At 41.0% G+C, this 115,343-nt stretch carries 86 protein-coding genes (1 of these 86 running past the window's edge); 40 read left to right on the forward strand and 46 right to left on the reverse strand.

Annotation, left to right across the window (positions count from 1 at the left end):
- Positions 1-461: 461 nt before the first annotated feature.
- The 3 genes from MTF66_RS01820 to MTF66_RS01830 all read right to left on the reverse strand — a co-directional run bounded on the left by MTF66_RS01820 (position 462) and on the right by MTF66_RS01830 (position 3,552).
- Entirely contained in the window at positions 462-1,673 is a 1,212-nt protein-coding gene (locus MTF66_RS01820; protein ID WP_308199889.1) for a HipA domain-containing protein, read from the reverse strand.
- Complete coding sequence (locus MTF66_RS01825) at positions 1,663-1,962, reverse strand: helix-turn-helix transcriptional regulator (protein ID WP_054563199.1); 300 nt, start codon at positions 1,960-1,962, stop codon at positions 1,663-1,665. Before MTF66_RS01825 ends, MTF66_RS01820 begins: the two co-directional genes overlap by 11 nt.
- A gap of 699 nt (positions 1,963-2,661) precedes the next feature.
- Positions 2,662-3,552: a tetratricopeptide repeat protein gene (locus tag MTF66_RS01830; RefSeq protein WP_058584434.1), complete on the reverse strand. Its 891-nt coding sequence runs from the start codon at positions 3,550-3,552 to the stop codon at positions 2,662-2,664.
- Between the two features lie 271 nt (positions 3,553-3,823).
- On the opposite strand from MTF66_RS01830, the gene MTF66_RS01835 reads away from it, so the two are divergent.
- Positions 3,824-5,197, forward strand: coding sequence for a GAF domain-containing sensor histidine kinase (locus MTF66_RS01835; RefSeq protein ID WP_248526142.1), 1,374 nt, complete (start codon positions 3,824-3,826; stop codon positions 5,195-5,197).
- 63 nt (positions 5,198-5,260) lie between these two features.
- Here the strand turns inward: MTF66_RS01835 and MTF66_RS01840 are convergent, their stop codons facing one another.
- Entirely contained in the window at positions 5,261-5,518 is a 258-nt protein-coding gene (locus MTF66_RS01840; protein WP_217877423.1) for a hypothetical protein, read from the reverse strand.
- 262 nt (positions 5,519-5,780) lie between these two features.
- Between MTF66_RS01840 and katG the strand changes: the two genes are divergently transcribed.
- Positions 5,781-7,958, forward strand: coding sequence for a catalase/peroxidase HPI (gene katG, locus MTF66_RS01845; RefSeq protein WP_248526143.1), 2,178 nt, complete (start codon positions 5,781-5,783; stop codon positions 7,956-7,958).
- Between the two features lie 731 nt (positions 7,959-8,689).
- Here katG and MTF66_RS01850 read toward each other — a convergent pair.
- From MTF66_RS01850 to MTF66_RS01865, 4 genes are all read right to left on the reverse strand, one after another.
- Positions 8,690-10,615 carry a hypothetical protein gene (locus MTF66_RS01850; RefSeq protein ID WP_248526144.1) on the reverse strand — a complete coding sequence of 642 codons (1,926 nt, stop codon included), beginning with the start codon at positions 10,613-10,615 and terminating at the stop codon, positions 8,690-8,692.
- 138 nt (positions 10,616-10,753) lie between these two features.
- Positions 10,754-12,352, reverse strand: a complete 1,599-nt coding sequence (locus tag MTF66_RS01855; RefSeq protein WP_282454003.1) for an ABC-F family ATPase — start codon at positions 12,350-12,352, stop codon at positions 10,754-10,756.
- A gap of 713 nt (positions 12,353-13,065) precedes the next feature.
- Positions 13,066-14,067, reverse strand: coding sequence for an alpha/beta fold hydrolase (locus MTF66_RS01860; protein WP_248526145.1), 1,002 nt, complete (start codon positions 14,065-14,067; stop codon positions 13,066-13,068).
- 545 nt (positions 14,068-14,612) lie between these two features.
- Complete coding sequence (locus tag MTF66_RS01865; protein ID WP_248526146.1) at positions 14,613-15,383, reverse strand: EAL domain-containing protein; 771 nt, start codon at positions 15,381-15,383, stop codon at positions 14,613-14,615.
- Between the two features lie 442 nt (positions 15,384-15,825).
- Here MTF66_RS01865 and MTF66_RS01870 point away from each other — a divergent pair, with 442 nt between their 5' ends.
- The gene (locus tag MTF66_RS01870; RefSeq protein WP_063703960.1) at positions 15,826-16,419 is read left to right on the forward strand and encodes a bifunctional 2-polyprenyl-6-hydroxyphenol methylase/3-demethylubiquinol 3-O-methyltransferase UbiG; all 594 of its coding nucleotides are present in this window, start codon (positions 15,826-15,828) and stop codon (positions 16,417-16,419) included.
- A gap of 64 nt (positions 16,420-16,483) precedes the next feature.
- Here MTF66_RS01870 and MTF66_RS01875 read toward each other — a convergent pair whose 3' ends face one another.
- The gene (locus MTF66_RS01875) at positions 16,484-16,744 is read right to left on the reverse strand and encodes a hypothetical protein (RefSeq protein ID WP_248526147.1); all 261 of its coding nucleotides are present in this window, start codon (positions 16,742-16,744) and stop codon (positions 16,484-16,486) included.
- Positions 16,745-17,155: 411 nt separating this feature from the next.
- On the opposite strand from MTF66_RS01875, the gene MTF66_RS01880 reads away from it, so the two are divergent.
- Positions 17,156-18,277, forward strand: a complete 1,122-nt coding sequence (locus MTF66_RS01880; protein WP_248526148.1) for a cysteine desulfurase family protein — start codon at positions 17,156-17,158, stop codon at positions 18,275-18,277.
- Positions 18,278-18,287: 10 nt separating this feature from the next.
- On the opposite strand, the gene MTF66_RS01885 is transcribed toward MTF66_RS01880, so the two are convergent.
- The 3 genes from MTF66_RS01885 to MTF66_RS01895 are packed head-to-tail and all read right to left on the reverse strand — an operon-like array spanning position 18,288 to position 23,494.
- Entirely contained in the window at positions 18,288-19,184 is an 897-nt protein-coding gene (locus MTF66_RS01885; protein ID WP_175078180.1) for a phosphoadenosine phosphosulfate reductase family protein, read from the reverse strand.
- A complete protein-coding gene (locus MTF66_RS01890) occupies positions 19,177-22,566 on the reverse strand; it encodes a hypothetical protein (protein ID WP_248526149.1) in 3,390 nt (1,129 codons plus the stop codon). The genes MTF66_RS01885 and MTF66_RS01890 overlap by 8 nt, the downstream gene beginning before the upstream one ends.
- Positions 22,559-23,494 (reverse strand): DUF4007 family protein, encoded by a 936-nt coding sequence (locus MTF66_RS01895; protein WP_248526150.1) that lies wholly within the window; start codon positions 23,492-23,494, stop codon positions 22,559-22,561. The genes MTF66_RS01890 and MTF66_RS01895 overlap by 8 nt, the downstream gene beginning before the upstream one ends.
- Positions 23,495-23,718: 224 nt before the next feature.
- On the opposite strand from MTF66_RS01895, the gene MTF66_RS01900 reads away from it, so the two are divergent.
- Genes MTF66_RS01900 through MTF66_RS01920 form a run of 5 tightly spaced genes read left to right on the forward strand, consistent with a single transcriptional unit; the run spans position 23,719 to position 30,912 of the window.
- Complete coding sequence (locus MTF66_RS01900; RefSeq protein ID WP_248526151.1) at positions 23,719-25,371, forward strand: DEAD/DEAH box helicase; 1,653 nt, start codon at positions 23,719-23,721, stop codon at positions 25,369-25,371.
- Positions 25,372-25,382: 11 nt separating this feature from the next.
- Positions 25,383-27,188, forward strand: coding sequence for an ATP-binding protein (locus tag MTF66_RS01905; RefSeq protein ID WP_248526152.1), 1,806 nt, complete (start codon positions 25,383-25,385; stop codon positions 27,186-27,188).
- 52 nt (positions 27,189-27,240) lie between these two features.
- Complete coding sequence (locus tag MTF66_RS01910) at positions 27,241-27,642, forward strand: hypothetical protein (protein ID WP_248526153.1); 402 nt, start codon at positions 27,241-27,243, stop codon at positions 27,640-27,642.
- Complete coding sequence (locus MTF66_RS01915) at positions 27,635-28,552, forward strand: phospholipase D-like domain-containing protein (protein WP_248526154.1); 918 nt, start codon at positions 27,635-27,637, stop codon at positions 28,550-28,552. Before MTF66_RS01910 ends, MTF66_RS01915 begins: the two co-directional genes overlap by 8 nt.
- A 23-nt stretch (positions 28,553-28,575) precedes the next feature.
- A complete protein-coding gene (locus MTF66_RS01920; RefSeq protein WP_248526155.1) occupies positions 28,576-30,912 on the forward strand; it encodes a DUF262 domain-containing HNH endonuclease family protein in 2,337 nt (778 codons plus the stop codon).
- On the opposite strand, the gene MTF66_RS01925 is transcribed toward MTF66_RS01920, so the two are convergent.
- The 3 genes from MTF66_RS01925 to MTF66_RS01935 form a co-directional block, all read right to left on the reverse strand.
- On the reverse strand, positions 30,913-32,946 hold the full coding sequence (locus tag MTF66_RS01925) for a DNA phosphorothioation-associated putative methyltransferase (RefSeq protein WP_248526156.1): 2,034 nt from the start codon (positions 32,944-32,946) through the stop codon (positions 30,913-30,915).
- Positions 32,947-33,029: 83 nt separating this feature from the next.
- Entirely contained in the window at positions 33,030-34,100 is a 1,071-nt protein-coding gene (locus MTF66_RS01930) for an AAA family ATPase (RefSeq protein WP_248526157.1), read from the reverse strand.
- Positions 34,101-34,112: 12 nt separating this feature from the next.
- The gene (locus MTF66_RS01935) at positions 34,113-34,265 is read right to left on the reverse strand and encodes a hypothetical protein (RefSeq protein ID WP_248526158.1); all 153 of its coding nucleotides are present in this window, start codon (positions 34,263-34,265) and stop codon (positions 34,113-34,115) included.
- 181 nt (positions 34,266-34,446) lie between these two features.
- Here MTF66_RS01935 and MTF66_RS01940 point away from each other — a divergent pair, with 181 nt between their 5' ends.
- Positions 34,447-34,968 (forward strand): hypothetical protein, encoded by a 522-nt coding sequence (locus MTF66_RS01940; RefSeq protein WP_248526159.1) that lies wholly within the window; start codon positions 34,447-34,449, stop codon positions 34,966-34,968.
- Between the two features lie 29 nt (positions 34,969-34,997).
- Here the strand turns inward: MTF66_RS01940 and MTF66_RS01945 are convergent, their stop codons facing one another.
- Entirely contained in the window at positions 34,998-35,213 is a 216-nt protein-coding gene (locus MTF66_RS01945; protein WP_248526160.1) for a hypothetical protein, read from the reverse strand.
- Between the two features lie 89 nt (positions 35,214-35,302).
- On the opposite strand from MTF66_RS01945, the gene MTF66_RS01950 reads away from it, so the two are divergent.
- Together MTF66_RS01950 and MTF66_RS01955 are read left to right on the forward strand one after the other, a co-directional pair.
- Entirely contained in the window at positions 35,303-35,659 is a 357-nt protein-coding gene (locus MTF66_RS01950; RefSeq protein WP_248526161.1) for a hypothetical protein, read from the forward strand.
- 59 nt (positions 35,660-35,718) lie between these two features.
- On the forward strand, positions 35,719-36,444 hold the full coding sequence (locus MTF66_RS01955; RefSeq protein ID WP_248526162.1) for a hypothetical protein: 726 nt from the start codon (positions 35,719-35,721) through the stop codon (positions 36,442-36,444).
- 97 nt (positions 36,445-36,541) lie between these two features.
- Here MTF66_RS01955 and MTF66_RS01960 read toward each other — a convergent pair whose 3' ends face one another.
- A complete protein-coding gene (locus tag MTF66_RS01960; RefSeq protein WP_248526163.1) occupies positions 36,542-37,396 on the reverse strand; it encodes a LysR family transcriptional regulator in 855 nt (284 codons plus the stop codon).
- An 81-nt stretch (positions 37,397-37,477) separates the two neighbouring features.
- On the opposite strand from MTF66_RS01960, the gene MTF66_RS01965 reads away from it, so the two are divergent.
- Both MTF66_RS01965 and MTF66_RS01970 read left to right on the forward strand, forming a co-directional pair.
- A complete protein-coding gene (locus tag MTF66_RS01965; protein WP_248526164.1) occupies positions 37,478-37,699 on the forward strand; it encodes a DUF2798 domain-containing protein in 222 nt (73 codons plus the stop codon).
- Positions 37,696-37,977: a putative quinol monooxygenase gene (locus MTF66_RS01970; protein WP_248526165.1), complete on the forward strand. Its 282-nt coding sequence runs from the start codon at positions 37,696-37,698 to the stop codon at positions 37,975-37,977. The genes MTF66_RS01965 and MTF66_RS01970 overlap by 4 nt, the downstream gene beginning before the upstream one ends.
- Positions 37,978-38,180: 203 nt before the next feature.
- Here MTF66_RS01970 and MTF66_RS01975 read toward each other — a convergent pair whose 3' ends face one another.
- A complete protein-coding gene (locus MTF66_RS01975) occupies positions 38,181-38,486 on the reverse strand; it encodes a hypothetical protein (protein ID WP_248526166.1) in 306 nt (101 codons plus the stop codon).
- A gap of 113 nt (positions 38,487-38,599) precedes the next feature.
- Between MTF66_RS01975 and MTF66_RS01980 the strand changes: the two genes are divergently transcribed.
- Complete coding sequence (locus MTF66_RS01980) at positions 38,600-39,508, forward strand: LysR substrate-binding domain-containing protein (RefSeq protein WP_248526167.1); 909 nt, start codon at positions 38,600-38,602, stop codon at positions 39,506-39,508.
- Positions 39,509-39,659: 151 nt separating this feature from the next.
- On the forward strand, positions 39,660-40,352 hold the full coding sequence (locus MTF66_RS01985) for a hypothetical protein (RefSeq protein ID WP_248526168.1): 693 nt from the start codon (positions 39,660-39,662) through the stop codon (positions 40,350-40,352).
- A 443-nt stretch (positions 40,353-40,795) separates the two neighbouring features.
- On the opposite strand, the gene MTF66_RS01990 is transcribed toward MTF66_RS01985, so the two are convergent.
- Both MTF66_RS01990 and dgt read right to left on the reverse strand, forming a co-directional pair.
- Positions 40,796-43,204: a hypothetical protein gene (locus MTF66_RS01990; protein WP_248526169.1), complete on the reverse strand. Its 2,409-nt coding sequence runs from the start codon at positions 43,202-43,204 to the stop codon at positions 40,796-40,798.
- 109 nt (positions 43,205-43,313) lie between these two features.
- A complete protein-coding gene (gene dgt / locus MTF66_RS01995; RefSeq protein ID WP_248526170.1) occupies positions 43,314-44,771 on the reverse strand; it encodes a dGTPase in 1,458 nt (485 codons plus the stop codon).
- A 218-nt stretch (positions 44,772-44,989) separates the two neighbouring features.
- On the opposite strand from dgt, the gene MTF66_RS02000 reads away from it, so the two are divergent.
- Genes MTF66_RS02000 through MTF66_RS02015 form a run of 4 tightly spaced genes read left to right on the forward strand, consistent with a single transcriptional unit; the run spans position 44,990 to position 51,709 of the window.
- Positions 44,990-46,402, forward strand: a complete 1,413-nt coding sequence (locus MTF66_RS02000; RefSeq protein WP_248526171.1) for a glycerophosphodiester phosphodiesterase family protein — start codon at positions 44,990-44,992, stop codon at positions 46,400-46,402.
- Between the two features lie 10 nt (positions 46,403-46,412).
- Entirely contained in the window at positions 46,413-48,728 is a 2,316-nt protein-coding gene (locus MTF66_RS02005) for a PEGA domain-containing protein (RefSeq protein WP_248526172.1), read from the forward strand.
- Between the two features lie 17 nt (positions 48,729-48,745).
- Entirely contained in the window at positions 48,746-50,503 is a 1,758-nt protein-coding gene (locus MTF66_RS02010) for a hypothetical protein (RefSeq protein ID WP_248526173.1), read from the forward strand.
- Between the two features lie 12 nt (positions 50,504-50,515).
- Positions 50,516-51,709 (forward strand): alkaline phosphatase family protein, encoded by a 1,194-nt coding sequence (locus MTF66_RS02015; protein WP_248526174.1) that lies wholly within the window; start codon positions 50,516-50,518, stop codon positions 51,707-51,709.
- Positions 51,710-52,333: 624 nt separating this feature from the next.
- On the opposite strand, the gene MTF66_RS02020 is transcribed toward MTF66_RS02015, so the two are convergent.
- Together MTF66_RS02020 and MTF66_RS02025 are read right to left on the reverse strand one after the other, a co-directional pair.
- Positions 52,334-53,505 (reverse strand): IS3 family transposase gene (locus MTF66_RS02020; RefSeq protein ID WP_248526175.1). Its coding sequence is split into 2 segments (ribosomal slippage): positions 52,334-53,232 and positions 53,232-53,505, totalling 1,173 coding nucleotides; the frame shifts between segments, so codons are not numbered across the junction.
- 402 nt (positions 53,506-53,907) lie between these two features.
- A complete protein-coding gene (locus tag MTF66_RS02025) occupies positions 53,908-54,444 on the reverse strand; it encodes a hypothetical protein (RefSeq protein ID WP_058584454.1) in 537 nt (178 codons plus the stop codon).
- A gap of 448 nt (positions 54,445-54,892) precedes the next feature.
- On the opposite strand from MTF66_RS02025, the gene MTF66_RS02030 reads away from it, so the two are divergent.
- A complete protein-coding gene (locus MTF66_RS02030; RefSeq protein ID WP_175083103.1) occupies positions 54,893-56,041 on the forward strand; it encodes a benzoate/H(+) symporter BenE family transporter in 1,149 nt (382 codons plus the stop codon).
- Positions 56,042-56,101: 60 nt separating this feature from the next.
- On the opposite strand, the gene hemH is transcribed toward MTF66_RS02030, so the two are convergent.
- Positions 56,102-57,124, reverse strand: coding sequence for a ferrochelatase (hemH, locus tag MTF66_RS02035; protein ID WP_248526176.1), 1,023 nt, complete (start codon positions 57,122-57,124; stop codon positions 56,102-56,104).
- 78 nt (positions 57,125-57,202) lie between these two features.
- Positions 57,203-58,510, reverse strand: coding sequence for an HD domain-containing phosphohydrolase (locus MTF66_RS02040; RefSeq protein ID WP_248526177.1), 1,308 nt, complete (start codon positions 58,508-58,510; stop codon positions 57,203-57,205).
- A gap of 95 nt (positions 58,511-58,605) precedes the next feature.
- Here MTF66_RS02040 and MTF66_RS02045 point away from each other — a divergent pair, with 95 nt between their 5' ends.
- From MTF66_RS02045 to MTF66_RS02055, 3 genes are all read left to right on the forward strand, one after another.
- Positions 58,606-59,565, forward strand: coding sequence for a sensor histidine kinase (locus MTF66_RS02045; RefSeq protein WP_248526178.1), 960 nt, complete (start codon positions 58,606-58,608; stop codon positions 59,563-59,565).
- 82 nt (positions 59,566-59,647) lie between these two features.
- On the forward strand, positions 59,648-60,298 hold the full coding sequence (locus tag MTF66_RS02050; protein WP_248526179.1) for a UPF0149 family protein: 651 nt from the start codon (positions 59,648-59,650) through the stop codon (positions 60,296-60,298).
- A 315-nt stretch (positions 60,299-60,613) separates the two neighbouring features.
- A complete protein-coding gene (locus MTF66_RS02055) occupies positions 60,614-63,157 on the forward strand; it encodes a TonB-dependent siderophore receptor (protein ID WP_248526180.1) in 2,544 nt (847 codons plus the stop codon).
- A 263-nt stretch (positions 63,158-63,420) separates the two neighbouring features.
- Here MTF66_RS02055 and MTF66_RS02060 read toward each other — a convergent pair whose 3' ends face one another.
- Positions 63,421-63,732 (reverse strand): hypothetical protein, encoded by a 312-nt coding sequence (locus MTF66_RS02060; RefSeq protein WP_248526181.1) that lies wholly within the window; start codon positions 63,730-63,732, stop codon positions 63,421-63,423.
- A 696-nt stretch (positions 63,733-64,428) separates the two neighbouring features.
- Positions 64,429-66,300, reverse strand: a complete 1,872-nt coding sequence (locus tag MTF66_RS02065) for a monovalent cation:proton antiporter-2 (CPA2) family protein (protein ID WP_248526182.1) — start codon at positions 66,298-66,300, stop codon at positions 64,429-64,431.
- Positions 66,301-66,533: 233 nt separating this feature from the next.
- On the opposite strand from MTF66_RS02065, the gene arfA reads away from it, so the two are divergent.
- From arfA to MTF66_RS02090, 5 genes are all read left to right on the forward strand, one after another.
- Positions 66,534-66,725 carry an alternative ribosome rescue factor ArfA gene (arfA, locus tag MTF66_RS02070; protein WP_054563243.1) on the forward strand — a complete coding sequence of 64 codons (192 nt, stop codon included), beginning with the start codon at positions 66,534-66,536 and terminating at the stop codon, positions 66,723-66,725.
- Positions 66,726-67,189: 464 nt separating this feature from the next.
- A complete protein-coding gene (locus MTF66_RS02075) occupies positions 67,190-70,354 on the forward strand; it encodes a glycosyl hydrolase family 18 protein (RefSeq protein ID WP_248526183.1) in 3,165 nt (1,054 codons plus the stop codon).
- Positions 70,355-70,406: 52 nt separating this feature from the next.
- The gene (locus tag MTF66_RS02080; RefSeq protein WP_248526184.1) at positions 70,407-72,014 is read left to right on the forward strand and encodes a lytic polysaccharide monooxygenase; all 1,608 of its coding nucleotides are present in this window, start codon (positions 70,407-70,409) and stop codon (positions 72,012-72,014) included.
- 65 nt (positions 72,015-72,079) lie between these two features.
- Positions 72,080-74,713: a glycosyl hydrolase family 18 protein gene (locus tag MTF66_RS02085; RefSeq protein WP_248526185.1), complete on the forward strand. Its 2,634-nt coding sequence runs from the start codon at positions 72,080-72,082 to the stop codon at positions 74,711-74,713.
- A gap of 679 nt (positions 74,714-75,392) precedes the next feature.
- Positions 75,393-76,145: an ABC transporter substrate-binding protein gene (locus tag MTF66_RS02090; protein ID WP_248526186.1), complete on the forward strand. Its 753-nt coding sequence runs from the start codon at positions 75,393-75,395 to the stop codon at positions 76,143-76,145.
- 18 nt (positions 76,146-76,163) lie between these two features.
- Here MTF66_RS02090 and MTF66_RS02095 read toward each other — a convergent pair whose 3' ends face one another.
- The 3 genes from MTF66_RS02095 to MTF66_RS02105 form a co-directional block, all read right to left on the reverse strand.
- The gene (locus MTF66_RS02095) at positions 76,164-77,669 is read right to left on the reverse strand and encodes a DUF2235 domain-containing protein (protein WP_248526187.1); all 1,506 of its coding nucleotides are present in this window, start codon (positions 77,667-77,669) and stop codon (positions 76,164-76,166) included.
- A 127-nt stretch (positions 77,670-77,796) separates the two neighbouring features.
- Positions 77,797-81,318 carry an ATP-binding protein gene (locus tag MTF66_RS02100; RefSeq protein ID WP_248526188.1) on the reverse strand — a complete coding sequence of 1,174 codons (3,522 nt, stop codon included), beginning with the start codon at positions 81,316-81,318 and terminating at the stop codon, positions 77,797-77,799.
- A 52-nt stretch (positions 81,319-81,370) separates the two neighbouring features.
- A complete protein-coding gene (locus tag MTF66_RS02105; protein ID WP_248526189.1) occupies positions 81,371-82,321 on the reverse strand; it encodes a diguanylate cyclase in 951 nt (316 codons plus the stop codon).
- A gap of 146 nt (positions 82,322-82,467) precedes the next feature.
- Here MTF66_RS02105 and MTF66_RS02110 point away from each other — a divergent pair, with 146 nt between their 5' ends.
- Entirely contained in the window at positions 82,468-84,915 is a 2,448-nt protein-coding gene (locus tag MTF66_RS02110; RefSeq protein WP_248526190.1) for an EAL domain-containing protein, read from the forward strand.
- Here the strand turns inward: MTF66_RS02110 and MTF66_RS02115 are convergent.
- The 3 genes from MTF66_RS02115 to MTF66_RS02125 form a co-directional block, all read right to left on the reverse strand.
- Positions 84,912-85,484, reverse strand: a complete 573-nt coding sequence (locus MTF66_RS02115) for a manganese efflux pump MntP family protein (RefSeq protein ID WP_248526191.1) — start codon at positions 85,482-85,484, stop codon at positions 84,912-84,914. The two genes, MTF66_RS02110 and MTF66_RS02115, sit on opposite strands and share 4 nt — an antisense overlap.
- Before the next feature lie 85 nt (positions 85,485-85,569).
- The gene (locus tag MTF66_RS02120) at positions 85,570-87,699 is read right to left on the reverse strand and encodes a hypothetical protein (protein ID WP_248526192.1); all 2,130 of its coding nucleotides are present in this window, start codon (positions 87,697-87,699) and stop codon (positions 85,570-85,572) included.
- 120 nt (positions 87,700-87,819) lie between these two features.
- Entirely contained in the window at positions 87,820-89,124 is a 1,305-nt protein-coding gene (locus MTF66_RS02125; protein ID WP_248526193.1) for an NAD(P)/FAD-dependent oxidoreductase, read from the reverse strand.
- Positions 89,125-89,383: 259 nt separating this feature from the next.
- Between MTF66_RS02125 and MTF66_RS02130 the strand changes: the two genes are divergently transcribed.
- Complete coding sequence (locus MTF66_RS02130) at positions 89,384-91,315, forward strand: ATP-dependent DNA helicase RecQ (protein ID WP_248526194.1); 1,932 nt, start codon at positions 89,384-89,386, stop codon at positions 91,313-91,315.
- A gap of 54 nt (positions 91,316-91,369) precedes the next feature.
- On the opposite strand, the gene MTF66_RS02135 is transcribed toward MTF66_RS02130, so the two are convergent.
- Both MTF66_RS02135 and MTF66_RS02140 read right to left on the reverse strand, forming a co-directional pair.
- Positions 91,370-92,737, reverse strand: coding sequence for a TrkH family potassium uptake protein (locus MTF66_RS02135; RefSeq protein WP_248526195.1), 1,368 nt, complete (start codon positions 92,735-92,737; stop codon positions 91,370-91,372).
- Entirely contained in the window at positions 92,734-93,393 is a 660-nt protein-coding gene (locus MTF66_RS02140; RefSeq protein ID WP_058584474.1) for a TrkA family potassium uptake protein, read from the reverse strand. Before MTF66_RS02140 ends, MTF66_RS02135 begins: the two co-directional genes overlap by 4 nt.
- Before the next feature lie 177 nt (positions 93,394-93,570).
- On the opposite strand from MTF66_RS02140, the gene MTF66_RS02145 reads away from it, so the two are divergent.
- The 3 genes from MTF66_RS02145 to MTF66_RS02155 all read left to right on the forward strand — a co-directional run bounded on the left by MTF66_RS02145 (position 93,571) and on the right by MTF66_RS02155 (position 96,534).
- Positions 93,571-94,875: a DUF4118 domain-containing protein gene (locus tag MTF66_RS02145; protein ID WP_248526196.1), complete on the forward strand. Its 1,305-nt coding sequence runs from the start codon at positions 93,571-93,573 to the stop codon at positions 94,873-94,875.
- Entirely contained in the window at positions 94,868-95,536 is a 669-nt protein-coding gene (locus MTF66_RS02150; RefSeq protein WP_248526197.1) for a response regulator transcription factor, read from the forward strand. The genes MTF66_RS02145 and MTF66_RS02150 overlap by 8 nt, the downstream gene beginning before the upstream one ends.
- 95 nt (positions 95,537-95,631) lie before the next feature.
- The gene (locus MTF66_RS02155) at positions 95,632-96,534 is read left to right on the forward strand and encodes a diguanylate cyclase (protein WP_248526486.1); all 903 of its coding nucleotides are present in this window, start codon (positions 95,632-95,634) and stop codon (positions 96,532-96,534) included.
- Position 96,535: 1 nt separating this feature from the next.
- Here MTF66_RS02155 and MTF66_RS02160 read toward each other — a convergent pair whose 3' ends face one another.
- The 3 genes from MTF66_RS02160 to MTF66_RS02170 form a co-directional block, all read right to left on the reverse strand.
- A complete protein-coding gene (locus MTF66_RS02160) occupies positions 96,536-97,231 on the reverse strand; it encodes a class I SAM-dependent methyltransferase (protein ID WP_248526198.1) in 696 nt (231 codons plus the stop codon).
- A 124-nt stretch (positions 97,232-97,355) separates the two neighbouring features.
- A complete protein-coding gene (locus MTF66_RS02165) occupies positions 97,356-97,772 on the reverse strand; it encodes a hypothetical protein (protein WP_248526199.1) in 417 nt (138 codons plus the stop codon).
- A 9-nt stretch (positions 97,773-97,781) separates the two neighbouring features.
- A complete protein-coding gene (locus MTF66_RS02170) occupies positions 97,782-98,285 on the reverse strand; it encodes a GNAT family N-acetyltransferase (RefSeq protein ID WP_248526200.1) in 504 nt (167 codons plus the stop codon).
- Positions 98,286-98,470: 185 nt separating this feature from the next.
- On the opposite strand from MTF66_RS02170, the gene MTF66_RS02175 reads away from it, so the two are divergent.
- Both MTF66_RS02175 and MTF66_RS02180 read left to right on the forward strand, forming a co-directional pair.
- Complete coding sequence (locus MTF66_RS02175) at positions 98,471-98,878, forward strand: hypothetical protein (protein WP_248526201.1); 408 nt, start codon at positions 98,471-98,473, stop codon at positions 98,876-98,878.
- 11 nt (positions 98,879-98,889) lie between these two features.
- Positions 98,890-99,732 (forward strand): SMP-30/gluconolactonase/LRE family protein, encoded by an 843-nt coding sequence (locus tag MTF66_RS02180; RefSeq protein ID WP_248526202.1) that lies wholly within the window; start codon positions 98,890-98,892, stop codon positions 99,730-99,732.
- Here the strand turns inward: MTF66_RS02180 and MTF66_RS02185 are convergent.
- Both MTF66_RS02185 and MTF66_RS02190 read right to left on the reverse strand, forming a co-directional pair.
- Entirely contained in the window at positions 99,729-99,962 is a 234-nt protein-coding gene (locus MTF66_RS02185) for a helix-hairpin-helix domain-containing protein (RefSeq protein WP_248526203.1), read from the reverse strand. The genes MTF66_RS02180 and MTF66_RS02185 overlap by 4 nt on opposite strands.
- 143 nt (positions 99,963-100,105) lie before the next feature.
- Positions 100,106-102,841 (reverse strand): TonB-dependent receptor domain-containing protein, encoded by a 2,736-nt coding sequence (locus MTF66_RS02190; protein WP_248526204.1) that lies wholly within the window; start codon positions 102,839-102,841, stop codon positions 100,106-100,108.
- Positions 102,842-103,100: 259 nt separating this feature from the next.
- Here MTF66_RS02190 and MTF66_RS02195 point away from each other — a divergent pair, with 259 nt between their 5' ends.
- Positions 103,101-104,306: an anhydro-N-acetylmuramic acid kinase gene (locus MTF66_RS02195; RefSeq protein WP_248526205.1), complete on the forward strand. Its 1,206-nt coding sequence runs from the start codon at positions 103,101-103,103 to the stop codon at positions 104,304-104,306.
- Here the strand turns inward: MTF66_RS02195 and MTF66_RS02200 are convergent.
- On the reverse strand, positions 104,303-104,779 hold the full coding sequence (locus MTF66_RS02200) for a hypothetical protein (protein WP_248526206.1): 477 nt from the start codon (positions 104,777-104,779) through the stop codon (positions 104,303-104,305). The genes MTF66_RS02195 and MTF66_RS02200 overlap by 4 nt on opposite strands.
- A gap of 515 nt (positions 104,780-105,294) precedes the next feature.
- On the opposite strand from MTF66_RS02200, the gene MTF66_RS02205 reads away from it, so the two are divergent.
- The gene (locus MTF66_RS02205; RefSeq protein WP_248526207.1) at positions 105,295-106,503 is read left to right on the forward strand and encodes a beta-propeller fold lactonase family protein; all 1,209 of its coding nucleotides are present in this window, start codon (positions 105,295-105,297) and stop codon (positions 106,501-106,503) included.
- 401 nt (positions 106,504-106,904) lie between these two features.
- Here the strand turns inward: MTF66_RS02205 and MTF66_RS02210 are convergent, their stop codons facing one another.
- The 3 genes from MTF66_RS02210 to MTF66_RS02220 are packed head-to-tail and all read right to left on the reverse strand — an operon-like array spanning position 106,905 to position 110,605.
- The gene (locus MTF66_RS02210) at positions 106,905-107,894 is read right to left on the reverse strand and encodes a HupE/UreJ family protein (RefSeq protein ID WP_248526208.1); all 990 of its coding nucleotides are present in this window, start codon (positions 107,892-107,894) and stop codon (positions 106,905-106,907) included.
- Positions 107,891-108,769 carry a peptidyl-prolyl cis-trans isomerase gene (locus tag MTF66_RS02215; protein WP_248526209.1) on the reverse strand — a complete coding sequence of 293 codons (879 nt, stop codon included), beginning with the start codon at positions 108,767-108,769 and terminating at the stop codon, positions 107,891-107,893. Before MTF66_RS02215 ends, MTF66_RS02210 begins: the two co-directional genes overlap by 4 nt.
- Positions 108,770-108,772: 3 nt before the next feature.
- A complete protein-coding gene (locus tag MTF66_RS02220) occupies positions 108,773-110,605 on the reverse strand; it encodes a DUF3604 domain-containing protein (protein WP_248526210.1) in 1,833 nt (610 codons plus the stop codon).
- A 492-nt stretch (positions 110,606-111,097) separates the two neighbouring features.
- Between MTF66_RS02220 and MTF66_RS02225 the strand changes: the two genes are divergently transcribed.
- Positions 111,098-111,313: a hypothetical protein gene (locus tag MTF66_RS02225; protein WP_248526211.1), complete on the forward strand. Its 216-nt coding sequence runs from the start codon at positions 111,098-111,100 to the stop codon at positions 111,311-111,313.
- A 34-nt stretch (positions 111,314-111,347) separates the two neighbouring features.
- Here MTF66_RS02225 and MTF66_RS02230 read toward each other — a convergent pair whose 3' ends face one another.
- The 3 genes from MTF66_RS02230 to MTF66_RS02240 all read right to left on the reverse strand — a co-directional run bounded on the left by MTF66_RS02230 (position 111,348) and on the right by MTF66_RS02240 (position 114,193).
- Positions 111,348-111,683, reverse strand: a complete 336-nt coding sequence (locus MTF66_RS02230) for a hypothetical protein (protein WP_248526212.1) — start codon at positions 111,681-111,683, stop codon at positions 111,348-111,350.
- Positions 111,684-112,166: 483 nt separating this feature from the next.
- On the reverse strand, positions 112,167-113,204 hold the full coding sequence (locus tag MTF66_RS02235) for a methionine synthase (RefSeq protein ID WP_248526213.1): 1,038 nt from the start codon (positions 113,202-113,204) through the stop codon (positions 112,167-112,169).
- A gap of 11 nt (positions 113,205-113,215) precedes the next feature.
- The gene (locus tag MTF66_RS02240) at positions 113,216-114,193 is read right to left on the reverse strand and encodes a DUF1852 domain-containing protein (protein ID WP_248526214.1); all 978 of its coding nucleotides are present in this window, start codon (positions 114,191-114,193) and stop codon (positions 113,216-113,218) included.
- Between the two features lie 379 nt (positions 114,194-114,572).
- Here MTF66_RS02240 and MTF66_RS02245 point away from each other — a divergent pair, with 379 nt between their 5' ends.
- Positions 114,573-115,343, forward strand: the 5' portion of a protein-coding gene (locus MTF66_RS02245; protein WP_248526215.1) for a sulfite exporter TauE/SafE family protein. Its footprint extends 39 nt past the window's final position; 771 of the gene's 810 nt are visible here — the first part of the coding sequence; its start codon is at positions 114,573-114,575; the stop codon falls past the right edge of the window.

Genomic DNA, 115,343 nt, shown 5'->3' on the forward strand with positions numbered 1-115,343 from the left:
GGGTATCGCTCCGCTCGACCCAACCTACTCAGAAAATGAAAAGGTCGAATGCTGAGAAGAACACTCGACCTAAATAACCCCACAGATCGGCTGACATCTAATATCTGACCTCTAACGACTAGAAACCAGCGATTTTACATCGCGTCCCAGCGCCTAGGACCTAGAGCCTATAACGCGGGATGAACCCGCTGCTACATGTAGGCGTGAAACTTGTTTCGCGCGTCTGACCGCTTCTATATGTTGGGTATCGCTCCGCTCGACCCAACCTACTCAGAAAATGAAAAGGTCGAATGCTGAGAAGAACACTCGACCTAAATAATCCCACAGATCGGCTGATATCTAATATCTAACCTCTAAAGACAAGAAACCAGCGATTTTACATCGCGTCTTAGAGCCTAGAACCTAAACCCTAGCGCCTATGACGAGGGATAAAACGTAGGCGTGAAACTTGTTTCGCACTATTAATCTTCATTTATTTCAGGAATTACACCTTTTAAACGGGTGATATCTTCATCACTAACGTCTGCAAAATGTTTAAAGTGAATCGGCCAATCTTTGCAATATTCTTCAATCTCTTTAATGATGTTTTTTGCTGCTGAATTTGCTAATCCAAATCGCTTAGCCTGAGATAAAAAATTGCTTTTACTTGCATAACGGCCATCATCACCAAAGCCAAGACCATGTTGTTTTGAGTTGTTGATTGGAGTGATGTCATAGGCTGGACTTAATCGCCAATTTTTTTGTGAAAATGAATATAGAAATGCATGATTGCGAGTGTGATCATCTGTATTACCAATATATGCATTGAACACCATTCGCTTAAACAACTCTTCAGCATCACCTGCATTTTGCATTGTCTGATGCCTAATGAATTCAGCTAATTGACCATATGAATAGTCACTTGAAAGGTCACTCATAGCAACTTTGGGTTTTTGCAGTAAGCTATTCGCACTTAAAAAGTGGTGTGTTGGTAAACCATTGCTTACATCAAATCGCTCAACAAGTAGCACATCACCGGTATGTGTTTTATGAATAAAGTTAGGAGCCGTGCGAATACCAAGCTGTTCCGCCATTTTCATTGCAGCATGCTCGGCTCTGACTAGATTGAATAAGTCATCTTGGCGATTGAATTTTGCTAAGTAGAGTTTGTTGTCAATTTGTATAGAGGTCTTTGGCCTAGCTCCCCCCATGCTTTGGCCAAACTCAAATGCTTTCTTAGCTTCATCTGAAATTGTTTTATTCGCCAGCAAGTCATCTTTAGCTTGATCTAGCAAGGCTAAATCAGACAAGGTGTTTTTGTTAGTTTTATGTTTTGAGGCACTTCGCGAAAGGCTAAAAACAAGAGCTCCTACACCATACCCAGAGCCAGCTAATAAAAACTCTAACTCGTTTTTAGGTTTTGTATTATGAAGCGAAAGAATTAACTTACGTCCCCACGAGTCAGCTCCGGCATCACTCAATACGCCAAATACACCTCTGTTTGCGCTGTAACTGAAAACCCCCGATTTTAGTGGCAGATGTATTGGATCTAGAGCAAAGGCATCGTTTCGGGCTAAATAGCTCTTACCATAGTTGAACTCACCTCGACCTGATTGATTATCTAATTTAAAGTAACCACAGATAACGGGTTTTTCTTCTAAACCATCTATAAATACATAGCACTCAGAAGTCATCATTGATTTCCTGTGGTGAATTTCGTTTGCGTTGGCGAGCATTGTATCCACCTACGTCGGCCGCTAATTCATTTATTTCATCAAGAAGCGATCCCTGTAAGTTAAGTACAACCAGCGCTTCAAAAAGAATGTCACTTTTCACAACATCACCTTGCTCCAACTTTTGTACAGTCGAACGTGATACCCCAATCATTTTCGCAAATGTACTTTGCGTATAATGAAGAGTTCGGTGCTGGCGAATCAAATCTCCCAGCTTTTGTGCCATTTTTGTAGCCTGTTCAGAACGCATATTGATTGCATTTATAATCATTAGGTATTTAATGATTAGTTTAGCGGTATTTAATGTTTTTGCAATAGAGGAGGTAAAGTTAGCGAGAGTAAAGGTACGAGTAACGAGATGCGAGATATGAGGTACCAGCGATTTTACATCGCGTCCTAGTGCCTAGAACCCAGATCCTAGCATAGAGTAGGCGTGAAACTTGTTTCGCGCGTCTGATCGCTGAAGGCTTCTGACAGTTATTATTTACGTTCGATTCGGCACTAAAGTACCTCCTACAATAACTCCTGCAGGAGAGAAGAACACTTGACCTACATAACCCCGCAGCATGCCTGACATCTAATATCTGACGTCTAACGACTAGAAACCAGCGATTTTACATCGTTTCCCAGCGCCTAGGACCTAAATCCTAGCGCCTATGACGCGGGATAAACCCGCTGCTACATGTAGGCGTGAAACTTGTTTCGCGCGTCTGATCGTTGAAGGCTTCTATATGTTGGGTGTCGCTCCGCTCGACCCAACCTACCTGGAAAATGAATAGGTCGAATGCTGAGAAGAACACTCGACCTAAATAACCCCACAGATCGGCTGACATCTAATATCTGACCTCTAAAGACTAGAAACCAGCGATTTTACATCGCGTCCTAGCGCCTAGCACCTAAACCCTAGCGCCTATGACGCGGGATGAACCCGCTGCTACATGGGGTTAGGCTAAGCCGTTTCGTTTAGCAACGAATTAAAGCTGTCATTGTCGTGTAGGCTGGCAAACGCGCTTTCGTGTAATAGCTCATTACGTAGGTTAGGAGAATACTCAAGGGCCATACGAATATCAGCCATTGCATCGGCGTGTTTGTGCAGTAATGCATATGCACAAGCACGTTGCCAGTATGCGTAGCCGTAGTCGCTATCAATTTCTAATGCTTGATTACAAAGCTCGATAGCTTCACCTGTTTCGTTAATTTCTAACAGTGCATCTGCTTTGTAGGCAATGGCTTCTACGTCTTCTGGTTTACGTTTTAAGATCTCGTCAAAAATCTCAATCTTATTCGCGACATCGCTTTCTAAATTGGCACGCATCCATAAAGAATGAACTTCATTAGTGATTGAGATCTTTTGCTGGTTTAACAAGATCTCTTCAGATCGCTCACGTAGCTTTTCTTCAAGTACTTTTAGGCGCTCTTCGTATTCTTGTGTAATCGCACTAACACGTGAGTTTACTATGTCTTCTACTTTGTTTTTCACATCACGCAGTGAATTCCAACCGACTAAAACCAAAATTGAGGCAGTAATCGTGATAATGAAAAACACATTATTAATAGTATCTGTTGTATAAGTTAATGCACGGTCGGCAGTATCTAGTTGCGTATGAGCAACTTGTTTTGTCACATCTTCGCGCAGTTTTTGTTGGTCTTGGCGCACAGCTTTTAATTCATCAAGAATATAACGCTCTAACAATGGCTTATACATCGGTTCCTGAAGCTTATCGAGAGCTTGTTGTTGCTCTGCTTCGGTTAAAGCAGGGCGGTTTTCAGGCTCATTTTGAGCTGCTGCAAATGTACTAAAGCTCATTAAAAAAGTGATTAAAATTAAGGTATAACGCATGACATATTAATTTTTAGTGATTTCTGAGGTAACTGTAACATGCGTGAGCATTGTGGACTAGGCAAAAAAAAGCCAGCTCGGGGGAGAGCTGGCCAAACTGCTTAAACAACATAAAGTCGTAAGGGGTATCAACAGGAGTTAGGTACAATATACCCATTTTAATCTGAACAACTACTTAATACTTAATGAGTTTTTAAATACTTATATTCGTTCTGTCAGAATTAAAATGTTCGTCTAGACTTAAGAAGTCGTAAAACTAAAAGGTGAGAGTATGCGCCAACAACTAGTCCAACTGCTGTATGGAGTATCGATTTCTTCTGATCTTGATAGTGGCAATGTTGAATTAGCTGAACGCTTAATTCTGAATGCTGTACTTGATGGCCTTGAAATTGGCCGAGCAGGGATCTGGCTGTTAAATGACGAAAACACGGCGATTGAATGCCGGTTATTACTCGATAGAGAAAACGGCAAAGAAATCCAAATGTTAGTGCTCCCTCGTGATGCATACCCTGCCTATTTTAAAGCACTCGACACCCAACGTACGATTACTGCCGAAGATGCTCATACCGACCCTGCTACGTATGAATTTAGCGAAAGTTACTTAACACCTCTTAACATAGGTGCAATGCTCGATGCGCCAATTCGTTATAAAGGAAAAATGATTGGTATATTTTGCTGTGAGCACATAGGTGGAACAAGGCGATGGACAGAAGATGAATGCTCATTCATCGGTGCTTTGGCAGATCTTTATGGCAGAGCGCTCTCGGCACAAGAAAACGAACGTATCAATGCTGAACTTGAGCGTGCCAATCAGCATCTAGAACAACGTGTTGCAGAGCGAACTCGTACGCTTGAAAAAACCTTATCTGAACTGACCGCAATGCAAGAAAAACTCATTGAAGCCGAAAAAATGGCTTCACTAGGTAACCTTGTTGCAGGTATTGCCCATGAGGTAAATACGCCGATTGGCATTGCAGTCACAGCAAATAGCTCAGCAAAAGATAAGCTAAACACGCTTAATAAACACATAGATTCAAATACCTTAACAAAAGCGGCCTTACTTGAAGGCATGAATCATTTAAACGAGTGTATCAAAATATCGTTTACCAACCTTGAGCGGGCAGCAAAACTGATTAGTGACTTTAAACAAACGGCGGTAGATCAATCATCCCTTAATTTACTTGAAACCAACATTAAAGATTACTTTGAAAATATCTTACATAGCTTAATGCCACTTACACGTAGTCATAATGTTGAAGTAAACATCAACTGTGTTGATGACTTTTCGCTTATAACCGTTCCGGGTGCGCTTAGCCAAATATTCTTAAACCTTGTAAATAACAGCTGTGTACACGGATTTGTTGGCCGTGAGCAAAACCGCATAGATATCGCTGTAAGCATCGATAACGACACCAATAGCTACATCATAACCTACAAAGACAACGGTCATGGCATGACCGAAGATGTGATGTACAAGGTGTTTGAGCCATTTTTCACTACCAAGCGAGGCAATGGTGGCAGTGGTTTAGGTATGTCGATAGTTTATAACCTTGCAACGCAAGCGCTGCAAGGCGAAGTGAGTATTGCCAGCAAACCGGATAACGGCGTTACTGTCACCTTCAAATTGCCGCAAAAGCTCACATAACTAATTAATATTTATACAAGTTGTTGGCTAAACAATCTGGTGACTGGGTAATAAAATTAAAAATTAATCAGTTTGCTTAGCAAGACAAGAAATATCAGTGCATTCGTTGTCTTTGCAAAACTGTTTAATACGTTTTTTTGAATATAAATAATTAATGCTCAATGGCGTGATTAACAGCGCTAGCCAAAACAATACCGAACTTCTAAACGTCAACCCCACAAGCGATGCGACGACCAGCCCTGTTAACATCAAGATAGGTAAATTGGCGATAAAAAAGTTAATGCTTAGTTGTCTAGCAACGTCAGGATTAATGGTTTTCATAAGGGCTACTCGCGGTTTAAAAATACCCTTATAAAATGGACGGTTTTATAAAATGAATCAAATCAGATTTTTCTATCGGTGCAATCGATTTAAAACTATGATCTGGATCTAGCTTTATTCATGTACAACTCCTATAGTTTTTAGCAACAGGAACTTATTCACTAGTAGTTATTCATAACTATTAGAAAATCTCTCTTTATGACGAAAGGGATAAAAGCGAATTTTAGCGTTTCGTCATATTTTAGCTTATGAGGAGCACATAATGAGTAATGGAAAAACGGGCCAATGCCCGGTAATGCATGGTAGTAACACTGTCACCGCTCAATCAAATACCGACTGGTGGCCAAACGCGCTCAATTTCGACATTCTTCATCAACACGACAGCAAAACGAATCCTTACGGCAAAGACTTTAATTACGCAGAAGCATTCAAATCCCTTGATCTTGAAGCCGTTAAAACCGATTTAAAAAACCTAATGACCGAAAGCCAAGAATGGTGGCCAGCTGACTGGGGCCATTACGGTGGTTTAATGATCCGTATGGCATGGCACTCCGCGGGTTCATACCGTTTAGAAGATGGCCGCGGTGGCGGTGGTACAGGTAACCAACGTTTTGCGCCATTAAATTCGTGGCCAGATAACGCTAACCTAGATAAAGCACGTCGCTTACTTTGGCCAATCAAAAAGAAATACGGTAACAAGCTTTCTTGGGCAGATTTAATGATCTTAGCCGGTAATATGGCATATGAATCAATGGGCTTAAAAACCTTTGGCTTTGCCGGTGGCCGCGAAGATATTTGGCACCCAGAAAAAGACGTTTACTGGGGCGCTGAAAAAGAATGGTTAGCGCCAAGTGATGAGCGTTATTCAAATGTAGCTAAACCAGACACTATGGAAAACCCATTGGCAGCGGTACAAATGGGCTTAATTTATGTAAACCCAGAAGGGGTGAATGGTAACCCAGACCCGCTTAAAACGGCAGAACAAGTTCGCGAAACATTTGCCCGTATGGCAATGGATGACGAAGAAACTGCAGCGCTTACAGTCGGTGGCCACACTGTGGGTAAAACTCATGGTAATGGTAGTGAAGAAAACGTAGGCCCTGAGCCAGAAGCAGCTGATGTATTTGAGCAAGGCCTTGGCTGGAACAACCACAACTCACGCGGTATTGGTCGCGATACCATGACGTCGGGCATCGAAGGCGCATGGACAACTCACCCAACTAAGTGGGATAACGGCTATTGCTACTTACTGCTTAACTACGAGTGGGAACTTAAGAAGAGCCCAGCAGGTGCGTGGCAGTGGGAACCAATCGATATTAAAGAAGAAGACAAACCCGTTGATGTAGAAGATCCATCAATTCGTTTAAATCCTATTATGACCGACGCCGATATGGCGATGAAGATGGACCCAACTTATCGTAAGATTATCGAGCGTTTTAACGATGATTTTGAATACTTTAGCGATGTGTTTGCACGTGCATGGTTCAAACTGACGCACCGTGACCTAGGTCCTAAATCACGTTATTTAGGTGCCGATGTACCAAGCGAAGATCTGATCTGGCAAGATCCGATCCCAGCGGTTGATTACACCTTATCAGACAGCGAAATTAGCGAGCTTAAAACCAAGCTTCTTAATTGTGGTGTAAGCCAAGCAGATTTAATCACAACAGCATGGGATAGCGCGCGTACTTACCGTGGTTCAGACCACCGTGGTGGTGCAAATGGCGCACGTATTCGCCTTGCACCACAAAAAGATTGGCAAGGCAATGAACCTAAGCGTTTAGCTAAAGTATTAAGTGCACTCGAATCAGTACAAGCGGGTTTAAGTAAACCAGTAAGCCTCGCTGATTTAATTGTACTTGGTGGCTCAGCAGCGGTTGAGCAAGCAGCAAAAGCGGCGGGTGTTGATATAACCGTGCCATTTGCGCCTGGCCGTGGCGATGCCACAGACGAGATGACAGACGCAGACTCGTTCGACGTTCTTGAGCCAATTCACGATGGTTTCCGTAACTGGTTGAAGAAAGACTATGCGGTTTCAGCAGAAGAGCTAATGTTAGAGCGTACGCAATTAATGGGCTTAACAGCACCAGAAATGACCGCTCTTGTTGGTGGTATGCGTGTTCTTGGTACTAATCATAACGGTACTTTACACGGTGTATTTACAGATAATGTAGGCACACTTAGTACTGACTTTTTCGTTAACCTAACCGATATGGCTAATACGTGGAAGCCACTAGGTAAAGGCTATTACGACATTATTGATCGCAGCACAGGTGTAACTAAATGGACAGCAACACGCGTTGATTTAGTGTTTGGTTCAAACTCAATCCTACGCTCATACGCAGAGTTTTACGCACAAGATGACAACAATGAACGTTTTGTAAAAGACTTTGTCGACGCATGGGTGAAAGTAATGAACGCCGACCGCTTCGATATTTAATTTAAAATTCCGTTAAGTACAAAGGCCACACAGTTTAACTGTGTGGCCTTTTTTTTAGTTACAAGGGGAAAGGGGGAAAGTAACGAGTAACGAGATGCGAGATTCGAGGTAGCAGCGATTTTACATCGCGTCCTAGCGCCTAGAACCTAGAGCCCAGCGCCTAATGTCTTCACCATAGGCGTGAAACTTGTTTCGCGCGTCTGAGCGCTGCAAGCTGACCGCTCTTTTCGACGTCCGATTCGGCACTAAAGTACCTCCTACAATACCTCTTACATTACTCCATAAGAGGCACTTTTGTTGAGAAAAACACTCGGCCTAACCAACCCCGCAGATCGACTGACATCTAACATCTGACCTCTAACGACTAGAAACCAGCGATTTTACATCTCGTCCTAGAACCCAGAACCTAGAACCAAGCGCCTAATGTCTTCACCGTAGGCGTGAAACTTGTTTCGCGCGATTGACCGCTGCAAGCTGATGCTCTTTTCGACGTTCGATTCGGCACTAAAGTACCTCCTACAATGCCTCTCAAATTATTCCATAAGAGGCACTTTTGTTGAGAAAAACACTCGACCTAACCGACCCCACAGCTCTGCTGACATCTAACATCTGACCTCTAACGACTAGAAACCAGCGATTTTACATCGCGTCCTAGCGCCTAGAACCTAGCGCCTAATGTCTTCACCGTAGGCGTGAAACTTGTTTCGCGCGTCTTACCGCTGTAAGCTCCTTTATTTCTCAACCCCAAACCAATAACTATTTTGAAAAATACTCTCTTTTAACTCTCTTTCACTGTAGGCATACGTGCTTTGCCAAAACAGGCGATCAAAAAGGTACTTATCACCCTCTTTAGCAAGAATTTTAAAATTGAATAATGATGAATAGGCAACTTCTTGATTTGCAGTTACTTCATCTTTACAGCTAGAGTAATCAACTGCATTTGGGCACTGAGACATCATTGCAAAGCTAATGCTGTTATCAGCTTCTAATTGCCAATAACTACTTGGTGTAAAGTTAGCTCTGTTTTCGAGGCCATATTGGTCAGCGTAATAAAAGCTGCCTTTACCATCATCATTTATATACCAGTATATCTTCTGGTTGCCGCTGGTATAGCCTTGACGTAAGTAACTAAATAGCTGCTTATAGTCATCAAGTGTGATGGTTGAGTCATCAATCACTTCCATAAATTCATACCCTAAGCGAGCTTGGCGTTCCTCTTTATTTCGTTCGCGCGCCATGATCACTTTGCCATCAGGCTGAGTGAAAAATTGTAAGCTCGTATCTAGGCCATTGCCTGTTACTTTGACGGTTTCGCCATTATTGTCTAAGTCGTAATGCCACTTAAACGAGTCACTATTTTCAGGCGTATTAAATGTCACCGTCGCAGTATCGGCGGCAGTGATGGTGAAATATGTTGGTAAATAGCGAAACGTTAATCCTTCACCTGTATCTGAATTTTTGTTATTCAAACGGCCTGTATATGATTTGCCTACTGTAAGCTCAGGAACCGCAATAGGGGTAAGTTTGCGCAGTGTGCTAATCGTTGTTTTTACTTGCAATGCTTCAGCAAGTTCAGCTGACTCATTAATATAATTTTGAGCACTTTCATCTTGATAAGTTAGAGCATGACGTAGTTTTAGCACTATAAAGTCATCAAATTGGGCAATGACTTCTGCATCAATAAGATCAAGGTCAAATGCGACATCTACCTCATGACCAAGGTTACTAAATTGCTTTGTGTTTTGAGTTACAACTAATGTATCACTCTCAATTTTTAATGTTTTGCCATCTAACGTCGCCGAAAATTCAGCATGAGGGAATGACGTAGTATTTCCTGAAGCCGTCGGAATAAAGCTTGCTAAAGGTACTTCAAAGTAACTTTCTTCACCTGCTGCACTTAAAAAATTAACAGAGTGGAATGAGCTTTGCTCTACATCAGCGTAGTACGCAGAACTAAGCTCTGTATTTGATTTATAAAGGGTAACGACTTCGCCTTTATCGGTTGAAACATTAAAAAGCTCAACACGAATAGCATCATCGCGCTTAGCCAACACTTCCATTTCAAGAAGGGCTTGTTGATTACATTCTTGCAAGCAATCAATCGCTTGGGTATTTAATGCAATCACATCAGGGTTCGACCAATCAAAACGGCTTAGCTCACCATTTTGAGCAATTACCCCAGCATCTTCAGTAGCAAATACCAGCTCTACGCTACCATCGCTTGATTGCCAGTTACCCATCACTTCGCTATTGCTAAGCTCAATAGGTTGCCATGCAGCCCGGTTTTCGGCGACATTAACGGTTAGGGTATATTGATTACTCGCTTTACCATCAGAGACTTCTACAGTAAAAGCGTGGTTAGCTACTTCGAATAAGCTCGGCTCTGCACTAAAAGTTACTTGATTACTGCTGGTGGTTACAGTCAGCCACTCTGGTTTATCAATAATCGTTGTTGTCACACTGTCGTTTTGCTCATCTTTTAAATCAACAACTAAATTAGTTGATTCAAGCGCTTTGGCTGAGAGAGTGAGTGAGCCAGAAAGCGTCGGTGCAGTATTTTGCTCAACTTTTACATCTGGCGTTTTATCTGTTGATGAACCGCCACCACAGGCTGTTAGAGCCAGAGTCAGTGCCGATATGCTGAAAAGCTTTTTCATTTAGGTCCCTTAAATTTATTGTTCTATTGAAGTCAAAAAAATTTAAGTTACCCAAAATGGGTAATTCAGTAAAGTGAATATGTAACTGAACGTAAACAAAAAAGGCGAGCTATCTTGCTCACCTTTTCTTGGAAGTGCTTATTGCGCTTGTTGCGCAACATGGTCCATATATTCGTCAAATGTGCCCTGAAAATCGATAAGCCTTTGATCTTTTATATCGATGATCCGAGTCGCTAAAGACGATACAAACTCACGGTCGTGGCTTACAAAAATCAGCGTGCCTTGGTAATCTTTTAATGCATTATTGAGTGCTTCAATGGCTTCCATATCCATGTGGTTAGTTGGCTCGTCCATAATTAGCACGTTGATGTCTTGCATCATGAGCTTACCAAACAATAGGCGGTTTTTTTCACCACCCGAGCAGTTACGGACTTTTTTGTTAGCGTCGTCTGCGGTAAATAATAAACGGCCTAACATAGCACGCACCATTAAATCGTTGTGCTTAGCGGTGCGCCACTGCGACATCCAATCAAATAAAGTTAAGTCGTTATCAAAGTCTTTACTGCTGTCTTGCGGGCAATAACCAATGCTGGCATTTTCAGACCACTTAACCACACCTTCGTTACTTTGTAATTCATTCACTAGGCAACGTAATAGGGTAGTTTTACCAACACCGTTTTCACCAATAACCGCAAGCTTAGCACCGGCTTCAAGTAATAGCTCACCGCCGCTGAACAGGGTTTCACCATCAAAACCATGACCTAACTTAGTAAGCTCTAATGCTTGGCGATACATCTTTTTGCCTTCGTCAAAACGGAGTGACGGGCTAATACGGCTTGATGCTTTTACTTCATCAAGCTTAATTTTATCCATGCGCTTAGCACGAGAGCTCGCAAGTTTCGCTTTTGAAGCGTTAGCACCAAAGCGGTTTACGAAATCTTGTAGCTCGTCAATTTCGGCGCTCTTCTTTGCGTTTTCCGCAAGTAGCTGTTCGCGTTGCAAGCTTGAAGCTTCGATCCACTTTTCGTAGTTACCCGGGTAAATTCTTAGCTCACCGTAATCGATATCGGCCATGTGCGTACACACCGAGTTTAGGAAGTGACGGTCGTGCGAGATGATAATCATCGTACACTTACGCTGGTTAAGCTCGTTAGCTAGCCAAGTAATAGTGTGAATATCAAGGTTATTGGTTGGCTCATCAAGTAGCAAAATATCAGGGTTTGCAAATAGTGCTTGTGCTAACAGCACACGAAGTTTCCAGCCCGGCGCAACGTTTGCCATTAAGCCATAATGAAACTCTTGCTCAATACCCGCTTGGATCAAAATTTCTTCTGCGCGGCTTTCTGCTGTGTAGCCATCCATTTCGGCAAAAACGCTTTCAAGTTCAGCGACTTTCATCCCGTCTTCTTCACTCATTTCTGGCAGAGAATAGATACGGTCGCGCTCTTGCTTAACTTTCCAAAGTTCTGCATCACCCATGATCACCGCATCAACCACAGTGTATTGCTCAAACGCAAACTGATCTTGGCTTAGCGTACCTAGCTTTAAACCCGGTGCAATCGACACATTGCCAGACGTTGGCACAAGCGCACCACTTAGAATTTTCATAAAGGTCGATTTGCCGCAGCCATTCGCACCAATTAAACCATAGCGGTTACCGTTACCAAACTTAGCTGAAATGTTCTCAAACAGAGGCTCTGCACCAAATTGCATGGTGATATTTGCGGTTGAAATCAACGAATTGTTCCTAGAAAAATACTGACAGGGTTATGGGCGCAGCAACTGCGAAAATAAACAAGCAATAGGGTAAATAATAGGCCGCGGATTATACAGATCAGCCCCTAATAACGCTATTAAAAAAAGAGAAAGTTTCAAGGGGAAAGTTAGCGAGTTTCAAGTTACGAGTAACGAGATGCGAGAAATTAAGTAGCAGCGATTTTACATCGCGTTCTAGAGCCTAGCATCCAGATCCTAGCGCCTAATGCTTCCCCGTAGGACTGGCTTTAGCCGGGAAGTGTCTTAAGTTACGAGGGGAAAGAGTAAAGGGGAAAGGTGCGAGTAACGAGATGCGAGTTTCGAGATACGAGGTAGCAGCGATTTTACATCGCGCCCTAGCGCCTAGAACCCAGATCCTAGCATAGAGTAGGCGTGAAACTTGTTTCGCGCGTCTTAGGCTTAAGGCTGAAAGCTGACAGCTCTTATTTAAATTCGATTCGGCACTAAAGTACCTCCTACAATAACTCCTGCAGGGTTCTCATTGCAGAGAAGAACACTTGACCCACATAACCCCGCAGTACGCCTGACATCTAATATCTGACGTCTAACGACTAGAAACCAGCGATTTAACATCGCGTCCTAGGGCCTAAACCCTAGCGCCGAAAACCTAGAACCTAGCACCCAGAACCAAATGTCTTCACCGTAGGCGTGCAACTTGTTTCGCGCGACCAAAATTAAAATGATAACGCTTTGTCTAATGCACCTTTAAAGCGCTCAAAATCCTCGATGTGAGGAAGGTGGCCAATATCGTCTAATTCAATTAATTGCGATTTTGGGATCATATTTGCCGCGGCTTTGCCTAATTTATCGTAACGGCCAAGCTCATGGTCAACATTTGCTTTTTTCCAATTGCGGCCAGGGCCAGTTCTGTCGCGGGTGCCTATAATTAAAGACACAGGCATGTTTAACTGATCAAACTGTGTTATGACTGGTTGCGTAAAAATCATATCGTAGGTTTTAGCATTAACCCACGCCATATGCTTATGATCAGGGCCTTGAATTTGACCACTAATAAAATGGGTTAATTGCTCGTAAGAGCTATTCCATTTACCGTCGTAATAGTTTCTCTTCTGGTAAGCAATAACCTTTTCAGGTGTTTTAGCCAATTCATTTTTAAAGAAAAAATCAGTGTCTTTGTATTGCACATAATTTAAATAGTTCTCTAAACCAATTGGGTTTAGCAAAATGAGTTTACTAACTTGGCTAGAAAACATCAGGCTGTAACGGCTTGCTAGCATGCCGCCCATTGAGTGGCCAAGTACAATGGGGTTTTCAATATTTAAAGATGACACAAGCTGATGAGTGTTATTGGCTAATACAGCAAACGAAAATTGATAATCGGCAGGCTTTGATGATTTACCAAAACCAATTTGATCCGGGATCAGCACACCATAGCCTTTACTATTAAGGTACTTGGCAGTATTAGTCCAATAATGACCGTTAAAGTTTTTGCCATGCATGAGCACAACGGTTGGCATATTATTACTTGGTTTAAGGTAAGAGTAAGCCATTTTCAATGGCGTATTTTGTGACGAAAAATTAAAAAACTGTACAGGTAAGTCGTATTGATAATTGCTTAACTCAGCATCAAAACTAAGAGACTGCTCTTTAGCGACTAGGCTTGCAGAAGACCATAAAACAAGTGCTGAGACTAACAGTATGCGTAAAAACATCATTATCCTTTCTCAATATGCATAAAGAATATTCAGCCTAGCATCCTAAATAAAAATTTATAATACAAATACGATTAAATACTGGAAGAAGTTAGCAAGGTACGACAATGAAACTCGTAGGACTGGCTTTAGCCGGGAAGTGTTTTAAGTTAGCGAGTTTCAAGGGGAAAGAGTAAAGTTACGAGATGCGAGATGCGAGATGCGAGATAAGAGATACGAGATAAGAGATACGAGATAAGAGATACGAGATAAGAGATAAGAGATAAGAGATACGAGATAAGAGATACGAGATACGAGGTAGCAGCGATTTAACATCGCGTCCAAGCGCCTAGCGCCCAAAACCTAGCACCTAATGTCTTCATGCGTCTGAGGGCTTACGGCTGAAAGCTCTTGTTTATGTTCGATTCGGTACTAAAGTACCTCCTACAATAACTCCTGAAGGGTTTTCATTGCAGAGAAGAACACTTAACCTACATAACCCCGTAGCGCGCCTGATATCTAATATCTGACCTCTAACCTCTAACCTCTAACCTCTAACCTCTAACCACTTAATCCAACTTACTAAAATCTACTTCTGGCAGGCTCTCAAACCCTGGGCGGGCGAAGAAATACCCTTGCATTAAACTTACGCCGGCTTGGCGCAACCATTGATACTCTTCAACTGTTTCAATGCCTTCGGCGAGGGCGGTAATGTTGAGCTCTTCAAACATAGCAATACAATGATTAACAATAACTTGTCGCGCTTTATTTAAGTGAATATCGCGTATTAGCTCCATATCGAGCTTAATAATATTGCTCTGAAAATCAGCCAATAAATTTAAACCTGAGTACCCAGAACCAAAGTCGTCGGTTGCGGTAATAAACCCGAGTGATTGGTAATACTCAACAACACGTTTGATGTGCGTACTGTCTTCAACCTTTTCAACCTCGGTAAACTCAAACATAATTTGTTCTACCGGAAAACCATATTGTTCAGCAGCTTCAAGGGTTGTTCTAATACAGCGCTCAGGCTTGTATATCGCGTTAGGTAAAAAGTTAATACTCAAAATAGCATCAAGCTTCAGTTTAGCTGCAAGCGAAATAGCTTTAATACGACAAAGCTGGTCAAAGGTATAGCGGTTCTCATCGTTAACTTGTGAGATAACAGAGTAAGCCGACTCATTATTAGGCCCTCTAACTAAAGCCTCATAGCCAAAAATGTGTTTATCGGTGCAATCAATAATTGGCTGAAAAGCCATTGTAAAATCAAAACCGAGTTCTAATTTGTCTTTACATTTATTGCAACCTGTTGGCTGGCAATGAGTTTGCTTGTCCTGCATGCTTACCTCAGACTAAAGTCTTCTTAATACTTAATAGTGCTAGTAAATTGCCAATTGTGCAATGTTGTTGAGTTAAAAGTATAAAACTATAGGGAAAATATGTAGCCGTAGTTTTACATAGTGTCAAACAGGCATTTATTTACTATAGGTTTTTTATTCACAAAGAGAAGAGAATGAGAAAACAATGAGGTATAAAAGCTTACTTCTCTAAAGCGCAGCGTCTGTTATCCTCTTTGTAAGTATTTGTTTTTCTTTGTGCAGCGCACAGTGTCTTTTAATCTCTTTGTGAGTACTATTTCTTCTATATAGTGCCTAATTACTTACGCTGGAGTATAAAAAAATTCCCCGCCAAAAATACTTAAAATCAGTTTGATATCTTTTTAGTACCCAGCTTTAATGATATTTTAGCGCCAAGCAATCTTGCCAATATAAAGGAAGTAATATGGCATCCAAAACCGTCGAATACTACAACCAAAATGCGCAAGCATTTGTCGATGCCACACTCGATGTAGACCTCAATGAACTTTATGACGAGTTCTTACCGCTGATCCCAAAAAAAGGCGCTTTACTCGATGCCGGTTGTGGCTCTGGCCGCGACGCTTTCATCTTTAAAGAGCGTGGTTATAGCGTAGATGCATTCGATATCAGCCCAGCTATGGCAAAGCTGGCGTCAGAATACTTAAACCAAGACGTAGCTGTAAGCAGCTTTCTAGAGCTAAACGACGTTGCCAAATACGACGGCATTTGGTGCTGCGCAAGCCTTATTCACGTAGCAAAAAACGACTTAACAGAAGCATTCAATAACCTTGCCCGAGCATTAAAGCCACAAGGCATCGTGTATGTATCGTTTAAATACGGCGACGGCGAGCGCGAACACAACGGTCGCGAATTTACCGACCTAAACGAACAAGCCCTTGAGAGCATTATTAAAGGCACCGACCTATTTATCCTCAAGTCGTGGCAAAGCGCCGACCAACGCCCAGAACGCGCCACAGAAACATGGCTAAACGCCATTTTGCATAGAAGAACGATATAGTCGTTTGGCTGCGTTTTCGAAGTTCAAATAACAAAAAAGGTCGGCAATTGCCGACCTTTTAGCTTTAGTAATTAAACTCTTTTGCATCAAATTCACTTCTGCGTTCTTGCAGCGTTAATTGATGCTTTCTTGAATTCCATTTATTGTTTCTTGGGTTTGAGCTAAGTGCCGAAGTAATAGACTTTGCAGTGTTAGCATAAAAACCAATTTTGCTTTCAAGTGCACAACGCCAATCGTTTCTGCTGTGACCAAAGTAAGAGTGGTTTACAACTTTACTCTTTAACCTAGCGTAATGATGACGCCTTAATGAGCGCGATTTTTTCATATTCTATCCCCACTTTGGAAGTGGCTACTGCTTCCAGTAACCGCCTAATCGGGAGATGAAATTCAATATTAGGTAATTGCATAGAGCTTGATATCCTTAAAAGCTCAATAACACGTGGTTATTTTTAAAAATTGTTCAAGTTTTTGATAGTTCTTTAGTCTGATAAAACAAAACTTGAAAACTGATTGTATCCCATTGCAGTGCATTTCCGCACTAAAATCCTCTTCAATAAATTAGAGTTATTATTTCATTCATCGAAAAAACCTATATTTTTCATGGTTATTCATCTTACCTTGAGCCATAAAGTTCAGGTTTACACTATATAACCTTTTAAAGTTTTAGCATAAAAAGTGTCTGTGACCTAGGCTCGCTTGTGATAACCTTAAAACACTAAATATTAGGGACTTGTTTATGATATATCTTGACTCAGCAGCATCTTATCCAATATTACCTGAAGTACAATCAACATTGATGGACGCATTTGAGAGTTGTTATGCAAACTCTGCATCTAGTCATATTTTAGGTGAGTCTGCGTTAGATAAGATCAATGAGGTAAGAGAGCTATTAGCTGATGAAATAGGGGCTTTTCCAAGTGAAATAGTTTTCACCAGTGGCGCAACAGAATCAAACAATATAGCTTTTAAAAGTATATTGCTTGGTGATGAAGACCTAAAAACTAAAAAACACATTGTGATTTCATCAATTGAGCACAAATGCATTTTTGCAATCTGCGACTACTTTCAAAAACTAGGTTATGAGATTTCACTTGTAAAACCAGATATTAATGGGGTGATTACAGCTGAAAGTGTTAGAGCAGCAATAAAAGAAGACACAGCTCTTGTCTCTATAATGCATGTGAATAATGAACTTGGCACAATTAATCCTATTGCAGAAATTGGTGAGCTTTGCTTTTCAAAAGGTATCATCTTTCACTCAGATGCAGCTCAAAGTTTCTGCAAAACAGATATTGACGTTGATGAGATGAATATTGATGTAATGTCATTTTCTGCACATAAGGTTGGTGGACCTAAAGGGATTGGTGCTGTTTATATTCGTGACCTCAGAAAACGTAATCTTCTACCTGTTATACATGGCGCAGGTCAAGAGGATGGGTTAAGAGGTGGAACTGTTGCAGCGCCATTAATTATTGGTTTTGGTAAAGCAATCGAAGTATTTCCACAAACGTACAGCGATTTTGGAAATGACGCACCAAAATCTTACTTCTTAAAAAAACTAGAAGAGCATGAAATCGAATATCTCATAAACGGGCAAGGTAATATTTTACCTCACATACTTTCATTATCTCTTCCGAAAACTAATGTAGGTGTACTGGTTCGTGATAATGAGAATTCTGTTTGTCTTGCTCAAGGATCCGCATGTTCTTCAAAAGAGATAGAAGCTTCACACGTTTTAACCGCATTAGGGTTAACTCGAGAGCAAGCTGAGCATACTTTTAGAATTAGCTTTACCCATGAAATCAAAAAAGCTGATATTAATTTCTTAGTCACAGCGATAAAAAAAGCGGCTTATTGAGCCGCTTCCTTTATTTATAACAAGTTACACAGGCACCACCGCCTTCGGCTTCGTCATAAATATCATCAAGTTCATTAAACTCACAATAACCTTCAAAATCACCTAGCAGAGCATTTCGGCGTTTCTTTTTGTTGAAACGAGCTACTTTTTTCTCATGATTTTCGATAATACGCTTTTGAACAGCGGGATCTTCTAGAGTCTCTAAAGGCTGGCCTTGACCCATCCAATAAAAGCGTTCCCCAACAGTCGTATTTTCATCATCACCTTTTTCAAATGCTTTTGCTTCTTCAAAAAGGTCAGGGTGCTTTTCCATTAGCTTAACCCATTCAATTTTCCTTTGATAAAAACAAAAAGTACATCCTGAGCGAGAGCGCCACTTGTAATATTCAGGTAGTTCTAAACCATTACGTTGTAATATATTTTCGATATCACTACGAACAATGCCATGCTCTCTAAATGGGAATACTGACTCGATAGGCTTCTCTATAGTCATGTAACCCGTACGTTCAGGTTCATCAGCACGAATACCCACATAATTCTTTATTTTGTATCCATCTTTGATGAAACCATCTAACCATTGTTCAAATGGTTTTAGTTTCATTTGGACGGTACACCAGCGGTCTCTTTGTGAAGGTAAGTAGTTACCATGCTCTTTTAATAAGTGGGCAAAATCTTTTTCACCACGTCCTTCAATATTATTTAATGAACGAGCATTTAACCTATGTATATAACCTAACTTCTCTTCTAGTTGGTCTATAAATTCATTGGTTTCAGGCAATTCATACCCTGTATCTGTAAAAAAGTATTCTACATCTAATTCAGGGTATGTTTCCTTTACAAACAGCGCCAAAGCACTGCTATCTTTGCCGCCAGAAAGCCCTAGTACGTGTTTAACTTTTTCAGTCATCAGCTACCTCTGACTCACTCTGTTCCATCAAGTTAGTTAACAAACTCGTTAATGCTGCAAGCTGTTTCTCTTTCGACATATTAGCAATTGTAGTTTGAATATTATCAACAGCAGCAGTTACGTCTTTATCTTGATCTAAATTGTACTTAATAAATCCACCAAATTCTTGATGATTACCTTCACTATCGGTGGTAATAAATGCTAATGGCTTAGAATTTCCTTGAGTTTGAATATTTCCAAATGACTCAATTCTTCTAAACTGAACACATAAATTTTGTAATTCATCAAGGCCATTACGTAAATGCTTATCGGTCCAATTTCGTTCTGGTGTACCTGTGGCTAAATTAATAATAAATTCAAATTTTGTTTTACCATCAATGTGCTGTGAAATACGCTTTGCAAGCTCTTTTACATTTGGTCGCTTAGCAATCTTTTCAACAAAATCACAACGCTCTTTTAGGATTTGATTAAAATCTTCACCTAACATTTGAACTATTATTTGCTTAAAACCACTTAGCAAAATATCGTGCTGAGCACTTAAATCTTCAATAGCAGTTTTTAAATAATTTCCAAGTTTGTCTTCAAGTGCAGGGTCATCTTTCTTAAACCCAAATACAGCAGGTAGATCATCTAAAATTAATTTGTAAGGATCGTTTGCTGCAATAACTTTATTTCTAAAGTCACGAGCTTGCTTTGTTAAACCATTGCCTTTATCACCAGTAAAACTTTCGCCACTAGTCTTTTTAACCCATGTAGGCAGCTTATGAACTATCCCCACAATATGTTTAGCAATGTTTAAAATAGCAGCGTCATTTTTAGCTTCACCTAGAGTCGCCTGAGCTAAATTGTCTAGTAAGTGACTTTGTATTTCAGATATCTCGAAATAACGAACCCCAGCTTCATTTGGATGTTTGTATATTTTGTTTACTAGCTCTTCATCAAGTTCAGGAATAAAAATGAACTGGTTAGTCGAATCCCAATCGTAAAAAGCAACTTGCCCTTCGAGAGACTTTAACAAAGCTAAACCATAAATACGGCATAAACCTGCAGTTAAACCAAAAGGAGGACGCATCCAAAAATCATAGAGTTCAGCTAATGTTACTTGTTTGTTCTTTGAGTTTTCTTTTATAAAGCTAAAGCCACTTTTAAATAACTCATACATCTCAGGGTTGGCTTTTTGAGAGTCTTTACTCCATTCAGCTGGAAATAAAAAGCCTTCTGATGTTTCACAGTGCCAACCTTTACTTTTTAGACAAGAAAGATAAAGGCCTTTTTCAGGTGGAAATGCCTTTTCATCAAAACCTAGATCTTTTTCATCGCCTTGTTCAAACATGGCGTTCATTAACTTACGAATAGCGCTATTCGCACTACCCGAGGGCTTAGAGCGGTTAACTAATTCGTTTATAACGACAGGTGACTTGTTAAACAAATCATTTGCAATTTTTGAAGCGATAGATGTTAAAGGTGCTGCTTGTAATTTTTTACCACAATGAAACCAGTCAGCATTTTTATAAACATATTGCAGCTCATGATCTACGTTTGCTTGTGCAAACTTAATTCTGTTCTCAAGTTCGTTCTTAGCTATAAGGTCATGAGATATTTTCTTTTCATCTTTGAGTATTTGTTTTAAAGCAATTAATTCAATAGCTGCATTTTTTAAATTTGAAAAGTCTTTAAACTTACCAACAATACTAAAAGGCATTGTCTTCTCATGCGCTTTAAGTTCTTTAGCAATATCGTCATTCACACATAAAATAAACGTAGCAAAAGCTTCCCCCGTTTTTGGAGGGGTCACAAATGGTTTAATAAGAGCAACGTCGTATTTGTTTATAAGCTTGGTTGTTGCCCAGCGCATAGTTCCTGTTTTGTGGTAATGAGCTGTTGCTAAAATGTTCTGTGGTATATCACATATTTCTGTCCAATCAACACCATAGCTTATTGCTTCAATACGTTCGTGAATTAAATTATTTATGTCAATATCACTACCTTGAAACACAAATAAAGCATCATGTTTTTGTCGGTAAATTATAACCGTCCAGGTTTCTAAATCACTCAAAGCTTGCATTATTTCGTCAGCTTCATAACCGCGGCTAACAAAATATTTTTTTATAAACTCGTGTTTGGCGTGTAACTGGTGATGAAAACCAAAAATAGTAAGTAAAGCAATTAGTTTAGTAATAGCAGTGTGTAATTCACCGCCTTTTTGTTCGGCTCTATAAATTGCGTCACAGCCTTCTAGCCACGCTTTGCTATCTTGAGAAGTAACAATTAAATGATGTAAGTTATGATGCAAATAGTCCCAATACATTTCAGGACGATATAAGCTTAACTCTTCATTAAGCTCACTATATTCAGATTCTAAAAATTCTCTGAAACCATATTTTTCGTGTGATGCTAAAAAGCCAAATAAACTTCGTTCATTTTGTGAAAAGCGACGACGAGATACAGGGCCTAGTAATAAGCTAACAATAGGATCTAAAGGTAGTGTGTTGCTTAAAGCATCAACATTTTTGTTTTGATTCGTGAATACAGAGCTTACTATATCAACTAAACTTTCATATTTAGATTCGAGAGCATTAACAACTTTAGGTGCTCTAAAAATTGAGTCACCAACAAGCACTAATGATTCATCAATAGAAGGATTAAAACTTAAATCTCTGTAACGGCCTTGAACTTTGCTCCACTCTTGCTGTGTTTTTACATCTTTATTTTTAGCGTAATCAGAGAATGCTTGGTGTAAAAAGCCAACCAGTAATACAGGACGCTTAGCTTGTTGAACAATATCAGCAAGTGACTGAAATAAGTGCAAGTCTTTATTTGCACGTGATTGATAATCTAGAGCTTTACCCATTTCATCGAGTAAAATTAACACGCCGTCTTCGCTTTCTGTTTGTTTTTGTAGAAGTGACTTTATCTGTGCTAAGCATTGGTCATCATCAAGAGCTTGTATATCTTGTACATCAAATTCAACGTTAAACGCTTTCAATAAGCTTATTAAAATACTATTTGCTGGTGCCTCTAGGCCACAAACATGCTTAATGGTCTTCCAGCCATTAGTAATTTTAAACCTATCATCAAATTCAGTTATAACTTTTTGAGAACTATTTAATTTGTCTAGTGCGTAATTCCTTTGTTCTGAATCGACCGACAATAAGCATGATAAAAACAAAGCTACAGTTGATTTACCTGAACCATATGGGCCGGTAATTGTATACGCTCTTTGCGTACTACCTTCGAACTCACGGCTAATAGTATCGAGTACATTTATTGCTGTACCATGAACAATAAAGTCGTCTATAAAAGGTTTTAAATTACCACTATCAACATCAATGCGAGTGGAACTTTTATATCGTTGGTTAATTGCAATAAGAGATTCAGACATTGTATTTGCCGTAATATTCATTTAAGTAATTAATAGTATTATTCTTTTCTGATTCAGAGATGTTTACTTGTCTAAGTCCTAAAGAGTCTACCCATGAAATGTTTTTATTAGTGTATTCTTGCGCTTCATCGAGTTTTTGCCCTAAACCTGATTCTGATAACCTGAATATTCGTCCAGGCGAACACGGTTTAGTCAGTAACGAATCAAAATCGATAGTGCTCACTTTAGATTCAGTTGTTTCTACTTTAAAAAACTCCAGCAGGGCATAAACAAATATTTCAATAGGTAGTTCAGGCCTTTCAGTTAAGTTACTAACATAAAAAGAGCGGCCGTTATCCTGTACTAAATTAAGTTCAGCCAGAGGAGAGGTGAAATGATCTTCATCGACTTTTTTCGTTGTTGTTTTAACTTTTTTGCTATACATATTTAAAAAACAATCCATGTCTTTTTTGATAGTTGTAACGTTACCAATTTCGCTTTTGACTAAGCGCTTAGCATCTTCATAACAGTCATCTATCAGTTTTGATTTTTCAAAATGCTGAACATTAGAGTAATTAAAAAAGTAGCGATAAGCTGTTAAGTGTTCGTCATTAAAGTTTAACCAAAAGTGCAGTAGCCATATAGAGCCAGGCAACTCTAAATAAGGGTCTTTACCGCCCTTATCAAATAGGTAAAGGCCTTTACTTTCAGTTACATTATGAAGGGTTTTATTATTTTTTCTAATGCTTTCTATAATGCCGCTCGACTCAGCCCAATACTGAATCGCTTTAACCATATTCTTACCAACACCAAGCTCAACAATAGAATGACGAATACTTTCTTCGTCGGAACTTGAGAAATTACCATTTGAATTCAAATGATTAACTGCTTTGAATAACCATCCATAGCGCAGAGGGAAGGTGTCGTGCCCTGTAAATTTCGCTTTCATGCTAATTTAAAACCTTTGATTGGAGAAAATGTCCAAGAGCAATGTTAACTTTATTTTTTTGACAGCGAAAGAACTTTATCTCAAAGCATGTTTTTTTATACAGTGCTTTTGGTTGATCTGCAACATATTGTTAGGCTAATACTTTTGCTATAGTTTTTGGCGAGTATGAATACGAGCTTAATCGTGTTAATTTATCACATACTTTTAAATCTTAAGGAGAAGATGTGTTTCAAAAGTGTCTTAGTAGTTTGAGTATCAATGCTTTAAAACTTCTCGCTGGTAAAGATGCGCTGTCATTTTTCGAGAGTACATTAAGCATAGACAAATCGTATTACGATGAAAATAACCAGCAGAAGTTATTAGTTCAAGCAATAGTTAACTCAAACCCTGCCCGTATGATCCTAGATAAAACTAGTCGTGAGTACTTCATAGATAGACTAAGTAAAGAAAGCCTAAGAGAGTTAATTTTTAGAATTAATGGCTTTGATGTGGAAGAAATTGATGCCAGTTATTATGTTAGCATTAAAGAATTTTGCAATTCACAATTAGGGTTAGCTGCTTTCCTTAAATCTTTAGATTTAAATGTAATTGATTTTAGTAAAAAGAATGAAGAATATAAGGCCTTTTGTTCTGTTAAGCCAGAGTATGGTTTATACCCTTATCAAGTAGAGATATCTGATAAAGTATTTAGCTCTATAGAGTTTGGCAATAATAATAAAGCAATAATTCATTTGCCCACTGGTGCGGGTAAAACAAGGACTGCAATGCATATCGCATCTCGTCATTTAATGACAAAAAAGGATGCTTTAGTTCTTTGGCTGGCTAATTCAGAGATCCTTTGCGAGCAAGCTTCGGAAGAGTTTAACAAAGCATGGAGAAAGTTAGGAAACAGAGAAGTTATCCAAGGTCGATATTATGGTAATAACCAATTCTCTCTTGAAAGTATAAAAAGTGGCTTTGTGGTAGGTGGCTTACAAAAGCTTATTTCCTATTACAATTCAATGTTACCACATCAAACTGCTTCGTTTGATACTAAAGTTACTTTAGTAATTTTCGATGAGGCCCATAGGGCATTAGCCTCAACATACAAAGAAATCTTAAATCGTTTTTTAGAATACTCACCGCAAGCAAAGTTAGTCGGCTTAACTGCTACGCCAGGAAGAGTTTATAGAGATGATAAACCAGAGCTTGACCCTGAAAACAAAGCTCTAGCTGAGTTGTTTGGTAATAATAAAATTACTATGGATGTTGCTCCTTATCAACCTATGGAGTTCTTAATCAAAGAAAACTACCTCGCAGATCCTAAATTCATAGAGTTGAATTATGATGATATTGATTTATACGAAAACTCTAATGAAATAAATATTAGTGAGACTGAGTTATTGAAAAAGCTTAGTAACTCAACTAACCGTAACTCTGTAATCTTGAAAACAGCTATTCATGAAGTTAAAAATAATAAATCTAAACTTATTATATTCGCTTGTGATATTGAACATGCTAGAAACCTTGCGTTTTCTTTGTGCTGTATGGGAGTTAAAGCTGAATCTGTTGATAGCAAAAGTACTTCTTCTGAAGAGAAGTCTCAAATTATAGATAATTATAAAAATGGCGATTTAGATGTTTTAGTGAATTGTGAAATGTTAACTACAGGCTTTGATGCACCAGAAACTAATGTTGCTATAATCGCTCGCCCAACAAATTCCTTGGTTTTATATCTACAGATGATAGGTCGCGCATTACGAGGAAATCCAGATTTAACACCTAAATCAGCTCGAATCTATACAGTCTTAGATGAGATATCAGAATTTAATAACGTTAATTTAGCTTTTAAACATTGGAATGAAATGTGGACAGAGCTTGAAAATGAAAAGAATTAAAGGATTAAACAATGTCTTTAGTAAACCCTAAACAATATATTATTTCGGCACGCTCAAATGGATATAAAGATACTGCCTACGCTATTGCTGAGTTAGCTGATAACTCTATACAGGCAGGTGCAGATAAAGTTGAAATATTAATCTTTGAAAATAAAAAGAGAACTATCGAAGAAATAGCGATAGTTGATAATGGTATAGGAATGTCTAAAAGCCTATTAGCATCAGCATTAGGCTTTGGAGAGTCAGGAAGAGATAAAGATAAAGATGGAAACCTATTAAACGATGATACTAAAGGTATGGGTAAGTTCGGTATGGGCTTACCAAATGCATCTGTTTCCCAATGTAAGAGAATACAAGTCTGGAGCTGGAAAAATAAACAAGAAATTTATTATACATATCTAGATGTTCAAGAAATTATCGATGGTGATTATAGTGAATTACCTGAACCAACGTTAGCTCAAATGCCCGAAAAGTATTTAGATTCAATGTTTGACGGCAAAATGCCTGATTCTGGCACGTTTGTGTTATGGTCCAACCTAGATAAATTGAAATGGAAACGCTCTGCTACTTTATTTGCAAAATCTCAATATGAGATCGGTAGAATGTATCGCAGATTCATTTCGAAAGGTCAATGCTCGGTTCAATTTAAAGTATTTGATACTTTTGGTGGTAATAAAATGCAGGCTTTAGAACGTGAGACTAAAACTGGCTTCATTAAAGCAAATGATCCTCTGTATTTAACTGCTGACTCAGCTTTGCCTGAATTACCAGGATTGCACCCTGATGAAGCTCCTACCTTTTTTGAACAACTAGAATCTTTCCCTTTCGATGTAGAGTTTCAAGGAGCTCAGCATACTATACACTTAAAGAGTTCAGTTGCTCGACCTGAGATGATTACAAGAATTCTAAATTTAGGTAGTGAAAATCAAGCAGGTAAAACTGAGTATGGTAAAGACTGTTTGAGAAATTTTGGAATATCGGTCATGCGAGCAGACCGTGAAATAGAACTTATAACTAATGAGTTCTTTCTAAAAGATGACCCGTATAAAGCGCGATTTATGGGGGTTGAAATTGATATCCCACCTTCTCTTGATGAGGTGTTAGGTGTCACAAATAATAAGCAACATGCTCATAATCTAAAAGAGCTTGATGCTGATAAAATGGATTTTGACGAAAAAGAGCCAATTGAAAAAGATGATCTAATAATAAAATATTTGAGGGATAATGGAGATGAAGAAAGAGCCGTTCTCTTTGAAATATCTACCAAATTAAAGAAAGTCGTCTCTAATGCTCGTAAAAAAGCTAAGCTTTTACCAACGACTAAAGTGGGAGCTGTAACTTCTGAATTAGATGAAGATGATAAAGTAAGTATTCTAGTAAACACAGTAATGAATAAGCGTGATGAAATAAATCCTGGTAACACGCTTTCTGCAGACCCAGACTATAAAAAGTTAGAGAAAAAGTTAGTCGATGATTTTGGCTATGATGAAGCGAATGCAAAGCTGACCACAAAAAAAATGGAAGATTTACAATCTAGAATAAGTGTTCAGTACAGTAAGACTTCTAATCAATCCTTTTTCGAAGTAGAAAATCTACAAGGTATTGCTGTACTCATAATCAACCCTGAGCATGAGTTATACATCAAGTTTTTAAGTCAAATGTCAGATAAAGACAAGATGATATTCAAGGTATTACTTGGTGCTTGGGCATTGATGGAAGATTCAACAACTAATGAAAATAAACGTCGGCAACTAGAAAGAGCTCGCAATGATTGGGGTGAAGTTATTGAAGAGATGTTCGAAGAATTAGACCTTTAATATCGTTGAGGCTAACAGTAATTAACTGTTAGCCAAAGATAGAGTGTGGAATATGAAAACACTATTTGATGCCGCTGGCTATTTTTTAAAAAGAAACAAAGTAGTTGATAACTCGAAAGGTGAGTTAAAAATTGAAAAACCGCAAGGCTTAGTTTTCCCTGATGATGCTAATTTAACTATAAGGGTTGCTAATATTAAGTCACCTGATGCTTTTGATTTTAGTTTTTTTAATAATAATTTATTAATAGAAATAAACTCGACTCACCCACTTTATGAGTTGATCTACATCCGCTTATCTGATGAGCAAAAAGCTCTATTTGATTTTTTTATTTCTAGCATCTGTCAAATGAGTATTGATACAACTAATAGTAAAGTTCAGCAACTGGATCGGAAGTTTTGTAGACGATGGGGCGAGTATTTGGAAGAGAAATTGATGAGTATGCACTTTGAGTAATTTATTTTCAGGGGATAAATTAAAATCAGACTTGGAACTAGTTCTGCCTTCTTGTAAAAAAGTAGTTGTTGTATCTGCATTTATTTCTAAAGTTGGTTTTGAATGGTTAAATAATTTAGTAGTGACTAACCAACCCTCAGCAATCTTAGTTGGTAGATTAACCCCAAGTGACTTTTTAACTGGTGCAAGCGATCTAGAGACTATAAAGACTGCTCTGAGTGAAGGTTACACTGTCAAAGCCCTATCAAATTTACATGCGAAAATTTACCAAATAGATGATGATTTAATTTTTAATGGCAGTGCTAATCTGACAGGTAAAGGTCTATCAATCGTTTCAGAAAGTAATTATGAAGCATGTACTAAAGTGGTCGGGTGTATCGAGTCTAATCGTTTTATTGAAAATATAGTAAGTGCTGCTGTCCCTATTACATCTTTAGCCTTAGAACGAATGGAACTTTTTCTTGATAGATTTGAAGGCTTAGATATGGTCGGTGTACCAGCCACCTGGCCTTTAGATATACTATCTCAACCGAGCAGTTTATTTGTATCAGATTTCCCGTTGACCCAACCTGGGTATAAAGCATATGAATATGAATTAAATCCTTCACTTCCATTCGCCCAAATTGAAAATGCTAAAGAAGATTTCGCTTTAGCAAGTAGCCTATTTAAGCAAACGAAAGCATATAGATGGATAAAAGCCCTAGTTAATGAAAATGAATCAGAACGTGATTTAGGTTTTGGGAAAATATCAAGTTTATTACACGATGAGCTTGCAGATGATCCAGCTCCGTATCGCCAAGAAATAAAAAACCTACAGGCTAACTTATATTCCTATCTCAAACTTTATGCGAGTGATGAGATCGTGGTTTATGTGCCAGGTAGAAGAAGTGAAGTTTTGAGAGTTTTATAATTTTAAATTAGTAAAGGAAGAATATGGCCAGCCAGTTAGATAAAGTTTTTACAGCTGATCCAAAAAGTGTATTCGAATTATTTCTGTCAAAAGGAACGGTAGGATTTTATATACCAGCATATCAGAGGGAGTACTCATGGGATGAAAACAACATAGCTAGACTATTTGAAGATATTTGTGGCGGTGTATGTTCTTTGTATGAGCATGAAGATGCTATTACTTTTATTGGCACTATAATTTCGATTTTGGATACAGACCATAAAACTATAAAACCGTATATACACGGTGAGTTACCATCAGAAGTTATGTCTGTTATTGACGGTCAGCAAAGACTCACAACCCTTTCTTTACTTGCTACATGTTTTTACCAAAAGCTTGTTGAATTGCAGTATGAAATAAGTTCAGCTTCCAAGGAGCTTAATTCTTGGATACAAAATACTGTAAATCCAGTCTTAAATCGCTTAAGGCAAGTTTTGGAAATTGATCGCTTCTCTAGTGATGAAAAGTATCGTTATTACCCTAAAGTAACTAGATCTTATGCAGATCAATGGTCAACAGACTCTGAGACAGCACAATATGATTCTCCAATTGCCAGTTATTTATTTGGTTTTCTAACTTATATCCACTCAGAACAGCAGCTCAAACCGAAGGAAGTTTTTATTTATGAATTATCAAAAAATATTTCAGATGAGAATTTACCTAAACATGAAAGAATTATTGATAATGTTAAATCACTAAGTAAAAAAATAGATTTGATAATAAATAAAGGAGGCGATGACACCTATCGTTTTCCTCCAATAGATGACATTCTTTCTAATGATGAAATACAAATTCGCCTTTTAGATAAAATAATACCAAAAAACTTAATAGTATCACTTGAAGATATTGCTGAGGGTGAAATAAGCAAGTTTCATAAGATCATTCGTTTATTTATTTTAGTTAATTTTTTCCTAGATAGAGTTGCTGTTACAAGTGTGGTTGCTACCAACGAAACTTATGCTTTTGATATGTTTGAGGCTTTAAATACTACAGGCGAGCCACTAACTGCATTTGAAACATTTAAGCCCAAAGTTATTGACTTAGTCGGAGTTAAAGCTTATGAAAGTTCGCAAGAAAGAGCTTTCATTAATTATATTGATGAAACTTTAGATAAATATAAAAAAGCAGAAGACAAGCAGAATGCAACAACTAGACTGCTGAAACCATTTAGGCTAGCTTTAGAAGGTGATTCTCTATCTAAGCACTTGTCAGATCAACGACGATTTCTAAACAAAGCTTTTGATAGTCTAGATTGTGTCATGAGCAAACAATACTTTGTAAAAAGTATGTATGAAACCTCTATTTTTTTAAAGCAATGTTGGCCAGAAAAAAAACAAGATTCTCCTAATTTAGAGTGTTTCAATGGGTTTAAAAGTAAAGCTTTAGAGCTATGTTTAGCGATGTTGCGAGATGCTAACCACAGTATCACTTTAGGAATTTTTGTAAGGTATTTTTCCGAGTATAATTCCTCAAATAAGACAGAGGAAGACTTCAATAAATTTGTCAGTGTTGTTCAGGCTGTAACTGCATTTTTTGTTCTATGGAGATCTACAAGGCACGGTACAGATGGTATTGATAATGCTTATAGAGACTTGATGAAAAATGGTCATACCCAGGATGGGACTTTGATATGTAAACCCATATGTTTTTCGATGAATAGAGGTATTGTTGAATTACCAAGTGTAAAAGATTTACAACAAGCTTTATATTTTAAGCTCAATGATAAATTTAAGGTACCTATTTGCCGAGATACTTATATTTCTAGAGCGAAAAACATTCAAACGTTTAAAAATAATAAAGCTTTGACACGTTTTATGCTTCTTATTGCGAGTGATGATGTTGTATGTTCAAGTAAACATAATGGACTTGTTGAAAAGGGAGTTTCAGGTTCGGCTCCTAATTTTAACTTAGAAAAATGGGAATATTTTAAAACAATAGAGCATATATATCCTCAGTCAAAGCCGAAAGGTTGGGCTGATTGCTTATCAGAGATTAGTAGTGAGCATGTTATTGGTAATCTTCTTTTACTTCCTCAGTATATAAATAGCTCATTAGGAAACAGAACATGGGAAGAGAAAAAGTTAATTTTGACACTTTTGTGCTGTAAAACTGAGGAGAAAAGGAATGAACTAATAGATTTAGCGAAAGCTAAGTCGATAGAATTATCCTTTTCTACAGAATCTATTGCGATAGGTTCAAAATATATGTCACATGTGGAAGCTGCCTCTAAAGCTGATGATTGGACTAACGACTTTGTTAACAAAAGATCTGAGAATATTTATGGATTAGTTTGGGATAATGTGATTCAGTGGCTAAAGTAATTAGCTAGGTTGTAATTTAATTAGTTTATATTTATTAATTTTTACATTTCTTTCATGCAAGAAAGCTTCAAGTTGAAGCCTAGATATATTCAGCCCATCTACTTTTGTTAAATCTAGCATAAGGCGTTTATTAAACGCCTTTTGTTTTTTATAATCGTCAAAAGTATCATCAATATAGTCAATTTTATTGAGAAGCAGCGGGCGCTTTTCTTTAATGACATAATCAAAGAAATCTACATCTTGCTCTGCCATTTTTATTTTTACGCGCTCTTTAAGCTGGGGCAGAGGCGAGTCATAAAACCCTTCATAACCGAGCAGTGTCACCTTACCTGAATGCATATGAATTTTTATAAGTTGTATGTCATCAAGCTCACCGTACATTTGTAAGGCTGCGCCAACGTAGATACGTAATACAAGCGGTAATAAATCAATAAAGTCTTTGTGAAAGGTTAGTGCGTGAGGTTCGTCATTCTCAAAGTCAATTTTGCTTGCTGGTAATAGTTTATTGGCTTCGATACAAAGCTCTTGAATTAATTCACTATCAGAAATTTGAAACAAAAGTTCGGTAGCTTGAGTTTGAGCAATTTTGTAAGTGTCAAAAAAAGCTTTTATGTCTCGCTTTAAATCTTCTGGCTGTTGGGTGTAAGGTTTCCTTTTTTCAAACATTGCTAAAGCAAAATAAAGTAACAAGTCTTCTTTACGCATTGTTTCAGCAGTTTTAAGCTCTTCTTTATCAAACCATTTTAAAGCTAATTGTAATGCTTTTTTATTTGAGCCTATTACTTCCTTTAACTTATCACTTTTATCAAATTCATCATTTGCTGGGCAGCGCCCTAAAGTTAAGCAAGTTAGCCAAAATGACTCAAAGAGTGAGTGGTGTTGTGTAAACAAGATACGTGCTTGGTCTTCATTTACAGGCTCTGGTGCTGTTAAGTGTTGCCACTTATATGTACGCTTGTGTCGATTTTGTAAAAACTGCTGTTCAAGCTTTTTATCTTTGAATATGTAATAAATACCCGGTGAAACAGCTATAGCATTTTCGTCTACGCTCATCTCTATAAAGGCTTTTAGCTCAGCTTGAGTATAATATTTTTGAAACGTATTTCGGCTCGTAATAATGCCATCTTTGTATGGCTGAAATTGACTGATTAGTGATTCATTTCCCAGCATTGCTGACACAACCAAAAGCTTATCGGTAAGCTCCCAAGCACCTATTAATGCCTCGATTCTTTCATCTCTATCTTCAATAACGTTAATAACGAAGCCGATGTTAACAATGTCAGAATTGACTTTGTCTGCATCAGGGCGGTAATTAGGATCCCAACCTAACGCATCTAAACCATGTGCTTCGAGTTCTCTGAGGTCATCACCACGCCCACACCCGTAATCAAATACAGAAAGCTCACCAGCTAAAAAACCATGCTTTGCTAATGTCTTTAGAGGAGCTGATAGTTCATGTCTAACTATTGCAGTTAAATGTCTGTCGATAGATTTATCTTCGTCAGTTTTTGCAACTGCTGAGAGTCTAAAAAGCCTACCATCGACTAGCTCATAGCCTTTTTTGGCAATTAGCCTTTCCCATGAGCTTTTGAAACCAATCATTCGGCTGTTTTCATAAAGTCCCGCTTGTTCCCCCTCAGCTGTGATATCACAGAATAAAGTGTAGTGATTATTATCTGGTGGGATCATGGTTTCTTTTCTATGAAGAATAGGCGGGTTGTCTGTGTTTTCGTAGCTTGTAACTTTATGAGTTAGCTTAGCAAGGTCTACCGTTACACTTTGATTCAGTTGTGGATACGATTCAGTATAAAAATCAGGGTAACTTAAAAGGGATAGTCTAAAATCATTTTTAAAAAGCTTTACTAAGTCGTAATCAGCTTCAGCAATCTTTAAAGCTTGGGCAACAATCTTTATGAACTTTACGATTTCTTGAGGTGCGTGTTCGAATGCATCTTTATGAAAATATATTGCATCTGGCAGTTTTTTGGCGACTTTAACTTTTTTAACTAACTCTTTAAATTGCTCTGAATTCATATCGCTTCTGCTTTTTTAAGGGCTTTTCTCTAATTGCCTTTTAAAAGGTTAGGTATTAGAGTGAAAATTTGGAGTTAAAATAACTAACTTAGATCTTTAACCTCTAAAGTTTTTAGCTCCTGCTCAGAACATTTATCTAGGTTGCTAGAAATTCTTAAAGCATGGTTTTGAATTAGCTTTTCAATAGAGTTACGAACAAATCGAGCATTTGAAAAATTAGCTTTGCATCTCTCTTGTTCTATATATGTCATAATTGATGATTCAAGTGGTTGTGATAGTTGATAATCATTTTCTTCAGTTAATTTTTTGAAGATCTCAATTAATTCCTCAGAATTAAAATCATCAAAGTGAATATATTCAGAAAATCTCGATCTTAAGCCGGGGTCACTATCTAAAAATTTATCCATTTCAGCTTTATAACCTGCTATAATAACTACCATATCATCTCTATAGCTTTCTAAGTTAGTTAGAAATGCAGGTAAGATTGCCTTCCCGAACTCATCACCTCCCCCTTGAAAAATAGAATATGCCTCATCAACAAATAAGATAGATCCTTCCGCTTTTTTAAAAATTTCGGCAGTTTTTTTCTCTGATTCTCCAAGGTATTGCCCTATAAAATCAGAACGAGTTACTTCTAATATGTCACCTTTAGATAGAAAGCCAAACTCTTTGAGTATATCAGCAACAATTTTGGCAACAGTTGTTTTTCCTGTGCCTGGGTTACCAGTAAATACCATATGTTTACTTATTTTGACTTCTTGAAATCCAATGTCTTTTCTAGCTTTTTGAACTTTTAGAAATGCATCAATTTTATTGATATGTTTTTTTACAGATTCTAGACCAATCATTGAGTTGAGTTTTTCTATTGGCATATTGGAGCTGAATTTCTTTTCCACCTCTGTTTTATTATTTAATAAATCTAATAAGTTATTAACTAAATCAGCCTTTTTTCCCTGAGTACCTGTTTTATACATGCTACAAACCGATTTTAAGTCCTTATAAGTAAATGCATTTAAAACATGCTCTGGAGTTTCATCTTTTATAATGTGATTAACTAAGTCTTCCTTTTTACCTGTTTTCGGTTCCCCTAGTTTGTGTAATGCATCCTGAATCTCTGTTTTATAAAAAGCGTTCATAAGCTCTTTCAAAGTCATTCTGTAACCCTATTATTTTAATAAATAAAAATAAGCGCGACCGCGTTTTTCAAACTTAAGCAAACCTCGCTCACGGCTGTGCATTAATTCACATGCACTTATTTTAAGGTGCTTCATCGCTTCTTTGCTGGTAAGCCAAACACCCTTTGGATTTTGCTCTGTCATTTTAATTTCTCAGCTAAGTTAAAATTAATATACATAACTCTTTGTACATCGACAAATTTAGCTATGGAGGGTACTGCCGATTTACCCCCGTGTTCACACCCGAAATTGGATCAAGGAACGGGCTAAAGCCCGACTTACGGTGGCAAGCAACTATAAAAGAATAATAAACGCGTAAAACCGAATGTTTTTATTGATTAATTTATTTAGTATCAATAATCTATACAGATGGATTTTAAAAAATAAGAAAGCAATGGAAGCTGATAAAAATACATCTAATGCTGTTTCTAGTACACGCCCACTCAATATTGTTTGCCCTGACTGTGAAGAAGAAAATACTTTAGAGTACGGAAATCATATTAAATGTCACAAATGCGAAAATTCATTTGCAGGTCATACGTATCAAAGGTTTAAGAAGCCATTTTTTACAGCAAAGTTTGCTTTGTTTATTGGTGCTGTAGGTGCATATAAGCTTGATAAAGAGCTACTTGAGCCAAGCCGTTATTCAACGGGAGCTATTGTTGAGATAGTTAGTTTTTGTTCAGACCCTGGTACAAGCTTAAGCCGTTATGAAAGGAAGTATTTAGCTAAAAACTGCATTTGTGCTTTAGATCAAACAATGAAAGAAGTGCCAGAGGCTGAGTTAAGCTCCAAAGCTAGTAAGTTTCAGAAAGTATTTTGGAAAAATTATCAGCAATGTAAATAGCGGCATTCATGCCGCTATCGCTCTAAAATTTACTTAGATTTTGGGGGATTATTACCTCTGCCTGGGCCTGATGGGTTACCTGTTTTACTAGGTCCATTTGGTGGTGCTGGGCGTGATGATTGCTGGTTGTTTGCTGCTGCACGTTGAGCTCTTGCGGCAAAGCTTCCCTGTTCAACTAAACCATTGTTTGCTTTTGCTTCAGCTGATTGAATTCGTGCAGCGGCACTTTGAGTCATGTTTTTCATGAGTATATCCTTTTTAAGTTTAAAAATAGCTCTTCGCTTAGAGAGCAAGTTCATCTTACGGAGCACTCTGGGACAATTTGGGACAAAAAATGGAAAAATACGAAGAATTACAAAAAGAAATAAAATTTATAATAAATAAGCTTGGGTTGAGTATCACTGAAGTAGCTAAGAGAGTGTATTGTGAAAGGTTTGAAGATGACGACACAGAAGAAGAGCGTAAGTTTGTAGAAACCTTTCGTAAAAACTTAAATAGGCAGGCAAAACCTGAGTTATTAGAAAGCTATTTGGGCAATATTGCTCAATTGAGGGAGTTTAAAAATTCAGATTTAGCAATCTCTAGTGCTCTTAATTTAGGTTTCATTCCGACAGATATTCAAAGGGGTCTGCAATCTATTTCTGAAAAGATATTGTTTGAAGATCGCTTAAGAAAAGATAGCATTGAATAAATACCTCCCTAGCTAACACATAGGGAGTAATTACAACCAAATTACACGGATGTAATGTTATGAATAAATGGATTTTATTACTCGCTACTTTGTTTGTGAGTTTCAACACGGTTGCTGAAGAGCAATATTCAAAAAGTCGCTGCGATAGTATTGAGGCTGAGCGCGAGGGCATTCGTAAAAGAATGAATCGTAGCTACACGGCTAGGCAAGGTGAACGGTGGAATCAGCGTTTAGATGAGCTTTTTACGCTGCTTGCGAGACACTGCAAACACCCAAAAAGAAGTTCTGGTAATGGCGGTAATTATACGTATCGCTCGAACCCTACCGCACTATTAAACACCAAAGTACATAACTCTACGGTGTATTCAAATTCATATAATGACGATAAAAAGCGCCATGCTTGGGGGCAATTTTATCGATTACCTGATCGCTGTAGAGCGAAGAATATTCAGCAAGCTGATTTTGTATGGTGTAGCGAAAATAAAGCTGAGCAAAAGGCGCTATTTGAATCGGCTTGGAGGGGTAAACAAAAGTCAGAATATAAAGATGTAGTTATTACAGTAAAGCCAACCATTACAGAAATAAATACAAACAAAGCCACAAGCAAAGTTGCAATAAAGAGCCCGATAACCGAGCCACCAATTCAGCAAGCTTCGCCGCCTTTAGATGAGAGTGTTGGTCTGCAATTGACAAAGTTGAATGACCTTAAAATTTGGCAATTAGCCTTGGCTGGCATTGCGGCCATGTTGTTTGTGTTTGGTCTTTATCGTTGGTTCAAAGATTGAGTTATTAGACGGGCTAAAGCCCGACCTACAATGCCTCGCAACTCGCAACTCGCAACTCGCAACTCGCAACTCGCAACTCGCAACTCGCATCTCGCAACTAAAGCACCAACACCTCTCCTTGTAAACTCGGTGAGTCTGCAATACAGGTTTGGAGTTGTTCTATCAACAACAGGGCATTCGCTGATGGTGTGCGTGAATGTGGCCAGAGGGCGTAAATTGGCCTTGCGGGAATGTTGTGGGGTGATTCTATATAACTAAAGTTGCTGGTGTCGTCTATACAGCAAATTTCGCTCATGGGTAGTAAGCCAATGCCATAGCCTGCCTCAACCATTTTTCTGGCGATTGTAATATCAAAACAAAAACTTATGTGTTCATACTCGGTTTTTAATTTATTTAGCAAACCGCTGGGTAGTTGTGACTCTGAATATGGCAGTATCAGCCTTGATGTTGGGGCATCTTTCTTTTTAATCAGCTTTATTGCGATCATGCCTAGGCGCTTTTGAAAATAGCTTGAGTCTTGTTGTTCGCCGATGCGAATGGCTAAGTCAAAACGTTTTTGGCTTAGTTGGCTGTTGGCATTACTTGGGTAAATGTGGAGGTTTAGCGCAGGGTTTGCCATCGCAAACTGATTAACTGCACCCATCAGTGGGCCCGCAATGATGTTTTGTGGGCACAAAAGGTAAAACTCTTTTGCAGCGGGCGAGTCATTTAATTGCTCAAGCTGGCTGTTAAGAGCAAGCACTTGCTCGCCTAATTCGTTATACAGTGATTCGCCTTTGGCGGTTAACACAATGCCTCGGGCGGTGCGTTGCAGTAATGGCTCGGTGAGTTTTTCTTCTAATGCCTGAATGCGCCTTGATAGGGTCGATAGGTTCAGTCCTAAATCTTTTGCTGTTTGGCTCATGCTTTTACGGCGCGCTATTTCAATAAATAAATGCAGATCATCCAGCATACGACTCCCTCAATCTTAGTTTGCATTTTCGTGACTGTTGCCACTTGGCCTGTGCAAATATAGTAACGCCAAGGAGGACATATGAAAATTCATTTTACTTTTACTGCGGTATTTTCGTTTTTAATGTCGTTTTTACTTTCGGCGTGGGTCACTTATGTCAACTTAGGACTGAGCGATACATTTTTTCTAAGTTGGATGAAGGCGTTTGCTATTGCCTGGCCTGCTGCGTTTGTGGTGGCTTTTACGGTTGCCCCGCCTATTCGGGCATTGGTTTTAAAGTTATATAGTAAGGAGTCAGTATGATTAATATCGTGGCAAAAATTACCCCAAAGGCTGCATTATTTGACGACTGTAAAGGGCGTTTACAGGGCATTTTAGCAGCTACTCGTGCAGAGCCTGGTTGTAATCGTTTTGAGCTATTTGCGAGTAAAGAGCAGCGTTGTTTGTTTTTAGTTGAGCAGTTTGAATCGCAAGCCGCCCTTGATGACCATTATGCTCAGCCTTATACCAAAGCTGTGTTCGTGTTTTATGAAAATGCCTTGGCAGAGCCTGTTGAGGTAGAGAAGGTGGAGGTGTGTTGAGAAAAAGTTAGCGAGATGCGAGGGGAAAGGAGCTAGGCTCTAGGGACTAGGGGAGGTCGATCTGTGGGGTTGTTCAGATCAATAGTTCTTCTCTGCAATGACAACCTTGTAGGAGGTATTGTAGGAGGTACTTTAGTGCCGAAAAAAACTAGGCTACTGGGGAAGTACTGCTATTCGTAGCCTAGTTTACAAGGTTGAAATGGTTACAGCATATGCAGGATTTGTTTGGCTTTTTCGCGGGTTAAACATGCGGCCATTGGGCGTTTTGCAAATAGCTTGGCTGAGACTGTTTGTTCTTTGCCCATGTATTGGTTATGCAGTGTTTGCACATTGACTTTACAGGTCACAGAATGGCTGTTTTCTACATATCGAATTTCTACTCGTTCTACTTTTTTAATTAAGTTTTTATAAGGATAGCCTTCATCGGTATCAAGCTGAGTAATTACTGATTGGTTGGCATAACTAAAACTTGTAGCAAATAAAAGTAATAAAATAAGTAAGTATTTCATGGTGGTTGTCCTTGTCTTGTCGCGGTTGGCAATATGAGTATTACTCGTGTTACTCCTACTGACAAACGATTAAAAATTACCTATGCTTAAGTTTTAATTAACTATAAGTGCGTATGCAGTTACCTCCATTAAAAAGCCTTTGGTATTTTAAGCACGCGGCAGAGTTAGGTAGTTTTAAGCTTGCGGCAGAGCAATTGTTTGTTAGCCAAGCTGCGGTTAGCCAACAAATTCGCTTGTTAGAACAACAGCTTGATTGCAGCTTATTTACTCGTCATACCCGTTATGTTGAGCTGACCCGCCAAGGCGAACAGCTATTACCCCATGTACTTAAGGGGTTTAGTCATTTGCAAGCAGGCGTGCAGGCTGTTAGCCAGGATAGCCACCCAAATACGTTAAACTTAACTGTGCTGCCTTCGTTCGCCAGTGGTTGGTTACTGGGCCGTATTAGTGATTTTCAAAGCAAATACCCCAATATCAAAGTGCGTATTGAACCGAGCGATCAACTTGCTGATTTTTCAGCAGGGCAGGTTGATTTAGGTATTCGATATGGGCAAGGTAGCTACCCAGGTTTGCACAGTGAGCTTATCAGTGATGACAGCCTATTTTTGGCTTATAAACCCGGCGCTATTGATGTTAATAAACCCCTTAAACCGCAGGTGTTGGCACAAAAACTAATTAAAGATGTGTGCCCTGATGCTGAGCGCGGTTGGTCAACTCTGGCTCAGCAATTAGCAGTAAGCCCTGATGCACTACCTGCACTTGAAATTGATAACGCAGCTTTGGTTATTCAAGCCACGTTAGCAGGGCAAGGTATTGCATTGGTAAGGCGGCGGTTAATCGAAACTCAACTGCAACTTGGTCAGCTAGAGATTTATCCAAGCTTTGAATATCACTGCCAATTTAAGTATTACCTTGCAGCGCCTACCGATCATTTTAAATGGCCAAAAGTACAGCTGTTTAAAGCTTGGTTACTTGAGCAGTTTGCTATGGATGATCAGCAGTTTGATAGTGGAAATAATTAACCTTAAGCCCTTCATGATTATTGCTCGTTCGCTATGTAAAATTGTTAGGCAGGTAATTTGTCATTCTTTTAGATGAATTTGCCGCAGATTTGTTGCAGTTTTATTAGAAACTGATAATCTGTACCCCTAACCTTTACAGTGACGTAAATTAATGATTAAACGGATTTTAATGACAACAGCCTTGTTGTTGCCCGCTTTTGCTTGGGCGCAGCAAAGCGCTCCTTCAGATGCATGTCAAAGCATGCAAGCCGAACGTATAGAGCTACAAATAGCCCTGCGTAAAACCAATCTTCTCGACAAAATTGAAGCCTATAAGCAGCGCATTCAAAGCTTGTCGGCACGAATATCTGAAACTTGCTTTAGTGAAGAGCAAATTGCTGAGCTAAAGTCGTCTTTGTATAACCCTGATATTACTGAGCTTGAAAACACCTTGGCAAAGCCATTAACAGAGCAAGCCTACATCAGCAAACAAGCAGCTTGGGACCGCTTTTATGTTATGCCGCCACGTTGTGCTGCTCGCTCGTTACAGTTGCAAAACCTTGAGTCGTGTCTTGAAAATAAGCAAATTCAGTTTCAGCAATTTGATATGTTATGGCAACAAAAAAGTGCGCAACTTGCCCGTACAGAAGCAAAACCAACAGATTCGTTTCATGAGTTTGTTTTACCTAGCAAAGCCGAACGAGCTAAGTTAAGCGCCGAGCAAGAATTAAAGCGCTACAGCTACAGCACAGATTCGTTTTTACCAACCAACATCATTGTGTTGTGTGCTTTAGCCGTATCGGTGTTCTTTGGTTTGATATTTATTTTTCATTGGTTAATGCGCCCACGGTCAGTGGTGAAGTGAGCATTTAGTTAGCGAGGGGAAAGTTAGCAAGGGGAAAGGAGCTAGGCGCTGGGTTTTAGGCGTTAGGACGCGATGTAAAATCGCTGATTTAGTCGTTAGAGGTCAGATGTTAGATGTCAGTCGAACAGTGGGGTTGGTTAGGTCGTGCGTTCTTCTCTGCATTTGAACTGCTCATTTTTAGGGTAGGTTGGGTCGAGCGGAGCGATACCCAACATAATCCATGTAAACCTTTTCATTTAGACGCGCGAAACAAGTTTCACGCCTACGGGGGAAAATAGGCGCTGGGTTTTAGGCGTTAGAACGCGATGTAAAATCGCTGCTACAGACTCGCATCTCGCAACTCATTCCTCGAAACTCGCACCTCGAACCTCGCATCTCGAACCTCGCATCTCAAATATCGAAACTCGTACCTTTCCCCTCGAAACTCGTACCTCGTTACTTAATCACTCATCCGTTTTAAACTGTTTGGCGCGTTCTTCTGCGTCAATTAACGCTTGTGATTTTGGCTGTTTGTTTTTGCTTTCTATCACAGGCTTTTCGTCTGAATTTGGGTCCCAGGTTGGATCAAGCGATAGGTTCGCAAATGGATTATACGGCTTATCGTCTTGTTGCTCTGGCTCTTTGTCGGCTTTTTCACTTTTTTCTTCAGGCGTTTCTTCAAGCTTATCGTCGTTACTCAGTTCGTCAGACAAATCAACAGTTTCTACCGCTGGCTGTGATGGCTCTTCTACATAAACGGAAGCTGGTTCATCTTGTAGTTCTTGTTCAAGTGCTTGTAAGGCTTTAGCTAAATCATCATCGTTAATGTCGTCGTGTTCTTCTGCTGGGTTTGGCGCAGTGACTGTGTGCTCATCTTCATTAAAATGATCAGCAAACGATAAATCATCACCCATCAATGACGATAAGTCATATTCAGGCACTTCATCTTTAGACGGTTCATCGTCGGCAATCGGCTCTTTTGTAGAGTATTCATCAAAGCCAAACGATGACGAACTTGTAAAGCTTGGCTCTTCGATTTCTGGTTTCTCTAGCTCATCGATTTCCGGCTTTTCGAGTTCTTCTATCTCGGCTAACACTGGTTCATCGTCGGCAATCGGCTCTTTAGTTGAGTATTCATCAAAACCAAACGATGACGAACTCGTAAAGCTTGGTTCTTCAATTTCTGGTTTTTCAAGCTCATCGATTTCCGGCTTTTCGAGTTCTTCAATCTCAGCTAATACTGGCTCATTGTCGGCAATAGGCTCTTTAGTTGAGTATTCATCAAAGCCAAACGATGACGAACTCGTAAAGCTTGGTTCTTCAATTTCTGGCTTCTCTAGTTCATCGATTTCCGGCTTTTCGAGTTCTTCTATCTCGGCTAACACGGGTTCATCGTCGGCAACCGGCTCTTTAGTTGAGTATTCATCAAAGCCAAACGATGACGAACTCGTAAAGCTTGGCTCTTCTAATTCTGGCTTCTCTGGTTCATTGTTATCAGTATCTGCAAATGGCTCAGGTGTAAGAGGCTCATCTTCAATAGGCTCTTGGGTTGTGTACTCGTCAAAGCCAAATGATGACGAAGCGGTATAACTCGGTTCTTCTGATTCCGGTTGTGTTTCAGGCTCGTCTTGCTGAACGTCATCAGCTTGCGGCTCAGCTTCCTCGTTGAGGTTATACGATGAACCTTCTAGGTTTGCTAATTTTAGTTCTTGCTCTAGGCCGCGCTGCTCATCCAAAAAGTCGTCATCAGCGTCATTTACGTTTTTCTCGTCGTAACCAAGTTCAAGATCTTCGAATTGATGGGCATCAGCAAAGTCTTCTGCTGGTGGCTGTTCAGGTGAAGTTTCAGACTCTTGCTCTTCTTTATCACGCTGAGCACTAAAGTGCATAAGCTCAGAAAGCTCGTCATTATTGTCAGTTTCGGTTGCAGTAAATGTATCGTTGGCAAGCGGGTAGCTGTCTTCATGAGGGTGCTCTTGTTCTTCAGCCAGCACTGCGGCTGTTGCTTCTTTGAGTTCCTCAGCTTCTTTTTCAGCAGCTGCTTGTGCTTCTGCAGCTGCTTTAAGGGCTTTAGCTTGCATTAGGCTTTGTTCAAGTTCTGAATCGGCGTCTGCTTTTTTGCTTTGACGAATACGCACAATCACTAAACCTGCAACAAGTAATACCAACAACACAATTAAGCTTGGCATTAATAATGAGCTTGAAGAGCTATCGCTGTTTGCAGGAATAGGTTCTGGCATAGGTGCAGGTGTTGGCGCAGGTTTTGGTGCCGGTTCTGCTTTTACTTCAGGTTCAGCTGGTTTTTCAGCAGTTGCAGTCTCAGCACTTTGGGTTTTAACTTCAGCGGCTTGATCTTGAATAGCAGGGCTAGTAGTTGATTCTACTATAGGTTCTTCAGGAGCATCAGAAATCGTAATACGGTCAACTTTTGCTGGTATTTCGGTTTGTTCTGCAGAGGCATTTGTTTGCTCTGTTGGCTCTGGTTCTTGAACTTCTGGCTCAATTGCTGGCATTTGCTGTTCGATAGGCTCAACGGTTTGCTCTGCAATAGGTGCCGTAGTTTCTTCAGGTTCAGCTTGAATAGCGCCTGAGTGCACCCTAGGGTTAGCCGCTGCAGTTGAATTAACTGGGGCTGTTTCTTTGGTTTGTTGCTCTAGTTTTTCGAAAGCAGCTGCATTGTTTACTGGCGTTGGATTTTTGCAGTTTTTCTCATAGTTTCTGGCAGCTGAGCGATAGTTTTTATTGCTGGTGTTAAAGCGATACTCATGCATTTGCTGTTTTAACAAAATACACATGGCTTCGTTGTACTGCGCTTTACTCGTAAAGCTTAAGCTTAGGAGTAATAAGAGAAAAGTTGTTTTTATAATTGGCATAAGTTCCAGACCAGTAAGGTTTAGTCGATGACCTAACAGTTAATTAATTCTAAGCTGAGACGAGTAATTTATCCACATTTGGTTAACAAATTAAGCGTATTTGTAGTGGTTAATCAATTACCATGAGCGCACGGTATTCGTCGTAAGCAAATTGGTCGGTCATTCCGCTTATGTAATCTTGAATTAAGCGGCAGCGATAATAAAACTCGTAGGCGGCAAAATGATCCGGTTCGGCTTTTAAGGCATCAATGGCTTTTTGGTAGCTATTTAAATGTTTATTAGATAGTTTTTTAACCAGACGAGTTTCAATTAAGTAGTTTTGGTCGCCTTTTAAAACACGTTTAAAAGCATCAGCATCAAGGGCTAGTAAAGGTTTATAGCAGTCAAGTAAACCGCTAATTATACGGTAACCCTGTAGCTCTAAACGCTCTACTTCTTTGTGGCAAAATACATGCTTTAATGCCACTTGTTTTAAGGTGAGCGTGACGGCATGCAAGTGACTTCGATCTTCTAATAAAGCCTGATTAAAATCACCGTGGTAAATGGCTTCAATATTATTAATAAACCGCTCTGCTGCGTAGCTTACTAATGGGTGTAGCAAGGTCACGCGCAGGTAGATAAAAAATTCGCTGTTAAAATTGTACGGCTGCTCTTGTGCTTTACTTAACGCATAATCAATGGCTTTTTCGGCAAAGTCGCTGTGTTTGGTATCGTCTATGGTTAGGTTTGTGAGTGTGCGGGTGTATTGCTCTTTTAGCTTTTCGCAAAGCGACTCAACACTAATAATGCCTTTTTCTACGGCATCTTCAATATCGGCCAAACAATACGATATATCGTCAGCTGCTTCCATAATGTAGCTAGCAGGATGACGGCAGTATTGCTCAATTTCTAGTTCAGTTTGTAGTGCTTCAATAAACGGCTTTTCGCTGAAGTAGTAACCCACTTTTTTCATTAAGTAGTTTTTATCTTGCGGGCTGTCTATTTTCGCCATGCTGGCCGGGCGTGTATATTTTAAAATGCCGGCACTTTGGCTGTAGGTTAAGTTTAGAGAAAGTAATGAATGAATTATGCGAATACCTTGGGCATTACCTTCAAAGCTTTTTATATCTTGGGCTAGGTGTTTAAAGATCACACTAATTCCAATGCCTTTACAGCGCTCAGGGGTTAGTGAATCTAAGTGTTTATCAAACCATTGGTTGATGGCTGCTTCGCCAAAGTGACCAAACGGTGGGTTGCCTATGTCGTGCATTAGGCACGCCATTTCTACTAGGCTTTCTAGCGGACGCTCAAGCCCAGCTAGGCCATATTCTTTTTGTTTGGCATCACTAAGCTTATTAAAAATGGTTTGCACAATAAACCGGCCCACTTGTTGTACTTCAAGCGAATGGGTCAGCCTTGAGCGTACTGCAGCATTACGCTCGAGTGGAAAAACTTGGGTTTTTTGCTGTAAACGGCGAATTGCAGCACTGTTAATAATGCGGCCCCGATCACTTTCAAGCGCAGTGTGTAAATTATTGGTAGAACGCATTTCGCGCGCTGGAGTAATTTTTTTACCAAAATCGATCATTTTATATTCCCACAAAGCGGTAAAATCGGGCTTTTGCGTTTTGTTAGCAACATTTTGCCATTTATTAAATTAAATCTAACAGCTTGTATCTTAAATTAAAATATTCATTTTTATTAAAGTTATTACTTTAAATCGTGGCCTTTATTCATATATTATTCAGTTTTACGCACTTCTTCATTATCTTGTATTAGAAAGGAAAGCCTTTTGGCTATAAAGCAATGATGCAAACTCTGTCTCAAAAACCATGGCTCCTAGCCAGTATTCTTCTGTGTTGTATTGGTTTAACGGCTTGTAAGAGCACCCCAGAGCCAAGCGCTGAAAGCACCTTAACGGTGGCCGAAAAAAATGCCATTAAGGCCAAGCAGGGTGCACTGTATGCGCGAGGGTTTTATGAAAGCCAACTTGGTAATATCAACTACGCCTCTGCTAGGCAATGCAGTAACTTTAATTTGCAAAGCCACCGTGGCTCAATTCGTTATGCAGAAAACTCACTTAACGCGGTAATAGATGCCATCGACAACAATTTTGATGTTGTTGAGATTGATGTGCGAATTACTCGTGACGATGTGTGGGTTGTACATCATGATGCCCGTACAGGTCGCGAAACAGGCACAGTTGACAATAAGCGCCGCAAAATTGAGTCTATGAGCTATAAAAAAGAGTGGGGCTATTTACGTCATCGTAACCAAGATACCGGGTTACTTACCGATGATATGCCACCTTCATTTAGAGAGCTTGCTGCCACATTTGCGCGCTACCGTAAGCCTCATCAAAAACTGAATATTGAAATAAAATCAAAGGCCTCAGTTAACGATTTAAAAATGCTTGATTATTTAGCATATGAATTTGTTGGCGGTGGTAACTACTTTTTCAGCAGTTTAGAAATGCGCAACCTGACTCGTATGCGCGATATTAACCCAGATATTTACTTGGCATTTATTCAGTCACCAGCAAAAGCCTCGATGAATAAGTTAGCAAGTGACCTAAAACGCGGCGCTGGTAGCGACCCAATTTACGAGCGCAACAAAGAAGAGCTTGAGAGCTTACAAGCACTTGGTAATCGCTATCATCGTGAAAAACGTTACGACAGCCCAGTTAAGCTTGATAAATTAGCAAAGCAGCTAAAACGTAACTTTGGCTATGTACTTGATATTCGTCATTACAAGCAAAGTGCAGCACGCTTAAAGCCGGTTGCTAAAGCACGCGGTATTATGATTGCCACTTATTCTATTAACGGCCACGACTACCATGAGCGCAGCCTATTAGCGCAGTCGCGTTCTCTGCGCCCTGACTCTGTGATTATGGACGATACCGTTTATGGCTTTTGTTCTGTGTTTGAATTACCAAAAATGCAGCCGTATTTTAGCGATGAAGCAGACGCTAAGTTAATTGCTAGCATGCCTGCTGACCTTGATTTAGAGCGCCTTGATGAGCTGTATGCTTATAAAGGTAATCAGCTTTACCCAGCGGTGGGCGGCACGCTTAAATCAACTCAAGCACAAACTTATATTCCCAAAGTAACATCGACTCCTTCAGCGCCTAATTTAGAAATAGGGACTCGCCAAGCCGATGAAGATTTTAGCCTAGAAACAGATCCTGCTGTTGAACTAGAACTGCGTAAAAAACAATAAGAATAAAACTATGACTGATTTAATAAAGCCGTTTTGGTGGCGCTGTTTGCTACTTGTTTTAGCTACTTTATATTTATTACCCGAGGCAATTTTTAATGCCCAGTTAGTCTCTTTAGTCGGTTTAGGTACCCCTTCGGCAGAAGACCTTGAACACCTCGAAATTTATGGCCGAGCTGTATCTGGGGTGGGTGTTGCGCTGCTGTTAGCTGACTTTCTACCTAAAGCCATGGTTGCCAAAGTAGGCCGTGGGATTATCTCGTTTATCGCTTTATTGTGTTTAGTTTGGCCGGTGGTGTTTTTTGGCCAAAAATATGCCATTGAAAAAACCTTAATTGAGCCTTCAACCGCAGAGCAGCGTCAGTTTGCTACCTACAGTGCTGCACTTAGAGATGCGCTAGCGATTAACTCAATTAAAGTGAATGACCTTGATTACAACCCTGAGCAATTACATAGCTCAGAAAACCTGACCTTTTTGGCGCTATTTGGTGGCTTACTGTATAGCGATGCCGCGCTTTCAGACAACCTAGAGCAAGATAAGCGTAAGATTATTGCTGCGTTTGTACAGAAAAAAGCGTATCAAGATTTTGATAAACATTATAAAAACTACAGCCAGTTATATGATGAGCTGGTGGTTAAATACAAAGCCTATGCTGATGGCAGTAAAAAGTACAACAGCACTTTGGCAAGTATAGGCGAGCGCGAGCAAGGTTATTGGCAGCAAGTTGAACAAGAGATCAATAGTGGCTGGAGCAAATACCAACAAGCGCAAAAAGCCCATATTGCAAAAGCGTCAGCACGCGCACAAAAGTATGGCCCGAAGATTTATGATTACCACCACAGCATTGCAAAATGCCGTGAGCGTTATGACAAAAGCAGCGAAAAAGACCGCCGAAATCGTTGTTATGAACGCGAAGTAGCAGACTACCGAAGCAATATTTTAAAAGCCGGTATTGGCTACATTGAGCCTGATTACTGGCTTATTGAAGAAGATGTTTCGGTTGCTGAAAATGCCGCAGGCACTATTTTAATGGGAGTACTCACTGGTGGTGTTTATACCGCATTACAAGCTGCTAGTTTAGCAACCGGTGGTGATGGCGGCTTTAAAGACAAGCGCTACAAATACACCGATGACCCAGATCATTACCAGCTGCGTTTTTTACAACATCCAAATTTTCATAAGATGTTTGTGAGTGAAACGGGCTACCCATTTACAATCGAAAACTTAATGGCGTTTCGTGCTCACGAAACAACACAAAAGAAGCTTAGATCACATTTTGCCAGCAAAGGGTTACAGCTTGAAAGCAACTGGAATGTGAATCAACGCCAAGCATTTGCTAATGCTGTTGCCAATAAGGTTACAAGTGAAGCTAATGCACAATGGCAAAGCGAAATGCGTAAACGCGGCATGAGTTTAAAGCCAAACTTAAGCTGGGTTGCGTTTCAGCTACACCCACAAATTCAAGCAAAAATTGCAGACAGAATGGGTGATTTATACGTAAAAAACATTCGTTCCGATTGGAATAAAAAGAACTTTAAAGACAAGGTGCTTGATCCAAACATTGCAAAACGGACCGACAAATACCTAGCCATGCTTAATAGCTCAGAAGGTAAATTTGCTGATGGTGGCGAGTATGCTGAGTACGGTAAGCAAGCATTGCGTTCGGTGATTATTCCGCCTATTTCGATGTCGTTATCACTGTTTTTGATTTGCTTAACCTTTAGCAAGCTGCCGTTAAAACTGTGGCAACTGGTTAAACCTAAGCAAGAAAAGCAACCAACCACTGCTGTATCTGTTTTGCAAAAGCTGATTATGCCTGCGCTGATTTTGATAGTGCCAGTAATGTTTGTGCATAACACCTTTACCGAAGACGATCAAAGCCCGGTTAACTACTTTTTAGACAAGGTCGATGAGTCGAGCAATCCGGTGTTTAGCTATGCTATTCGTTGGACTTTGCATGCCCAGCCTCTGCTGCATCCTTTAGGGTTAAAGTTTGAGGAAAAACTGCATATTTACGAGAACTTTAGCCCGCTGAGCCATGCTTTAGCCAAGGTTGATATTTTGCGCCACGGCGATGCCAGTTTAAGTGCTGAGCAGCAACAGCGTAGACAATATCTGGTTGAGCAAAAAACTAAACTTACCATTACTACAAACCCGGCGAACGCCACTATTCGCATTATGAATATAGGCCCTAAATACCGCCCAGGCATGACTTTAAAAACTGGCGCTTATGATATTCAAGTGTCGGCGCCTGGATATAAAACGTATCGACGTTGGCACCAAGTAGATGCTGGCGAACAAACATTAACCATTGATTTAAGCAATTAATTAAGCAAGGAATGAAAATGCAACATTGCCAAACTACGGTGTATGCCACCGATCTTCACTGTTGTGATTGTGGAGAAGCTCTTGAGCAAAAAAGACAAATGCACACGGTTGAAGAACTCAGTCCTGACTTGCTGGTTGATGTAAAAAATTATGCGCCACAAGCGAGTACGATCACAGGTGTTGTGAAGTCGATGTATTACTATAAGCGTCGTTATAAAACCAATAACGACAACATGCTATACGGTTATTGGTGGCTAGAAGTTGAAGACAAAGACGGCATTATTCATGAATTTAGTGTTGATGCTGAAAAAGATGTGATTGCTAACCTACAAAAGGGGAATGTGATCACCGCTTTTCAGGAAACACCGTTAACGCTTAATTATCGCATTGCTGATGGCAATGCTAGGCGGGTAGTTAAAAATGACCGCTTTATGCCAGTTGTAATTGTGCATTTTGCCGACCAACAATATCGCAGTTGGGACAAAACCATTAGCCGAAACTACACTGGCGGAACGATATTGTGGCTGGTGCTAAGTGTTATTACATTCTTAATCATGTTGTTTGCTGCAAAGCTTGAGTTTTTGCCTGCGCTACTTGCGTCATTGCCAGTTGCTATTGGTGTATTTATGGCAGAGCACAACTACCATAAAAAAGCCAAAGCCAAACAAGAAGCAAAGTATGATGCGATTTTAGCGGCAACAGATGTGATGCTATCGACCACCCTTAATCAATTGGGTTATAACATGCTTGCAAGAACGCCAAGTAAGTCAGATGTTATTTGTATCTCTTGCCAGCAGCGTATTAGCCAAGATGCTGCGCATTGTTATTGCTGTGGCGCTAAGCAACACGTTGAAGCGATTGCTGAAAAAGAACAATCACTTGCAAAAGATGATGAGCAAGCCATTAGCATTCAAAAAGCGTTAGAGCCAAGCAAAACAAAACCAACCAGTATTGCCCAGCTTGAGTATGCCATTATGGATGAGTATAGCCTTGCATATGAAAACGCTTATGAGCATAAAAATGTTTGGGCACGTAACGAAAAAGGCACCATTAGTCATTGTGCCGTGCTTGGCAAAGTATTAGAAAAAGAGCAAAGCGCACATGCAAATGAAAGCCGCCAAACAGTGACCACGACAGAAACTACAACCACTTATCGCGGTGGTATGTATGTTGGTAGTGATGTTAAAGAGCGCGTTGAGGTATATCGTAATCGTAGCACCACCTTAAAAGGTGAAATCATGCTCGAAACCGCATCGGGTGAACCGTTTATTTTTAAAGCGGGTGAAGATTTACTGGGTTCTGTTGATATTGGTGATTGGGTGTATTACGCCTACAGCAGTGTTGATACTAAGCGTTACTCTGAGTATTACCGTGAGTATGCGGTTAATGTGAGTAAAGACATTAAGTACAACAATTCTTCAGTCAGAAACTTTGGTATGGTGCATGGTTTTAACCGTATGGTATTGCTTGGTCTTACGTCAGTAGGGCTAGCGTGGTACTTTGATGCCCGTGATTTTTACCCATTAGTAAATACACTTGTACCAGATGCTGGTATTGATTTACTCAATAATTATCCGCAAGTGGTTGAACACTTAGATGGCCTACCAGTTGCTGTGTTTATTGTGTTAAGTGTGGTTACAGGCGTTTGGGGCTTTATTTATAGCCAAATAAACGGCTCACGTTTAAAGCGTAGTGTGAAAAAGCTTGAAAGCATGATCACAAAATTTTCAAAACAGTTTGGTAAAGTTTCTGAGCAAATTAACAAATTGAACTAAAAAGGGTTTCGCATGCGTATTTGGCAATTGGTTTTAGCGGGTTTATTAGCGTTCAGCTCTCTTGTAAAAGCGGAGCAAGAGCAATCTGTGGTACTTATTTCGATAGATGGATTTCGCTGGGATTACATTGAAAAACACCATGCAAAGCACTTAAAAGCAATCAGTGAACAGGGCGTGAGAGCTAACAAAATGCGTCCTGTTTATCCGACCAAGACTTTCCCGAATCATTTGTCGATTATTACCGGCTTATTGCCTGTTAATCATGGCATTGTCGAGAACCGCTTTTGTGATACTGAGCGTAACGACTGTTACAAAATGGGTAAAGGGAAAGACGACAGCACTTGGGTAAATGGCATTCCGCTTTGGAACCTTGCACAAATGCAAGGCTTAAAAGCCGCCACCTATTTTTGGCCTGAATCAGATGCGCGCTTTAACGGCATGCTACCTGATTACTTTTATCATTATTCAAAACATAGCGATTACCAAAAGCGTGTTGATCAAATTATCCAGTGGTTGAGCTTACCAAAAGCACAGCGCCCACGTTTAGTGATAAGTTATTTTTCGTTGGTCGATAGCATGGGGCATGAGTTTGGCCCTGATGCTAAAGAGACTTATGACGCAGTGCAAAAGCTAGATAGTTTAATGGCTGATTTATCGAACCGTTTAAGAGCGCTTGATGAAAACATTAACTTAGTGATTGTGTCTGATCACGGTATGGCCTCTGTAGATCCAAGCCTTAGCATTAAAATTGATAGCCTGCCGCAAGACGAAAACTTCATCGTGCAAAACACCGGCCCTCGGGTTTTATATTATGCAAAACCAGATAGCAAAGCAGACATCAGCGGATTTAGTAAAAAGCTCGCTCAAGCCGCTGATGGTCGCTATATCGTGCTAAGCGAGCAGCAAAAGCGTGATTATCACTACGATAAAGGCCCGCGCGTTGGCGATATTATTTTACAAACCGACGCGCCTCGGGTGTTTACCGACAGTAAAATGGCCGGTTATTTAGGCACCCATGGTTACGCTTACAGCGAAGATATGGCTGCTACCTTTATCGCCACCGGCCCCGCCTTTAAACAAGGCCTTCGTTTAGACGAAGTAAGTAATTTAGATGTGTACCCGCTGATCGCCAAAATACTAGGCCTTGAGATTTTAAGCCCAATCGACAGCGACGGTGAAAGTTTATGGCCCGCGATTGAGGAGTAGTTGTGAGTTAGCGAGGGGAAAGGCTTTAGGGGAAAGGCTTTAGGGGAAAGAGTAAAGTTAGAAAGGGGAAAGGAGCTAGGAGTTAGGCGCTAGGACGCGATATAAAATCGCTGGCTTTTAGTCGTTAGAGGTCAGATATTAGATGTCAGTCGATCAGTGGGGTTGATTAGGTCGTGTGCTCTTCTCAGCGATTTAAGCCTTGTAGGAGGTCTTGTAGGAGGTCTTGTAGGAGGTACTTTAGTGCCGAATCAAATATAAATCAGAGCGGTCAGCCTTCAGCCTTCAGCTTTCAGACGCGCGAAACAAGTAGCGGATTTTTAGGGTAGGTTGGGTCGAGCGGAGCGATACCCAACATAATCCATGTAAACCTTTTTATTTTGAAAAATAAACCAATCAATCAAACGCGATGTAAAATCGCTGCTACAAACTCGAACTCGTTCCTCGTCACTTACTCAAACCATTCCCGGCTAAAGCCAGTCCTACGGGGTAAACATTAGGTTCTGGGCGCTGGGTTTTAGGCGTTAGGACGCGATGTAAAATCGCTGGTTTTAAGTCGTTAGAGGTCAGATATTAGATGTCAGTCGATTGATCTGTGATCTGACCCCGATAAAGTAGACACGGGGTTTAATTAACTTGTTCGTACTGCATGGGACTTTTATACCCTAGGGTGCCATGCCTTCTTACTGAGTTGTAGTATTTTTCAATATAAAAATACGTTTGTGTTGTCATTTCACTACGACTCAGTTCATTTAAATTCTTTATCCACTCCTTTTTATACTGCGCGAAGAAGCTTTCTGAGCATGCGTTATCCCAGCAGTTGCCTTTTCTAGACATACTCACTGTGACACCTCTATTAGTTAACCACTTCACAGTTTCCTTTGCGACATACTGAGCTCCTTGGTCTGAATGAAAGAGCAAGTTCGCACCATCAGGTTTGCGTGCTGACCATGCTTTTCTCAGTGTTTTAATAACTAACTCGGCGTTGTTTATCCGACTTGTTACCCAGCCAACAACCTTACGAGAATACAAATCAAGAACGACGCATAAATACTGCCAACCATCTTTACAGCGTACTTGTGTGATATCTGATACCCACACGGTATTTGCTGTCTCAACATTAAACTGGCGTCGTAATAAATTACTCGCTTTGATTGTACCTTCTTTCTTCGCGCGACTTGTATAGCGTCTCTTACCTGACTTTGAACGGTAGCCAACGCTTTGTAATAGTCTCTGCACACGCCCTTTACTGCAATCAAAACCATGCGCTACCGCTGCCTCCCAGAGCTTCCTATAACCAGGAATGCAGTGCTCTTGGTCGCTGACATGCTTTAGAAATTTCAGTAATGAACTGTTCTCTTTGTGGCGTGTGCTAGGTAATTGCTTTAACCATTTATAGTATCCAGCCGGCGACACAGATAACCAACTGCACAACTTCTTCACTGTACGTTTGGCATCTGTGACCTTGTGGATATATTCGAACCTTATTCTTTTAGGCTGTCGAAGTAGACCTTCGCCTTTTTTAAAACGTCATTCTCCAACTGAGCACCTTCGAGTTGCTTCTCAAGCTTGCGAATTTGGCGTTCTAAATCTGTGTATGACTTGTCTGGGCCTTGGTTCTTTAATGGCTTTGCTGTTTTCTTCTTCGAGGTCATATGACTTCTCCAACTTGATAGCATGTCAGGATGAATTCCGTATTTATTCGCGACCATCTTAACTGTATCTGTGGTGTCTAACGACTCTTGAACAACTTTTATTTTAAATTCGAGGGAATGTTTACGATATGGTTTTACTTTCATGATTACTGACTCCAAAAAGGTGTCTACTTTTATGGAGTCAGATCAGATCTGTTGGATAGGTTAGGTCGTGTGCTCTTCTCAGCGATTTGAACCTTTTAGGAGGTCTTGTAGGAGGTACTTTAGTGCCGAATCAAATTTAAATAAGAGTTGTCAGTCAGGCGCGCGAAACAAGTTTCACGCCTACGAATTAAGAGATTAGGTTCTAGGAGCTGGGCGCTAGGTACTAGGCTCTAGGACGCGATATAAAATCGCTGCTACCTCGTATCTCGCACCTCGAATCTCGTATCTCTTAACTTTACTCTTTCCACTTTAAACTCGCTAACTTACGACATTTCCACTTTAAACTCGCTAACTTACGACATTTCCCCTTTCCACTTGTAGCTAGCAACTCGTAGCTCGTAACTACAACTTCGTTACCCACCCGTATTCACCATGGCTTTGAAACTTGTAGCTTTGATTACCGGCATCAAATTGGCCTTGTAGGGTGTTTTCTGTGAGGGTCATCACGGCTTGATGGCCTGTTTTAGTTTGATCATTGACCTTGCCAAACACACTTCTATCGCCATTGCTGGCTTCGATGATGTTACTAATTTCTACGGTGTAACTAAGATATTCATCGATCACTAAAATAAAGTGATCGCCGGGTTGTAGGGTTTTTAGGGTGTCTAAATCAAATTCGCTGAATGCGGTGTTTGCTAATTGGTCAGGCAAACGGCCTTGTTTGTATAGGTAATCGTGCGCATGATTAGATAGCTGATTAAGTGGCGCAGTTAAGTTCACAATGGGTTGTGGGGCTATTTGATCGGCTTCTGCTTTGTAAGAGGCAACAAACTGCTGTGTGCTGGGTTTTGTTTTAAAACCATCACTTTGAATATGCCACTCATTTAGTGCAAATGCTGTAAGTGGCAGAATGAAGATTAATGCAAGCGTCCTGTTCACATGTTTCTCTTACGGGTTTTTATGTTAACTCATTGTTAGTTTTTACCTCAAGTTAACAACTCGGTCAATAGTTAATCACTAAGTAGAGGTTTTTATTATCGTGTCGATAAAATTAATTTGTTTTACTCGGCTCTGAATGCTGAGCATAATCCGCGTTTTTATGTCACCGAAACTCCAAGACTAGAGGTACCGACTATGCGCGGGTGGATCATTTATAAAGATAGCCAAGGCTTGTTAAAGCAAGAAACCTATGAAGCAGGACTTTAGGCATTGAAGTAGCCAAAGAGCCTTGTTTGGAGGCCGTTTAAACTTTCAAAAGGCGTGTTTATAACACGCCTTTTTTGTGTCATCTGTATAGTAAATAAATCTTAAAATACTACAAAAGTGTACAGTGCCATCTGGCAAATCATAGGATATGGTAGATTTTTAATTGCCAAGGAGTGTGTACATGAGTCAGCTCATCAGTCGAGCAACCGCGGGTTTAGTGGCCGTTATTATTGGCTTTACCAGTTCAATCGCGCTTATTTATCAGGTTGTTATGGTGTTAGGTGGCACACCTGATTTAGTTGCCAGCTGGGTATTAATGCTGGGTCTTGCGATGGGTGTCAGCTCGATTGCGTTGTCTTATTACTACAAAGTACCCATTCTTATCGCTTGGTCAACAACCGGAGCGGCACTCCTTATTTCAAGTGCCCAAGGTTATAGCTTAAACCAAGCTGTTGGCGCGTTTATGTTCTCTGCTGCGCTGGTGTTTTTATCTGGTATTACCGGCGTGTTCGAAAAAATGATGAACAAGATCCCTAGCCAACTGGCCTGTGCCATGCTTGCTGGCGTGCTGGTGAATTTTGGTATTGATGTGTTCAACTTTATGAATGAGCTGCCTTTAGTGATTGGGTTAATGGTGGCTGTTTATTTATGTGGCAAGCGTTACTTCCCACGCTTTGCTATGCTTGCTGTGGTTGTGGCGGGATTTTTAATGGCAGGTGTAACAGGGCAAATTGATACCTCTAGCTGGCAGTGGAAAATGAGCGAGTTTGCTTATATTGCGCCTGAGTTTGACTTGAACGCTATGATAAGTGTTGGGTTGCCGCTATTTATTGTGACCATGACATCGCAAAACTTACCGGGTATTGCTGTTTTAAAAGCGCACCAATACAAAGCCCCTGTATCGGCAGCGCTAAATGTAACCGGACTATTAAATGTATTTATTGCACCATTTGGTGGCTATGCCATTAACCTGGCGGCTATAACGGCTGCCATTTGTATGAGCCCTGAGGCAGATAAAGACCCAAGCAAACGTTATTGGGCAAGCATTGCTGGTGGTGTTTTTTACATTATTATGGCGCTCCTTGCGGCAACCTTGGTTGGTTTGGTAGCAAGTTTGCCACAGGCATTGATTTTGGCATTGGCAGGCATTGCGCTATTCGCCACTATTGCTAGTAGTTTACAGCAAGCTTTAACTGAGGCGTATTATACCGAAGCCGCTATCGTGACCTTTTTGGTCACAGCTTCAAACCTAACTTTGTTCTCGGTTGGTTCTGCATTTTGGGGAATTGTTGCAGGTACGGTGACCTTGGTTATGACTCGTAAGGATTAATGTCAGGTTTCAATATTAAAAAAGGCCCTAGTTACTGTATATAATAGCTAGGGCCTTTCGTTATTTAAGTAATGGTTTTATTACTTCAAACATTGCATTGATGTGATCACTGCGGGTATTGAGTGCTGGTATGTAGCGATACTTCTCACCACCTGCATGTTCAAAAATTTCACGGTTTTCGCCTTCAATTTCTTCTAACGTTTCTAAACAGTCGGCACTAAATGCAGGGCTTAGAATTGCAACGTCTTTAATACCTTCAGCAGGGTAGCTTTCAAGGGTTGCGTCTGTGTATGGCTTCAACCATTCAGCTTTACCAAAACGGCTTTGGAAGGTTGTTACAGCAAAGTCTTTCTCAAAGCCAAGTTTCTCTGCCACTAAACGGGTGGTTTGCATACAAAAACAATAGTAAGGGTCGCCGTTTTCTAAAAATAGTTTCGGTGTACCATGGTACGAAAACACCAACTTTTGCGGCGTGCCATGGGCATTTAGATCTTCGCTAATGCTAGCAGCTAGGGCATCAATGTAAGTAGGATTGTCGTGATAACCATTAATAAAGTGCAGCTCTGGCACCCAGCGCCACTTACGAAGAACATTCGATACAGCATCAAACGTTGAGCCAATAGTAGTGCTTGAATATTGCGGGTACATTGGCAGTACAATAACGCGAGTGATGCCTTTTTCGCGCAGCTCTTCAAGGCCCGCTTCAATTGAAGGGTTACCGTAACGCATGGCCATGACCACTTCAGTGTCGTGGTGTCCTTTGTCTTTTAAAAGGGCTGCCAATTTTTTGCTTTGCTCTCGGGTAATATGCGTGAGCGGTGAGCCGTTTTCAGTCCAGATGCTTTTATAAAGTGCTGCTGAGCGTTTTGGGCGTAACGTAAGTACAAAGCAATAAAGGATGATCATCCAAATAAAACGTGGGATCTCGACAATTCGAGGGTCCGATAAAAATTCGCGTAAATAAGTTCTAAGTGCCGCGGTAGTAGGGGCGTCTGGGCTCCCTAAGTTGGTAAGTAAAATGCCCGTTTTTTTGTTGAATCGGCCGTCATGCGGCTTATCGGTAATGGCGGAAAATCGCGACACTGAGTGCTCCTGTATGAAGTAATCGTAATATAAATCACATTGTAACGAAGTAAGCTGATTATGTGATCACTTTATTCGCTAATTTTTGATCATGATCCTGAAAGGATTCGGTTTTCTTGCTTCAAGCTGCTGCAGTTTTGCAATTGATTTTGCGCCAAACACATGCCCTTTAGGTAATAACAAAATACCGTCGTAGCTTCTTAGTGCGTGCCCAAGTACCATCCCGTTTTTAAGATCTTGAGCCGAGATAATTTTCATGGTGCCGACTTTTTGATCGCTGGCACACTTAATTTCTATGTTGTTAAGGGCTTCTAGGATTTTAGGGTGATAATAAGTTCCACTATATAGCTGTAGTTGATCACGTGCTCTTTCAAAGTCACTTTCGTCTGCGCTCTTGAATTGTTCAACCGCTAGCCAAAAATCTCTCGCTACCGCTAATATCATAGCTTTTAATGGAATTTCTTTTCCTTTTAGGCCTTTAGGTTGGCCTGTCCCATTGTAATGCTCAAACTGGTAATAAATCGCCTCAGAGACATCATGTAAATGGGTAGCAGGCATGAGCATTAACTGCGCGGTACTTGGGTGGGTGTAAAAGATTTTTTTTTGGTTTTCGGTTAGTTCTCTTGTTGGCTTTTTATAAAGCTCAGGCTCCATGGCGAGCAAGCCAATTTGTGCAAGATAACCTGTTATTTCTGCTCTTTCAATTCGCTGTTTTTCTAAGCCAAGGCTTTGAGCTAGTTGCTTACAAGTTGTGGCGATATTTTGCGCTTGGTTACCATCTAGGTAGGGGTTAGCGTTTATAAAGTTATATAAGATTTCGAAGGTGGTACGGTGCTCGTGTTTTTCACGCTCGTTGACTTCTTCGAGTTGTTTGAGCACTTTTCGAATTTGTAACGTACGCTTTTCTACCATTTGCTCAAGGTTGTTGTTTAGCTCTTTTAACTGGCTGTTTTGCGCTTTTATTTTTTGCTCTAACTGCTTGTTTTGGCGCTTTAATGAGGTTTTTTCTATGCCATCACTAATATTGCGTAACAGCAATTCGTTTTGCCATGGCTTTTGGATATAGGCATGGATTTTACCTTTATTGACCGCGGCAATGGTGTTGTCGATATCTGAGTAACCGGTTAGCAAAATCCGGTGTGGTTCTGGGTCAATATTAAGTGCTTGCGCAAAGAAGTCGGCGCCGTCCATATTTGGCATACGCATGTCGCAAATGATCACATCAAAGCTATAAGTAGCCAAAACCTTTAGCCCTTCAAGTGGATCTGAGCAGGCTTTTGCAGTGATGTTATTCGCTGATAACAGGCGCAAAAGAGTCCTCAAGACGATTTCGTCGTCATCAATGCATAAAACCTGAATATGTTGTTTGCTAACTTGTTCTGCCATACCGTTTTACTATGAGTCATCGTTAATCAATAACATAGCCTTAAATCAAGCCTTGTGCTAGGTTTTAAAAGAGACAAACAGAGTTTGAGATGAATATGGATGACTTTAAGCAAGCCTATTTGTTAGAAAAAGCGGCCAGAGAAGAAGCTGAACAATTGCTCGCAGACAAAAGCCGTATTCTAGTGGCATTAAACAGTGAGCTTGAGCAAAAAATTGCTGATTTAGAGCACCATCAAGCTATGTTCATTCAAGCCGAAAAAATGGCCACTTTAGGCACTCTTTGCGCTGGGGTTGCCCATGAAATTAATAATCCACTCGCGTACAGTATCAGTAATGTTGATTGTTTAAAAAATTACTGTAATTACTTTAGTGAGCTACTTGCAGTATGTGATGAATTTGCCTGCAACGATACCGATAAAGCCACATTTTGTAAGCAGTTAACTGAGCTCAATCAAGTACACTCATTTCGCTTTATGGCTGATGATTTACCTGAATTAATAAGCGACACGTCGCAAGGGCTGCAAAGGATCAGCAAGATTGTTGCTAATTTACTAGACTTTTCTCGGCCCAAGGGTCACGACAAACAATTTGCTGATATGACAGAGGCGGTAAAAAGTGCCGTTAAACTACTCGCAAACCAACTCCGTGATTGTAATTTACAAACCCAATACAGCCCTATATCGCAAAGTTGGTGTAACTTACCTGCAATAAGCCAAGTAATTGTCAATATTCTGATAAATGCTAAGCAAGCGTGTAACAGCCTAGGTGAAAAAGCTGAAATATCTGTCGCTGTGTATGAGCTTGAACAGCATATTTATATCGATGTTGAGGACAATGGCGTCGGTATGTCAGAACAAACCATTGCGAAAATATATGATCCCTTTTACACCACAAAACCTGTTGGTGAAGGCACCGGTATGGGGATGACCATGGTATATGCCATAGTGCATGAACACCAAGGGTGTATTGATATTCAAAGTACAGAAGGAATGGGCACACGTATCAGTTGCGTGTTTCCGGTACAAAGTCAGGTCAGGAAGACTGTAACTAGCTGACAGCATTTCAGTTGTTGCAAAAATTTGTGGATTCGCTAGTGTAGGAATACACCCATAGCAAAACAAAATGCAAAGGCTCAATATGCTTAACCAACAAAGTTCGGATGTATTTAAAAATTACCTCGCTAGTCAAAGTGAAACGAATCAAGTTAGTTTGGACCAAGTACTTGGTTATATGTCTGGCTTATTAGCCTGTTCAGAGTTTTTTGGTGAATCAGAATTAGCAAACTATATTGCTGACAATGATGAAACGGTATTCAATACCTTAATGACAGATTCTGAGCCACGCGATGCAATGATTGAGCTGCTTGATAACATCACCGAAGCTCAAGTTGAACAAAAGAAAATCTTAGCCGAATTATACCCAAATGAAGTTAACAGCAATGAACCAAGCCAAGCACTACAGGACTTTTGTAGTGGTTATATTGCAGCGTATATTGTTAACCAAGATATTTGGCATAGTGACTTACAATTTTTACTCAACGCTGATTCGCAGCAAGAAAACGAAAGCGAAGATGGTCAGCTGTTTATTGATAACTTTGAAGCTACCCTCGATTTACTTACCACCTTTGCAATGTGGGATCAGGCGCGGGCAAATCACCCTGAGCCAGAAAAACTAGGTGAAGGGTTTGTCACTTTCTTTAATGCGCTAGACGAGAGTTTATCTGAAATTGCCACCATGGCGTTAATGCTTGAAGATGAAAAACTGGCGATGCTTGAGCAAGATCAGTAAACATTTCCCTCCTCAGTAGAGATAAGCTGATAGTTGCATTATTTTGCTTATTTCTACTGAAAAACGAATAATTTCCACCGTTAAAGTTCCATTAATAGTACAAATGGAAATATTTATACATAAGTCGTATCTTATTTTTCTTTCCTTTTGTGTATTTGTTGATAGGATGTTTTTCAAGAGTTAACTCGCAGGCTTGAGTTAGCTTTCAAAATCGTGATTTCTAAAATCAACAACACGTGCTTAGTGCTTTTCTTAATTTCTCCAAAAGGGGCGTCTTTTTGTTTTAAGTAAAGCCAAAATATCAACAGGATACACATGACAACACATTCTTTAAGTATGCTGGCCGTTGCGGTTAGTGTGGCTGTTTCTGCGACTTCAGTGCAGGCAGCAGAGCAAGCACCTGCTGTAAAAGCAGATAAAAACATCGAACAAATCTCTGTATTAGGCTCACGAGTTGCCAATCGTACGGCTACCGAATCAACATCGCCAGTTGATTTAATTGATGCGGACGACTTAAACAAAGGTGGATTCACTGAGCTTGGCCAAAGTCTGCAAGCGACGGCTCCTTCATTTAACTTTTCTCGTACGCAAGTGTCAGATGGCTCTGACTTATTTAGACCTGCAACTCTTCGTGGTTTACAGCCAGACCAAACGTTAGTGCTTATCAATGGTAAACGCCGTCATAACCAATCTATTTTTGGCTTAAATGGTACTGTAGGTGCTGGTGCTGCAGGTACCGATATGAACGCGATTCCGCTTACTGCGTTAAAAGGCGTTGAAGTACTTCGTGATGGTGCTGCGGCGCAGTATGGTTCTGATGCGATAGCTGGTGTGATTAACTTATCTTTAAACGATTCAACCGGTGTCACAACAGGGTATGTGCAAGCAGGTAGCACAGGTGAAGGCGATGGCGACACTATTTCAATGGGTTTAAACCGTGGCTTTGATTTAGGTGATGAAGGCGGCTTCATTAACTTTTCTTTAGAATACCGTGATGCTGATGGCACCAACCGCGCAGAGAGTGATACTGGTGGCTCAGTTGATGTACCAGCCGGTACGCTCTCTGACGAAGTTCGTTGGGGACAGGGTAATGCTGATAGTGAATTTACTTCTGTGTTTTATAACATGGCATTACCTATGGGTGAGACCGAGCTTTACTCATTTGGTGGGTACTCAAACCGTACTGCGCTAGGGAATGGTTTTTACCGTAACTTTGACCAAGCAGCGAAGAACGTTGTGCAAGTGTATGGCGATGGCTTTTTACCTCGTATCGATAACGAAGCCGAAGATATTTCGTTCTCACTAGGACTGCGCGGTGAGTTAAATCCAGATTGGAGCTATGACGTATCTGCCGTATATGGTGAAAATAGCTATGACTTCACTTCAAAAAATACTCTAAACGCCTCGTATGCTGCTGAATATGTGGCGAACAACCCTGATGCAAACGATGCTGATATTGCTGCTAATGCAGGCCCTAATGGCGGTTACTCAGGTGGCTTTAGATTTGATCAAACAACTGTAAATGCAGACCTTAATGGTATTGTTGATATTGGTCGCAGCGAGCCTTTATATGTATCTGCGGGTGCTGAATACCGTAAAGAAAATTATGAAATCGTGCCGGGCGAAGAAGCCTCTTATGCATGTGGTTTAGCTAATTCAGATAGCTCATACCCTGCGGTAAACGACAGCAGCGTATTCGCTGAGTGTGGTTTCCAAGCTTATAACGGTTTACGCCCTGAAGCGTCAAACAAAGAGAGCCGTCACAGCTATGCATTTTATGTAAATGCCGAAACGCTGATCACGGATGCATGGCAAGTTAGCACAGCGCTTCGTTATGAAGACTTCTCTGATGCCGGTGATGACATCATTGGTAAGCTCGCAACGCGCTATGAAATTACCGATGACTTTGCCGTGCGTGGTGCGATTTCTTCTGGCTTTAGAGCACCATCACTGCAACAAAGTGCCTATACAGCTTACACCACAAACTTAGGTGCTGGTGGCGTGTTATTGCAATCATTTACAGCAACAGCGGGCTCTGATTTTCCCTCAGCACTTGGCGTTGATAGCCTTGGCCTTGAAAGCTCAGAAAACTTAAGTGCAGGTTTTGTTTACAACGTAACCAGCGATTTATCGCTAACCGTTGATTTTTACCATGTTGCTATTAAAGACAGAATTACCCTTGGCAGCTTAATGTCGGCGGACGATGTTTCGTTTAGTGCCGAGGCCGTGGCCGCGCTTAATGCAACAGGAGCACAGCAAGCTAACTACTTCTCAAACTCAGTTGATTCAACCACTAAAGGGGTTGATATTATTGCTTCGTACCGCACCGATTTGTATGACGGTAATTTCTCAGCAACCTTTGCGGGTAACATTAACGAAACTGAAATTGATGATGTAAATGCACCTGAGGGTATTCCTGAGTCAATCGCCCTTGATGATTTACAACGTAGTTTCTTAACAGACGGTCAACCAGGTGAGCGTGCTACGCTAACGTTTGAATACGATCGTGGCGATTTCAACAGCATGCTACGCTTTAACTACTATGGTGAAACTGACGTTAAATACTTTGGTAATGACCACATTGGTTTACCTGATGAGCTATCACCTACCGGTGAGTTTAAAGACACAAGCACGGTAGAATCAGCAGTATTAGTGGATGTTAACGTGGGCTATCAGCTAACTGATGAACTCATGCTATCGGCGGGTATTGATAATATCTTTGATGTAACGCCAGACGAGCTAGGCGAAGATGAAGCGCTTGATTTTATTACAAATAAAGCATTTAAATACCCTGTTCGTGCACTACCTTATGGTTTTGATGGTATGACCTACTACGCAAAATTAAGTTTTAGTTTTTAATTCCTAAGTTGATATGAAACTTAAATAGCGCCTAACGGCGCTATTTTTTTGCTTGATTGTAGTATCCGACATTTGTCGTTATATCAATGACAGTGTCTTTAATTAGAGAGTTGCAAGGGGGGAAGTTTGCGAGTTTCGAGGTGCGAGAAACGAGATACGAGAAACGAGATGCGAGATGCGAGATGCGAGATGCGAGTCTGTAGCAGCGATTTTATATCGCGTTTTATTTCGCTTCTTTGAGTTTTCATCTGCATTTAAGCACTTCAAAATCTATTTAGTAGAATGCTTCCAAATAACAAAATCCAACCTGCAACTATAATTGTGTAGTAGACCGTCGAATTAATTATTGGCTCTAAAGTTAAGTGTGGTGAAAATATGTTTTTTACCGGTTTAAAGAATAGCTTTGGGTTTAAGCTACCCGCTAACATTATAAGTGAAATTGCAAGACAACTAATGAACTCTAACCAGTCTAGGCCTTGTAATATAAGCGAATAAACACCGACAGTTAAATTAATAGTTGCAGCCAATCCGAACAAAATAGATAGCAGCTTTTCCTTTTTATTAAGCGTTTCCATACTGTAATACTCCTTATTACATTATTTAATACCTTTATATTTCGGTAAGTTACGAGAGTAAAGTTGCAAGGGGAAAGTTGCAAGGGGAAAGTTGCAAGGGGAAAGTTGCAAGGGGAAAGTTGCAAGGGGAAAGTTGCAAGGGGAAAGTCGCGAGTTTCGAGTTTCGAGTTTCGAGGTGCGAGATACGAGACACGAGTTTGTAGCAGCGATTTTATATCGCGTTTCTCTCGTACCTAGCCATGTAGGCGTTATGCTTGCATGGCGTGCGAAATAAATTTCACGCCTACGTCTAATAGCTTTAAATTTGTGTGGTGTTTGAGAGTTCATGGCTGAAGCCATTCCTACGAACGCATTAGATTTATATCCCGTTTACTCTCGTATCTCGTATCTCGTATCTCGAACCTCTCATCTCATAATTCGCATCCCTCACCAATGTCGAGCAATAAAGCCGCTGCTACGTAGGCGTTATGCTTGCGTGGCGCGCGAAATAAATTTCACGCCTACGTCGAGTAGTCTTATATTTGTGTGGTGTTTGAGAGTTCATGGCTGAAGCCATTCCTACGAACGCATCAGATTTATATCGCGTTTACTCTCGAATCTCGTATCTCTGACCACGCACCTCGAACCTCTCACCACGCATCTCTCACCACGCACCTCGAACCTAGCTCCTAGTCCCTAGCACCTAACCCCTCGAACCTAGTCCCTTTTAACTCGCTCGCATATCTCGCGCATTTGTTGTTTTATTTCCGGTTCTTTTTCATCGAACAATTTGGTGATACGTTCGATATAGGCATGGTTTTCTTCGAATGGCACACCGATTTCGTAGACATCGGCGGCTTCGCGTAGCATTTCTTTATCAAACTCACTGAAAATATCGACCATTTCTTGGGCTTTATCTCGTTCAATACCAAGTGCTTCAAATGATGAACGGCCCATGCGCATGGTGCTGTCGTAGGTTTCGCGAATAATATCTCGACAGCCGTAAGCCCATAAATCGTATACATGATGGCGATCAACAGCGCGGGCAACAACATGTAAATGCGGATAATTTTGCATCGCATAGCGGACTAATTTAGTTATTTGTTCAGCATCATCAAGTGCAACAACCAGCAGTTTTGCATCTTCAATGCCCGCTGCACTCAGTAGATCTGGTCGAGTAGCATCACCAAAAAAGTTACGAATACCAACACGTTCAAGGGCTTCGAGTTGTTTATAGTTGTAATCAATCACGGTGGTTTTATAGCCGCCAGCTTGTAAAATACGGTCAACAAGTCCTCCCATTCTGCCAGAGCCTGCAATTACTACATGACTATCATCAGGAAACTCTTCTGTTTCTTGCCCTGCTTGCTCACAAATAAAGCGCGGTGCTATTACACGCTGATACAGAATGAATAATCCCGGCGAAAGCAGCATTGATAAGGTCACAACCAGTAATAGCTGGTCGGCAATGACAGTGGTCAATACACTATTAGAAACACTGTAAGCCAGTAGTACAAAACCAAACTCACCAGCTTGTGCAAGCCCTAGTGCTAGTAACCAAAGTGCAGCACCCCTTAGGCCAAAAATGCGGCCTAAAATTAATAGCACAACTGTTTTAGTTACAATCAGGGCGCCGGTTAGTAGCACGATGATGGCTAGGTTATCTGCGAGTAATTGAAAATTGATACTTGCGCCAACGGTGATAAAGAATAATCCAAGTAATAGCCCTTTGAAGGGATCGATATTACTTTCGAGCTCATGTTTATAAGGTGAGTTTGCAAGCACAACACCCGCTAAAAATGTGCCAAGCGCAGGGGATAAGCCAACTAACGACATCATTAAAGCGATACCAATAACAAAGAATAGGGCTGTAGCGGTAAATAGCTCGCGAAGCCGAGCTTGTGCTACAAATCTAAAAATCGGTGCGGTTAAGTAGTTACCACCAAAAACGACGAGCGCGATCATACCTAAAGTAACCAGCGCTGCTTGCCAGCTCTCAAGGCCCGCCACCAAGCTTAAGCGAGCATGGCCGTCTTCGCTTGCATGAGCTGTATCTGCAATAACGGGCGCTATTTCTGGTAAAGCAAGTAATGGAATAAATGCAAGCATAGGTATAACGGCTATATCTTGGGTGAGTAATACGCTAAATGAGGCCTGACCACCATCTGATTTTAATAGCCCACGCTCTGAAAGCGTTTGCAGTACAATCGCGGTCGATGAAAGCGATAATATTAAGCCTATTGTAAGTGCTGTTTGCCAAGCATGACCAAATGCTAAACCAATTCCAGTAAAAGCGGCTGCTGATAAAACTACCTGGCCGCCACCTAGGCCAATAAGCTGTTTTCGCATTGACCAAAGCGCTTTGGGTTCTAGCTCTAAGCCAACAATAAATAACATCATTACCACACCAAACTCAGCAAAATGCTGGATGGCAATCACATCAACATTTAAAAATGTCAGTGTTGGCCCAATAACAATACCTGCGAGTAGGTAGCCAAGTACTGAGCCAAGTCCAAACTTGCTGGCAATAGGCACGGCAATAATGCCTGCAATAAGGAAAATATAGGCGATTAAGAGAAAGTCAGTCATCGTAATCCTGTTTGTTTTTAATTAACTATGGTTGTTTTCGCTAGTTTTGCCAGCAGCTAGGTAGTGAATGCAATCAAAATACGAATTTAGTCAGAAAAATGACAACAAGGCATGGTTTTTAGTAAAAGTAATTAAGACAAAATAAGGGGGAAAATCATCGTTTTTTTCTTAAAAATCGCTTGCGTAGCGCTTAGGTAGGTATATACTCGCAACACTTTAAATAGGAGCAAAAAATGAGCAAAAAGAAACAACGTACACAAGGCCAAGTTGATACTGGTCGTGGTGTAATTAACGATAATGTGTACGCCGCAATGGTTACATCTAAGCTGTTCACCGCAAAAGTAGAGAAACCTAAAAAAGGTAAAGGTGCATATCAACGTAAGGCAAAACATGCAGGACGAGAGTCCTATTTAATCGCTGCTTAATTAAGTTGTGATCAAATAGGATTTTTGTGAAAAGCAAACACTGAGTGTTTGCTTTTTTTATGACTAAATTTCGTGTTAAGAATAATTTTCACTCAATTTTTATAGAAATTTTTACCTGAAAACTAATTTATTCGTTATATACCCATAATCGATACGACAATTATTATCGTCTACCCTCACACAAGCACTGCTTGTTTTTTATACAAACCAGGAGAGCTGTGCTTTCCATGGTTAAATTATTGTTAATTATATGTTCATTTTTACTCGGTAGAATCATCCTCGTTTTTGCTTTTTGATAAAAATAATTAATTCTTTTTTAGTGGTTTTAAATAAGTTGTACACCAAAAAGTGCGTTTATTTTACCCTTTAAAGGTAAATGCAAGCTTGACGTAACAGCGCTTTGTGTTACTTTAAAGTTGGATTTGTAAAATAAATGTTATTAAAACTTTGGGCGGAGGGAGCGAATGAGCTCGCATAAATTAATAAAAAATGCCTTTAAGCTGAGTGCGCTGTCACTAGGTTTATACGGCTTTACAGCACAGGCTGCGATTGATTGCAGCAACTTAGAAATGTGGCAACAAGGGCAAACACATGTTGGTGGTGATCAGGTTCAGGCACAAGGTAGCGCTTATGAAGCCAAGTGGTGGACGCAAACCAACCCTGTGGAGACTTCTGGTGTTGATCAAGAGTGGCGTTTATTGGGTGTTTGTGACAGCGTTGTCAATGAAAATCAAGCACCTCAAATTAGCAGCTTAACACCCGCAGAGGGTTCTTTATTTACCACAAGTGACAGCGTTGTCATAAGCACTGTCGCTACTGATCCTGATGGTAGCGTGGCAAGTGTAGAGTTTTTTGTTGATGGAACATCGCTGGGTGTTGTGACAAGCACACCTTACTCAGCGAGCTGGCAAGCAACGCAAGGCAGCCATGTGATTAGTGCGGTCGCAACGGATGATTTAGGGCTAACCTCTACAGCGGTTGCACATTCAGTGAGTGTGTCTGATGACGTTGAGCCGGTTAACCAAGCGCCAGTGGCAAGCATTGAATTTAGCTCACTGCCATCACAAGTAACGGTGGGTGACAGTGTGGTGTTTGCGCTTTCTGGCACTGATAGCGATGGCCAAGTAACCGCATTATCGTTAACTGAAAACAGCACTGAAGTTCATCAAGCAAGTGCTGCTTCTTCAAGTTATAGTTGGCAGGCTCCAGCACTTGGGCAATTTTCATTTACCTTAACAGTGACCGATAACGAAGGCGCGACGGATACACAAAGCAAAGTTGTTAATGTTGTTGAAGCAACAGAACCAGGTACAGATTGTAAACCACAAGGCTTATACCAAACACCGGGTGTGAATACCCCATACTGTAGCGTATATGATGAAAATGGCCGCGAGAAAATGGGCGCCGATCATCCACGCCGAGTTATTGGTTATTTTACGAGTTGGCGAAATGGCGCCAATGGTCAGCCAAGCTACTTAGTTAATGATATTCCTTGGGATAAGATCACCCATATTAACTATGCCTTTGCGCATGTTGATGGCAATAACAAGGTCTCGATTGGTGATCCAAATGCCGCTGGCAACCCAGCGACAAATATGACTTGGCCGGGCGTTACAGGCGCTGAAATGGATCCAAGTTTTAGTTACAAAGGTCACTTTAACTTACTCAATAAATTCAAAAAACAACACCCAGATGTAAAAACCTTAATCTCTGTAGGTGGTTGGGCTGAAACAGGTGGTTATTTTGGTGAAGACGGTACTCGCGTAAACAGCGGTGGTTTCTACACGATGACAACCAATGCCGATGGCTCTGTGAACCAAGCGGGAATAGATGCTTTTGCGAAAAGCGCGGTTGAGTTTATTGAAACCTACGGTTTTGATGGTGTCGATATTGATTACGAATACCCATCGTCAATGAATGACTCAGGCCACCCTGATGATTTTCCTATCTCTAATGCTCGTCGCGCAGGTCTTAACGCCTCGTATCGTGTATTGATGCAAAAACTACGTGAAGAACTTGATATTGCAGGTGAAAAGGCAGGTAAGCATTACTTATTAACGATTGCTTCGCCATCTTCAGGTTACTTATTACGTGGCATGGAAACATTCCAAAGCGTGAAGTATCTCGATTACGTAAACATAATGTCTTATGACTTACATGGTGCATGGAATTCACATGTAGGCCACAACGCAGCCTTGTTTGATACCGGTCTTGATTCTGAATTAGCGCAATGGGGCGTTTATACCACCGCTGAGTTTGAAGGTATTGGCTACTTAAATACGGATTGGGCTGTGCGTTACTTCCGCGGTGCGGTTTCTGCAGGTCGAATCAATATTGGTATTCCATATTACACTCGTGGCTTTAAAGATGTGTCGGGCGGTACTAATGGTTTATGGGGCCAAGCAGCGCTGCCAGATCAATCAAAATGTGCTAAAGGGACTGGCGTTGGTGAGAAAAACCAATGCGGTAATGGCGCACTTGGCATAGATAACCTATGGCACGATAAGAACGATGTTGGTGAAGAAATGCCAGCAGGTTCGAACCCATTATGGCATGCGAAAAATCTCGAAAATGGTATTAACCCTTCTTACCTGGAAATCTATGGTCTAACGCCAGAAACCGATGCAGATGATGTGTTAACAGGTACTTATACACGTTTCTACGATGATGTAGCAGTTGCTCCATGGCTTTGGAATGCAGAGAAAAAGGTTTTCTTATCAATTGAAGATGAGCAATCAATGGCAACCAAAGTTGATTATGTTATCAACAATGGCCTAGGTGGCATCATGTTCTGGGAGCTTGCCGGTGACTATGATTATGACTCAGCGAAAGGTGAGTACTTCATGGGCTCAAGCTTAACCACACTTGCTTACGATAAATTTAACCAAAGTGGTGTGGCTTACAACACTCATCAAGGCAATGTTGATTTCACCCTGCCAAGCGAAGCGGTTGACGTAAGCTTTACTGTGAAAGATTTCCCGATTGGTGATGATAACTATCCAATTTCACCTACATTCGCATTCACCAATAACTCAGGTATCGACTTAAGTGGCGCGAAAATCAGCTTTGATGTGCCCGTTTCTACCTCGGCAATTTTCAAATCGAATTGGAATGCGCAAGAAAAGCTCGGCATGGCTGTAGAAGCGAATGGCTCTAATGCGGCTGGCGATAATATCGGTGGCTTTGAAAATGAGTTCCATCGTTTTTCAATCACCTTAGTGAATGAGTGGGGCGGTATCGAAAAGTCATTTAACACTGGTGAAACCGTTGAGGCGCAAGTTATGTACTACATGCCAATTACGGGCCCATCTAACTTCACGATTGAGAAAAATGGCAAAACCTACGCCTTTAAATTCGAATACCCAATGCTACCAGATGGCACAGCTGGCAGTGGTGATACTGGCGGTGACACCGGTGGTGATACGGGTGGCGAGGAAAACTGTAATGGTGTTGATGTAGCAAGCATCCCCGTATATCCAAATTGGCCGCAAACTGACTGGGCTGGTAACCCAAGCCATGCTGTTGGCGGCGACCTAATGAATCACAACAACGTGATTTACGAAGCAAAGTGGTGGACGAGCACAGAGCCAGGCACATCTGCTGACTGGACGGTGAGTTGCACGCTTTAACCAACTAAGCGGAGCAAGGACTTTGCTCCGCATTTCTACAGCGAGAACAACAATGAAAGTAATGAAATCAAAGGCATTGTCTTTATCGGCAGTGGCAACCAGCATGCTGCTTGCCTGTGCATCAAGCCATGTGAATGCCCACGGATTCTTAGAAAGCCCGAAGGCGCGCCAAGCATTTTGTAATGCCGATGGCGGTTACTGGTGGCCTGCAGATGGCACGGGTATTCCTAACCTTGCTTGTCGTGCAGCGTTTGTTAAAGCAGGGCATGTACAGTTTGTGCAAGACATTGAATTTTCGGCTAATACCATTGATTACACAAACTTAGAGGCAGTAAAGCAAAGTGTACCTGATGGCCGATTATGTGCAGCAGGCGACCCAGAAAAACGCGGTATGGATTTACCTTCAGCGCATTGGCAACGCAGTGAGGTTATCCCTAATGCAAATGGCGATATTTTAGTGCGCTTTTTAGCGAGTACACCGCATAACCCAAGTTTTTGGCAGTTTTATTTAACAAAACCGGGCTTTGATAGTGCGACTCAAGTGCTTACTTGGGATGACCTAGAGCTTGTTGAAGAGTACGGCAATCTTGATTTTAGTATCGATGCTAACAACGACCGTTACTATGAAATGAGCGTGTCGATTCCACAAGGGCGCAGTGGCGATGCCATTTTATATACGCGTTGGCAACGAGATGATGCCGGTGGCGAAGGCTTCTACAACTGTAGCGATATTAATATCGTTAGCGATGCGACCCCGACAGAGCCAAGCGATTGGACAGCAATCAGCTACTTTGTTCGTCAAGGACAAGACGCTGAGGTTGGCGGTAGTGTGTCAGCTCGGTTATTTGATGAAAATGGCCAAGAGTTAATTACTCAACAAATGCAGATCACAGCTGATAATAAAGCTAATTGGCAGGCTGAATTTGCAGCGCTGTTAAACCTTAATTACGCGCACTTAGTTAATATTGGCGTACAAAATAGCGCCGGAGATATTGCCTTTGATGCGTCTGATTTATTGATTAATCAGGTCTTCACAACGAATGCAAATTACAGCTTTGCATTAAGCGTACAAGCGGCTCCTGACAATACCGCGCCAATTATTCATCAACCAGATGACCTTCAAGTCGAAGAAGAGACCAGCACATCGATACACCTACACGCCTTCGATGATCAACAAAGCACCTTAACTTATAGCTGGGATGTACCTGCACCACTGAGCTTTAAGGGTAGCGATGCCAACATCACGCTAAATGCCCCCGCTGTAGATGCTGATACAAGCTACACCGTAAGTGTATCAGTGTCAGATGGCGAGCTCACAAGCCAAGTAAGTTTTACCGTGTCTGTGCTTAATAGCACTGTGGTCGACCCTGATCCTGTTGATCCGAGCGTTCCTGCTTGGAATAGCACAAGCCAATACAACACGGGCGATAAAGTGAGTTTTAACGGCGGAATCTACAGCGCGAAATGGTGGAACCAAGGCGCACAACCAGACAGTAGTGATGCATGGCAGCTTGAGTCTGGCAGTGCATCAATCGAATGGAACAGCGGCAAAGCCTATCAAGGCGGCGACGAAGTAACCTATCAAGGACAGCGCTATCGTGCGCAGTGGTGGACCCAAGGAGATGTACCGGGTGCCAGCCAAGTATGGACAGAAATCTAAAGTTTTGTAGTTCAAACTTTATCAATAACAGCGTAACGCTATATAAAAACAGATAAGAGAGAATCATGAATATAAAACAATTAAGCGCAGCCATTGGTGTTGCACTCTTTGCAAGTGCAGCGAATGCGGCACCATCAACACCGACCATTATTTGGGAGCCACAAGAGTACTCATTTGTTGAGGTTGACCTTGAAGGCACAGGTTCATATAAGAGCTTGGTGAACCGTGTTGATGAAGTCACTATCAGCATTGAATGGAACGCATGGAGTGGTGACGGCGGCGACAGCTACAAAGTGTATTTCGATGATATGCTGGTTAATGAAGGCTCGCTGGCAGCAGGCACTAAAAGTGGTGTTATTAGCTTCCCGTATGATAAAGCAGGTCGTCACACATTATATGTAGAACTATGTGAAGGCGGTACCACCTGTGCTCGCAGTGAAGGTAAGCCAATTGTTATTGCCGATACAGATGGCGGACACTTAGCGCCATTGCCGATGGACTATGATCCAAACAACCAAGATATTGGCACCAAAGATGGCCTTGTAACAGGTGCCTACTTTGTTGAATGGGGTATTTATGGTCGCGATTTCGACGTAACTAATATCCCAGCGCAAAACCTAAGTCATATCTTGTATGGATTTATTCCAATTTGTGGACCTAATGACTCATTAACAGGCGGCCCTAAAAACGCACTAAATACTGCCTGTGCAGGTTCGCAAGATTTTGAAGTGGTGATCCACGATCCATGGGCTGCGATTCAAAAAGCGCTACCAGGTGTTGATAGTAATGATCCAATTCGTGGTACGTATTCGCAGTTAATGGCGTTAAAGCAGCGCTATCCTGATCTGAAAATTTTACCATCGGTGGGTGGTTGGACTTTATCAGACCCATTTGCCTACTTTACCGATAAAGCAAATCGCGACACATTTGTGGCATCAATGGAAGAGTTTTTAAGAACGTGGAAATTCTACGACGGTGTTGATATTGACTGGGAATACCCTGGTGGTCAGGGTGCTAATCCAAACTTAGGTGACCCAGTTGCAGATGGCCCAGCGTATGTTGCGTTAATGCAAGAGCTGCGCGCGATGCTTGATAAGCTTGAAGCAGAGACAGGTCGTGAGTATGAGTTAACATCAGCGATTGGTGCAGGTTACGACAAAATTGAAGATGTCGACTACTCACAAGCTCAACAATATATGGATTACATTTTCTTAATGAGCTACGACTACTATGGTGCATGGAGCAATGTGACAGGCCATCAGGCTGCGCTTTATTGTTCATCGCATTTCCGTGTTGGTCAGTGTGATGGCACGGGCGTTGATGAAGAAGGCGTTCCATATAAAGGCCCTGCTTATACAACTGATAATGCAGTGCAGAATCTACTTGCGCAAAACGTACCATCGAAGAAAATCGTGGTAGGTGCTGCTATGTATGGCCGTGGCTGGGAAGGTGTTTATCCAGAAAACGCGACTATCGCTGATAACCCTATGACAGCACCGGGCAACGGCAAACTTAAAGGCACTACAGCGCAAGGCGTATGGGAAGACGGTGTTATCGATTATAAAGGCATCAAAACTTACATGCTGGGCGCTGCAGAAAATGGCATCAATGGGTTTGAGACAGGTTATGACGAACAAGCCGAAGCCGCTTATGTATGGAACCGTAGTAACGGTAAATTAATTACATACGATAATCGTCGTTCAGTTTTGGCAAAAGGTGCTTATGTTAATCAATATAACCTAGGCGGCCTGTTTGCATGGGAAATTGACGCTGATAATGGCGATATTCTTAATGCCATGCACGAGGCACTTGGTGGTACCGTCACTGAGCCTAGCAATAGAGCGCCAGTGCTATCTGTATCAAGTACAGTATCTGTTAATGCGGGCGAAAGTGTATCTGTGACTGCATCAGCAACTGACGCAGATAACGATCCGCTAAGCTTTAGCTGGACAGCTGACAGCGCATTAACAGTAACTGGTGAAAATTCAAACACCCTTGTAATCACAGCGCCATCAGTGACTGCTGATACGCAATACACGGTTGCTGTGAGTGTGAGCGATGGCGAGGCAAGTGTAAGCCGTAATGTCACTGTAAATGTTGTAGCACCAACAACAGGTGAGAACCAAGCACCAGTCGTTGCGGCAATTGCTGATAAAACAGTGGCAGAAGACGCGAGTGTGGACGTGGCTGTTTCGGCATCTGATGCAGATGGCGATGCGCTTTCATACAGCTGGACCGTGCCAGCAGGCTTAACGTTAGTGGGCTCAGGTGCTGATGTGAGTATACAAGCGGGCAGCGTTGATGCAGATACAAGTTATGTTGTGTCGGTTTCAGTAAGCGATGGTCAAACTGCTACAGCAGTGAGCTTTAATGTCACCGTGACAGATTCTGGTACAACAACTCCGCCAGATGGTGAAACCACATGGGATGCAGCGGCGACTTATGTTGGTGGTGATACGGTGATTTATAACGGCGTAGAGTACACTGCTAAATGGTGGACTCAAGGTGAGCGCCCAGATTTAGGCGGCCCATGGGAAGCAACTTCACAACCAACCGATGGTAATGGTGATGTTGTGTGGCAAGCTGCGGGTATCTACAACGGTGGCGATCAAGTTACTTACCAAGGTAATAAATACGAAGCGAAATGGTGGACTCAAGGAGACGAGCCAGGTGTCGCGGATGTATGGAAAGCACTTTAAGTGTAATAACCACATTTAATGCCCATCATTAAAATGTGATTTCCCTTCAAAGCAGCCGTATGGCTGCTTTTTTGTGGGGGGAAGTTAGAAAGGGGAAAGTTAGAAAGGGGAAAGAAGCTGTCAGCTTTTAGCCTTCAGCGGTCAGACGAGCTGTGGGGGTGGTCAGGTCGAGTGTTCATCTTAGCGATTTGAGTCTTGTAGGAGGTCTTGTAGGAGGTACTTTAGTGCCGAATAGAACCCAACATAATCCATGTAGGCCTTTTCAAATTTCCTATCTTCAGACGCGCGAAACAAGTTTCACGCCTACGGATGAAAACATTAGGCGCTAGGCACTAGGACGCGATGTAAAATCGCTGCTACAGACTCGAATCTCGTATCTCTTAACTTTACCCTTTCCCCTTGAAGCTTGCTAACTTAAGACATTTCCCGGCTAAAGTCAGTCCTACGCGGGAAACATCAGGCGCTAGGTTCTGGGTTCTAGGACGCGATGTAAAATTGCTGCTACAGACTCGTATCTCGCACCTCGTATCTCGTATCTCGATTCTCGTATCTCTTAACTTTACTCTTTCCCCTTGAGACTCGCTAACTTACGGTTTCCCACTTCACACATTGGTCTTTCAGACATTATCAACCATACTTGAATAATATGATCTGTAAGTATTTAAACTAAGGTGGCTTAATGGGGTTAAAAGCGCTGTTTTTACTTGTTGTTGCGGTATTGAGTAACTCGGCTTTTAGCTGTGATAAAACCTTAAAAGTGGGGATTAGTCAGCAGTGGGCACCTTATGCTTTTACGCAAAATGGCAAGCTTACTGGCATTGATATTGATGTAGTTAATTTAGTGCTAAAAGAAGCAGGATTTTGCGCTAAATATGTCGTTATGCCGTCATCTAAACGGGGCTTTGCAGAGCTTAAGCACGGTAAAGTCGATTTACTACCGGCTGCAAGCTATAGCACAGAGCGTGACTCTTTTAGTTCCTTTTCAGAGCCTTACCGTAATGAAGTGATGCGCTTGTTTTGGTACCCGCATGGCCGCTTAAAGTCTTTAGACTTACAAGGACTGCTCGAACATCAGCAAGTTATTTTAACTAATAGTGGTAGTTATTTTGGCCCTGACTTTACTCATTTAAAAGAAGACGCAAAATATAAAAATCAGCTCGTCACTGTGCCGTCATTACGTCAGCGTCTCGCTATGCTAGTTGCTAGGCGGGTCGATTTTTTTGTCGATGATGAACTAGCTGGTTTATATTTAATTCAAAAAAATAATCAGCAGGGTATCGAGCTGCATCCGTATATTGTCAATAATGACAGCGTTTATTTTATGCTGAGTAAAACAACCCTTTCAGAACAAGACAGTGCTGCTATTAACTTGGCAATTTTAAACAACCAGCAAGCGATAACGGAGATCATCGCTCGCTATGTTAAGCAATAAACTATCCCAAACACTAAATTATCCTAAACGAGTTACGCGCAGTTTAATGCGTCCCGCATTCGCCCCATAAAAACGGTTTAGATCGTTAGCAAAAGGGCAAAATTCGCCTGATTTAGCAATGCGTATATCGGCACCTTCAGCAATTTCAAACAAATGATCGTCGTTGTTATCGATTGCGCCAATCAACGCAAACCATTGTGCGTGGGGTAAACGTCTAAACGGTTCAAGCACGGCCATCGGGATTTCTTTCACCCCTAGTTGAATATTGTCACGGTGCCAGCCTGCAGGGCCGCAACTAATGCCGTCGTCATACCAAGTTTGCTCTGGATAAGGCGTAAATCGGTAAGTACCACCTTGCTCTAACATTAAGCCTGTGTGGTTGTATTTTTCGGCGCCATAAACAAACACATCTTTACTTTCGTCTATACTCAGCACCGTCATATTTTGTTTATCAAGCGCAATATGCGGGCTTAAACCCTTAAAGCTTAAGCGAGTTTCGTCATTATAAAGTACGTCGTAGTGAAGGCTCTTTAACGATTCAGGGCGATAGCTCGTTAAACGATTAATACGCTCTGCTACTGTGTAGTGAATAGTTGGTGCGAGCTTGCTTTGTTCGTTATCAACTAATACACAGCATTCGCGATCTACCAGTTTAAACAAAGGGTTAAACCAAAAATAGTTTTGCTGATGACTAAGTGCCAGCGGATCTGGGGTAACGGTAACATCATCTTGAGCAATGAGGTTACGATGCTCTTCTGGGAGCAAGGTGTTGTAATTGATATCCGCACTGGTGAGTAAGTTTAGTGCGACGGTTTGTTCAATTAGCCACTCAATCGCATAGCGTAGGCAAATGTCGGCTAAACCATCACGATAATAGCCGCCACCCACATCTGAATGAGCGCCCGCAAACCAGATCTCATGCACATGCGGCGCACTATTAATAAGCGTGGGTTCAAATGCACGGCGCTTTTCATCAAGCGCCACGCAATGAAGGGCTGCTTTTATATTGCTTGCTAGCGTGTAGTTTTCAAAAATAACGTGCTCAGCACCGCGGGTTGCTTTTGTTACCTTTGAAAAACCAATTGACGCAACAGTATCGAATACACATAAGTAAACATCATCACTGATAAGCGGTTCTAAGCATTTGGCAAAGCGCCTAGCAAGGGCAGCACCGCGGCTAAAACCAGTTAGTAGTATTTTATCACCTACAGTGTAGTAGCTTTTAAAGTCGTTCATAGCACGATTTAAAATGCTGGCAACATCATCACCTCTTGGTGCAAGGGCTTGATTGAATAAACGTCGAAAGCGACTACCTTGGGTGCCTATACCCTGATAATAAAAGCTAAGCTGAGAAGGAAATGGTGTTTCGGGCTCGCTATTGAGTGCGCCACCAAAAAGTAAATGAAGTTTAAGAATATTAGAAATACTGGCGTCTTCTTTGAAGTGTGCAGCGCTGAATTGTTCAGCATCACGAGGCTCGCTGCCTGTGCCATCAAAGTTGAAAATCAGCGTTTTAGCGGTCATAGCGTCATTCCTTTAGTGGTTTGTATAAACATACTCCCACTTTATGAAAATTAGAAGACAAATATGCGGCGCTTTAATGAAAAATGGGCTTTGGTTTTCAAAGCCCATTTATTTGCTATTAATAAAATTAGCCGACCCTGGCTACGGTATGCTTTTGTAAAATTTCTAACAAAATCTCGTAGTCTTTTTCGATTTCGAGTAGCTTAAGTTGAATATCTTTTAGCGTATTGCCCTTACTTGCGGCCAGTACCTCTAGTTCAGTAAAGTGCAGGTGCAATTTGGCTGCGCCCACATCGCCGCAGGTTCCTTTAAGCGCATGGCTGGTGGTTGCAATCGCATGGTAGTCTTTGTCTTTGATTGCTTGTGTTAGCAGCGTTATTTTTTTATGTGAGCTTTCTAAAAACATCTTACTCACTTTGTTTAATAGCACCTCGTTATTCATCAAACGACCGAGGGCAGCTTCGCGATTCCAATGCTGTTTTTCTTCATCGATTAATTCTTCTTGCAGTATAGCGGGCGACTGATTTACCTCAGGCACAGCAATCATTTTTGGCGCTGTATGATGTTTAGGGTACGTTGATGCAACCCATTTCGCCGTAGTGGTAATCAATTTATCTGCACTGATAGGTTTTGTGATGTAATCGCTCATACCTGCATTTAAGCACTTTTTACGCTCACCGAGCATAGCGTTGGCAGTCATGGCAATAATTGGGATCTCGCTATGGTACTCTCCACCAGCCCCTTTGCGTATTTGTGCCGCAGCATCATAGCCATTTAACACGGGCATTTGGCAGTCCATTAACACGCAGTTAAATGGGTCGTCTTTAGGTGCACTGGCCAATATTTCAATGGCTTGCTGACCATTCGATGCCATTTCAAAGCGCAGTGCCAAGCTCATTAATGTGCCTTTGGCAACTGCAGCATTTATATCGTTATCATCAACGATCAGGATTTTTGCTCCTGCAATCTCAACATCGACATGAATTTGCGTATCAGTCTCGCGACGAAGTGGTGTTGTGTCTTGAGCTGGCTGCTCTTGTATGAGTCGTTCATCAGCTAGTTTAAGTAAAAACTCAGAGATAAGCACCGGTTTAGATAAGCGCATAAAGGTGCAAAATTTAGCTTGCGGTGGTGGTTCGGTTGGGTTTATAAGCACCACTAACTTAAAGGGCAGGCTATGGTCATAGGTATTTTCAGTAAAGCTATCAAGTTTTGCGAGTAACGGATTGCCAGGCTCTAAAATTAGCGTATCAAAGGGCATGTTATCGCTTACCTCAAAGCTTTCTAGGTCAACATTCGTGAGCTGTCCACCGCAGTGAGAGATGAGTTTTGTTAGGCTTCGTTCAAGCTCAGGTTGTTTGACCGACACAGCAAACACGCTGTCTTTTAAGCGACTGCTTGGTTGGCGCTTTTCTACATTTTGGCTGTCTAACTGAATGGTAAATGTGAAAGTACTCCCTTTCCCCTCAGTTGATTCAAAGGAAATTCGTCCATTGAGTAAACAGGCTAGTTGCTTACATATCGATAAACCGAGTCCTGTGCCTCCGTATTGTGCGGCCACACTGTTATCGGCTTGGGTGAAAGCACTAAACAATTTATTTTGATTTTCAGGCGCAATACCAATTCCGGTATCTTGAATTGTGCAGCATAGCTCAACGTTATCATCGCTAAGTCGTTTACTCACAGCAGTAAACTTTATAAAGCCTGTTTTAGTAAACTTAATCGCGTTATTAATTAAGTTGGTAAGCACTTGCGAGTAACGATGAGGGTCAGTAATTATTGAACTGTATTCAACATCGGCAATATCTAGAATAAATTCAAGGTTTTTCTCTTGTGCTTTAACAGCCATGCTGCCACTTAAGCTTTCAAAAAACTTAATAGGGTTAAACGCTTTTTTGTCCAAGTCGAGTTTGCCAGCCTCAATTTTTGATAAATCAAGAATGTCGTTAATAAGTACGTTCAAGCTATTAACGCTTACCTCTGTCATTTCTAAATAATGCTGTTGTTGATTAGTTAGTGACTCTCGTTTTATTAAATTGAGTGTGCCAATAACACCGTTTAGTGGTGTTCGCATCTCATGACTGATATTTGATATAAAAGCGCTTTTAACTTGGCTGGCTTTTTCGAGCTGGGCAGTTCTTTGTGCGACTTTAATTTCGAGTTCGTTATTTATTTGCTTAATTTTGTCGCTCGCTTGCTTTTCAACGGTAGTGTCGCGAATGAGAATGGCTGTGCCGTTGTGTTGATGATGTTCATCAAAGATAGCTGAAAAAGCGAGTGCTAAATGAGTCGTGTGTAGATTGCTTTGCTGATAGTCGACTTCGATTTCTTGTTGTTTTCTATTAGTTTTAAGGGAGCTGCATATTTCTTTGATATTAATATTTGAAAATAGATTCAACTTGTTTATATCTGCCCCTAATACTTGCTCTCGTTGAAAGCCAAACAGCTCAGTGGCTGCTTTATTCCAACTAGACACTAGGCCAATATCATTTACTGCAATAATGGCATCTTTTGAGCCGCTAATAATGGCTGAAGATACCGCTCTTGCCTCGGCAAGCTCGCGGTTACGCTTTAAATTTCGATGCAAAAATCCAAGTACAAACACCAAAAAAGCAGATACGCCCAACAAAAATGCATAAGTGCTGATCCTTTGCTCGCGTTCCATCGCATTAATTTCAGAGTGAGGTAGCATAATGTGGGCATCTATAAACCCCGTTTCTAAATCTCCAGTAAATGGAATGCGCTTAGTTAACGCTTCGTATTGTTGTTTACCAGCAAAGTTAGAGCTAATACTGAGTATATTTTCTAAATAGGCAGGTTCAGACTTATACACTGAGTCCCAGCGTTTGTTTGGTGCTAAGTCACGGCTAAAGCGAAAGTCTTCATTAGGGTGAACTAAAAAGTAGCCTTCGCTGTCTGTTAGGATCAATGAGTTTGGTGCTTGTACCATCGCATTAAGAGATGCAAATAACTGAGAGGTATTAATGTTTGCAATAATCAGCCCATAGCGCTGCATATCTTCATCAAAAATGGGTAAGGCTATTCGCAGCATAGGCTTATATGGATAGTCGAGCTTTCCATATTCCCGGTTAAGTGTTATTGCTGATAAATACATATCACCCTGCGGTAATTGCGAACTTTGCTGGTAATAGTCACGGCCACTTTTATCCTGTAACTGATTATCTGCTTTTACAACTATGCCACCGGCAGCTCTGTCTACCCTGATAAGTTCTTGTCCTGCTCGTTGTGTACTGATGATACGTAATTGCTCGAATTCAGAATTTGATTGTAAAAATGCAACGAATATCGTTTCTAAACGTTTTTTCCATTGCTCTGAGGTAGTGTTATCAAGGGGGTCGTTACCACCATTTGCTGCAGCTCTGGCAAGTCCTGCTATAGGTGGAGTAGAATATAAAAACTGTAAATCGTTTTTATATTTATTTATTTTTTCATGGACTTGCACATCTACGGTAGCGCTTGATTCTCTCAGTCGTTCAGCAACGCTGTTTTTAATATTTTTATGAAGTTGTAGTTCGAAAAAGAAAATTGCTGAGCACATAATTGCGGCTATAAAAGCAATCGCTAATGGTATTAAAAAGCGTCCTTCAGAGGTTGTCGCTTTTTTCTGGTGTAATACTTCGTAATCCATGGTTTAGCCCTCCATACCGAAAACGTGAGTCGGTAGTAAGGTTCGATTTAGCTCAAAAGCTAAAATTAGGTTCAGTAAGTATGCAAACACAGCGGTTTCTCCCTTGATGCTTGGCTTGATAGAGCGCTTTGTCGGCACAGCGAATTAGTTCGTCAGTGTCGATGGCTTCATGCCCAGAAAAAGTTGCACTACCAATACTAATGGAGAGAACTCCAGAGGTTGCATGTGGGTGTTCAATATTTAGTTCACGGATGTTTGCCAATAGCTTATGGGCAATAAATTGTGCCCCTTGAATATCTGTGTCTGGCAAAACACATAAAAATTCTTCACCACCATAACGAATAGTGGTATCAGTTGGGCGATTAACACTTTTTTTGATTTCATCAGCAACGCGTTTTAGGCATTCGTCACCTTGTTGATGACCAAGAGAGTCGTTGTACTGTTTAAAGTAATCAATATCGAGCATTAATACCGAAAGAGCTTTATCGTTTCTGACGGCCAAACGAATGTTTTGATCAAGGGTATTGTGTAAAAATCGTCGGTTGTTTAAACCTGTTAGGCTGTCGTGTTCACAAAGGTTTTTGAGCAAATCAGCTTGTTTTTTTAAGGTTAAATGTGCTTTTACGCGATTAAGTAAAGTGACGCCATAAACCGGTTTTGACACAAAATCGACAGCACCTGCTTGCCAGCAGCGATTTTGGTCATCTTGATCCATAATGGCGGTAATAAATATCACCGGAATATCTTTGTATTGGGAGTGTTTTTTTAATTGCTTGCAAACATCAAGGCCGCTCATGGTGCCAAGCATCACGTCAAGCAGTATTAAATCAGGCTTAACGGTCTCGCACAGGTTCAGTACGTTTTCACCGCAATCTGTTGTGTGGGTTTTATAGAAGGGTGAGAGCAAACTTTCTATTACGGTTGTATTAATTGGTTCATCATCAACAATTAAAATAACAGAATCTTTAAGCTTTAAATCTTTGCTACTAGCTACCGGTTGCAAACTATTCCCTCCAAGCGATGAATAAAGCATAGACCGGATTTTGGGATTTTCTACAACTTAAGAATTAAAAAGTCATTTTTTATATTGGCGCGTCTGGTGAGATAGGACTAGAGTTTTTTTATGTACTACTTGCAGAGGCGATGGATATGCTTTTTTCTCATCATGAAAATTCACACAATAAAGTGCTTGTAGTGGATGATGAGCCTACTAGTTTGATGATTATGGCTGAGTCGCTTAGCGACCTTGGTGAGATAGTTTGTTGCGATAATGGTGCTCAAGCAATTGAAAAAGCAACTTTCTTTCAGCCCGATGTTATTTTACTAGATATCGAAATGCCTGATATGAATGGCTTTGAGGTATGTAAAAAGCTTAAAAACAACCCAAAAACAGCACAAAGTCATGTGATTTTTGTTACTTCCCACAATGAACAAATTTTTGAATATCAAAGTTTTGCAAGCGGCGGGATTGATCTTATTCATAAGCCCGTTGATTTGAATATCTGCCGGCTCAGAGTACAAAACCAATTAAAGCTAAAACACCAAGAAGCGCAGATATTAGCTGCAAGAAATGATATTTCGACACTCGTTGCTCAAGTGCCAGTATATATATCTTATTGGTCAAATACCGAGGAAAACCTCTTCAGTAATGATGAAACCAGCCATTGGTTTTCAAAAAGCAGCGAGCAAATGCTAGGTTGTTTCGCCAAAGATGTATTACCAGATGAATTGTATGAGGCTTTTCATCGCTGCTTGACTAAGGGCATAGAGCAAGAAGTTTTAAATATTCAGTTGCCTAGCCCTCGCAATAAGATTGAATATGTTCGAGCGCAAATAAATTTAAGAATAAAAGAGCAAGAAGTTGTAGGTGTTATTCTTACTCTTTCGGATATCACCTCAATTACCCATACAAAAAAACTACTATCGAATGAGTCTGAGCGTTTACGGGTTATGCTTAATTCTATTGGTGATGCCGTAATAGCTACGGACAACAACGCAATTATTAACTTTATGAACCCCATTGCTGAGCGATTAACAGGTTGGCACGTTGAAGAGGCTAAAGGGCGCCATATTGAAGAGGTAATGAAGCTCGTTGATGCAACATCGAACAAAACACTCGTTAACCCTATATCTGTCGCTCTAAAAGAGCAGCGCATAGTTGCTATGGCGTTAAATAGTCAATTAACTGGGCTTGATGGGCGAGTATATAGGGTAGAAGATTCAGCTGCACCGATACGTGATGTAGAGGGTAACATCATCGGCGGTATTATCGTGTTTCATGATGTGAGTGAATCGATAGCGATGGCAGTGAAAATGAGCCATTTAGCAAATCATGATTTACTAACCGATTTGCCTAATCGGGTGTTATTACATGATAGGGTCACCCATGCTTGCAAGGTCGCAAGCAGCATGAATAAGAATGTAGCGTTAATGCTGATTGATATCGACCACTTTAAGTACTTAAACGACACTTTAGGGCATCACCAAGGTGACTTAATCATAAAAGATGTTGCAAAGCGGCTTGAGTCTTTAATTGATCTAAATACGACATTGGCAAGAATTGGTGGTGATGAATTTGTAATTTTATTACCCGACGTAAAGAGCGCCTCTGTGGTTGATGCCATTGCCAGCGATATTATTAACACCATGAATGAGCCATTTCGTATTGATGGGCAAGAGCATATTCTATCGGTCAGTGTCGGTGTGAGTGTTAACCCTGCGGACTCTATACAAGCAGAAGAAATGATGACTCATGCAGATGCTGCTATGTATCGTGCTAAAGAGCAAGGGCGTAATCGGTTTTGTTATTACTCGGATGATTTAGAGTATCAATTTAAGCAGCGTCAAAGTGTTGAAAAGCTCTTAAGACATGCTATTGAGCAAGATAAAATAGAGGTGTTCTATCAGCCGAAACTTGAGCTTTTAAAACATAAAATTATAGGTGTTGAAGCATTAGTAAGGCTTCGAGATAACGACAATAAACTTATTTCACCTCTGGATTTTATACCCCTTGCAGAAGAAACCGGCCTTATCCATGCCTTGGGTAAGTCGGTGCTTAAGCAAAGCTGTAAAGCGGCTAAAGAATGGGCCGACCAAGGGCATAACATAAAGGTTGCCGTGAACATTGCAGCAAAACAATTTACCGATGGTAATTTTTGTAATCTAGTTGCAGACACCATTGAACAAGCGGGGCTTGCTAGTGAGCTGTTAGAGCTGGAAGTAACTGAAAGTGCGTTGATGCATGATTTTGAAGAAATAAAAATCATGCTTAATAAGCTATCTGACTTGGGGTTAACCATTGCCATTGATGACTTTGGTACGGGTTATTCAAGCTTGTCTTATTTAAAACTCTTTCCCGTTGATGTACTAAAAATAGATCAATCTTTTGTTAGAGATATGCTCAGTGATACACAAAGTATGGACATTGTTAGAACCATCACCAGCTTAGCGCATACCTTGAATTTACAAATAGTGGCTGAGGGTATTGAAGAAAAACAACACTTAAATAGTTTAATCGATTTAGGCTGTGAGCTTGGGCAGGGGTACTATTTTCATAAGCCCATGCCCAAAGAAGAGTTTGATAAGCTATTAGGTTAAGCCATGGTGTGGCTGTAAAGGATGCCACAACCGATAAAAATAAGTGCAACACCGCCGATTGCTTCGGCCTTTTTGCCAACCCAGCCACTCATTACATTACCAAGTAGTGCGCCGATGGTAACCATAATTGTGGTTGCTAGGCCTATCATGGCGGCTGCTAAGTAAATGTTCACTTTCATGAAAGCTAGGCTAATACCGACTGTCATGGCATCGATACTGGTGCCAACGGCCGTGAGTAATGTGGCTATGAAAGAGCGCTTGGTATTCGGGGCAAGTCCCTCTTCATCGTCGTCATCTTCTTTACGACTCTCAAGCAACATATGAACACCCAAACCCACCAACAGTACAAAGGCAATCCAGTGATCAAAGGCTTCAACGTAATCGGCACCGGCACTGCCAATTAACCAGCCAACAATCGGTGCGATAGCTTCGATACAGCCAAACAATAAACCAAGCTTGATTGCACTCAGAACGCGAGGATTTTTAAGCGAACTGCCTTTGGTGATTGAAGCTGCAAAAGCATCAGTCGACATAGCAAGCGATAAAACGCTTAGTGTAATAATATTCAATTTTTGCGCCCCACAAAAAGTGGGCATTATACGCGGCTAAGCCGTAAACAGATATGTTAATTTACGGCTCAAATAAGTAAGGAGCTTAATAAGCACTGTACTGATAATTATTCATTACAGTGCCATCTTTGGGTGCAAGTTTTGGCTCAAGTTTAATAAGCTCTTCATAAACATCAGGGACAAAAACTTTTAGACGCTGGGCACGGCGAAAGTGGTTAAGCTCATATTGCTTAACAAGTTTTAATGCGCTTGGCATATAGTCTGCGAGGGTTTGTGTGTTATAGCTTTTCTCCAGTGCTTGGTCGAGAATATCAAGCCCAGGTTTAGAAAAATCATGCGTAACTGCAAGGCTCATTAAAAACTCAACTGCTGCATTTGAATGCATGCTTGCATAAAAATACATATCGTTGTTTTGCATGTCTTTTAATGAAAAATCAAAGCCGTTATCAGCTAACAATTGCCATTGTACTAATGGTAACTTAGTAAATAGATAAAGATTTTCAGGTGCGGTTGGAGCGACTCTGTTTTGCCAAATAGACGTCAATTGTTGAGCATTTTCTATTGTTGCTGCAAGCAACATATTTGTCTGGTGGGTACTGAGTTTTGCTGTTTGGGTAATCGTTGCCACAGTATTAAGGTCTTTTTCGACAATTGCTTCTTTAAAGGCTTGATACTGCGTTGAGGTTTGATATTTATACTCATTTGAATGCAAAAATTGCCAATTATGAACTTGCACAGGGTCGATTCCTTGAAGCGTGTTGGGAGTTAGTAAGCCTTGTTGCGCTTCGAGCGTTTCTAATTCTTCGAGTGCTTGAGAGCGTGTTTTTATCGCTTCTAGTGAATTGATTCGCTGATCTATCGTTTCACACTCAGGAGTTATTTTTTTGGCTTGCTGTTTTTGTCTCTCATAGGCACTGAGAGCTTTTGATATTGCAGAGTTATCTTTTTCTTTACGCTTAAATGCTTGGTTATTTGGGATTAGCTTTAAATCTTTGAACTGAGAAAAAGCATCATTAGCAACTTGGTCGCCAACAAATAAAAGGCTACTCGGTAAGAATGAAGATTTAAGCATCAGTAGCCTATCGTTTGGTGTGTCGCGCACAAGCTCGCCGTGAGCTCGATAACCTTTATTTTTTAGATAACTTAGTGTTTCTAAGTGTTTGTTCTCTAGTGGCCTTACTTCGCTATTTGAGCTGCCCTTTAGGTTTACAATGGCAATATCCATCGCTGTAAATACATTTGGCTGATTAGTGGGCTCAATACCTCGCTCACTTAACAACTTTAAAACTGGTACGTTAAATTCACTCACAGCCACATCAGCAAGGTTTAAATACAGTTGTTCATCCATAAAGTCATCACTCATTGCTGTAGGCGAGCCGCCTAGCTGTGCTGTTTGAGAGATGAGGGCTGTTAAATAATCATTAGGTAAGTTGCTTTTTAAAGCCACAGCAATGTCGTTAACAGTAAACTCTTTGCTGGATATTGCGTTTTCAAACTCAGTCAAACTAAGCGTATGAGCATTAGCAAGAAACAAAATAGATGGTGAAATGAGCCGTGATGGACCGATTTTAAACGGCGTTTTTAAATAGGTATTAAAATCATCGTTGTTATCTAATAGTTTGTACAATGCTGTTTTGTTTACTTGCTCAGGTAATGGAAGATTAAACATCATTGAGCCAGTATTTTGACTAAGGGGTCCATTAACTGCCGTTAGTTGGTTGATTGTATCAGCATCAAAATAATCAATGACCTCAAGTCCTTGCCAGCTTTTTAGTATGTTAACAGATGAGGCATATTGAAATTGCTGTTCTGCATTCTCTTTGATTGCGTTAATAACTAAGGTATTAAATGAACGGTAAGATATTTTCACCAGCTCTGAATAACTTAGAATATCTTCAAGAGAGTCGCCGTCTTTTAATGCTTGTTTAATCGCTGCCTCTATTTGACTGTGATCAGCTGCAGCTTGAGTGGCTTTTAAACTTTGTTGCTTACACTGGCGTTTGGCTAGCTTGAGTTTAGCCAGCTCTGATGCTTTGCTATTTGGCAGGCTTAATGGTTCAAAGAGGCTAGTAGCTTCATTTTGTTCAGCGACAGTAGCAGAAGATGCCGAGACTTCATTGCTTATCGCTTCGATGGGAGTGGGTTTATCTAATATCAGGTAGGTACCAAAGGCACAAAGCCCTGCAAAAACGGTTAGCGAAATACCTTTTTTCATATTCAATCCATGGATTTATCTTGCCTGAAGTGTATGGCTTTATAGCTTGATGTCAATGACTTGGGGACAAAGTGCACAAATAGCCGACAAACAACTAATTTGTCGGCTTTATGCCGTAGCTTAATGCAGTTTCATTTTTGGTCTAACAACGCGTAGTACTTTTTCGCTGATCCACAGTGCAAAGGTTTTTGCACTGCCATGGATGGCACGTTGATGCATACGATAGAGCGAAATATACATAAATCGCGCTATTTTCCCCTCAATAAAAAAGCTGTTGCTGGTTAAGTTGCCCATTAAACTGCCTACAGTGCTGTAGCGTGACAAGTTAACTAAAGAGCCATGATCACTGTAGGTAAAGGCACTGAGTGGCTGTTCTTTGAGTGTAGCTATTAGGTTTTTTTCAACACATTGCGCCATTTGATGGGCCGATTGCGCTCTGGGTGGCACTTGCGTGCCATCTTCTTGAGTAAATGCACAGCAATCACCAATCACAAAAATATCGTCGTTAACGCTACTTTGCAGATATTGGTTCACCTTAATTTGGTTATTGCGGGTAAGTTCAAAGATACCAATGTCTTTAATGAAATCAGGGGCTTTTACACCCGCAGCCCAAACCATAATATCGGCTTTGATATGTTCATCGTTTTTGGTGATAAAGCTGTTTTCTGTGGCCTCTTTTACTTGCGTGCCTTCGCGCACCGTTACCCCTAATTTAACCAGTTCACGCTTAGCTGAGTTTGCAATGCGCTCTGGTAATGCTGGCAAAATCCGCGGCCCAGCTTCAATTAAATCAATGTGTAAGCGTTTAGCGGTCATTTTATTCAGGCCATACATTTTCAGCATATCTGATACATGATAAAGCTCTGCCGACAGCTCAACCCCGGTTGCACCACCACCCACTATGGCAATGGTTAAGGAGTGCTGAAGGTCGTCATCTTGATGTAAGCGGGTGAAGTTATCGAGTAGAGCATGCTGAAAGCGCTCAGCTTGTTGGTTGGAATCAAGGTAAAAGCAGTGTTTGTTAACACCAGGGGTATTAAAGTCGTTACTAACACTGCCAATGGCAAGTACAAGATAGTCATAACTGACTTGGCGCTCAGGTAAAATACGGTGGCCAAGTTCGTCTTTTAACTCACTTAAAGTGATGGTTTTGTTGGTTTGATCTAAGTGGCAAAAGCTGCCGAGTTGAAAATTATAATGGTGTTTTGCTGCATGAGCTGAGTATACAACGCCGTCTAAATCGGCATCAATCGACCCCGTCGCTACTTCATGAAGTAACGGCTTCCAAATATGGCTGCGGTTTTTATCGATTAAAAGTATCTCTGCTTGGCGTTTTTTCCCGAGTTTATGTCCTAATTGTGTTGCTAGCTCTAAGCCACCAGCGCCACCACCGATTATCACGATTTTAGGAGGTTGGTTAATCATTACGTTGCCCTCAAAAGTATAATACCTAAACACTCTTGAGAAAAAGCGCTTAGGTATTGTAAGTCCATCCATCAATACCCCATGGCAACGCGCCCATTGTGCGCCTTTTTACTGGTTTTGTCAGTACCCGATAAGAACAATATAGTGCGCTTAGTTATATCAATAGCCTTGGGGGATTGAGTTAAACAGGTTAACATGGCTAATTCGCAGTAAGAGACCTATCATTACCTGAAAAGGGAAATGAAAGTGAGGGATCAGGATGACTACACCACTACACACTTCGTTGAATCAATACTTTGGCTTTAATGAGTTTCGCCAAGGTCAGCAACAAACCATTGAGCAGTTATTAAATCAGCAATCGTCGTTGGCAATTTTTCCAACTGGCTCGGGTAAATCTTTGTGCTATCAATTAACTGCAATGCACCTACCTAATTTGACCTTAGTGGTATCGCCATTATTGGCACTGATGAAAGATCAAATCAGCTTTTTAAATAGCAAAGGTATTTACGCGGCAAGCCTTGATTCAAGCCAAACCAGTGAGCAAAGTCATACGGTAATGAGTGATGTGCGAGCAGGGAAGGTGAAAATTTTAATGGTCTCAGTTGAGCGTTTTAAGAATGAGCGCTTTCGTGAATTTATTAAACAAGTGCCTATTTCGATGCTGGTGGTTGATGAAGCACACTGTATATCTGAATGGGGTCACAACTTTAGACCTGATTACCTAAAACTGCCGCGCTATCGTGAAGAGCTTAATATTCCATTGGTATTACTTCTCACTGCTACAGCGACTAAAAAAGTAAAGCGCGATATGTGTGAGCGTTTTGCTATTGCCCCAGAATGTGTGGTGCAAACTGGCTTTTACCGAAGCAATCTCGATTTATCAGTGCTTAGTGTTGCAAGCCAAGAAAAACCTCAGCAATTAGCAAGTATCATAGCCAGCCAACAAGGTGCTGGGATTGTCTATGTCACCTTACAACATACCGCTGAGCAAGTAGCCGAAGGTTTGGCAAGAGCCGGCTTTAATGCGGTGGCTTATCATGCAGGCCTTGAGGATGATAAACGCTGGCAAATCCAAGATGATTTTATGGCGGGTAAAATTAATATCGTCGTGGCAACCATTGCTTTTGGGATGGGTGTTGATAAGTCTGATATTCGTTTTGTGATCCACTATGATTTGCCAAAATCGATTGAAAACTATAGCCAAGAGATTGGCCGTGCAGGGCGAGATGGTGCGCCGTCAAACTGTTTTACCCTAGCAAACTTAGATGGCTTAAATACCGTTGAGAACTTTGTTTATGCCGACACTCCCGAGCAAAGTGGGATTGACTATGTCATTAATAACATTCGCAACGAGCAAACGAACAACCAGTGGGAAATGCAAGAGTACAGCTTATCGAGCGAAAGTAATATTCGTGCTTTAGCGTTGAAAACCTTATTAGTACAGTTAGAGATGCAAGGGGCTATTACGCCTTTATATGCCTATTACGCCGATTTTAAATATAAGTTTTTAACGGATCAAAATGAGCTACTTAGCCAGTTTGATGCTGACCGACAAGCGTTTTTACAACAGGTATTTAAACATACTGAGTTTAAGAAAATTTGGGGCACACTTAATTTTGATGCACTAACCAGTGCTACTCAGGTAGATAGAAAACGCGTGGTTGCAGCGCTCGATTATTTGGCTGAAAAGGGCCACATAGCCCTTGAAACTAAACGTATTACGCAAGTGTATGAGGTGAATAACTCGGTAATAAATCACGCTGATTTAGCACAGCAACTGCACCAATATTTTATCGAAAAAGAGCAGGCTGAAATTAAACGTATCGCCACTTTAGTACGCTTTTTTGAGCTTGATAGCTGCTTAAGTTATAACTTAGCTCGCTATTTTGATGACCAGAATGCACCCCAGCAATGTGGCCATTGTTCAGTGTGTAGAGGCCAGCAGGTAAAACTTAGTTACTCATTAGTGCATCAAATGCCCGAGCAAAATGTGATTGCCAGCAAAGTTACTGAGCTAAAACAGCACTTAGCCGCTAAAGGGATTAGTGATGTCAGCATCGACACCCAGTGCCGCTTTTTAGCGGGCATGAGCGTGCCTTTATTTACCCGCAACAAAGTCAGACAGCTATCAGGTTTTGGCCTTTGCGAGCAACAACGATACAGTGACATTAAAGCCTTGCTACAGCAGTAGTAGCAGGGCTTTAGGTGTACAGTTTTGCTATTAAAAAGTGCCAAAACTGAACACTTAGCCAATTTGAATACTGGTAGTAGGGTATGTCAAAGGTTGGCTGTGCTGGCGAGCAAAACAATAAGCAAACGTTAATGGCCCAACCCGACCTATCAACATCAATAGTATGATAATGAGCTGACTAGGCGCACTTAAATCCCCAGTTATACCCCGGGAAAGACCCACGGTACTGAGTGCCGAAATTGCCTCAAAGGTGATATCAAGTAATGACCCTTGTTCAAGCTTGGTGATGATCATAATGCTGGTAAAAGCGATAAATAAGTACAATATCATGACGCTTAGTGCCTTGATCACCAACTTGTCGCTCAGCTGACGGTTAAACACGGTGACCGTGGTTTGCTGTTTTAAATAGCTGCGCATCGCTAAAATTAGGATCACAAAGGTGCCTAGTTTTATGCCGCTCGCCGTACTAACTGAACCTCCGCCAATCACCATCAGCAGCATAGTCAAAAGCGTTGAATCTTGACTCAAGTTTTCAATTGGCAAGGTGTTAAATCCTGCAGTACGAGGTGTCACCGCTTGAAACCAAGCCGTTAATATTTGCTCAGACGTTGATAGCGGCGCTAATGTCGCCGGATTGGCGTGTTCAAAGAAAAAAATCAATATAAATGCGATGCAGTTGAGCATTAAGGTGGCAATTAACACCAGGCGGGTGTTGGTTGATAGTAACGACCAGCGCTTTTGTTTGTAGATATCAATCAGTACGGTAAACCCTAAGCCGCCGATGATAAATAAGCCTGTGATCACTACGTTTACGGTTATATCGCCTTTGAATGCCGATAAGCTATCGCCGCTTAACGCAAAGCCCGCATTATTGAACGCCGAAATCGTATAAAACAGACTGTGATAGGCGCTTTTTAGTGCGCCATAGTCATTGAACCAACTAATAAAGAGTAAGCAAAATGCCACCGACTCAATCACTAATGAATACACTAAAACATACTTAGCAACCTTGATCACTGAGGTTAAATCGTTGGTGTCGAAAGCGCGGCTGGCTAATAAGCGTTGCTGTAAGCCTAGAGTTTTTCCTAAACTTAATATTGAAATCACCGCCACGGTCATAAAGCCAATGCCACCGATTTGAATCAGCAGCATGACCACGCTTTGACCAAATACAGTCAGATCAGTACCTGTGTCGATGACCACCAGCCCTGTTACTGTAACCGCAGAGGTTGCCGTAAATAATGCATCGAGCCAGCTGATCGGTTGGGTGCTTGCCATTGGTAGCATAAGCAAGCCCGTGCCGAGCATAATTAACACAATAAAGCCGATAGTGAGCAATAAAGGTGGGTTTATTTTTTGCCGTTTACGACACTTTACACCGCTAAACTGTTTAGGATAAACATTGGCTTGCCAGTTAATCATAATGCACGAAACCGTTTTGCTAATTTAGTTAAGTAAGTTTTAGAGCCCAGTAGCACCAGACTATCGCCGTGACGCAGTTCGGTGTCGTTAGTCAACTCAGTATTGAAGTAATCATCACGTCGTAGTGTGAGTGGTTTAATATCGCTATTACGCTCTTTGAGGAGCCAGCCAATTTTGCGACCAGAAAGCTGTAGATCAATGCCTAATTCAACAATAAACGTGGATTGGTTAAGCGGGAAATATTGATTAACCATTGGGTAGTTAAGCGCTTGCGCAACCCTCACGCCCATTTCTTCTTCAGGGTGAATGATGCGGTCAACGCCAAGTTTACTTAGTATTTGATGGTGGCTTTTGGTACAGGCCTTTACCCAAATTTGCTTTACGCCTAAGTTTTTTAAATGCAATACACATAAAATACTGGCTTCAATATTCTCGCCAATGGCCACCAATACGGCTTGGCAACTGGGTAAATCGAGCCGTGCTAATTGTGTTTCATCACTGGCATCAACCATCACGGTAAAACTGAGTTGGTCGGCATAGTGATTAACGGTGCTTTCGCTAATATCGGCAGCACACACTGTATGACCTTGTTTTGAAAGTTCTAAACAAGCGGTTACGCCAAAACGTCCTAATCCGATTACTGCAAACTGAGCCATTGTCTTTCTCGCTATTGTGGGTACGCGCTAAATGCTAATGGCAAAAAAACAGAAGTCTTTAGAGAGCTTGAAAGCTTTATAAAGATTTTATGCCGAGATAAAAAAACTTTATAAAAACTTTATAGTGACAAAATTGAAAACCCTTTAATCTAATAGGGACAAACAATAAGTGAAAATATGATGCAGTCAGTATTCAAAATACAGTATTTAAAAGCCGCATTTTTAAGTGTGTTGATGCCACTTGTGGTGGTGCTCGCGATATTTCCGTTTCGAGAACTGTTTACAACCACCGATATTGTGATGCTACAGCTGCTGTGGGTGACATGGGTTGCGGTGCGCAGTAATCGTCGTGTTGCAGCGCTTACCACCTTAGTGAGTGTTGCCTGCACGGATTGGTTTTATGTGGTGCCGTATTTTACTTTTCATATCGAAAATATTGAATATGTGGTCACTTTTTTGGTGATGTTGATTGTGGGTTTAGTGATAAGCCACTTAGCCGGAGAGCTCAATACCAAGGTTCGCGATGTGCAAGCCCATGCAAGTAATAGTCGCTTATTGTATGAGTTAGCAAAAAAGCTTAATGATCTCGATAGCCTTGAGGAGCAAAAGCAGCTGTTTTTAACAACCATGGCCGCGCATTTAAAGGTTGCGTGTGATTGGCAGCTAGTAGCCTCTAAGCAGTTTATTTATTTAAATGAACAACAAGCGGAATTTGGTGGTATTGCTTTTGCCAAAGCACTTAATGCAGAGCAACAGGCTTTAGCGAATACAGCATGCTCTTTGTTGTATCAGGTTCAAGAAAAAACCTTACTACGCGAGCAATCAGCGGCGATAAAAGTACAGGCGGAGCTAGAGAGGTCAAAAAACACCTTATTGCGCAGTTTATCTCATGACTTACGTACGCCATTAGCGACCATTATGGGCGCATCAAGCATGTTGGCTGATGATGATATCCAACTAAGCTCTGAGGTTATCAAAGAGCAAGCAGCTAACATTTATGAGCAAAGTAAAATACTTAACCAGCACTTTGATAAAGTCATGGAGCTCAGTAAAGTTAATAAGTTAGCTGAGAATATAAAATGGCAAAAATTGCCCATTTTGACCTTAATTAGCGAGGCAAAATCTCGTCGTCAGCAGCAATTACAGAACTTTAAACTTCACGTTGATGCTCAGCAACAAAGCATCTGCTTTGGCGATGAAACCCTTCTGGAAATTGCCTTTGCTAATATGCTCGAGAACGCAGCTCGCTACGGAGATGGTTCTGCGAACATGCAATTTATTGAAACACACAATGAATACCAAATAGTGTTAAGCAATCCTTTTGCGAATAAGCATGAGACGAGTCAAGATGAAGGCGTTGGCTTAGGGAGTGTGATCTGCGATGTGGTTGCTAAATGTCATCAAGGGCGCTTCGAATTAACCCTCAATGAGCAGACAAAGCAGGCAACAGCTAAATTAATTTGGAGTAACAGCCGTGGCTAATATTTTGGTTTTAGAGGACTCACCGCCTCTGCAAAGTTTTTTAAAAACACTATTAAAAGCCAGTGATCATGAAGTTAGTGTGTGCGCCAAAGGGCTTGATGCGTTTGCACTTTTAAGCCAGCAGCAGTTTGATTTAGTGCTGCTTGATTTAGGCTTGCTCGATATGGATGGGCAAGATTGGCTGGTGGAGTTTAGGCAGTGGAGTCTGCTCCCTGTATTAGTACTTTCTGCACGGGATGGCGAAACAGAAAAAGTCACCGCGCTTGATAACGGCGCCAACGATTACCTAACCAAACCATTTAGCGCAAACGAATTATTAGCACGTATTCGGGTGCTACTGCGTATGCAAACAACACCAAGCCTGACCTTGCAATGTGGTGATATTCACATAGACCCACATAAGCACGTGGTCCGTAAAGGCGCTGAAGAAGTTAAACTAACTAAAAAAGAGTACGCTATTTTACTGTTATTATTTCAGCAAAAAGATAAGGTGTTAACGCATAACGCTATATTATCTGAAGTGTGGGGCGAGCAGTATATTAATCGCCCTGAATACGTGCGTGTACATATCGGTCAGTTGAGGCAAAAGCTTGAACAAAATGCGGCAAGCCCTAAACATATCTTAACCGAGCCCGCTGTAGGTTACCGATTAGTAGATTAAGCCATCTCTTTCTAACGCTTTAGGTTGAGTTTGTAACTTACCTTAGGTACTGTTTTAGGAAATAAAATAATAAAGCGGAAGTCTTTTCATTGGCTATGCATCAAAATACCGGACACGGCATTAATTCCCTGTCTAATACCCAGCTTGAAGACGTTATTGCAGAAATCGAGCAAGCCATTGAGTGGCACCAGTCATGGTATAGAAATTTATTAAGGTGCTTAATTGCAGACATACCTGCAGATGAACAAGACTTAGCAGATAATGCTCATAACCTTTGTCGTTTCGGGCAATGGTTTAATAAGCTACCCGAGCAGAGCATAAATCTTCACCCTTACTTTTCTGAAATCGCTTGTGCGCATCAAAAAATGCATCAAGGTGCCAAAGTCCTTTTATCGTTAAAAGAGTCTAAGTCTGTTATTCCGGCTAATTTATTGGACCAGTTTCATGCCGATTTAGATAGCTTGCATGAATTTTTTGAAACTCTTATCGATGAATTCTCTGAGCTGCTTCACACAAGAGATCCTTTGACGGGGGCATCGAACCGAACAAACTTAGTAGAAAACCTGCAAAAAGAGCATGAGCTGTGCAAACGTAAATCGCTGAGCTGCGCGCTGATAATGATCGACCTTGATCACTTTAAGCAAGTGAACGATGAGTTTGGTCATGCTGCAGGTGATAAGGTATTAATAGCCCTTGTTAAATGCATTAAATCTCACTTAAGGAAGTACGACCAACTATATCGCTATGGCGGCGAAGAATTTTTAGTCTGTTTACCACAAACAGAGCTTGAAGGTGCCAAATCATTTTCTGAGCGATTAAGAGCAGGCGTTGAAGCTTTAAAAATTGAAATTGGCAAAGGTAAAGACATTAGTGTTACAGGCTCATTTGGTGTTTCGTTAATAAATGCCGATGACGATATCGAGGCGGCAATCGAAAGGGCCGACCAAGCCATGTATCAGGCTAAAAAGTCAGGCCGCAATCGAGTGTGTGCAGCTTAAATTACGCTTTAACACCGGTGAATGCTTTTATTAGGCCTGCTTGATAAAACGGGTAAACGCCCGTAAAGCCTGACTTGGCAATAATGTTTTCAATGACTTGAGTCTCTTTTAAAGCAACGTCATTTTCATAAGCCTGTTTTACTCTTTCAATTTGTTCAAGGTTGACTGCGGCTGATGACATAACACTTAACCAGTGATTAAGCTGCTCTGGGTAAGTGCTGGCACTTTGATTGGCACTTAAGTCTGCGCTGACAAGTAAACCGCCTGGTTTTAAACGTTTGTGAATATCTGCAAAAAATGCCACTCGTTTAGGTTCTTCAATTATAAACTGCGATACTAACACGGCTGTTGCCGCATCAAAGGGCATCAAGTTTTTGAGTGAATCTACGTAGCCATTATGAAACTGGCAGCGATGTGCAAACCCTGCTTGCGTTAAATTGTGTTTGCATACTTTGATCATTTCAGTCGAGGGTTCAACAGCAGTGAAGCGAAATGCGGGGAATGCCTGTGCTAAATGCAAAATTTCATTTCCGGTACCCGCTCCAACGCAGAGAATATGCGCATTGCTTGGCAGTTTGCTGAATAAAGGCAACATCATAAAATACAAGGCCTGGCTAATGGGTGCCATGTTTTGCCATTGTGAATCGTAATTAGCAGCTTGTTGATCAAATAAGGCGGTGACTTCGTGTTGTTGCATAGTAAAAATCCAATAGGTAACTTTAAGTGTTACAGAAGTGGTTAGCTTACTTTATTTAAAGAAACTTTAAAAGTTACTTAATGGAAAACTCATATGCTATGTTGATTCAAGCAGACTAATTTGCTTAATTTTTTGGGTGAATGTGAGGCTGAGCTATATCGCCAACTGTGTTTCGACTATGAAACGATAATAACTTTGCAAATTCAAAATCAGTAAGCTCAATATCATTATTCGATGTCCAGGTAACTTTGTAGCTGGTGTTACTTGGGTGCCCATCTAGTGACAGCAAGATAGTTTGCTCGCTTGGTTGTGCTACGCGACTAATAGATATCAGTGTTTCAAAGTTTGTTGTGGCACCACAATTTATGACTGAAACCACGGCTTGTTTGTCTTTATCTGGTGATAAGAACACTTCATATTGCTCATCACCACACCAATTTGGTGTGATAGCTGAAATACCCCAAATAAGTAACGCTAGGGCGCTAAACCCCCAAAAAATAGCAGCACCGCTATGCCAAAGTATTTTTAACGCTTTACTCATACTCGTCCTTTAGCTTTTGTTGTTAGGTTTTATTAATGAAAAAAGATGCGCATTAAAGAATTGCTGTTGCTTGAACATCGCGCTTTTTAAAATGGCATCTTGCTCGAAACCTAGCTTTTGTAATAACTTCATTGAGGCGGGGTTATCCTCACACACATACGCAAACACTCTGACGATATTTGTTTTAGTAAATACGGTTTCGAGTAGCATAGTCGCTGCCTTTGCAGTGATCCCTTGTTGCCAATACTCTTTTGCCAACCAGTAACCTAACTCGGCTGAGCGATTAAATTCAAACTCGCCTTGGAGCACGCTCACGCAACCAATCAATTGATCATCTAACGTGATTGCTTTTATAAGCTCGCCCTTACTGCCTTCAGTGATCCACCAGTTAGCATCGCTTTCGGTATATGGACTCGGAATTCTACTTGAAAGAAACTGAGTGACGCTTGTGTCATTTAAAATTGAGATTAATTGTTCAGCATCTTGTTGTTGAAAGTCGCGAAGTGAAATCACAATTGTATCTGTACCTAAAATGGTTGTATTTATGATTTTGTCATTGATAGCAAAAAATGAGAATGGATACTAGAAAATGTTACTTTTAATCACCTTTAATAACGATTTATGCCGCTTCGCTTTATTGGCAGTCGTTTAGGAACGGTGTATGCTGAATCTAGTTAAAGCTTATCAAAAGGATTGATATGAAGCGTATTTTACTATTATTTGCAGCGGTTTTTGCAACCTCTCTACAAGCCAATACTGATGTACTATCGGTGGATCCTGTGATGCTCTCTGGCAGTGATTTTTCATTTGAGAATGATGCCAAGCGTTATCCTAAACAAAGCCAGTTTGGCATTGTCCATAGTGTATTAATGAGCAGTGAAAGTGGTCGCCGTTTAGCGGTTGTGACGATTGAGAATAAAGCATCTGGGTCGCGAATTCTTCAGGCTGACCATATTATGGCGCTGTTTGCCGATGGGCGTCGTGTACATCCTCAAAGTTTTGACGAAGGTATTAAGTTAGATGATGGCGAAAAGCGTTCTTTGACTTTATCTTTTGGTGAAAACGAATACCCAATTTTAGCGGTATACACGAGTTTAAATGAGTAAAAGGAAGACCTATGAAACTACTAAAGCCACTGGCAATTACATTACTTTTAAGCTCACCGTTAACCTTTGCAGTTGATAGCCAAGACTTTGTTAAAGATAACGTTTTTACGCAAGGCGTTGAAGGGCCAACCATGTATAACGGTGCATTATACGCGGTAAACTATGCCCAGCAAGGAACCATTGGCCGCGTTGATAACATGGGTAAAACATCATTATTTGTGCGGTTGCCGAATGACAGCGTTGGTAATGGCTTGCAGTTTGACCCACAAGGTAATTTGTTTATTGCCGACTATGTTAACCACAATATTTTAAAAGTACCTGCTGGCAGCAATAAAGCAGAAGTGTTCGCCCATAATAGTAAAATGAATCAGCCCAATGACATTGCTATCACTAATAACGGGTCGCTGTTTGCAAGTGATCCTAACTGGGCGGAAAAAACGGGTCAGCTGTGGCGTATCAATGCGGATGGCAGCACCCATTTACTCGAAAAAAACATGGGGACTACCAATGGGGTGGCGGTTAATAACGACAACACTAAGCTTTATGTGAACGAGAGTGTGCAGCGAGTTGTTTGGCAATATGACTTAGATGAGAACTTAAATATTAGTAATAAGAAAGCTTTTATTAAGTTTACTGATCATGGCTTAGATGGTATGCGCGTTAATAATCAAGGGCATGTGTTCATTACTCGTTACGGCGCTGGGAAAGTGCTTGAAGTCTCGCCTATGGGCAAGCTCTTAAATAGCTATCAATTAAAAGGCCAGCATCCAACGAATTTGGCTTTCAACGAGACGCAAAGCAAAGTGTATGTCACCATGCAAAAGCGCGGCGCAATAGAAGTCATTGAGCTTTAGCCTTGTTTTGCTCGAGCAATCGCGGCGGCGATTGCTGCTTTTGCTTGCGGACTATTTTGCCAACAACTTGAATGCAACATCGACGCTACTCGCTCAGCAATGGTGTTGGCATCAAACCCGGCTAACTCCTTAAACGATTCAATACCAATTTCTTCAAACCGTTTTACTACCGTTGGCCCCACACCTTTGAGTGCTAATAAAGCGCTGCGCTCTTGCTCGCTAAATGGCATGTGTTACTCCTTATAAATCCTTTTTTTGGTACTTTGCCATATTAATTTTGCATAGCAAATCTAATTTTTAGGCAATAAAAAAGCGCACCGGGCAGGGTGCGCTTGAGGGGATCAATCCTGTGTAGCTAAAACAGTAGGATTAATTAGAAGCTTGGAGCATATCTCAGTGAAACACCGACTGAGCGGCCAATCACACTATAATCACTCACGGTGTTAAAGTGGTTTGCGCCTACTTCAGGTGTTGGCGGTTCACGGTCTAATAAGTTATCGACACCAAAGTTAACAGCAAGTTCCTCATTAACTTGCCATGCAGCGGCAAAGTCTAAGTAATTTTGTGCTGAGATTGTTTCTGAACGGTCTACAGCATACTCTACTTCACCGATTCTGCGCCAGCCAAGTTGGAAGTTCATGTTGTCTAACTGCCAATCAATGCTTGCGCGGTGTTTGTAGTCAGCTTGCAAGATACTCGCAAAGTCACCTGAACAGGCGCTGCCATAAGTTCCTTTACAGTCTACTTCCGGTACAGTGCTGTTGTTTTGGCGCGTTTGCTCTGTAACAAAGTTACCTTGGTACGAGAATCTAAAACGACCACCCATTTGATCTGGTGCATCAATCACATAATTTGCTGCAACGTCGATACCTTCTTGTTCAATTGCGGCTAAGTTAAAGTCATTAACGATGGCTGTGCTAATAAAACCAGTGTTTGGATCGCGAAGTACCGCACCACACAGTGGGTTGTTTGGATTCGGGTCATCAACATAGCAGCTTTGCAGTGCTGCACCAGGTTGAATTTGGCTTACTGCATCTGTTACACGAATACTGTAGTAATCAAGTGATAAATCAAAGCCTTCTAAATAGCTAGGTGTATAAACAATGCCTAATGTATCTGATTCGGCTTGCTCAGGTTTAATGTTCGGGTTACCACCATAGGTGTACTCTGCGGTACTTGAATCGAACTCAGTGCCAACTGGCGGCGCACCAAACGCAGCACATTGAGTCGCATCACCGGTGCCCAGTAAACATGGATCGCCGTTATAACGCCCTGCTAGTCGTGGCACAAACTGGTCGCTATTTTGGTCAAATAACGATAACGATAGCGCTGTGATTGGGCTGGCAAACTCACCTAAGTTAGGTGCTCTAAACGCGGTTAAGCGGTTTGCGCGAATACGAATGTCGCTGTTTATTGCCCAGTTGATACCTAGTTTGTAAGTGTCTTCTGCTTCGGTATTTGAGTAATCAGAAATACGGTAGGCACCTTCAAAGCTAAGCTCTTCAGCAAAAGGTTTATCAACTAAAATAGGCACTAAAATTTCAGCGTAGAACTCTTCAGAGCTAAAGCTTGCATCCATATCAAATGCGCTGATAGATGCAAAGCTGGTGCCGTTTCTAAATGCATCACCTGGAGTTTGTTTTCCGGTTTCTTTACGGTATTCATAACCGATTGCAAAATCGATAGCACCGGCTGGTAATTCAAATAAGAATCCAGAGTCACCTGATAGTGTTGCTGAGATCACACTTTGTGTACGGTCGCGAGTGGTATAAAGCAGCGGATCGCTAAAGTCGCTGAAATCAAGGTTGGGATCAAAAATATCCACTGAATTTGAAAGGGCAGCAAAACGACTATTACCGCTGTTATCATTACGGTATGCGTTGTTGTAAATTGTTGCTACTTCATCCGTTTTGCCATACTGGCCATATACGTCATAACGTAAGTAGTCAGTTAAATCACCTTTTAAGCCCAGTTGAAATTGCATTGAATCACGCACCGCTTCGGTGTGTTGCACGCCTAAACCTAGGTTACGTTCAACATTAACAAGGGCATTGCCTTCGCTATCAAACATGAGTTGGTCGCGTAGTTCATCTGGAATATACGCATTGTCTTGCGTGAGGGTCACTTGCTCGTTTACAAAAATCGGTGTTTGGCCACTGGCACCCGCACCATTTACGGTCACTTTAGAATACATTGCGCGGCCATAGGCAATGGCACTGTCGCTTACATCAACGTCAAATAATAAGCCCGCAGAAAAACGGTCCATCGGTTGAGTTAAATAACGATCAGAAGTGAAATCAGATGTTTGACGCTCACTTGTTACAGCTCCTGAGTCAGCAATACCTATGCTGTTGCCAGATGCAACGTCAGTATAATAACCACCGCTGTTGATCATTGCCGTTGAGTTTTCAAGCGCGTAGTCACGCTCGCCGGCTAATAACTCTTTTCGTTCGGTGTAACCTATGTAGCCTGTTACATGGCCGCGGCCATCGGCGATGTCACCACCAAAAATAGCTTCAAAGTTAAGCTTTTCGTTACCGCCGTCGGCACTTTCATAGCTAGTTGAGAACTCAGCGCCAGTAAAGTCATCGTCTAAAACAAAGTTAACAACACCGGCTACTGCATCGGCGCCGTAAACCGCTGCTGCACCACCTGTTAATACATCAACGCGTTTAATTAATCCCGCTGGAATGGTGTTCACATCTACCGAGTTACGAAAACTAAATGGTACTGCGCGAGTACCGTCAATAAGTACCAATGTACGGTTTTGGCCAAGACCGCGTAAATCAATCGTTGATGATCCAAATGAGTCACCGACCGTGGCACCAGTGCTATTTGCACCCGCAGCAGCTTGAGGCAGTTTTGCGGTAATATCTTCAACGTTCACAGCACGGTCTAGGTGAATTTGTGCTTCATCAACGCTCACCACTGGGCTACTTGAGACCAGCTCGGTACGTTGAATACGTGAACCCGTTACAGTGATCACTTCAGGTTTTTTTACTTCAGTACTTTCTTCTGCGTGGGCATAACTAATTACTGAACTTAAAGCGAGAGCTAAAGGTGATAGCAGCAATAGCGAGCGATGCCCTGTTGATGTATTTGCTTTCATGATGATTCCCTTGCGTTTTATCATTTAAATCAACGCAGGTTGGTGAATGACCTAGACCATTTAGTTAATTTAATGAGTCATACTTTTTGTTATGATGCTTGTGTGTTCTCCTTTTGGGGAGCTCACCGGTACAGTTTTAAAGCAATTTAAAAGTCTTTGCAATAATTATTCTTTAAATCTATTATTTTAAAATATAAACTATTCCAACTCGTTAACCCGCTTATTTACATCTAATAAGCTGATTTTAAGTGATTTATTTATGCATCAACATATTGAAAAACTGTATTTAAGCGCAAAAAAAGAAAGAAAATTAATAATTGGTCTAATGAGTGGTACCTCGTTAGATGGCCTTGATATCGCGCTATGCGAAGTATCAGGGCAGGGCATGAACACTCATGTAGAAGTATTAAAGTTTACTACCGTTGATTACGACGATGATTATAAAACGCGTGTAAAAAGAGTGTTCGCCAAACGAGAATGTGACCTTGAAGAAGTCACTTTGCTTAACCCTTGGATTGGCCAATTACATGGTGAAATGGTTGCCAATACGTTAGCGAGCTGGGGAATAGCAAAAGAACTTGTTGATGTGATTGCCAGCCACGGGCAAACCATTTATCACTGCCCTAAAAATCAACACAAGCGTGCAGAATATGGCAATGCAACACTACAAATAGGTGACAGCGATCATCTAGCCGTGACTGCAGGTATTACTACCATAGGTGATTTTAGACAAAAGCATATTGCAGCGGGTGGCGAAGGCGCACCGCTTGCGGTATATGGTGACTACTTGTATTTCACAAGCACCAGTGAAAACCGCATTTTGCTAAATATGGGTGGCATTGCAAACTTAACCTACTTACCTAAATCTGCAGATGCGCGAGCGGTTTTTAGCTCTGATATAGGCCCTGGTAATACCATTATGGATGCCTACATACAGCGTTATTTTGCTCCACTTCAATATGATAAAGATGCCGCTATTGCGGCAAAAGGCACGGTAAATGAAGCTTTACTAGCTGCGCTTTGTGATGATGCATTTTTTGCTTTAGGGTTTCCAAAAACCACAGGGCCAGAAGTGTTTAATCTAGACTATTTAGCAGCGGCGCAAGCACGCTCGAATACGCAGAGCTTATCGCACTTTGATGTGATGACAACCTTAGTGCAGTTTTCAGGGGTAATGATTGCTAAAGCAATTAACCAATGCAGCGAAGGTTTAACCGATGTGGCTGTATACGCCAGTGGTGGTGGGGTTCATAACCCATTATTAATGAAAACTATTTTGGCTAATTGCCCAGCTCTTTCTGAGATAAATAACACCGATTCTTTGGGTATAAACCCAGATGCAAAAGAAGCCGTGTTATTTGCTATTTTAGCGAACGAATGTTTGTCGGGTGGGCAGCAACGCTTTGGTAATACCGAGCAAGGGATCCCCGATATTACCATGGGTAAAATTAGCTTTGCTGACTAAAAAAAAGCTAAAAAGCTTGCGCCAAGATTACTGATGTAATGGCGTAAGCCATTGTTTTTAGATTTATCGCCAGTTAGCAGCTCTGGTGATGTGCTTGCTGCAATGCTGACATCAAACTGGGCGCTGTCTTTAAGTGTTGCATGCATACCGTGTAGCATTAATTGCAATACAAATTCACCACTGTGAGTAACATCCTCTAACGTAAGCATAATAACGTGCTGATCTAGATCGTGCTGCGTTAACGTGTGCGCAGTAAAATAGGCCGATTCACGAGCATCAGGGCGTGTAGCACTGATAGAGATCACATCACCTTCATGGGCATCATCTGGCAGCACACAACAAAATACAACACGCTTTTGCTCATTAGCAGCAAAATGCAATTGTTCATATTCCATAGTATGCGCAAGCGCAGCACATAAAGGGTCTTCACTAGATGGGAGTGCAAACGAAAGTTGCACCAAGGCACTGTCCATTACTTCTTCATTACGTTAGATGATTAAATTAGCGTCAATTATTGATCAGTTAGATGACAGAATTATGACTCTTGTCATATTGCGGATTATTTATATCAAAAACAGAACAAAGTTGCATTTTCTGTTCCAAAACTGGAATGGTTTCTGACAAGATTGGAATTGAAAGTTTTGTCTGGTAAGGCTTTTAGGGCTGAGGAGAATGTCGATATTTTGGATTTTCAGATAAAGCATGACAGATGTATATTGGCCTCAAAGCTACAGAAAAACCATAATGAAAATATAAAGCCCTAGAGTTAATACAAAGCACAGTTAGGATTAATCTGAAACCAGCCATCTCTCTGCCGTCATGTAACTCGAAAATGCTCCAAAATAATTCAGAACAAAAGATCTTGCTTACTTCGAACCTCGTAATTTCTCCTATCAAAAGTTATCCGAAGGAGTTTCAGTAGCAATATTTCCTGAAATTATCAGGTATCATGCAATCTAACCTATGCTTATATGAGTGTGTTGAGATAATGTTTAACAATAAAAAGCTGATTTCATTTTTCATATTTATTCTGCTAGTTAACTTTAATGTTGCTGCTAATAGCAGATTAGAAAGTCTTCAGCTCACCCAAATATTAAAGGATGATTATAACGGTGTTGATGGCTTAGGTAATCCTAGAAGCGTAAAAATTCTTATGGATAATTCTAAGGTTTTTGTGTCTAGCGGAGATGATAATGCTTTTGCCATTTTCAATGTCGACAATAATTTTAACCTAGCTTTCAGTCAAATATTTAAAAATTCCTCAACCAACATAAATGGACTAGAAGGGGCTTCAGGTGTTGCCTATTTGGAGCAAGGTGATCAGGTAGTAGTCACAGGCTTTTATGATGGAGCTTTAACCCAATTTTCTAAAAATAAAAACAGTTATCGATTTAATAAAACTATTAGTGACGGTCTTCATTATGAACGAGTATTTAAGAGTGATGTGTCCGTTGGTAAATTAGATACTCTGGGACTGCTTGGCGCTTGGGATGTAATTAAGACACACAACGAAAAGCAACTCTTAGTTGCAAGCTATATGAGCAATGCTGTAGCGATTTTTGATATTACATCCGATGGTCGGATTCTTTTTAATAGAGCAATAAAAGACGCGAGACCACTTGAAAATAGCTTAGGTAAACCAGTTAGTTTAGCCTTGTCTTCATTGAATGATGAATTATATGTGCTGGGTTTTGATAACCATCAATTAACTATCTTTGATCGAAAAGACGGGGGGGAGTTATTGGTAAAACAAGTAATAAAAAATGGCGTCGCTGGCGTGGAACAATTTGTTAATCCTCAAAAGATCGTCGTTTCACCTGAAGGGAAGTATTTATATGTCGCCTGTTCAGGTAGCAACGCGATTGTTGTTTTTCAAAAGAAAGAAACTGGACAATATGCTTTTGTGCAGGCAGTCAATAATTCTGACGTTGGTGGTTCAGGCCTAGAAGGCGCCAGTAGTTTAGCAATATTGGCTGACGGCTCGAAAATTTATGCTGCTGGAGAGGCGGGACACGGCTTGTATTTGTTTAGTGCGGGCGTTGATGGGCGACTTAGCTTTAAGAGTAAACTGTTAAGTGTTCATGATAACGAATTAATGAAAATATCATCGATTACTCTTACTAGTGATAATCAACATCTGTTGGTGGCTACTGGTAAAGGTAATTCATTATTTATCTTTAAAATAAAAAAACTATAGGCATCACGGAACAAGAACAGTTGGTTAGGTTTCGCTTAAGTGTGCGTTACAGGGCGTCAGCTCTTATAAGGTAAGAATAGTTGATGCTTAGGTAACCGAACGACTCTTGCTGGTATAGAACCGCCCACGACTCTAACTCATAACTGTCCAATGATGAGTTAAAGTAGATGTTCTAAGGGCGGCTTTGAGCGAAGTTTAGCCTTTCGAACCAGTTCATTCATAGTAAATGATTGTTCAGGTTGTGTGTTTTTTGTGTGCGAATACTCAGAGCTTTCATTTTAAATACTGTCTATATTTCTTTCAAAGAGTAAACAACGTAACGTGCTATTCATCCTTAATATTCATTACGAGCAGCTTTGTGCAAGTTTACCGCTTTATTTGAGATTATTAATAGATCTCATTTATTGAAATGTAATAAACAGCCTCTCAAACACCCAAAAAGACGCAATTGAGCCAACGAAGTATGCTGCCGTTGTTGCAGCATGTTTTGGTAGCGGTCTTACTTTATGTATCAATTTGCCAACAAGCAGTAAAGCAACAACAAAAGCAATTTGCCCAAGTTCTACGCCGACATTAAAAAAGAGTAGTGCTATTGGAGCATCGCTTTGTGGCAAGCCGATATCGAGAATTGCTCCAGCAAAGCCAAACCCATGTAGCAAACCAAATGCAAAAGCGATTAACCAAGGCCATTGTGTGGCAATACTGGTGACGCCGCGCCGCTGGCGGATAGCCTCTACGCAGACAAGCATAATGCTTAGCGCTATTAGCACTTCCACAGGAGCTGAAGGCAAACTGAAGTAACCTAGCGCAACGCCTGCTAAAGTAATTGAATGTGCAGCGGTGAACGCTGTGATTGTTTTGATAAGAGTTTTAAAACCTCTGACAATTAGCAATAGTGCTAACACGAATAACAGATGGTCAATGCCCAATAAAATATGTTCGACGCCTAACACGGTGTAAGTGCCAGCTACTTGCCATGGTGAATAAGCAACAGGGATTTGAACAAAATTCTGTTTCGGTTGTATCAGTAATGTATGTGAACTGCCATCCAATAACTTGACGGTCACAAGTGTGTCGATAGTTGTACTGCTTAAGTTAGTGATTGATAAGCCTGAGCCAGATAGTGATCGCTCTCCGGACAGGGTGTAACGATATACAACAAAGCCCTCTATTGCGGTGTAGTGGCCTAGGGAAGTGAGGGAAAATTGCTCATCAAACTGTGGTTGTATATCAACAACGCGATTACCGTTACTCGGGACCTTCCACATAATGTTGTAAACAGTGGGTTGAGTTTCATGGATTTGTAAATACGCAGGACGTATTTCATGAGCAGTGGCATATCCGCTAGAAGCGAGTAGCACCAACACAATTAGGTTAATTAGCCACTTCATCGTTTATATGCTAACCCTTCAATCGGAGTTAAATCTGGTATATCTGCGGTTATCGTCACGGTATAGTTTTTCAACAAGTCTTTATAGATTTTTTCTTGCGCTTTTAAAACAGATTGGTATTCGTATTCACGGGCGACGTATTCCTTGACTGCCTCAAAATCTGGGAGCGTAGCATCTTGACGATGAGTTACTTTTACAAGGTGCTTACCATAGCCAGAATCGACTGGGCCAAACCAAGTGTTTAGTGGTGCGGTATTTAGCGCGTCGGTGAAACTCTTACCAAAAGAATTATCGACGATGTTATTTGGGGTAAGCTCCCAATTATTGGCAACCGAAAGCTTTTGGGAGCGGGTTGCAGGAATAGACTTATCCTGCTTAAGCGTGTTTAGAACTTGTGCTATTTTTGTCTCTAGGTTTGATTCACTTTCTAAAAATAATACCTGCTCAAACTGCAATGCTGGCGGCAGCATAAACAGACTGTGATTAGAATGAAAATAGTCCCTCAAAGCCTTATCGGTGGGAGGAGACATTAGCGTGCTTAAATCGTTGGCAACCGCCTCCATTTTCTGCGCCAAACGCTTGCGAATGATGGCATCATTATGATCTAAATTGAGCTTCATTGCCTCTCGATAAAACACCTCTTGGCGCAAATAGTGGTCTATTATGGCCTGTAAATCTTTCGTTTGTGGCTCTTTTTTCCATTGTAGCGTCCACAAATTCGTGAGGTGGTCCAATTCTTGTTGGTCAATCACTATGTGGTTATCATCATCTATTGCGGTACTGCTTTGTTCTACATAGCTAAAATAAGCCCAAAACAAAACAGCACCAATGGCAATAAAGTGAATCAGTGGATCCTTCACAACTTGCTTTAACATCTATTATTGCACCTCATACCAGATAGGCGATGCCCATGCCCGCTCAACAATTTGTCGCTTAACATCTTTCGGGTAAGTAACACCTGCATTTAATTCATCATACAAAGTCCAGCGAGCTGTGGGTAATTGCAGCACGCGAACGTAATAAAAAGCTTGCAGCGTGGGATCAAAATCAGGATCTGTCCAAACAGCCTTTAGTTCAGGGCTACCCTTTTGCTTGTTGAATTCACCCGTCTTGAGGTTAATTGGTGCATTAACAGGCTCAACAGAACCGTCATCTTTAAGACGGTTGCCGGAGGCTACAACGTTATAGATAGTGTCTTTCATTTCACCATTTTCATACCAACCTTTAATAATCTGAATACGGTCTAAGTTAGGACCTATAGGGTCTTTTACAGCCCAAACCAGAAACTGTGGCGCTTTTGTACCTTTATAGTTCCCACCCATTGGAACGCCCTTTGCGTACCCGTCTTCTACTAACTTTTCATAACTAGAGTAGCTTTTATCGAACCCCTGACCGGCAAAGAAACGAACTTTCATACGTGGGCCACTGGTGGCGTAAGTTTCTTTGGCAAGCATTGAATCCCAAATGGCAGAGCGAGTGTTGGACTGAGCCCACACCGCAGCGAGTGCGCCAGGGTTTGCGTCTGCAATCAGCATTTCACCATCAAGTTCATTCTTGGAACGGCCTTCAGCCTTTTGGTCTGCAAGACCATGACTACCTACTCTGTAGTTATCTTCCTCAACATTACTTGGTGTACCGTTGTGGCTATCTGTGCCACCGACAAAGCCATATTTAAACGGGTTTACGCCTAATTGCTCTTGGTATTTAATACCTCGGCCCAAGCCATAACGAACGTAGTTTTCTTTGATAAAAGCACGACCATTAAATTTCTGAATGGTGACTGCATTTTCAAAATCAGCAAATTCATCGTTAGGCCAAAAGTTAGGAATAACTTCAGAGTTACCCTTTACTTGCATCATTTCAATGAGCGGTTCCATACTGGCTCTTGTTTGTGCATAGTCTTTATCAACGGGCTTGCCTGATAAAGATGCTTCAGCGAACAATAAGCCTTTACTCTCATTCGAGTTATGCGGAATCGCAAACACCTTTCGACCTTCCTCACGTTGTGATTTCATCCACGCCCACAGTTGCTCAGGTCTACTGCCCTCGTTAGAAGAAAATGGCACATCGGGAAGGTTAGTGTCTCGGAATAAAATGTTGCGATGTTGGTTTGCCCCGCCTGGAGCAGATGTCCATTCATAAGCATGAATGGTGGTGAATTTACCTGGCTCGTAATGCGCTTCTGTGGCCTCAATATTTTTTTGCCATGTTGACTTAACCGCCTCTGTACCTTGATAAAAGTCAGGGTGGGGACTCCCGCCTCCAGCTAGAGGAGTAAGTACATATTGATTGTAAAGTTTGAGAGCAGTGGTTAAATCCTTAGCTTCCCTAAATGCTTTGGCAATTTCATGGTCATAACCCGGCGCACCTTCATTCATTAAACTGTATGCTTCACCCATGAATTCAGAATGGTCAGTTACAGCAACAAAGTCTAGTGGTCGTTTAATTTTGTGCATACTGCCGTTGACCATCATTTTTTCGCCTTTGGCAAATCGGTATGCGTCCTCAGGTGTTAACCTGTTCCCTGCAATAAATGCATCCATTGAGACGCCGGTATGAACATGTGTTTCGCCAAAGTAAGCGTCTTTTAATGGATTTTTCTTTACTTTGGCTTCAGCTTCTTCCCAAGAATTAGCTGCTGCCGCACTGCTAATACAATAAATTGCAGGCAACATAAGCAGGCATATTAATGAGCGTAAAGAGGTAGTCATAACGAGAATCCTTTTGACGAGTGAGCAAAATACATCCAATACTTATTAAAGTTAATATCATTAAGAGGTTAACGCAACATATCGACAGAAAAATAAAATGAGAGAGTTAGTAGTAACCATATACCCAAATGATAGTCTCTAACTATTTAGCAGAAATCTAAAAATAGTTAATACTCTGACCCCCTGTTAACAGGGGGGCAGAGTAAACTGTTATTTCAGTTCATATTTAATCTTATGTAATTGACCAGTAAAAGCGAATGGCGCTTTATCGTAGTAGCTTCGTGTAACAGTTGAGCCAAGATCTTGGCCACCGTTAGGCGCTTTTCCTTGTTGGGTATATTCAAGGGTAAGCGTGACCTCGCCTGAAGGTAAGCTTGATCAGATTTAACAATATAGTGGTGCTCGTTAAAGAAGTTTATTACGTAAACAGGTTTACTGTCATCAATATATAAACTGTATCCAGCACTGCCGCGCCAACAGCAACTAGGTATATTGAAAAAGTTTAGCTTAATAACAATTTTTATATCTCTAACAGGAAATGCCACCGAGCTGCAAACTAAGCAGCTGGTAGATGAGTTTATTCAAAACCAATATAAAGACCACTTCCCAGAGTTAGTCTCTGATGATGAAAGTGATCCTCGTTGCTGCCCCAGCAAGAAAACCACTTTACGCTACCGTATTTATAAGAGTGATTTAGTTAAGTTATAGCCTGATTGTATTGCTTCAGGCTATAAATCAAGAGTCAGCAAATATGATATTCACCATGTGGTTTGTTGCTGAACATAAAGGCTTGTAACTCAGATTTAAGTACTTCGACGATGTCGTTTGTAAATGGCGTTCTGATTTCACCAGAGTCTAAATATCTAAGTAAATCAATTTCATGTTTGAGTGCAGACTGAATAGAATAGTCAATTGGGTAAGTAACTTTAAACTGCTTACGTGATATCACGTTGTCGTGGTTTTCAATATCAACATAAAAAGTTAATTGCTCGTCTTCTTCGCAAATGTCGCTACAGCTGCCTTGCTCACGAATACAATCTAAAACAATATTTCTGATGAAAATATCAAATTCGTTCATATTAATCCCTCAATTTTTGCCCATCCATTGGGTACAACTGAAATCTAGCAAAAAATAATTAATCTAGCCAACTCAATTTTGCAGCTTTTGGATTAACTCTTTCTGAATGGGTTGATTTAAAAGCATTAGAGGGACGTAGGAGTTAGTTAATAGAGAATAGTCGTTAGAGGATAGGATGCGCGAAACAAGTTTCACGCCTACGTTGTAGCAGCGGCTTTATGCCGCGTCATTGATAAATTTTTAACGAGAAACGAGATAAAACGCGATGTAAAATCGCTGCTACACAATCAGGTCCATACCAAATATAAAATCTGACGGGCTAAAGCCCGACCTACAAAGTCGTCATTTATGGCGATAAGGGGGGAGGTAGACGCGCATCTCGCAACTCGATCCTCGTAACTTTCCCCTTTCCCCTAGTTACTCGCTAACTACTCGTAGAGCCTAGAGCCTAGAGCCTAGAGCCTAGAGCCTAAAGGCTAGCCCCTAGCCCCTAGCCCCTAAAACCTCCCCCCTAACAATCTCTGCGCCTTTACTTAGCGCACTGAGCTTAGCGCTTGCTATGTGGCGAGGGAGGGGGGCCATACCGCAGTTTGTGCATGGATAAAGCTTGTCGGCATCAACATATTTCAGGGCTTCGCGTAATGTGTGTGCTACTTCATCTGGGGTTTCAATTTCATTGCTTGCTACATCAATGGCACCAACCATCACTTTTTTGCCGCGTATAAGTGCTAATAGCTCAATAGGTACGCGAGAGTTGTGGCACTCAAGTGAAATAATATCGATATTCGATTTTTGAAGTTTCGGAAATACTTCTTCGTATTGGCGCCATTCATTGCCCAGTGTTTGTTTCCAGTCAGTGTTGGCTTTAATGCCATAGCCGTAGCAAATGTGTACGGCGGTTTCGCACTTTAAGCCTTCGATTGCTCTTTCTAGGCACTTAATGCCCCAGTCATTCACATCATCGAAGAACACATTAAACGCAGGCTCATCAAATTGAATAATATCAACACCCGCAGCTTCGAGCTCTTTCGCTTCTTGATTGAGGATTTTGGCAAATTCCCACGCTAGTTTTTCACGGCTTTGATAGTGGGCGTCATACAAGGTGTCGATCATGGTCATAGGCCCTGGTAATGCCCATTTTATAGGTTGCTTGGTTTGCGAACGCAAAAACTTGGCGTCTTCAACAAACACTGGTTTGCTGCGTGATACCGGGCCAATCACACTTGGTACACTGGCTTCGTAGCGATTACGAATGGTCACTGTTTTACGGTTCTCAAAATCAACGCCATTTAAGTGTTCGATAAAGGTCGTTACAAAGTGTTGGCGGGTTTGCTCGCCGTCGCTCACGATATCAACGCCAGCTTGTTGTTGCTCTTGTAAGGCAACACGCAGCGCGTCTTGTTTGCCGTCGATAAGTTCTGCACCTTGCAATTTCCAAGGTGACCATAAGGTTTCAGGCTCAGCAAGCCAAGCTGGTTTTGGTAAACTGCCTGCTGTCGATGTTGGTAATAACTTTTTCATTTTTACTCTCATTAAATTGCGTAGTTGGCAGACCATTTTTCAAGTACTGATTGATAAGGCTTAATAAAGTGTTGCTCAGTAAATTTACCTTGCTCAATCGCCAGTTGGCTGCGCTCTTCACGGTCGTAAACAATTTGCGTGATAGAGTGATCGGCGTTTCTTAAATTGGGTTGATAGCAACTACCTGCCACGGCATTGGCGTTATAAATTTCTGGACGGTAGATTTTCTGGAATGTTTCCATGGTGCTAATCGTGCTGATCAACTCTAAGTTGGTGTAATCGTTCAGCAAGTCACCAAAGAAATAAAACGCCAGCGGAGCGACTGTGTTTGGTGGCATAAAATAGCGCACCTGCAAGCCCATTTTTTTAAAGTATTGCTCGGTTAATGACGACTCATTTGGTAGGTACTCTGCACCTAAAATTGGGTGTTGGTTTTCTGTACGATGGTAGGTTTTGTTATCAGACACGCTTAAACAAATAACCGGTGGTTTTTTAAAGTGCTGTTTGTAAGTCTCTGAGTCAATGAAGTATTTAAAGAGTTTACCGTGTAAGTCACCAAAGTTTTCGGGAATGCTAAATTCGTTTTTCGCTTTGTTATGATCAAGCAGCAGTACGCTAAAATCATAATCACGCACGTAAGATGAAAAGTTATTACCAACAATACCTTCGATACGTTCATTAGTTTGGTGATCAATGATATTAGTTTTTAGTACTTCAATTGACGGGAATGACTCTGTGCTTTGTGCAATTTCTAAATCAACAGAGATGATCTCAAGCTCTACAGAGTAGCGGTCGCCTTGCGGGTTATCCCAGTTTGCTAGCGCATTAAAGCGGCTATCAATCATTTTTAATGCATTACGCAAATTCTGTTGGCGACTTTCACCGCGAGCTAGGTTTGCAAAGTTTGTGGTAAGTCGTGTGCTATTTGACGGATGATAATTCTCGTCGAGGCAAATGCTTTTAATTGTAAATCTGAAATCGTTGTTCATGGCAATGTATCCAAAAGTCCTGAGATAAATGATTGCTGCTCACCTTCCTTAACTCGTTAGGTCATTAACCTTAGGTTGCTCTGCAGCGGTAATGAATTTATACGTGGTCAGCACCATGAAGAAAAACGTTTTTATTTCAGGTAAAACATGAGGCAGATTCATGCTGCTTTGTTGTTTTAGTTCTAAAACAGCAACTGAGAATGAAAAAATGTTTCAAAGTTAATTTGGACGTCTAGATTTCTAAATGGATTTCTTAGAGTTGCAGTAATTTCATATAAAACGTGAGTAATATTCACTACTTAACCCTACTTTTGAGAACAACCCCGTACTTTATTGTTGTTATACTCGGTTCCCTAAACCAACAACACAGACAAATACAATGAATGAATTAATCGTGCTTATTATTGCTTGCGCCATACTTGGCAGCGGGGTGGGCTTTTTAGCGGGGCTCTTAGGGATTGGTGGAGGCCTAGTGATTGTGCCCATATTAAGCATGATCTTGCTGCACTTTCAGGTGTTACCTGCTGAGCAAGTTGTGCTGGTGGCGATTGCTACATCGCTTGCCTCAATTCTTTTTACTTCAACGTCATCAGCTATCGCTCACCACAAAAATGGTAATGTGCCTTGGCAATTGGCTCCGTGGGTTATGACTGGGGTTGCACTAGGTGCACTTATCAGTGGCTTTTTGGCTTCGCTATTACCCGCAAATGTGGTGCGAATTGTATTCGCTGTGAGTGTGGTGCTTATTGCATTAAAAATGATTTTCAGCAGTAAAAACGACAGCCAAACAACACGAACGCTACCTAATAAAGGCCTTTTGACACTTTATACAACCATCACGGGTGGTCTATCAGCCATGATAGGTATTGGCGGTGGTGCGGTACTTGTGCCGTTACTTACGTTTTTCTCGGTCGATATGAAAAAAGCCATTGGTTGTGCCTCGGCGTGCGGTATTGTCATTGCGCTATTTGGATCTGTGGGCTATATCAGCTCGGGCAGTCAGTACTTTACATTAAAAGAGGGCTTTGCAGGCTTTGTTTATTTACCGGCCTTGTTTGGTATTGTTTGTACTTCGTGGTTTACCGCACCATTAGGTGCAAAAGCAACGCATCATTTGCCTGTGTCTACCATCAAGAAAATTTTTGCAGGG

It is taken from the genome of Pseudoalteromonas sp. 2CM39R (assembly GCF_023161845.1).

Coding starts and splice junctions, on each gene's coding strand:
- MTF66_RS01820 (WP_308199889.1), bottom strand. CDS start 1,673: ATGACTTCTGAGTGCTATGTATTTATAGATGGTTTAGAAGAAAAACCC.
- MTF66_RS01825 (WP_054563199.1), bottom strand. CDS start 1,962: ATGCGTTCTGAACAGGCTACAAAAATGGCACAAAAGCTGGGAGATTTG.
- MTF66_RS01830 (WP_058584434.1), bottom strand. CDS start 3,552: ATGCGTTATACCTTAATTTTAATCACTTTTTTAATGAGCTTTAGTACA.
- MTF66_RS01835 (WP_248526142.1), top strand. CDS start 3,824: ATGCGCCAACAACTAGTCCAACTGCTGTATGGAGTATCGATTTCTTCT.
- MTF66_RS01840 (WP_217877423.1), bottom strand. CDS start 5,518: ATGAAAACCATTAATCCTGACGTTGCTAGACAACTAAGCATTAACTTT.
- katG (WP_248526143.1), top strand. CDS start 5,781: ATGAGTAATGGAAAAACGGGCCAATGCCCGGTAATGCATGGTAGTAAC.
- MTF66_RS01850 (WP_248526144.1), bottom strand. CDS start 10,615: ATGAAAAAGCTTTTCAGCATATCGGCACTGACTCTGGCTCTAACAGCC.
- MTF66_RS01860 (WP_248526145.1), bottom strand. CDS start 14,067: ATGATGTTTTTACGCATACTGTTAGTCTCAGCACTTGTTTTATGGTCT.
- MTF66_RS01865 (WP_248526146.1), bottom strand. CDS start 15,383: ATGCAGGACAAGCAAACTCATTGCCAGCCAACAGGTTGCAATAAATGT.
- MTF66_RS01870 (WP_063703960.1), top strand. CDS start 15,826: ATGGCATCCAAAACCGTCGAATACTACAACCAAAATGCGCAAGCATTT.
- MTF66_RS01875 (WP_248526147.1), bottom strand. CDS start 16,744: ATGAAAAAATCGCGCTCATTAAGGCGTCATCATTACGCTAGGTTAAAG.
- MTF66_RS01880 (WP_248526148.1), top strand. CDS start 17,156: ATGATATATCTTGACTCAGCAGCATCTTATCCAATATTACCTGAAGTA.
- MTF66_RS01885 (WP_175078180.1), bottom strand. CDS start 19,184: ATGACTGAAAAAGTTAAACACGTACTAGGGCTTTCTGGCGGCAAAGAT.
- MTF66_RS01890 (WP_248526149.1), bottom strand. CDS start 22,566: ATGTCTGAATCTCTTATTGCAATTAACCAACGATATAAAAGTTCCACT.
- MTF66_RS01895 (WP_248526150.1), bottom strand. CDS start 23,494: ATGAAAGCGAAATTTACAGGGCACGACACCTTCCCTCTGCGCTATGGA.
- MTF66_RS01905 (WP_248526152.1), top strand. CDS start 25,383: ATGTCTTTAGTAAACCCTAAACAATATATTATTTCGGCACGCTCAAAT.
- MTF66_RS01910 (WP_248526153.1), top strand. CDS start 27,241: ATGAAAACACTATTTGATGCCGCTGGCTATTTTTTAAAAAGAAACAAA.
- MTF66_RS01920 (WP_248526155.1), top strand. CDS start 28,576: ATGGCCAGCCAGTTAGATAAAGTTTTTACAGCTGATCCAAAAAGTGTA.
- MTF66_RS01925 (WP_248526156.1), bottom strand. CDS start 32,946: ATGAATTCAGAGCAATTTAAAGAGTTAGTTAAAAAAGTTAAAGTCGCC.
- MTF66_RS01930 (WP_248526157.1), bottom strand. CDS start 34,100: ATGACTTTGAAAGAGCTTATGAACGCTTTTTATAAAACAGAGATTCAG.
- MTF66_RS01935 (WP_248526158.1), bottom strand. CDS start 34,265: ATGACAGAGCAAAATCCAAAGGGTGTTTGGCTTACCAGCAAAGAAGCG.
- MTF66_RS01940 (WP_248526159.1), top strand. CDS start 34,447: ATGTTTTTATTGATTAATTTATTTAGTATCAATAATCTATACAGATGG.
- MTF66_RS01945 (WP_248526160.1), bottom strand. CDS start 35,213: ATGAAAAACATGACTCAAAGTGCCGCTGCACGAATTCAATCAGCTGAA.
- MTF66_RS01950 (WP_248526161.1), top strand. CDS start 35,303: ATGGAAAAATACGAAGAATTACAAAAAGAAATAAAATTTATAATAAAT.
- MTF66_RS01955 (WP_248526162.1), top strand. CDS start 35,719: ATGAATAAATGGATTTTATTACTCGCTACTTTGTTTGTGAGTTTCAAC.
- MTF66_RS01960 (WP_248526163.1), bottom strand. CDS start 37,396: ATGCTGGATGATCTGCATTTATTTATTGAAATAGCGCGCCGTAAAAGC.
- MTF66_RS01965 (WP_248526164.1), top strand. CDS start 37,478: ATGAAAATTCATTTTACTTTTACTGCGGTATTTTCGTTTTTAATGTCG.
- MTF66_RS01970 (WP_248526165.1), top strand. CDS start 37,696: ATGATTAATATCGTGGCAAAAATTACCCCAAAGGCTGCATTATTTGAC.
- MTF66_RS01975 (WP_248526166.1), bottom strand. CDS start 38,486: ATGAAATACTTACTTATTTTATTACTTTTATTTGCTACAAGTTTTAGT.
- MTF66_RS01980 (WP_248526167.1), top strand. CDS start 38,600: ATGCAGTTACCTCCATTAAAAAGCCTTTGGTATTTTAAGCACGCGGCA.
- MTF66_RS01985 (WP_248526168.1), top strand. CDS start 39,660: ATGATTAAACGGATTTTAATGACAACAGCCTTGTTGTTGCCCGCTTTT.
- MTF66_RS01990 (WP_248526169.1), bottom strand. CDS start 43,204: ATGCCAATTATAAAAACAACTTTTCTCTTATTACTCCTAAGCTTAAGC.
- dgt (WP_248526170.1), bottom strand. CDS start 44,771: ATGATCGATTTTGGTAAAAAAATTACTCCAGCGCGCGAAATGCGTTCT.
- MTF66_RS02000 (WP_248526171.1), top strand. CDS start 44,990: ATGATGCAAACTCTGTCTCAAAAACCATGGCTCCTAGCCAGTATTCTT.
- MTF66_RS02005 (WP_248526172.1), top strand. CDS start 46,413: ATGACTGATTTAATAAAGCCGTTTTGGTGGCGCTGTTTGCTACTTGTT.
- MTF66_RS02010 (WP_248526173.1), top strand. CDS start 48,746: ATGCAACATTGCCAAACTACGGTGTATGCCACCGATCTTCACTGTTGT.
- MTF66_RS02015 (WP_248526174.1), top strand. CDS start 50,516: ATGCGTATTTGGCAATTGGTTTTAGCGGGTTTATTAGCGTTCAGCTCT.
- MTF66_RS02030 (WP_175083103.1), top strand. CDS start 54,893: ATGAGTCAGCTCATCAGTCGAGCAACCGCGGGTTTAGTGGCCGTTATT.
- MTF66_RS02040 (WP_248526177.1), bottom strand. CDS start 58,510: ATGGCAGAACAAGTTAGCAAACAACATATTCAGGTTTTATGCATTGAT.
- MTF66_RS02045 (WP_248526178.1), top strand. CDS start 58,606: ATGGATGACTTTAAGCAAGCCTATTTGTTAGAAAAAGCGGCCAGAGAA.
- MTF66_RS02050 (WP_248526179.1), top strand. CDS start 59,648: ATGCTTAACCAACAAAGTTCGGATGTATTTAAAAATTACCTCGCTAGT.
- MTF66_RS02055 (WP_248526180.1), top strand. CDS start 60,614: ATGACAACACATTCTTTAAGTATGCTGGCCGTTGCGGTTAGTGTGGCT.
- MTF66_RS02060 (WP_248526181.1), bottom strand. CDS start 63,732: ATGGAAACGCTTAATAAAAAGGAAAAGCTGCTATCTATTTTGTTCGGA.
- MTF66_RS02065 (WP_248526182.1), bottom strand. CDS start 66,300: ATGACTGACTTTCTCTTAATCGCCTATATTTTCCTTATTGCAGGCATT.
- arfA (WP_054563243.1), top strand. CDS start 66,534: ATGAGCAAAAAGAAACAACGTACACAAGGCCAAGTTGATACTGGTCGT.
- MTF66_RS02075 (WP_248526183.1), top strand. CDS start 67,190: ATGAGCTCGCATAAATTAATAAAAAATGCCTTTAAGCTGAGTGCGCTG.
- MTF66_RS02080 (WP_248526184.1), top strand. CDS start 70,407: ATGAAAGTAATGAAATCAAAGGCATTGTCTTTATCGGCAGTGGCAACC.
- MTF66_RS02085 (WP_248526185.1), top strand. CDS start 72,080: ATGAATATAAAACAATTAAGCGCAGCCATTGGTGTTGCACTCTTTGCA.
- MTF66_RS02090 (WP_248526186.1), top strand. CDS start 75,393: ATGGGGTTAAAAGCGCTGTTTTTACTTGTTGTTGCGGTATTGAGTAAC.
- MTF66_RS02095 (WP_248526187.1), bottom strand. CDS start 77,669: ATGACCGCTAAAACGCTGATTTTCAACTTTGATGGCACAGGCAGCGAG.
- MTF66_RS02100 (WP_248526188.1), bottom strand. CDS start 81,318: ATGGATTACGAAGTATTACACCAGAAAAAAGCGACAACCTCTGAAGGA.
- MTF66_RS02110 (WP_248526190.1), top strand. CDS start 82,468: ATGCTTTTTTCTCATCATGAAAATTCACACAATAAAGTGCTTGTAGTG.
- MTF66_RS02120 (WP_248526192.1), bottom strand. CDS start 87,699: ATGAAAAAAGGTATTTCGCTAACCGTTTTTGCAGGGCTTTGTGCCTTT.
- MTF66_RS02125 (WP_248526193.1), bottom strand. CDS start 89,124: ATGATTAACCAACCTCCTAAAATCGTGATAATCGGTGGTGGCGCTGGT.
- MTF66_RS02130 (WP_248526194.1), top strand. CDS start 89,384: ATGACTACACCACTACACACTTCGTTGAATCAATACTTTGGCTTTAAT.
- MTF66_RS02135 (WP_248526195.1), bottom strand. CDS start 92,737: ATGATTAACTGGCAAGCCAATGTTTATCCTAAACAGTTTAGCGGTGTA.
- MTF66_RS02140 (WP_058584474.1), bottom strand. CDS start 93,393: ATGGCTCAGTTTGCAGTAATCGGATTAGGACGTTTTGGCGTAACCGCT.
- MTF66_RS02145 (WP_248526196.1), top strand. CDS start 93,571: ATGATGCAGTCAGTATTCAAAATACAGTATTTAAAAGCCGCATTTTTA.
- MTF66_RS02155 (WP_248526486.1), top strand. CDS start 95,632: ATGCATCAAAATACCGGACACGGCATTAATTCCCTGTCTAATACCCAG.
- MTF66_RS02160 (WP_248526198.1), bottom strand. CDS start 97,231: ATGCAACAACACGAAGTCACCGCCTTATTTGATCAACAAGCTGCTAAT.
- MTF66_RS02165 (WP_248526199.1), bottom strand. CDS start 97,772: ATGAGTAAAGCGTTAAAAATACTTTGGCATAGCGGTGCTGCTATTTTT.
- MTF66_RS02175 (WP_248526201.1), top strand. CDS start 98,471: ATGAAGCGTATTTTACTATTATTTGCAGCGGTTTTTGCAACCTCTCTA.
- MTF66_RS02180 (WP_248526202.1), top strand. CDS start 98,890: ATGAAACTACTAAAGCCACTGGCAATTACATTACTTTTAAGCTCACCG.
- MTF66_RS02185 (WP_248526203.1), bottom strand. CDS start 99,962: ATGCCATTTAGCGAGCAAGAGCGCAGCGCTTTATTAGCACTCAAAGGT.
- MTF66_RS02190 (WP_248526204.1), bottom strand. CDS start 102,841: ATGAAAGCAAATACATCAACAGGGCATCGCTCGCTATTGCTGCTATCA.
- MTF66_RS02195 (WP_248526205.1), top strand. CDS start 103,101: ATGCATCAACATATTGAAAAACTGTATTTAAGCGCAAAAAAAGAAAGA.
- MTF66_RS02200 (WP_248526206.1), bottom strand. CDS start 104,779: ATGGACAGTGCCTTGGTGCAACTTTCGTTTGCACTCCCATCTAGTGAA.
- MTF66_RS02205 (WP_248526207.1), top strand. CDS start 105,295: ATGTTTAACAATAAAAAGCTGATTTCATTTTTCATATTTATTCTGCTA.
- MTF66_RS02210 (WP_248526208.1), bottom strand. CDS start 107,894: ATGAAGTGGCTAATTAACCTAATTGTGTTGGTGCTACTCGCTTCTAGC.
- MTF66_RS02215 (WP_248526209.1), bottom strand. CDS start 108,769: ATGTTAAAGCAAGTTGTGAAGGATCCACTGATTCACTTTATTGCCATT.
- MTF66_RS02220 (WP_248526210.1), bottom strand. CDS start 110,605: ATGACTACCTCTTTACGCTCATTAATATGCCTGCTTATGTTGCCTGCA.
- MTF66_RS02230 (WP_248526212.1), bottom strand. CDS start 111,683: ATGAACGAATTTGATATTTTCATCAGAAATATTGTTTTAGATTGTATT.
- MTF66_RS02235 (WP_248526213.1), bottom strand. CDS start 113,204: ATGAAAAAGTTATTACCAACATCGACAGCAGGCAGTTTACCAAAACCA.
- MTF66_RS02240 (WP_248526214.1), bottom strand. CDS start 114,193: ATGAACAACGATTTCAGATTTACAATTAAAAGCATTTGCCTCGACGAG.